116 protein-coding genes, 1 tRNA gene and 1 pseudogene (1 of these 118 only partly in view) are annotated in these 112,833 nt (G+C 58.1%); 30 read left to right on the forward strand and 88 right to left on the reverse strand.

Annotated elements, in window-relative coordinates:
- Positions 1-163 precede the first annotated feature (163 nt).
- The 9 genes from B2828_RS04850 (at position 164) to B2828_RS04890 (ending at position 16,170) form a co-directional block, all read left to right on the forward strand.
- Entirely contained in the window at positions 164-4,486 is a 4,323-nt protein-coding gene (locus B2828_RS04850) for an RCC1 domain-containing protein (RefSeq protein ID WP_479632567.1), read from the forward strand.
- 39 nt (positions 4,487-4,525) lie between these two features.
- Complete coding sequence (locus tag B2828_RS04855; protein WP_479632568.1) at positions 4,526-9,793, forward strand: RHS repeat-associated core domain-containing protein; 5,268 nt, start codon at positions 4,526-4,528, stop codon at positions 9,791-9,793.
- 3 nt (positions 9,794-9,796) lie between these two features.
- Positions 9,797-10,303 (forward strand): hypothetical protein, encoded by a 507-nt coding sequence (locus B2828_RS04860; RefSeq protein WP_479632569.1) that lies wholly within the window; start codon positions 9,797-9,799, stop codon positions 10,301-10,303.
- A gap of 564 nt (positions 10,304-10,867) precedes the next feature.
- The gene (locus B2828_RS04865) at positions 10,868-12,739 is read left to right on the forward strand and encodes a c-type cytochrome (protein ID WP_479632570.1); all 1,872 of its coding nucleotides are present in this window, start codon (positions 10,868-10,870) and stop codon (positions 12,737-12,739) included.
- Positions 12,740-12,823: 84 nt separating this feature from the next.
- Positions 12,824-13,423, forward strand: a complete 600-nt coding sequence (locus B2828_RS04870) for a DUF1573 domain-containing protein (RefSeq protein WP_479632571.1) — start codon at positions 12,824-12,826, stop codon at positions 13,421-13,423.
- Positions 13,420-14,451: a cytochrome c biogenesis ResB family protein gene (locus B2828_RS04875; protein WP_479632572.1), complete on the forward strand. Its 1,032-nt coding sequence runs from the start codon at positions 13,420-13,422 to the stop codon at positions 14,449-14,451. Before B2828_RS04870 ends, B2828_RS04875 begins: the two co-directional genes overlap by 4 nt.
- Positions 14,448-15,338, forward strand: a complete 891-nt coding sequence (locus B2828_RS04880; RefSeq protein ID WP_479632573.1) for a cytochrome c biogenesis protein — start codon at positions 14,448-14,450, stop codon at positions 15,336-15,338. Before B2828_RS04875 ends, B2828_RS04880 begins: the two co-directional genes overlap by 4 nt.
- On the forward strand, positions 15,335-15,754 hold the full coding sequence (locus tag B2828_RS04885) for a rhodanese-like domain-containing protein (RefSeq protein ID WP_479632574.1): 420 nt from the start codon (positions 15,335-15,337) through the stop codon (positions 15,752-15,754). The genes B2828_RS04880 and B2828_RS04885 overlap by 4 nt, the downstream gene beginning before the upstream one ends.
- A complete protein-coding gene (locus B2828_RS04890; RefSeq protein WP_479632575.1) occupies positions 15,751-16,170 on the forward strand; it encodes a MauE/DoxX family redox-associated membrane protein in 420 nt (139 codons plus the stop codon). Before B2828_RS04885 ends, B2828_RS04890 begins: the two co-directional genes overlap by 4 nt.
- A 10-nt stretch (positions 16,171-16,180) precedes the next feature.
- On the opposite strand, the gene B2828_RS04895 is transcribed toward B2828_RS04890, so the two are convergent.
- The 12 genes from B2828_RS04895 to B2828_RS04950 are packed head-to-tail and all read right to left on the reverse strand — an operon-like array spanning position 16,181 to position 28,039.
- Complete coding sequence (locus B2828_RS04895) at positions 16,181-16,465, reverse strand: hypothetical protein (protein ID WP_479632576.1); 285 nt, start codon at positions 16,463-16,465, stop codon at positions 16,181-16,183.
- Positions 16,462-16,917 carry a hypothetical protein gene (locus B2828_RS04900; RefSeq protein ID WP_479632577.1) on the reverse strand — a complete coding sequence of 152 codons (456 nt, stop codon included), beginning with the start codon at positions 16,915-16,917 and terminating at the stop codon, positions 16,462-16,464. The genes B2828_RS04895 and B2828_RS04900 overlap by 4 nt, the downstream gene beginning before the upstream one ends.
- An 11-nt stretch (positions 16,918-16,928) precedes the next feature.
- Entirely contained in the window at positions 16,929-19,190 is a 2,262-nt protein-coding gene (locus tag B2828_RS04905) for a hypothetical protein (RefSeq protein ID WP_479632578.1), read from the reverse strand.
- Between the two features lie 20 nt (positions 19,191-19,210).
- Positions 19,211-19,594 carry a hypothetical protein gene (locus B2828_RS04910; protein ID WP_479632579.1) on the reverse strand — a complete coding sequence of 128 codons (384 nt, stop codon included), beginning with the start codon at positions 19,592-19,594 and terminating at the stop codon, positions 19,211-19,213.
- Between the two features lie 2 nt (positions 19,595-19,596).
- Complete coding sequence (locus B2828_RS04915; RefSeq protein WP_479632580.1) at positions 19,597-20,757, reverse strand: hypothetical protein; 1,161 nt, start codon at positions 20,755-20,757, stop codon at positions 19,597-19,599.
- On the reverse strand, positions 20,754-21,524 hold the full coding sequence (locus B2828_RS04920) for an Ig domain-containing protein (RefSeq protein ID WP_479632581.1): 771 nt from the start codon (positions 21,522-21,524) through the stop codon (positions 20,754-20,756). Before B2828_RS04920 ends, B2828_RS04915 begins: the two co-directional genes overlap by 4 nt.
- 3 nt (positions 21,525-21,527) lie before the next feature.
- Positions 21,528-23,921 (reverse strand): hypothetical protein, encoded by a 2,394-nt coding sequence (locus B2828_RS04925; protein WP_479632582.1) that lies wholly within the window; start codon positions 23,919-23,921, stop codon positions 21,528-21,530.
- Between the two features lie 18 nt (positions 23,922-23,939).
- Positions 23,940-24,107: a hypothetical protein gene (locus tag B2828_RS04930; RefSeq protein ID WP_479632583.1), complete on the reverse strand. Its 168-nt coding sequence runs from the start codon at positions 24,105-24,107 to the stop codon at positions 23,940-23,942.
- A complete protein-coding gene (locus tag B2828_RS04935) occupies positions 24,104-25,087 on the reverse strand; it encodes a hypothetical protein (RefSeq protein ID WP_479632584.1) in 984 nt (327 codons plus the stop codon). Before B2828_RS04935 ends, B2828_RS04930 begins: the two co-directional genes overlap by 4 nt.
- Positions 25,087-25,722 carry a hypothetical protein gene (locus tag B2828_RS04940; protein WP_479632585.1) on the reverse strand — a complete coding sequence of 212 codons (636 nt, stop codon included), beginning with the start codon at positions 25,720-25,722 and terminating at the stop codon, positions 25,087-25,089. Before B2828_RS04940 ends, B2828_RS04935 begins: the two co-directional genes overlap by 1 nt.
- Positions 25,723-25,724: 2 nt before the next feature.
- Positions 25,725-26,462 (reverse strand): hypothetical protein, encoded by a 738-nt coding sequence (locus B2828_RS04945; RefSeq protein WP_479632586.1) that lies wholly within the window; start codon positions 26,460-26,462, stop codon positions 25,725-25,727.
- Between the two features lie 5 nt (positions 26,463-26,467).
- Complete coding sequence (locus tag B2828_RS04950) at positions 26,468-28,039, reverse strand: hypothetical protein (RefSeq protein ID WP_479632587.1); 1,572 nt, start codon at positions 28,037-28,039, stop codon at positions 26,468-26,470.
- 156 nt (positions 28,040-28,195) lie between these two features.
- On the opposite strand from B2828_RS04950, the gene B2828_RS04955 reads away from it, so the two are divergent.
- The gene (locus B2828_RS04955) at positions 28,196-28,621 is read left to right on the forward strand and encodes a hypothetical protein (protein ID WP_479632588.1); all 426 of its coding nucleotides are present in this window, start codon (positions 28,196-28,198) and stop codon (positions 28,619-28,621) included.
- A gap of 259 nt (positions 28,622-28,880) precedes the next feature.
- Here B2828_RS04955 and B2828_RS04960 read toward each other — a convergent pair whose 3' ends face one another.
- From B2828_RS04960 to B2828_RS04980, 5 genes are all read right to left on the reverse strand, one after another.
- Positions 28,881-29,540, reverse strand: a complete 660-nt coding sequence (locus B2828_RS04960) for a hypothetical protein (RefSeq protein ID WP_479632589.1) — start codon at positions 29,538-29,540, stop codon at positions 28,881-28,883.
- A gap of 205 nt (positions 29,541-29,745) precedes the next feature.
- Positions 29,746-30,174 (reverse strand): hypothetical protein, encoded by a 429-nt coding sequence (locus B2828_RS04965; RefSeq protein ID WP_479632590.1) that lies wholly within the window; start codon positions 30,172-30,174, stop codon positions 29,746-29,748.
- Entirely contained in the window at positions 30,171-30,611 is a 441-nt protein-coding gene (locus tag B2828_RS04970) for a hypothetical protein (RefSeq protein WP_479632591.1), read from the reverse strand. The genes B2828_RS04965 and B2828_RS04970 overlap by 4 nt, the downstream gene beginning before the upstream one ends.
- A 2-nt stretch (positions 30,612-30,613) precedes the next feature.
- Entirely contained in the window at positions 30,614-30,940 is a 327-nt protein-coding gene (locus B2828_RS04975; protein WP_479632592.1) for a hypothetical protein, read from the reverse strand.
- Between the two features lie 28 nt (positions 30,941-30,968).
- The gene (locus B2828_RS04980) at positions 30,969-31,376 is read right to left on the reverse strand and encodes a hypothetical protein (RefSeq protein WP_479632593.1); all 408 of its coding nucleotides are present in this window, start codon (positions 31,374-31,376) and stop codon (positions 30,969-30,971) included.
- A 51-nt stretch (positions 31,377-31,427) separates the two neighbouring features.
- Between B2828_RS04980 and B2828_RS04985 the strand changes: the two genes are divergently transcribed.
- Positions 31,428-32,003 (forward strand): ribbon-helix-helix domain-containing protein, encoded by a 576-nt coding sequence (locus tag B2828_RS04985; protein ID WP_479632594.1) that lies wholly within the window; start codon positions 31,428-31,430, stop codon positions 32,001-32,003.
- On the forward strand, positions 31,978-32,394 hold the full coding sequence (locus B2828_RS04990) for a type II toxin-antitoxin system VapC family toxin (RefSeq protein ID WP_479632595.1): 417 nt from the start codon (positions 31,978-31,980) through the stop codon (positions 32,392-32,394). Before B2828_RS04985 ends, B2828_RS04990 begins: the two co-directional genes overlap by 26 nt.
- A gap of 92 nt (positions 32,395-32,486) precedes the next feature.
- Here the strand turns inward: B2828_RS04990 and B2828_RS04995 are convergent, their stop codons facing one another.
- Genes B2828_RS04995 through B2828_RS05035 form a run of 9 tightly spaced genes read right to left on the reverse strand, consistent with a single transcriptional unit; the run spans position 32,487 to position 39,651 of the window.
- Complete coding sequence (locus B2828_RS04995; protein WP_479632596.1) at positions 32,487-33,380, reverse strand: hypothetical protein; 894 nt, start codon at positions 33,378-33,380, stop codon at positions 32,487-32,489.
- 22 nt (positions 33,381-33,402) lie between these two features.
- Complete coding sequence (locus B2828_RS05000) at positions 33,403-33,897, reverse strand: hypothetical protein (RefSeq protein WP_479632597.1); 495 nt, start codon at positions 33,895-33,897, stop codon at positions 33,403-33,405.
- Positions 33,898-33,919: 22 nt separating this feature from the next.
- Positions 33,920-34,750, reverse strand: a complete 831-nt coding sequence (locus tag B2828_RS05005) for a S49 family peptidase (protein WP_479632598.1) — start codon at positions 34,748-34,750, stop codon at positions 33,920-33,922.
- Positions 34,747-35,382 (reverse strand): hypothetical protein, encoded by a 636-nt coding sequence (locus tag B2828_RS05010; RefSeq protein WP_479632599.1) that lies wholly within the window; start codon positions 35,380-35,382, stop codon positions 34,747-34,749. Before B2828_RS05010 ends, B2828_RS05005 begins: the two co-directional genes overlap by 4 nt.
- 55 nt (positions 35,383-35,437) lie before the next feature.
- Entirely contained in the window at positions 35,438-36,883 is a 1,446-nt protein-coding gene (locus tag B2828_RS05015; RefSeq protein ID WP_479632600.1) for a phage portal protein, read from the reverse strand.
- A complete protein-coding gene (locus B2828_RS05020) occupies positions 36,880-37,140 on the reverse strand; it encodes a hypothetical protein (RefSeq protein ID WP_479632601.1) in 261 nt (86 codons plus the stop codon). The genes B2828_RS05015 and B2828_RS05020 overlap by 4 nt, the downstream gene beginning before the upstream one ends.
- Before the next feature lies 1 nt (position 37,141).
- Positions 37,142-37,582 carry a septal ring lytic transglycosylase RlpA family protein gene (locus B2828_RS05025; protein ID WP_479632602.1) on the reverse strand — a complete coding sequence of 147 codons (441 nt, stop codon included), beginning with the start codon at positions 37,580-37,582 and terminating at the stop codon, positions 37,142-37,144.
- 33 nt (positions 37,583-37,615) lie between these two features.
- A complete protein-coding gene (locus tag B2828_RS05030; RefSeq protein ID WP_479632603.1) occupies positions 37,616-38,302 on the reverse strand; it encodes a hypothetical protein in 687 nt (228 codons plus the stop codon).
- Entirely contained in the window at positions 38,299-39,651 is a 1,353-nt protein-coding gene (locus tag B2828_RS05035; protein WP_479632604.1) for a site-specific DNA-methyltransferase, read from the reverse strand. Before B2828_RS05035 ends, B2828_RS05030 begins: the two co-directional genes overlap by 4 nt.
- A gap of 47 nt (positions 39,652-39,698) precedes the next feature.
- Here B2828_RS05035 and B2828_RS05040 point away from each other — a divergent pair, with 47 nt between their 5' ends.
- Entirely contained in the window at positions 39,699-40,064 is a 366-nt protein-coding gene (locus B2828_RS05040) for a PDDEXK family nuclease (protein WP_479632605.1), read from the forward strand.
- Positions 40,065-40,138: 74 nt separating this feature from the next.
- Here the strand turns inward: B2828_RS05040 and B2828_RS05045 are convergent, their stop codons facing one another.
- The 19 genes from B2828_RS05045 to B2828_RS05135 form a co-directional block, all read right to left on the reverse strand.
- Positions 40,139-40,327 carry a DUF6900 domain-containing protein gene (locus tag B2828_RS05045; protein WP_479632606.1) on the reverse strand — a complete coding sequence of 63 codons (189 nt, stop codon included), beginning with the start codon at positions 40,325-40,327 and terminating at the stop codon, positions 40,139-40,141.
- A 112-nt stretch (positions 40,328-40,439) separates the two neighbouring features.
- On the reverse strand, positions 40,440-41,015 hold the full coding sequence (locus tag B2828_RS05050; protein WP_479632607.1) for a hypothetical protein: 576 nt from the start codon (positions 41,013-41,015) through the stop codon (positions 40,440-40,442).
- A 63-nt stretch (positions 41,016-41,078) separates the two neighbouring features.
- Positions 41,079-41,276, reverse strand: a complete 198-nt coding sequence (locus B2828_RS05055; protein WP_479632608.1) for a hypothetical protein — start codon at positions 41,274-41,276, stop codon at positions 41,079-41,081.
- A gap of 51 nt (positions 41,277-41,327) precedes the next feature.
- Positions 41,328-41,558: a hypothetical protein gene (locus tag B2828_RS05060; RefSeq protein ID WP_479632609.1), complete on the reverse strand. Its 231-nt coding sequence runs from the start codon at positions 41,556-41,558 to the stop codon at positions 41,328-41,330.
- Positions 41,559-41,561: 3 nt separating this feature from the next.
- Complete coding sequence (locus B2828_RS05065) at positions 41,562-41,807, reverse strand: hypothetical protein (protein ID WP_479632610.1); 246 nt, start codon at positions 41,805-41,807, stop codon at positions 41,562-41,564.
- A 90-nt stretch (positions 41,808-41,897) separates the two neighbouring features.
- Positions 41,898-43,748, reverse strand: a complete 1,851-nt coding sequence (locus B2828_RS05070; protein WP_479632611.1) for a terminase gpA endonuclease subunit — start codon at positions 43,746-43,748, stop codon at positions 41,898-41,900.
- On the reverse strand, positions 43,745-44,359 hold the full coding sequence (locus B2828_RS05075; RefSeq protein ID WP_479632612.1) for a hypothetical protein: 615 nt from the start codon (positions 44,357-44,359) through the stop codon (positions 43,745-43,747). Before B2828_RS05075 ends, B2828_RS05070 begins: the two co-directional genes overlap by 4 nt.
- Positions 44,360-44,934: 575 nt before the next feature.
- A complete protein-coding gene (locus B2828_RS05080; RefSeq protein WP_479632613.1) occupies positions 44,935-45,546 on the reverse strand; it encodes a hypothetical protein in 612 nt (203 codons plus the stop codon).
- Entirely contained in the window at positions 45,518-46,117 is a 600-nt protein-coding gene (locus tag B2828_RS05085) for a hypothetical protein (protein ID WP_479632614.1), read from the reverse strand. The genes B2828_RS05080 and B2828_RS05085 overlap by 29 nt, the downstream gene beginning before the upstream one ends.
- 4 nt (positions 46,118-46,121) lie before the next feature.
- Complete coding sequence (locus B2828_RS05090) at positions 46,122-46,502, reverse strand: hypothetical protein (RefSeq protein ID WP_479632615.1); 381 nt, start codon at positions 46,500-46,502, stop codon at positions 46,122-46,124.
- Between the two features lie 300 nt (positions 46,503-46,802).
- Positions 46,803-47,993, reverse strand: coding sequence for an AAA family ATPase (locus B2828_RS05095; RefSeq protein WP_479632616.1), 1,191 nt, complete (start codon positions 47,991-47,993; stop codon positions 46,803-46,805).
- Entirely contained in the window at positions 47,993-48,712 is a 720-nt protein-coding gene (locus B2828_RS05100) for a hypothetical protein (RefSeq protein WP_479632617.1), read from the reverse strand. The genes B2828_RS05095 and B2828_RS05100 overlap by 1 nt, the downstream gene beginning before the upstream one ends.
- A 174-nt stretch (positions 48,713-48,886) precedes the next feature.
- A complete protein-coding gene (locus B2828_RS05105; protein WP_479632618.1) occupies positions 48,887-49,285 on the reverse strand; it encodes a hypothetical protein in 399 nt (132 codons plus the stop codon).
- Positions 49,282-51,324: a DNA polymerase gene (locus B2828_RS05110; RefSeq protein ID WP_479632619.1), complete on the reverse strand. Its 2,043-nt coding sequence runs from the start codon at positions 51,322-51,324 to the stop codon at positions 49,282-49,284. The genes B2828_RS05105 and B2828_RS05110 overlap by 4 nt, the downstream gene beginning before the upstream one ends.
- Positions 51,325-51,336: 12 nt before the next feature.
- Positions 51,337-52,155: a hypothetical protein gene (locus B2828_RS05115; protein ID WP_479632620.1), complete on the reverse strand. Its 819-nt coding sequence runs from the start codon at positions 52,153-52,155 to the stop codon at positions 51,337-51,339.
- A gap of 80 nt (positions 52,156-52,235) precedes the next feature.
- The gene (locus B2828_RS05120) at positions 52,236-52,802 is read right to left on the reverse strand and encodes a hypothetical protein (RefSeq protein ID WP_479632621.1); all 567 of its coding nucleotides are present in this window, start codon (positions 52,800-52,802) and stop codon (positions 52,236-52,238) included.
- A gap of 460 nt (positions 52,803-53,262) precedes the next feature.
- Positions 53,263-53,535, reverse strand: a complete 273-nt coding sequence (locus B2828_RS05125; protein WP_479632622.1) for a hypothetical protein — start codon at positions 53,533-53,535, stop codon at positions 53,263-53,265.
- 185 nt (positions 53,536-53,720) lie between these two features.
- On the reverse strand, positions 53,721-54,626 hold the full coding sequence (locus B2828_RS05130; protein WP_479632623.1) for a cation diffusion facilitator family transporter: 906 nt from the start codon (positions 54,624-54,626) through the stop codon (positions 53,721-53,723).
- 73 nt (positions 54,627-54,699) lie between these two features.
- Entirely contained in the window at positions 54,700-55,245 is a 546-nt protein-coding gene (locus tag B2828_RS05135) for a DUF4337 family protein (RefSeq protein WP_479632624.1), read from the reverse strand.
- Between the two features lie 178 nt (positions 55,246-55,423).
- On the opposite strand from B2828_RS05135, the gene B2828_RS05140 reads away from it, so the two are divergent.
- Positions 55,424-55,792, forward strand: coding sequence for a hypothetical protein (locus B2828_RS05140; RefSeq protein WP_479632625.1), 369 nt, complete (start codon positions 55,424-55,426; stop codon positions 55,790-55,792).
- A gap of 16 nt (positions 55,793-55,808) precedes the next feature.
- Here the strand turns inward: B2828_RS05140 and B2828_RS05145 are convergent, their stop codons facing one another.
- The gene (locus B2828_RS05145) at positions 55,809-56,000 is read right to left on the reverse strand and encodes a hypothetical protein (protein ID WP_479632626.1); all 192 of its coding nucleotides are present in this window, start codon (positions 55,998-56,000) and stop codon (positions 55,809-55,811) included.
- A gap of 344 nt (positions 56,001-56,344) precedes the next feature.
- Here B2828_RS05145 and B2828_RS05150 point away from each other — a divergent pair, with 344 nt between their 5' ends.
- Positions 56,345-56,932: a hypothetical protein gene (locus B2828_RS05150; protein ID WP_479632627.1), complete on the forward strand. Its 588-nt coding sequence runs from the start codon at positions 56,345-56,347 to the stop codon at positions 56,930-56,932.
- A gap of 42 nt (positions 56,933-56,974) precedes the next feature.
- Here B2828_RS05150 and B2828_RS05155 read toward each other — a convergent pair whose 3' ends face one another.
- The 13 genes from B2828_RS05155 to B2828_RS05215 all read right to left on the reverse strand — a co-directional run bounded on the left by B2828_RS05155 (position 56,975) and on the right by B2828_RS05215 (position 69,441).
- Positions 56,975-57,412: a hypothetical protein gene (locus B2828_RS05155; protein WP_479632628.1), complete on the reverse strand. Its 438-nt coding sequence runs from the start codon at positions 57,410-57,412 to the stop codon at positions 56,975-56,977.
- Positions 57,409-58,770: a recombinase family protein gene (locus B2828_RS05160; protein ID WP_479632629.1), complete on the reverse strand. Its 1,362-nt coding sequence runs from the start codon at positions 58,768-58,770 to the stop codon at positions 57,409-57,411. The genes B2828_RS05155 and B2828_RS05160 overlap by 4 nt, the downstream gene beginning before the upstream one ends.
- Positions 58,767-59,474: a DUF2924 domain-containing protein gene (locus B2828_RS05165; RefSeq protein WP_479632630.1), complete on the reverse strand. Its 708-nt coding sequence runs from the start codon at positions 59,472-59,474 to the stop codon at positions 58,767-58,769. The genes B2828_RS05160 and B2828_RS05165 overlap by 4 nt, the downstream gene beginning before the upstream one ends.
- Positions 59,475-59,770: 296 nt before the next feature.
- Positions 59,771-59,846: transfer RNA gene (locus B2828_RS05170), tRNA-Glu, on the reverse strand.
- A gap of 98 nt (positions 59,847-59,944) precedes the next feature.
- Entirely contained in the window at positions 59,945-61,129 is a 1,185-nt protein-coding gene (locus B2828_RS05175; protein WP_479632631.1) for an ABC transporter permease, read from the reverse strand.
- Positions 61,126-62,079: an ABC transporter ATP-binding protein gene (locus B2828_RS05180; RefSeq protein ID WP_479632632.1), complete on the reverse strand. Its 954-nt coding sequence runs from the start codon at positions 62,077-62,079 to the stop codon at positions 61,126-61,128. The genes B2828_RS05175 and B2828_RS05180 overlap by 4 nt, the downstream gene beginning before the upstream one ends.
- 126 nt (positions 62,080-62,205) lie before the next feature.
- Positions 62,206-62,613 (reverse strand): hypothetical protein, encoded by a 408-nt coding sequence (locus B2828_RS05185; protein WP_479632633.1) that lies wholly within the window; start codon positions 62,611-62,613, stop codon positions 62,206-62,208.
- 26 nt (positions 62,614-62,639) lie between these two features.
- Positions 62,640-65,594 carry a preprotein translocase subunit SecA gene (secA, locus tag B2828_RS05190; RefSeq protein ID WP_479632634.1) on the reverse strand — a complete coding sequence of 985 codons (2,955 nt, stop codon included), beginning with the start codon at positions 65,592-65,594 and terminating at the stop codon, positions 62,640-62,642.
- Positions 65,595-65,605: 11 nt separating this feature from the next.
- On the reverse strand, positions 65,606-66,175 hold the full coding sequence (pyrE, locus tag B2828_RS05195; RefSeq protein ID WP_479632635.1) for an orotate phosphoribosyltransferase: 570 nt from the start codon (positions 66,173-66,175) through the stop codon (positions 65,606-65,608).
- 38 nt (positions 66,176-66,213) lie between these two features.
- A complete protein-coding gene (locus B2828_RS05200) occupies positions 66,214-66,591 on the reverse strand; it encodes a RidA family protein (protein WP_479632636.1) in 378 nt (125 codons plus the stop codon).
- Positions 66,592-66,741: 150 nt separating this feature from the next.
- Complete coding sequence (locus B2828_RS05205) at positions 66,742-67,389, reverse strand: DUF4142 domain-containing protein (protein ID WP_479632637.1); 648 nt, start codon at positions 67,387-67,389, stop codon at positions 66,742-66,744.
- A 125-nt stretch (positions 67,390-67,514) separates the two neighbouring features.
- Positions 67,515-68,639, reverse strand: coding sequence for an FtsW/RodA/SpoVE family cell cycle protein (locus B2828_RS05210; protein ID WP_479632638.1), 1,125 nt, complete (start codon positions 68,637-68,639; stop codon positions 67,515-67,517).
- Between the two features lie 13 nt (positions 68,640-68,652).
- Positions 68,653-69,441, reverse strand: a complete 789-nt coding sequence (locus B2828_RS05215) for an ABC transporter ATP-binding protein (protein WP_479632639.1) — start codon at positions 69,439-69,441, stop codon at positions 68,653-68,655.
- Positions 69,442-69,560: 119 nt separating this feature from the next.
- Between B2828_RS05215 and B2828_RS05220 the strand changes: the two genes are divergently transcribed.
- Complete coding sequence (locus B2828_RS05220) at positions 69,561-70,124, forward strand: YqgE/AlgH family protein (protein WP_479632640.1); 564 nt, start codon at positions 69,561-69,563, stop codon at positions 70,122-70,124.
- Positions 70,125-70,421: 297 nt separating this feature from the next.
- Here the strand turns inward: B2828_RS05220 and lptE are convergent, their stop codons facing one another.
- Both lptE and bamD read right to left on the reverse strand, forming a co-directional pair.
- Entirely contained in the window at positions 70,422-70,934 is a 513-nt protein-coding gene (lptE, locus tag B2828_RS05225) for an LPS assembly lipoprotein LptE (RefSeq protein ID WP_479632641.1), read from the reverse strand.
- A 9-nt stretch (positions 70,935-70,943) separates the two neighbouring features.
- Positions 70,944-72,131 (reverse strand): outer membrane protein assembly factor BamD, encoded by a 1,188-nt coding sequence (bamD, locus tag B2828_RS05230; protein ID WP_479632642.1) that lies wholly within the window; start codon positions 72,129-72,131, stop codon positions 70,944-70,946.
- 175 nt (positions 72,132-72,306) lie between these two features.
- Here bamD and tgt point away from each other — a divergent pair, with 175 nt between their 5' ends.
- The 5 genes from tgt (at position 72,307) to B2828_RS05255 (ending at position 79,060) form a co-directional block, all read left to right on the forward strand.
- Positions 72,307-73,443: a tRNA guanosine(34) transglycosylase Tgt gene (gene tgt / locus B2828_RS05235; protein ID WP_479632643.1), complete on the forward strand. Its 1,137-nt coding sequence runs from the start codon at positions 72,307-72,309 to the stop codon at positions 73,441-73,443.
- 147 nt (positions 73,444-73,590) lie between these two features.
- Positions 73,591-73,779, forward strand: coding sequence for a hypothetical protein (locus B2828_RS05240; protein ID WP_479632644.1), 189 nt, complete (start codon positions 73,591-73,593; stop codon positions 73,777-73,779).
- A 118-nt stretch (positions 73,780-73,897) separates the two neighbouring features.
- Positions 73,898-74,650 carry a nucleotidyltransferase family protein gene (locus B2828_RS05245; RefSeq protein WP_479632645.1) on the forward strand — a complete coding sequence of 251 codons (753 nt, stop codon included), beginning with the start codon at positions 73,898-73,900 and terminating at the stop codon, positions 74,648-74,650.
- A gap of 265 nt (positions 74,651-74,915) precedes the next feature.
- Complete coding sequence (gene fabD / locus B2828_RS05250) at positions 74,916-75,857, forward strand: ACP S-malonyltransferase (protein ID WP_479632646.1); 942 nt, start codon at positions 74,916-74,918, stop codon at positions 75,855-75,857.
- Positions 75,858-75,934: 77 nt separating this feature from the next.
- Positions 75,935-79,060, forward strand: a complete 3,126-nt coding sequence (locus B2828_RS05255) for a DEAD/DEAH box helicase (RefSeq protein ID WP_479632647.1) — start codon at positions 75,935-75,937, stop codon at positions 79,058-79,060.
- A gap of 21 nt (positions 79,061-79,081) precedes the next feature.
- On the opposite strand, the gene B2828_RS05260 is transcribed toward B2828_RS05255, so the two are convergent.
- The 5 genes from B2828_RS05260 to dnaG all read right to left on the reverse strand — a co-directional run bounded on the left by B2828_RS05260 (position 79,082) and on the right by dnaG (position 85,996).
- Positions 79,082-79,588 (reverse strand): DUF1648 domain-containing protein, encoded by a 507-nt coding sequence (locus B2828_RS05260; protein ID WP_479632648.1) that lies wholly within the window; start codon positions 79,586-79,588, stop codon positions 79,082-79,084.
- Positions 79,589-79,597: 9 nt separating this feature from the next.
- Complete coding sequence (locus B2828_RS05265; RefSeq protein WP_479632649.1) at positions 79,598-80,017, reverse strand: hypothetical protein; 420 nt, start codon at positions 80,015-80,017, stop codon at positions 79,598-79,600.
- Between the two features lie 193 nt (positions 80,018-80,210).
- On the reverse strand, positions 80,211-81,905 hold the full coding sequence (locus B2828_RS05270) for a SulP family inorganic anion transporter (RefSeq protein ID WP_479632650.1): 1,695 nt from the start codon (positions 81,903-81,905) through the stop codon (positions 80,211-80,213).
- 215 nt (positions 81,906-82,120) lie between these two features.
- Positions 82,121-84,019 carry an RNA polymerase sigma factor RpoD gene (rpoD, locus tag B2828_RS05275; protein WP_479632651.1) on the reverse strand — a complete coding sequence of 633 codons (1,899 nt, stop codon included), beginning with the start codon at positions 84,017-84,019 and terminating at the stop codon, positions 82,121-82,123.
- A 174-nt stretch (positions 84,020-84,193) separates the two neighbouring features.
- The gene (gene dnaG, locus B2828_RS05280; RefSeq protein WP_479632652.1) at positions 84,194-85,996 is read right to left on the reverse strand and encodes a DNA primase; all 1,803 of its coding nucleotides are present in this window, start codon (positions 85,994-85,996) and stop codon (positions 84,194-84,196) included.
- Positions 85,997-86,110: 114 nt separating this feature from the next.
- Here dnaG and crcB point away from each other — a divergent pair, with 114 nt between their 5' ends.
- Positions 86,111-86,500, forward strand: coding sequence for a fluoride efflux transporter CrcB (gene crcB, locus B2828_RS05285; RefSeq protein ID WP_479632653.1), 390 nt, complete (start codon positions 86,111-86,113; stop codon positions 86,498-86,500).
- Between the two features lie 5 nt (positions 86,501-86,505).
- Positions 86,506-86,850: a DUF190 domain-containing protein gene (locus B2828_RS05290; protein WP_479632654.1), complete on the forward strand. Its 345-nt coding sequence runs from the start codon at positions 86,506-86,508 to the stop codon at positions 86,848-86,850.
- A gap of 728 nt (positions 86,851-87,578) precedes the next feature.
- Here the strand turns inward: B2828_RS05290 and B2828_RS05295 are convergent.
- Positions 87,579-87,812, reverse strand: a complete 234-nt coding sequence (locus B2828_RS05295; RefSeq protein ID WP_479632655.1) for a hypothetical protein — start codon at positions 87,810-87,812, stop codon at positions 87,579-87,581.
- Between the two features lie 126 nt (positions 87,813-87,938).
- On the opposite strand from B2828_RS05295, the gene B2828_RS05300 reads away from it, so the two are divergent.
- Positions 87,939-88,625, forward strand: a complete 687-nt coding sequence (locus tag B2828_RS05300) for a type 1 glutamine amidotransferase (RefSeq protein ID WP_479632656.1) — start codon at positions 87,939-87,941, stop codon at positions 88,623-88,625.
- Between the two features lie 45 nt (positions 88,626-88,670).
- On the opposite strand, the gene B2828_RS05305 is transcribed toward B2828_RS05300, so the two are convergent.
- From B2828_RS05305 to B2828_RS05315, 3 genes are all read right to left on the reverse strand, one after another.
- Positions 88,671-89,558, reverse strand: coding sequence for a bile acid:sodium symporter family protein (locus B2828_RS05305; RefSeq protein ID WP_479632657.1), 888 nt, complete (start codon positions 89,556-89,558; stop codon positions 88,671-88,673).
- 88 nt (positions 89,559-89,646) lie between these two features.
- Positions 89,647-90,042 (reverse strand): hypothetical protein, encoded by a 396-nt coding sequence (locus B2828_RS05310; RefSeq protein ID WP_479632658.1) that lies wholly within the window; start codon positions 90,040-90,042, stop codon positions 89,647-89,649.
- 76 nt (positions 90,043-90,118) lie between these two features.
- Positions 90,119-90,250 carry a hypothetical protein gene (locus tag B2828_RS05315; protein WP_479632659.1) on the reverse strand — a complete coding sequence of 44 codons (132 nt, stop codon included), beginning with the start codon at positions 90,248-90,250 and terminating at the stop codon, positions 90,119-90,121.
- A 168-nt stretch (positions 90,251-90,418) separates the two neighbouring features.
- Here B2828_RS05315 and B2828_RS05320 point away from each other — a divergent pair, with 168 nt between their 5' ends.
- Entirely contained in the window at positions 90,419-91,213 is a 795-nt protein-coding gene (locus B2828_RS05320) for a UDP-2,3-diacylglucosamine diphosphatase (protein WP_479632660.1), read from the forward strand.
- Here the strand turns inward: B2828_RS05320 and purU are convergent.
- On the reverse strand, positions 91,210-92,064 hold the full coding sequence (purU, locus tag B2828_RS05325) for a formyltetrahydrofolate deformylase (RefSeq protein WP_479632661.1): 855 nt from the start codon (positions 92,062-92,064) through the stop codon (positions 91,210-91,212). The two genes, B2828_RS05320 and purU, sit on opposite strands and share 4 nt — an antisense overlap.
- Positions 92,065-92,160: 96 nt before the next feature.
- Between purU and B2828_RS05330 the strand changes: the two genes are divergently transcribed.
- Positions 92,161-92,706, forward strand: a complete 546-nt coding sequence (locus B2828_RS05330) for a thioredoxin family protein (RefSeq protein ID WP_479632662.1) — start codon at positions 92,161-92,163, stop codon at positions 92,704-92,706.
- Positions 92,707-92,730: 24 nt separating this feature from the next.
- Positions 92,731-93,828 (forward strand): 3-dehydroquinate synthase, encoded by a 1,098-nt coding sequence (gene aroB, locus B2828_RS05335; RefSeq protein WP_479632663.1) that lies wholly within the window; start codon positions 92,731-92,733, stop codon positions 93,826-93,828.
- Positions 93,829-93,856: 28 nt separating this feature from the next.
- On the opposite strand, the gene B2828_RS05340 is transcribed toward aroB, so the two are convergent.
- From B2828_RS05340 to B2828_RS05395, 12 genes and pseudogenes are all read right to left on the reverse strand, one after another.
- Positions 93,857-95,527, reverse strand: coding sequence for a glycosyltransferase family 39 protein (locus B2828_RS05340; RefSeq protein ID WP_479632664.1), 1,671 nt, complete (start codon positions 95,525-95,527; stop codon positions 93,857-93,859).
- Between the two features lie 168 nt (positions 95,528-95,695).
- Positions 95,696-96,868, reverse strand: coding sequence for a DUF4340 domain-containing protein (locus tag B2828_RS05345; protein WP_479632665.1), 1,173 nt, complete (start codon positions 96,866-96,868; stop codon positions 95,696-95,698).
- A complete protein-coding gene (locus B2828_RS05350; protein WP_479632666.1) occupies positions 96,865-98,751 on the reverse strand; it encodes a GldG family protein in 1,887 nt (628 codons plus the stop codon). The genes B2828_RS05345 and B2828_RS05350 overlap by 4 nt, the downstream gene beginning before the upstream one ends.
- Before the next feature lie 18 nt (positions 98,752-98,769).
- On the reverse strand, positions 98,770-99,504 hold the full coding sequence (locus B2828_RS05355) for an ABC transporter permease (RefSeq protein ID WP_479632667.1): 735 nt from the start codon (positions 99,502-99,504) through the stop codon (positions 98,770-98,772).
- A 1-nt stretch (position 99,505) separates the two neighbouring features.
- Positions 99,506-100,456: an ABC transporter ATP-binding protein gene (locus B2828_RS05360; RefSeq protein WP_479632668.1), complete on the reverse strand. Its 951-nt coding sequence runs from the start codon at positions 100,454-100,456 to the stop codon at positions 99,506-99,508.
- A 171-nt stretch (positions 100,457-100,627) separates the two neighbouring features.
- Entirely contained in the window at positions 100,628-101,392 is a 765-nt protein-coding gene (gene panB, locus B2828_RS05365) for a 3-methyl-2-oxobutanoate hydroxymethyltransferase (RefSeq protein ID WP_479632669.1), read from the reverse strand.
- A gap of 7 nt (positions 101,393-101,399) precedes the next feature.
- Positions 101,400-102,296 (reverse strand): DUF3592 domain-containing protein, encoded by an 897-nt coding sequence (locus B2828_RS05370; protein WP_479632670.1) that lies wholly within the window; start codon positions 102,294-102,296, stop codon positions 101,400-101,402.
- Positions 102,293-102,787 carry a 2-amino-4-hydroxy-6-hydroxymethyldihydropteridine diphosphokinase gene (folK, locus tag B2828_RS05375; RefSeq protein WP_479632671.1) on the reverse strand — a complete coding sequence of 165 codons (495 nt, stop codon included), beginning with the start codon at positions 102,785-102,787 and terminating at the stop codon, positions 102,293-102,295. Before folK ends, B2828_RS05370 begins: the two co-directional genes overlap by 4 nt.
- Positions 102,788-102,797: 10 nt before the next feature.
- Positions 102,798-103,532, reverse strand: a complete 735-nt coding sequence (gene dapB / locus B2828_RS05380; protein WP_479632672.1) for a 4-hydroxy-tetrahydrodipicolinate reductase — start codon at positions 103,530-103,532, stop codon at positions 102,798-102,800.
- A 6-nt stretch (positions 103,533-103,538) separates the two neighbouring features.
- On the reverse strand, positions 103,539-104,414 hold the full coding sequence (gene dapA / locus B2828_RS05385; protein ID WP_479632673.1) for a 4-hydroxy-tetrahydrodipicolinate synthase: 876 nt from the start codon (positions 104,412-104,414) through the stop codon (positions 103,539-103,541).
- A 24-nt stretch (positions 104,415-104,438) separates the two neighbouring features.
- The gene (locus B2828_RS05390; protein WP_479632674.1) at positions 104,439-105,758 is read right to left on the reverse strand and encodes a TolC family protein; all 1,320 of its coding nucleotides are present in this window, start codon (positions 105,756-105,758) and stop codon (positions 104,439-104,441) included.
- A 27-nt stretch (positions 105,759-105,785) separates the two neighbouring features.
- Positions 105,786-105,983 (reverse strand): annotated as a pseudogene (locus B2828_RS05395) (heavy metal-binding domain-containing protein); the annotation flags it as partial.
- 141 nt (positions 105,984-106,124) lie between these two features.
- Here B2828_RS05395 and B2828_RS05400 point away from each other — a divergent pair.
- Genes B2828_RS05400 through B2828_RS05410 form a run of 3 tightly spaced genes read left to right on the forward strand, consistent with a single transcriptional unit; the run spans position 106,125 to position 107,498 of the window.
- Positions 106,125-106,436 (forward strand): hypothetical protein, encoded by a 312-nt coding sequence (locus B2828_RS05400; RefSeq protein WP_479632675.1) that lies wholly within the window; start codon positions 106,125-106,127, stop codon positions 106,434-106,436.
- A gap of 10 nt (positions 106,437-106,446) precedes the next feature.
- Complete coding sequence (locus tag B2828_RS05405; protein ID WP_479632676.1) at positions 106,447-106,920, forward strand: Spy/CpxP family protein refolding chaperone; 474 nt, start codon at positions 106,447-106,449, stop codon at positions 106,918-106,920.
- Complete coding sequence (locus B2828_RS05410; protein ID WP_479632677.1) at positions 106,920-107,498, forward strand: RNA polymerase sigma factor; 579 nt, start codon at positions 106,920-106,922, stop codon at positions 107,496-107,498. Before B2828_RS05405 ends, B2828_RS05410 begins: the two co-directional genes overlap by 1 nt.
- A 416-nt stretch (positions 107,499-107,914) precedes the next feature.
- Here the strand turns inward: B2828_RS05410 and B2828_RS05415 are convergent, their stop codons facing one another.
- The 5 genes from B2828_RS05415 to B2828_RS05435 all read right to left on the reverse strand — a co-directional run.
- Positions 107,915-109,576 carry a fumarate hydratase gene (locus tag B2828_RS05415; protein ID WP_479632678.1) on the reverse strand — a complete coding sequence of 554 codons (1,662 nt, stop codon included), beginning with the start codon at positions 109,574-109,576 and terminating at the stop codon, positions 107,915-107,917.
- Between the two features lie 210 nt (positions 109,577-109,786).
- Positions 109,787-110,284 carry a chemotaxis protein CheX gene (locus tag B2828_RS05420; RefSeq protein WP_479632679.1) on the reverse strand — a complete coding sequence of 166 codons (498 nt, stop codon included), beginning with the start codon at positions 110,282-110,284 and terminating at the stop codon, positions 109,787-109,789.
- Positions 110,281-110,652: a response regulator transcription factor gene (locus B2828_RS05425; RefSeq protein WP_479632680.1), complete on the reverse strand. Its 372-nt coding sequence runs from the start codon at positions 110,650-110,652 to the stop codon at positions 110,281-110,283. The genes B2828_RS05420 and B2828_RS05425 overlap by 4 nt, the downstream gene beginning before the upstream one ends.
- Before the next feature lie 38 nt (positions 110,653-110,690).
- Entirely contained in the window at positions 110,691-112,571 is a 1,881-nt protein-coding gene (locus tag B2828_RS05430; protein WP_479632681.1) for an ATP-binding protein, read from the reverse strand.
- Positions 112,572-112,794: 223 nt separating this feature from the next.
- Positions 112,795-112,833, reverse strand: partial view of a type IV pilus twitching motility protein PilT gene (locus tag B2828_RS05435; RefSeq protein ID WP_479632682.1) — the 3' portion only. 1,059 nt of this gene lie beyond the right edge of the window; 39 of the gene's 1,098 nt are visible here — the last part of the coding sequence; the start codon falls outside the window, past its right edge — the gene reads right to left on this strand; it ends in the stop codon at positions 112,795-112,797.

Here is a 112,833-nt window from a genome sequence, read left to right on the forward strand (position 1 = left end):
AACCGCGTTAACTAACGATTATACGGCAGTTAATATAGGGCAGCTTAAGACAATTGCAATGCCCCTATTTAATAGATTATTGCGGGCGGGGTATCAAGGGCATCCTCTAGAATCCGGGACATATCCATGGGTTGGCAAAGAAGTTTCCGCAAACGATTACGCCATGGCAAATATCGGGCAGCTTAAGAACCTATTTAGTTTTGATATCACCGCCAAAACGCATACCGATAATCCACTGCCTGATTGGTGGCTGCAACATTACTTTGGGGGGGTAGATATTAGTCCGACAGCGAATGCTCAAAATATTCCAGGATTAAGCAACTATGAATCGTATCAATTGGGACTCAATCCAAACGATTATTACAACGGCGTAGAGCCAACATTGGAAATTGTCAGTGGAAACGGACAAGTCGGAATACTAGGCCAAATCTTAAGTCCGCTGGTAGTAAGGGTAACTGACGGTCATCAAAAAATCTTGGCGTCAGCACCAGTTGAGTTTTCGGTTTCGGGGAGTAGTGCAACGTTAATGCTCTCGGCCACGGCAGGATCATCGGTGACAAGTCAAGTAACGAGGACAGGAACGGACGGTTTGGTGCAAGTATATGCAACTCTTACTGCCGCAAATGCCGATCCTGTGGTAACAGCAAAGCCCTATGGATCATATTCAAGTAATGCACTGTTCTATTTGCACTCTGTTTTACATTCTGCCCCGATTATAAGTTCTGGCCCAGAGCACAATTTAGCGGTATCAGTTGATGGAAAGTTATGGGCTTGGGGCCGGAACTATTATGGACAACTTGGAGTCGGCAGCGACATTGACTACTGGTTCCCAATTTGTGTAGATGGAATGGATAATATCTGTTCAATAGGGGCGGGATCCTACCACAGTGTTGTTTGTAAAGAAGACGGCACGATATGGACGTGTGGTTACAACTATTATGGGCAGTTAGGTACATCTACCAACCTAGGGCAATATGGCACGCCCAATACCACATTTGTACAGCTCCCCAATATGAGCGGATTTACTGCCGTTGCAGCGGGCGATAAGCATACTCTTGCGCTTAAGAGTGATGGAACTGTTTGGGCGTGGGGATGGAATTCATATGGGCAATTGGGTGACGGCACATCGACGGACCGATCTGCGCCGGTGCAGGTTATTGGGCTTACAAATGTAGTAGCTATCGCGGCAAGCACTATACACAGCATAGCCTTAAAAAATGACGGAACTGTGTGGGCTTGGGGTTATGGAGGTGATGGTGAACTTGGGAATGATAGTTCCAATAGTTCAAACACGCCGGTGCAGACAAGTGCTACAGGAAGCATGGTTTCGATATCCTGTGGTTATTATTATAACTTGGCGGTGAGAAATGACGGTACTGTGTGGACATGGGGCTTAAATGGAAGGGGGCAATTGGGCGACGGAACCACGAATTCACGAAATAAGCCGGTGCAAGTTTCAGGGCTCAATAATGTTGCTAAGGCTGTTGCTGGGCGGCAGCATGGGGTGGCATTGAAAAACGATGGCTCTGTTGTTGCTTGGGGCGACAACTCTTATGGACAGTTAGGAGACGGAACCACGACTCAAAGGCGTACGCCGGTAGCGGTTGTGTCAAGTAGCGGAACTGGAAATCTCAATGGAATCCAGGTGGTTAGTGCGGGCGACAATACCATAGCCTCGGGAACCGACGGCTCTATTTTTGGTTGGGGGAGAAACAATTTTGGGCAGATTGGTAATGAGCAAAATGCGGATACATCATTACCTGTTATACTGACAGATTTCACGTTGGAGCGTCAGGCCGCTGCTCCAACCCTATCCCCAGCCGGGGGCGCCTACCTAACTGCACAATCTGCTATCGTTTCATGCACAACCCCCGAAGCTGTTATCCATTATCGAACGGATGGAACGATGCCCAATAAAAACGATCTAATAATTAATTCTGGTTCAACAATTTCGATTAATGCAACGGGGGAACTTAGAACCAAGGCGTTTAGTCCAGGGCAAGTTTCAAGTCGGACCAAGAATGCTAGTTACATCATAGGCTCTTTGCTTAGTGCGGGAATAAATCATTCCCTGGCGGTAACTCCGGACGGGCAGTTGTGGAGCTGGGGGTATAATTACTACGGTCAACTCGGATCCGGGACGAATGTTAACGGATTGTATCCGGTACAGGTGAATGGCGTATCTGGTCTTAGGTCCGTGGCAGCCGGAGAACTCCATAGTGTAATCTGCAAAAATGACGGGACAGTTTGGGCGTGCGGGCGTAATTATACTGGACAGCTTGGGATCGCAACGAATTATCAATCGTCCACGGCAAATGCACTATTTGTTCAGATTCCGAATTTAACTGGTTTCGTATCGGTTTCGGCAGGGGACTATCACACACTCGCTTTAAAAGGCGACGGAACGGTATGGGCCTGGGGAGATAATAGCTATGGCAAATTGGGTGACGGGACAACCACCAGTCGGTATACACCGATGCAAGTTCAAGGGCTCGACCATATCATTGCTGTTTCGGCGGGTAATTCCCATAGTGTTGCATTGAAAGACGACGGTTCGGTATGGGGTTGGGGGTATAACGGATACGGTCAGCTTGGAGTTGGAACGTACAACAACTATACATCTCCTGTATGCTTGGGAACAATTAGGGATGTCATTGAGATTTCTTGCGGTTCCAATTTTACAGTCGCGCTCAAAGCGGATGGAACAGTTTATGCATGGGGCAACGGCGGTTCTGGACAGTTGGGTGCTGGTGGGGATATTTACAGCTCTTACGTGCCGATTCAAGTGCCTGGGCTTACGAGGATCGTCCAAGTGGCTGCCGGTCAAAATCACACAGTCGCGTTGAAAAGCGACGGGACCGTTTGGGGTTGGGGAGGCAATCAGTACGGCCAACTTGGGCAAGGGAATTCAGGCAGCGATACCAATCAGTTCAGCCCCGTACTTATCAACGGTTTAAATGGGATTACAGCAATAAGCGCAGGAAACAATACGCTGGCATTCCGAAACGACGGAACCGTATGGGCCTTTGGAAACAATCAATATGGACAGTTGGGAAACAATTCGACAACGAAATCCAACGTTCCGGTGGCGGTCGAATATATAGCGACAGCCCCTGCGGCTCCGTCTGGGTTACAAGGTAGCTTTGTCTCAAAGACTTATCATCTAACATGGACCGACAATTCCGATAATGAAGAACATTTTATCGTTCAGCACAGTTCCAACGGAGGCACGACGTGGAGCGATATCGGTAGCGTTGGCTCAAATGTCACTTCGTTTGACTATTTGGCTTGGGAAGAAAATGACAATTTCCGGGTTGTTGCAGAACGTTACGGAGCTCGTTCGAATCCATCGAATGTGAATTTAGTCACTGATAGAGATCAGGACGGCGACGGGATGTCAGATATATGGGAGATTAAAAATGGATTAAATCCCGATGATCCATCTGACAAAAGCGAAGATTTGGATCGTGATGGATACCCAAATGTTTACGAGTACACTCATAGCGCGGACCCACAAGCTGCGTTGTCAGTACCAGTTGCTGATGTATTTGTAAATAAGACTGGCACATCAGGAACCTCTATCGCCTATACGACAATCCAAAACGCCATTGATTCGATCACGAATGACTATAAAATCATACGAGTGGACTCCGGTACGTATAACGAGAATCTCACAATGGGCACTCACAGCGTGCTGCTGATTTCAAGTAGCGGGGCAGCCACGACGATTATCAGCGGAACCAGCGGCGGGAGTGTCATCGGGATTTCGAGTGACGTGGTAATCAATGGCTTCACCATCACCAGCGGTTCGGGAACGCAAAACGGAACGTCAGGAACAGGCGGCGGGGTCTTCGTACAAGGCGGCAGCCCCCGTTTGACAAATTGTGTTGTTAAAGGAAACAGCGCCGCAGTGGGCGCCGCAATTTACAGCAGCGGCAGTTCTCCAGTGCTCCTGAACTGCACCGTTGCTGGAAATTCGAGTAGTTCAGGAGCGGCGATTGCCGTGGCCTCTGGGTCAATGACGGTAACCAACACCATCCTGTGGAATCCTGCCGTTTCGAGCGAAATTTCTGGAACAGGTTTAACAGCGTCTTATAGTGATATTCGCGGCGGACTGACGGGAACGGGGAATATCAACGCTGCCCCGTTGTTGACGGCGGACTTCCATCTCAACCCAACCTCTCCGTGCAGAGGAATTGCGAACTTCAAGGCGTCTCCATTGGTCGACATAGATGGTGATCCTCGTGGGGCGAACAGCTCGGATATCGGGGCAGATGAATTTGGGCTTCCTCAGTGGTGGCAAATTCAATATTTCGGCCACTTAGGAATCGACCCCAACGCGGACAACATGGGTGACGGGCTTACCAATTTCCAAAAATGGCAGCAAGGTCTTGATCCCACGGTATTCCATTACTCGGCCTCCAGCGACACGGCGCCTGATATCGGGATCCTTACGCCATCAGGTGTTACTCTATTGACGCCCTAACCTTCTCATTGTGTCGATCAAGATCAAATTTTGCCGTTTATGAAATTTTATACAGGATTTATGCATCCTCGGAACATTGTAGCCACTTTTTGGGGAATCGCGCTGATCTTTGCTTTTGGCGACAGTACGCTTTACGCGCAGAATTCGGGAGTGAAGGTGAATCGCACGGTGCCCAACGTTCAACCGCCATCCCCAAATCTTTCCTTCTCGGAAAATCCCAGCGATGCGGAAATTTCAAAAGCCCGAGTATTCTCCGAACCGTTAATCCGGGCTTGTTGGGAAAGCAGCGCGGATGAAAATAAAGCGTTGGCCGCGGCCCTGGTGGCTTTTTCCAACCGAACCGTGAGTGACGATTTTTCTGCCATCGAGCAATTCATCGCAAACTATCCGAAATCCCCGTGGCGTATCTCGTTGCTGGTAAACTTAGGGATTGCCCAATACAAGGCAGGCTATTTTTCGAAGGCCATGCGCACTTGGGAAGATGCCTGGGCGGAAGGCAGGACGGAACCGGATCCCAAGATGTATAATTTGGCAAACCGGGCATTGGGCGAACTCGCGCTGATGAGCGCCCGCGTGGGGCTTTCCCGCCGTGTTGAAGAATTGATCGCGGAAAGCAAATGGCGGGAAATCCGCGGCTCCACCACTGAACTTCTCACTGCGGCCGCAGAAGGGTTGTGGCTCATGAATAACAAGCCCGAAGACGCGTTGCGCTGCGGCCCGAACGCGGTTGAAAAGCTTTATGCGGCCAAGGAAAATTCCTACACCTTGGATGAGCGAATTAAAGATGCCAAATCGACCTCAAAAGGAACCAATCTGGTACAGGTTCGGGATCTCGCCAACACCGTTGGGATGAAATACCAAATGGCCAAGAGAAGCCCTGGAGCTGCGATTATCGTCCCTTCGGTAGCCCACTGGAAAGTGGGACATTTCTCCGCGCTAACGAAAAAAATCGACGACAAATTTGTGATTAGCGATCCCGCCTTTGGTCAGGATATTTTTGCTACGCAGAACGCCATTGATTCAGAAGTGACCTCCTATTTTCTTGTGCCTTCGGGGAAGCTGCCGGAGGGCTGGCTGCCTGTGACTGAGGTCGAAGGCCGCAATATCTGGGGCAAATGTTCCACCAGCGCCACCGACAAGAAAAACACCAAGGAATGTGACGAACAAACCGGCGGCGGATGTGGCAGCTCGTGCGCTATGGCGCGTTACAGCATTCATCTGGCCGTTGTGAGTCTTCATATCGAAGACACCCCGCTCTTTTATAAACCCGGGAGAGGCCCCGCGATAAACTTCAAACTTGCTTACAGCCAACGCGACCCCAACCCAAACACCAATCCCAACTATTCGAATTTCGGACAAAAATGGACCTTTGACTGGCTTTCATTCATTACAGACAAGCCCGCGACTTTAAGCGCGAATGTCGATCTCTATTGCCGCGGTGGAGGCATCGAGACTCACACCGGGTTTAATGCCTCCACACAGTCTTATAATCCGGAGCTGTATTCGCAGTCCCGGCTGGTTAGGACTGGCACAAACCCGATCAGCTATGAAAAGCGATACACCGATGGATCAAAAGAGATTTACGATATCCCCGACGGGAGCGCTTCATCCGAGCGAAAAGTGTTCCTTCACAAAATCATCGATGCCGCAGGAAACGTTTTGATCTTATCTTACGATTCCATCTACCGGATCATTGCCATGACGGATGCATTGGGACAAACCACAACCCTTACCTATACTGGATCAGATACAAAAATCAAAAGCATCAGGGATCCCTTCGGACGTTCCGCCTCCTTCGAGTATAACAGCAACGGACAACTTGCGGCTATCACCGACATGATTGGAATTACATCCAGCTTCGAATACGGGACCGACCTAAAGGCAGCCTGCATCAAAAAACTAACCACTCCTTATGGCGAAACACGCTTTGACTACGGCGATGCAACGACAGACTCTCAACTCGGAAGGACTCGGTGGATAGAAATCACCGATCCCAACGGGGGCCGGGAAAGGGTCGAATACAGTGAAACTAAATACCCCAGCGACGGCTTATCCGGTGGAGTTTCCAGCACTCTGGTTCCCACCGGCATGGGCATCTATAATGGCTATCTGTGGGCTCGCAATACTTTTTACTGGGGCAAGAAAGCCATGGCCGAAATAGGAGACGGCCCTTGGAATTATTCGAGCGCGGAAGCCTATCAAAAGGCGCATGTCTACCATTGGCTGCACTCCACCGTGTACGAAGAATCGGGAGGCATACTGGAAAGCGAAAAAGAACCCGGAACAAACAATCGTATCTGGTATAACTATACCGGCCAGGGAACCTATTACCTCCAAGGTTCATCAAATAACAAAACCAAAATTGGCCGGGTCATTGGAGGAGATACAACCCATAGCGGCACAACACAACTTATCCAGAGGGAATACAATTCTTTTGGACAAAAAACCAAGGAAATCGACCCGCTGGGCCGCACGACCGTGTGGCAGTACGATACCAACGGGATCGATCTCTTGAACGTCTACCAAGTCGTAAGCGGCACGCAGCAGTTGCTCCAGAGCTACGGCAATTACAACGCCCAGCATCAGCCAGGCACCGTTACCGACGCGGCGGGGCAGACGACGACCTACACTTACGACGAAAGCGGCGACGTACTAACCATAACCCGCGTTCGCAACGGAGAAAACGAAGTCACAACCTATACCTACATTACGGATCCTAACCAAGCCGGTTACGGTAAAGTAGCCACGATCACAGGGCCGGTAGCCGGAGCCACGACCTCCTATACCTACGACGATTTCGGACGGGTCCGCACAGTTACGAATCCAGACGGCTATACACTGACCTATACCTATGACGCATTGAATCGGCAAATAAAGGTCGAGTATCCGGATGGAACCATTGAGCAAACAGTTTACACCAATTTGGATCCAGAGTGGAAGAGTGATAGGCTGGGCCGCTGGACCCACAGTGTTTACGATGCGCTCCAGCGAGTCACCGATCTCTACGATCCCCTGGGGCGCAGCACCCATTACGACTATTGCCCCTGCGGAGCGCTGGAGGGGATCACCGATCCCAACGGCAACAAGACAACCTTCGTCGTCGATCTCCAGTCGCGCGTGACCTCGAAGGTCTTCAGTGACAACAGCACGATCACTTACACCTACGACCCGACGATCAATCGGTTGCAAACCGTCACCGACGCCAAAGGCCAAGTCGCTCATTACGCGTACTATCTGGACAACAACCTCCAGCAGACCAGCTACACCGACGCCTCTGGCAATGCGCTGAACCCGCCCACGGCCTCGGTCAGCTATGCCTACGATACCTCCTTCAACCGAATTACAAGCATGACGGATGGGATAGGAACAACGACCTACGCTTATAACCCCATCACAAGCCCGGCAGCGCTGGGAGCCGGGAAGCTCTCCAGCATGTCCGGACCGCTGACCAACAGCACGGTGAACTTCAGCTACGACGAATACGGGCGGGTGGTTTCGCAAACCGTCGCGGGGCAGACCTCCGGAGTGGTTTACGATGCCCTGGGAAGAGTCGTTTCGGAAACCAACCCGCTTTGCTCCGGCACGGGGAGCTTTTCGTATGACTATGACGGAGTGACCAGCCGGATGCTACATGCCTATTACCCCAATGGACAAACCGAAGCGCGGACCTATTTTGGCAACACCGGTGACAACCGACTCCAGCAGATCCAGAACCTTTCGGGCACCGGCGTCATTTCACAATTCGGTTACACCTACGACGCCGTGGGCAATATCTTGACGTGGACGCAGGCGAATTCCGGGCAGAGCGCCGCCAATCAGTATGGATTGGGATACGACGCGGCCAATCAGCTCGTTTCGGCGGACCTTACAAACACCGGCAGCGGAGCACAGCTCAGGCAATATGGATACGTCTATGACCCAGCCGGGAACCGATTAAGCGAACGGATCGGTGGAACCGTGACCGGAGGAACCTACAACGGGCTCAACCAGTTGACAGGCCGAACGGGAGGCACCGGCTCGATCACGCTGACGGGAACGGTAAGCCAGCCGTCGCTGGTGACGGTCAACGGCAGCTCGGTTCAGGTAAAAGCCAACAAATTCAGCGCCAACGTGCCCGTAACCGCCGGAACCAACGACATTCCCATCGTGGCCACGAACCCGAACCATACAGACAAGAGCACCTCAAAAATCGCGCGGTTGGTGGTGAGTGGGAGCGGCTCGCAGACGTACACCTACGATCTCAATGGAAACCTGGTATCGGACGGAAGCCGAAGCTTTACCTGGGACGCCCGCAACCGGCTGACGTCAATCACGTACGCGGACAGTTCAACAACCACTTTCGCCTATGATGGGCAGGACCGGCGGGTATCCATTGTGGAAACCAGCGGAACCTTGACCACGACCAAAAAGCTGCTATGGGTGGGCAACAGCATCGCGGAAGAACACGATGCAAACGACACCGTGACGAAACGCTACTACAGTCGGGGAATGCAAGTTATAAGCGGCACCAACGCCGTGAATTACTTTTCTACGGCGGACCATCTTGGGAGCATACGTGAGCTAACTAACAGCAGCGGAGCAGTCCAAACGCGCTATGATTATGACCCGTATGGAAGGCGGACAACGGCCCGTGTCAGCGGTACGGACAACACCGATGCTGACTTCGGGTTTACCGGCCATTACTACCACGCCCCCAGTGGATTAGCCCTAACCCTTTATCGCGCTTATGATCCGGATGCGGCGAGGTGGCTTTCACGCGACCCGATAATGGAAAAAGGAGGGATCAATCTTTACAATTACGCTGTAAGTAACCCGGTGAAGAATATAGACCGGTATGGGAAATGCAGCGAAGGAGAGTCAAAAATAGACAGCGCCACGCTTGAACTATTCGATCCGGCAGGAAACACTGTTTTGCCTAACCTTCCTGAGTCTCTCAAAGACTTAGCGAAAGATGCAGGAAAGAGTGCAGCAGGGAAAGCTAGTTCTGCCGTTAAAGCTATTCTTGAAGCGGGAGAAAAATTCACGAGTGCGGCTTCACTAGCAGGAAGACTCGGGCAGGGTTCTCTTGCAGGTAGTTTCTTTGCTGATATAAAAATTAAATATCGCTGTTGTTCATGTGGAAAATGGGGTAGTCAAAAAGAACACGAAGAACCACTTGAATCTCCTTATTTTCCTGATAATACCACCGGCAAAATGGGAAGCCTGTTCCCGATATATACAAGCGATGGGGCAAAAGGATTTAGCGACAGCTTTGTTGATGCCATGGTCAAAGGAGCACAGTTTGTTGTAGATGACTGCAAAAAATAATTTATGAAAATTGGTATTATATTTAGCTGTTTTTTATTGTTTGCGTTCGATGCCAACGCTTCTGACTACAAAGCGGATAAGGATTTTATTGTAGTGACGTGGATTGTTGAGCACTGTGCTGAAAATCTAAAAGAATATAATAAACCTAATGCTTCGGAATCGACCAAAAAGGCATGTGCAAATTATGCAAACCAACAATTGTTCATACTTTGGTTGATGTATTTCGGGCCATGGAAATTTGATATTTCCGACAATGAATCCGTTAAGAAATACATCATAAACGTCAAGGCTAAGTACAGAGATATTGCAAACAAGGCAAGTCTTCGAGATGATCCTATAAATATTTTGTCAATGTTCGATGAAAAAGGATCGCATGTTGCTGAAAGGCTTCCCGATGGATTTGTTCCAAATCTCGACACGAAAAGCATTCGTACAAAGGAAGACTACAGAAAACTTGTGTTGGACTTTCATGATTGGTTAAATGAGCCGATCCATGCTAAAGGAAAATAGTTTTCAATATTTTGCCTGAAATGAACATGCGAGCCAAACATTAGCATGGCATGTGCCACCTATTTTCAAAAACAAACTCGTAAAGCAGCTTCTCGGCTACAACCCTCCTACTAAACAAGTGTAGTTTGAGAGGAGGTGGGGGCGTATATGGGCAACCGCATACCATAGGCCATGAAAAACACTCCCAAGAAAAAATAAACACCAAAGAAAGCTTCTAGGCAACAGAGGCCACGCAATTGTGACATGCACCTTACCATCCAAACGTATCAACACACGGGCCCACCTCCATCCAGTGCTCGTCCCCGGCAACCTCGCGAAATTCGTTTTTCGGCCCCGATTAAATCTCGCTGCGAACCGGGTAAGAAACGCGACTCTCAATGGCTATGACATGGGGGCTTTTGCAAAATAAAGAGAGCGAGGTCAAGCTCCATGACGCGTCTGCAGTGAACCGATTAAGTGAGCGGGTGGATTGGGGGCGTAACGGGAGACGCAATAGGCTCAAGCGGATTTGCCGAAAAGGCTTTGGAAGTCGTTTGAAGGGTGGCATAAATATGGCATCATATCATGCATTGGCTTCCAGAGAAATTTGCAGTAGGCGCTTTACTTTGTGGGATTGCGTGTTTTCTCGTCGTTCGCCTTGTTCCTGAAGCGCTAGGCCAGGAGGTCGCCTACGAATCCCCCAATGCCATTCTGCCAGGAAGGGACGGGAAATGCCTCTATGTTGCGGAAGAGGGGGCAAAGCGGATCGCGGTCATGGATGCCTCTTCACATAAACCAGCTGCGAGCTGGAAAGTTCCATTTGCCCCAAGGGGCCTTGCCCTTTCGCCAAACGGCAGCTTGCTTTTCACGGTTGGGGGCGATGCCGATGGAGAAGTTCTGTGGATCGATACCAAAAGTGGGGAGCCCCGCGGTTCAATTCGAGTTGGGCACACACCGATGGCTCCCACATTATCCCCGGACGGCAAAACCCTTTACGTCTGCCTGCGGTTTCAGAACGAGGTCGCGGTCATCGATATTTCGTCGAAACGCATCCAGCGCCGGATTCCCGTAACCCGAGAACCGGTTGCAGAAGTTTTGAGCAAAGATGGGAAAACATTATTCGTCGCCAACCATCTGCCTTCAGGCCCGGCCAACGTGAACCGGATCAGTTCGGTTGTGGACGTGATCGATACCGCAAAATGCAAAGTGGTCAAATCCATCCCTCTCTCCAACGGAGCCGTTGCATTGAGGAGAATCTGCCTTTCCCCTGATGGGAAGATCGTTTATGTGACGTCCACATTCGCCAAATTCATGCTGGCTACGACCGCCGTTGAACGGGGCTGGATGAACAGCAGCGGACTTAGTCTGATCGATGCCGAAAAGCGTGAGTTGCTTTATTCGATATGTCTTGATGACGAAAGTCTCGGGGCTGCGAACCCGTGGGGAGTGGTGTGTTCTCCGGACGGCAAGTGGATCTGCGTAGCTCATGCTGGGACCCATGAAGTGAGTATCATTGACCAAGCGGCTCTTCTGGCCAAGTTATCGAAATTTCCAGCCCTCGGCCAAAGCGGTTTAGCCGATGCAGACTACGAAGCCCTTCCCGATAATCCCACCGATGATCTAAATTTTCTCCAAGGCATTCGCCGCCGGATTAAGCTAAAAGGCATTGGCCCGCGTGAACTCACAGCCGCAAATGGAAAGCTCTATGCAGCTAACTATTTTAGCGGAACGGTGGACGTGGTTGATTTGGAATCCGGAAAGGTACTTGAGCCGATTCGTTTGGGCCCCGATCAGCCGATGACTTTGGAGCGAAAGGGCGAAATGCTTTTCAATGACGCATCCCAAATGTGTTTCCAGCAATGGCAAAGCTGTGCGACCTGTCATCCTGACGGGCGCATGGATGGTTTGAACTGGGATCTCTTAAATGATGGCATGGGCAACCCCAAAAGCACGCGAAGCCTTCTCTTTGCAGCGGAGACGGCTCCGCTGATGGCCAAAGGAGTCCGACACGATGCGGAAAGGGCAGTGCGTTCCGGAATCAAATACATCCAGTTCATGCAACCCACGGATGAGAAAACGCAGGCTATTTTGGCCTACATCAAATCCATGAAGCCGGTGCCCAGTCCATTTCTTGTGAACGGGCAACTTTCCTCAAGAGCCCAGAAAGGCAAGCAGGTCTTTGAAAAGGCGGAATGCGCATCGTGTCACAACGGTCTCTATTTCACAGATTCGGCCCGATATAATGTGGGCACTAGCGATAGTCCCGACAAAGGAGCTGAGTTCGTTACGACCAAACTTAACGAACTGTGGCGGACGGCCCCGTATTTGCACGATGGACGCTCGGCAACGCTGGAGGATGTACTGGGGAAAGACAACCCTCGCGATCAGCATGGAGTCACGTCCAAGCTCACGCCAGAAGAACGGGCTAATCTGGTGGAGTATTTAAAGTCTCTTTAACGGATTACAAAACCGATGATACGTTGCCTTTTGGTAGTGGCCATTTGCTTGACCGGGCTTGTTTGTCGGTCCGGAGCACAACGATTGCAGTGGAACGCTGAGGAGCAGAAGTTTACGCCGCCTCCTTCAGATACGGCCGTGGTCGCTCACTTTAAGTTCAAAAATGTTGGTGACGCCGAAGCGAATATTACAGCGGTGAACAGCTCATGCAGTTGCACCAAAATCACGCTCGATAAGCGAAAATATGCGCCGGGGGAATCGGGCGACTTGACGGCAACATTCACGATTGGAGTACGAACCGGGGTGCAGGATAAAATCATCTTGGTGGAGAGCAATGACGTGGCAAAACCAAGGGCTGTATTGCGGATGAAAGTGACGATTCCCGAAATGGCGCAGCTTCGACCTAGCTTCCTTTTCTGGAACGCGGGAGAGCCAGCTTCAACCAAGAGCGTCAGTTTCAAAATAATAGACGGAGTTCCCGTGTCCTCGGTTGCGGTTGAGTCTTCCAATCCCGCGATTTCTGCAAAAGTCGAAACGGTTGTCGCCGGTCGGGATTACCGGATCGTGGCAACGCCAACCTCCACCAACGAGCCGTTAACGGCAACGTTGACTATCAAGACGGATTATCCGCAGGAGAATCCGAAGAAGTTTATGGTTACTGCGCGGGTTCTTCCGGCTAAATGAAAATCCCCGCAAGCAATCTTTTCCGCGCCACAGTGTGCGCCATGGGTTCTGCAAGAGTAGCGGTGATGGAATTGCTAGTCTTGGCGTTGGTGTGTGCGGCCGGGAGTTTTAGGAAGGAAGGCGTAGGGGCGCTTGGAATTAATTCGTCCTGGATGGTTGGTATCGTAATGCTACTGATCGCAACCTTGGTATGCGCAACATCGAAGCGCTGGCCTTGGCGGCTGCGGGATGCCGGTTTTATCGCGACGCATTACGGCATTGTTTTGCTTCTGGCCGGAGGAATGATCCAACGATGGTATGGATCGGAAACTCGGCTAAGGCTACACACTTCGGAAACCATCAATGAGAGCCAGATGGTTTTTGCCAAGGATTACCCCGTTGTGGTTCAACGAGAGAAGGGTGCTCCGAGCGGAGTGAAAATAGGTCTTTATCTGGTTCAAGATGAACCGGTCGTGACTATGGAAAACCTGAGCGGTGTTCACAAAAGCCTGTCGCTTTCCTCAGTTATTGGGAAAGCATTTACTTGGCGGGATGAGCCGCAAATGGAAATTCGATTCCGGAAGTATTGGCCTGATTTTTCGATGAGCCCGACGGGCCCCATTTCGTGTTCTGAGAAGCCTAATAACCCGGCGGTTTTGGTTGAATTGACTTCCAATGCCGTCTCTCAGATGGAGGCCATTCATGGAACAGAAATGCAAGTGCAATTGCTGCGCTTCGAGGTAAACCGCGATGTCGCAAACTCCGTCCCGGTTGATTTTCGCAGCACCATTCGGCTGTCTGGTTCTGAAAGAGAAACGCCCTTGGAAACAACGGTTTCGATGAATCACCCAGTTGCTTATCCCCCCGGTTTTTGGCGTACCGCGCTGGGGCTTAACACGCGGATTTTGCAAGTGGGTTGGAATCCGGCGGATCTGCGGGAAAGCACACTGGAGGTGCGAAGAGAACCCGGTTGGCCTTTTTTGTGGAGCGGTTCGGTTCTATTTTGCTGCGGGCTTATCGGTCATTATTTCTGCTTAAAGTCCTCATGAATCCAGCATCTTGCTTTACCGTTTCATGGATCGTCCTTGCCGTGGCGTGGCTGTTGCTTTGGCTTCCACGGCATACCGGTTATCGTTGTGCCTGGATTGGAGCCGTTACCGGATTTTGTTTGATTACGGGCGGATTCGCGTTGCGAGTGGCCTTGGTCTGGCGCGCTCCAGTGACCAACATGTATGAATCGATAATATTTGCCGCGTGGGGTGTTGTCCTGCTCTCGATGGTTTTTGAATACCGGCGCCGGTCCGGTGCAATCTTCCTTAGCGCCTTGCCCGTGGCCATTGTGGGATTGGCGCTCGCTAGTGAGCGGGCTGGAGTATTCGACTCGGGCATTCATCCGCTTCCCGCTGCGCTCCGGAACAACTTCTGGCTTTTGACGCACGTGACGACCATCACACTGGGATATGCCGCTTTCGCCGTGGCCATGGGAATGGGGCACTGGATTCTGTGGAAAGGCTTCGTGGCTCCAACCCGAGGGTTGGAGCCTGCATTGGAGAGGAGTTTGCAAATCGGAGTAATGTTACTCGGAACCGGGATTGTATTGGGAGGGTTTTGGGCGTGGCAGGTGTGGGGACGTTTCTGGGGCTGGGATCCGAAGGAGACCTGGGCGCTTATCACACTCCTCGGATATGTTGCCTTATTACACGGCCGTCGTGCCGGTTGGTGGGGTGGATTCGGACTGGCGATTGGATCGGTTGTTTCTTTCCAATGTGTGATCATGGCCTGGTATGGCGTTAACTTTTTGCTAAAGCCAGGCCTCCACAGCTATGGCTCGGGGCAGGGATGGCTTGCTGGCGCACTAGGCTTTGCCTTGGGTGAATCCATATTTTTGGTTGTGGTATGGATTCGCCGTTTGGCGAGGGAGCAGCTTAAACAATGAAATCCATCGCACGCCAACTTGTCATTTTAATGGCCATTGCTTCCATTCCGGCAGGAGCCTCGGCTGGGCTTTATTGGAGGCGAGGGGAGTGGAATGCCTTTCGCGACGATTCCGTTCTTCTATCGGAAGTCTCCAGATGGACATATTCTGTCCTGTGGGTAGATGCCCGTTCTGTCGAAGATTATGGGACAGATCATATTCCCGGAGCGGTGCGGTTGACCGAGGACGATTGGAACGAACTTCTGCCGGAATTACTTAAAATATGGGAACCCGCGTCGGTGGTCGTAGTTTATTGCGATAGCCAGAAATGCCACGCCAGCAAGGATGTTGCAAAGCGGCTGAGGGAGGAGGTTGGCCTAAAGAACGTTTATGTTTTAAAAGGAGGATGGAAGGCTTGGAAAGAAGCGCGCCGATGAATAAGAAAGTTCAAATGGTGCTTACAGCAATCCTTGCCGTGGTCTTTGTGGTGGCGGGAAGTATGAAGGTTATAGACCCCGTTGCCTTTTTTGCAGACATTCAAAACTACGATCTGCTGCCGTGGAATTCAGTGACGGTTGTGCTGGCATTTTACCTCCCATGGCTTGAAGTGATTTGTGGAATTGCATTGTTCTTTCGACAATTCCGACACGGGGCTCTGGTTATAATCCTGACTCTGTTACTAGTCTTTATTGGAGCATTGGCTTCAGCTTGGATTCGAGGGCTGGACATCTCGTGTGGATGCTTTGGAAGTCAAACGGAGCATCCCCGTTATTTACTTTGGATAAGCCGGGATGTTCTTTTGTTACTTTGCGCTTCTGGATTGATATTTTATGAGCGGTATCGGAAAGCCTAGTTTAAATGCTCTACAACTTTCCGATAAACTTGAGCACTCCCAAAACGCCCACCACAATGCCCGGCAGAGCAGTTCCCACAGCAATCCAGCGGATGGCCTTTTTTTCAAATGCATCAAACCGTAGGCAAAGGGTGTTGATCTGCGACTTGATCCCATTGCGGCCGTCCTCTCCTCTCACAATGATCTCGAGCGCCAATAGGCGGCGGTCGAACGCGGCGAGTTTGTCGCGGGTTTCATCGCGGCAGGTTTGGCAGTGGTTGGCCAGGTTATCAAATTCCTCGTGTGATACGGTCATAGAGCAGCTTTTTTCTGTTGAAGGGTGCTCCACAGGAAGATGTAGTAGTCTCCGGCACGGACCATCAATTGGCGAAACTGCCCTCGACTGATTTGGTTCAGACTGCCGCCGAGCGCCTTGATTGTGACAAGCTGATCATCGGGGGCTGCCTTTCGGGTAAGGTGCTGCTCCAGATCGTTGAACTGCTGGCGGTCCCCGTCCTCAATGGCGATGGTGATCCCAAGCTCCGTGTCCGCATAGCCCTTGGACAGATCAGTCTCGAAGTCCTTTTGCAGCTTGGCAAGGGCGGTTTGCTTGGCCGCATAGGTGTCCTTCGGCATGAGCTTGAACGCGGTGGCAAACGTAGCTTCATCGGCATACTCTCTGCCGTGTTCTGAGGGGAGGATATTGACGGGGATGCCGGCGGAAGTGACGTAAACTCCATTGGGGGAGGGAATGATAAGATATTTCATAGGAAAGTGAGCTACAGTGGGAACTTGACCATACCGGAATTGTTGGAGGCGGTGCCGTAAATGCCCCATACACTCACTCCATCGAATACCACTTTCTTTGGAGAGGCATAGCTGGTAAAGGTTCCGAGCGACACAAGCCCTTGAGTGAACTTTTCGTAATAACCCGCATCATAGTCGGCCACCCAGATGTTGGTTCCGTCGAAGCAGATGCCCGTCGTGTAACCACCGGTCGGGGCGGTTGCGATAACGTTTCCTTCCTTATCCATTTTGACAACCCGATGGTTCATCGTATCGCCGAACCAGAGGTAGGTTCCATCAAAGCATAGTTGAGTGGGAGCGCCCCAAATAGGCTGCTTCGACATTCCATCGATGGAAAGCAAGATGCTCCCATCACTGGGCCGCACCTTGAAGATACGATTTCCGACATAGGAGGTCACCCAAACACTCGTTCCGTCAAACATCGGGTAGCTCACATAGTAACCGATGTTGTAAGAGGCCGCCACGGCACCGGTAGACGGAGTGATTTTCATCAAGTAGTTATCACCCGTCGTTACCCATAGATAGGTGCCATCGAAGCAGATGCCATTGCTCGATTTTCCAATCGCGTAAGTGTTGGCGATAACCCCTGTAGATCGGGTAACACGGAGTAAATTGGTGCTATTGGTTATCCAGAGGTCCGTCCCGTCAAAACATAACGCGGTCGGAGACACCCCAACGGAGTAGGAGGTATAGGAACCGCTGAAGGTATTGACCTTGAGAAGATACGTGCTGTAGTTGATCCAGACGTTGGCTCCATCATAGCAAATCTGGTTTGGACCGTTTGGCAGGGTGAAGTTGGTAAGGGACGGGGTTGCGTTTTGCCAATAGAGCAGCATTCCGATTTTGGCATAATCGTTGGCGCCGTAGCCGCTTGGCCCGGAAGGCCCGACATTTCCCGGCAATCCTTGGAGACCGGTGTTGCCCTGCGGGCCTTGATCGCCTTGCGGCCCTTTAATATTGAGTACGAAATTCCAGCCATTGGCGTCCCGGTGGTAGAAATCGCCGTTGTTCTGGTCCACGTAGCCGTTACCTTCTTCGCCGATGCCCGCCGTGGGTGCACCATAGCCGTTCAGGAAATCGACCGTATCGCCAATGCCTTGATAACCGGTGGCGTTTCCGAGATTATTCAGATCGGCCACGATGAAATCGCCGGGAGGCAAAGCAGACACGCCCTCGGTTTCGGAATAAGTCGCAATATTGATATCCTGGCCGAAATTCCATCCTGAAGGCAACGGCCCCGTAGTATAGCTTGCAATGGTGAGTTGACTATCTCCGGTCACATTGGCGGAAACATTTATGCCGCTGGAATTGATCGCGTTGGCAAACGCATAGGCGAAATCAGTGGCTGAAATGGATGTGCCCGATCCGCTAAAATCCAAGATGCTGAATCCGGCGCAGTTCCAGTTTTCATCGCAGAAATGGATATAGGGCGCATTATTTACGTCGTCATCCGTGATGGTGTAGTCCCTAAAATTCAAAACGGCCGTGCGGCGGGTTGCTTCGCCCCCGGTCTGATGAACCACGTCACTGATATTGACCTTGATGATCGGATTGCCGTTGGCATCAACGCTGGGAAGTGCGGCGAGGGAAAAGCGGTCCACAATCACAATTCGATTGGAGCCGTTAGGCACAATATCGGATTTCAGCGCCAGCGTACCGGGAACCTGCGTCCCCGTGAGTTTACCGCTCCCGTCCAGTGTGGCCACGCCATTGGGGATGCCTGCATTGAGCCGGGATGCGGAACCGAGCGCGGCGATGTCGCTCTTCCTCGCGACCTCCGAAGGGAGCGGATAGAGTTCGGGGTTGGGTGTTGCAACCGGCAGATCGTCAGTGAGAGGAGATTCTATCGTGACCGAAAATGTGACCGAACGAAACTTCTGCCCGTCAAAACTCCAGGTCACTTCCGCGCTGGCATCGACCTGCGCCACGTCGTTTGCGGGCACCTGATCGGAGAGGCCAAGGGCAGACAAGAGTGCAGAGGACGCGCAGTTGAGTGATCCGGAATAGAGGTTTCCGGCAGCGGGCGTGAAGGTGTTCAGGTAAGCCAAGAGCCCGCCGGTCCACTGGTTCTTCGGTTTGATGGAAAACTCGATCACCGCGCCGTCCGGTAGCGGCACGGATTGGGAGCCGCGCGTGAACCCGATCTCAACCGGGTTGAAACATCCTCCCTTGAATCGCAAGGGCGAGGGCTGGGTGATGACGCTTTGAGTATCGAGGCTGACTGTGATCTTCACGCTGGATGCCCGATGTCAAATCACCACTTTCCTTCCGGGCAGATCGCTGTTCGGAAGTGCGTCTTGATTTCCATCCAGCAGCCGCATTTCTGACAGCGCCGGTCGCTGACTATAAAGAACGTGCATGTTTCGCATGCGGCGATTCGTGCGGCCCGCGTCGCATCGTCAATCGCTGTTTCGCCCGAAAGCACCGCGTCGCACTCAGCAGCCACGGCTGCAACGGCCGACTGCGCCTGCGCGGCGAGCGAAGGCGTGGCAAACTGGGCACGGAGGGCGGCGAAGGCTTCCTCTGTAAGCTGGAGGTTCTCTCCGAAAACGGTGCCCGCCGCAATGCATGCGTCGTAATACCCCTGCGCCTTGACCTTGGCTGCGGATTGCAATTTGGAAAGAGGGATCGTGATCATGATCATGGGGTTTCCAGGGAGTCGATTTGCTCCTGGCTGATGGTGAAGGTGAACGGCCCGCGGTTGCCGCAATCGTCGCCGTTGTTGAGGTTGGCTTCGCCGATGAGGACGCTCGCGCCGCTGTGCCAAAGGGTGACTCGAAATTTGGCGGCATCGCAGCAATGCCCACCGGGGCACGGGCCATCCGTGTTGCTGTATTGAACCGAAACGGAACACCCTGCGGTGATTGTTACACCCGCTCCCATTCCGAGTGATCCTTGATTCGGGCAACCGTCGTAGATGATGGTTGCATTGGCATCACGGACAGTGACCCAGCCCACACCCTCGTGGCATCCGCCGTCCACTTCGCAGTCGAACGCGAGCGAGTATTGGCACCAGTCAAGCAGCTTGGCGGTGGCCGTGGTCTGGATGTCCGAGGAACCGCTGGCCCAAGCCCGTGCGGTAAACGTCAGTGTGCTGCCGGGATAGGCGGAATAAGGATCGCTCCACTGGAATCCGTAGGAACCTCCTGGCCCGAGGGTACAACTCACGACCGTACTGGGGCCGTTCGTAACGGAAACAAACAGGACCGACGCCCCGGGCGTTCCCGAGGGATTGGAAAGCGAGACGGTTCCGATAAAAATCGGTTTTACGAACCCATCCGGATAGTTGGACCGCTCGTAGCAGTTGACCTGGGTATCCTCAATCGTGAGGCTGATGGTGGGCCAGACGACGGTCTGTTTAGTGCGCTGGATGGTCGTGCTGGTTCCGCCACTGCCGCCCCCGCCACCGCCGCTGCTGGAACCAACCTGTCCCGCGCCGGAATCCCCGGAGGGCGTTTGATCGGGGGAGACAGGAGAAGAGGAGTCGGATGTGGATGAATCAGAAGAACCGGGTGTGTCCGGTGAATAAGGCAACGGACAGCCGTTGGTGCCAGTTCCCGCCGTGGTGCCGGTGGTCACGCATTCGGCGGGAAGATTGGTCCAGTCGAGCGCGAGAAACTCGTCCGCGCCGAAGTCCGTGTTCTGCACCACGCGCTTGGTGCCATCGGCGAGAATCAACCAGATCAGCCCGCCAGTCCAGCGTTCAAGCCAGCGGTTGGTCCATCCGTTGCGGCGCACCCGCCAGCCAGCGTTCAACGCCGCCTTTGCCGTGGGCCAATCAAAAAGCTGCGAAGTGCTCATGAATTGATGGCCCGCTCCAGGAGCATCGTGAAGATTTGCGAACTACGCTGGATGGTGGATGGCGAAAGGTTCGGATCGGTTTGCTGGAGATCAATCTGGATTTCGCACGGAGCAGAAAGCAGCGTGATTAATTGCGAGTCATCCGTGGATGTGGTTGTGGTGGCATCCCCCACCACAGCCGAGGCTTCATAATCACTGAGGGCACCTTCGAGTTTGTCCGGGTCGAGATAGACCAGGGTCCGCCAGCGGGTCCGCTCATAGGAACCGAGCTTGGTAAAGGAACCGTTGCTCAAAATGAGCCGAGCATCGGACTCAAATTCCTTCAATCCGAAGGCAATGCCGGTTACCGGCAAGTCAAGTAATTCACCACTCTTCTGGAGCCCGATGAGGAGCGGAAGGTAGTCGCCGTTCTTTCCGTGGAGCTTGCCGTCGGGAGAGGTGGGGAACGTCACCGCGCCCGAAATGAGGTCGATATTGACCTCGATCCCAAGATCGGTCACGTAACCCGCATCGTCGATGCCAAATGTGACCGCCAAGGTCGCCGTGCCGTTGGCGTTCGTGATTTTGATCGTCGTGTTATAAACGCCGGGGGTGGTCGGCATCCCGGTAATGAGTCCGCTTGAAGTATTGATCGAGAGGCCGTCCGGGAGGTTGGCGCAGGACCAAGTGCCGGTTTGGCCATCCGTTGTGGCGCATTGGTAGGCGACGTATTGGCCGGTGGTGAAACCGAGTACGCTAGTATTGGGATTGATGACGGGTGCGGCCATAAGCTATGCGATGGAGGCTTGGAGGTCGCCCGAGGCGGGCTTGATGAGTTGATAAGCAACCCAGCCCCGAGCCGTGGGAATGCTGTTTTCCGTGTCGAATTCGATGAGCCGGGCTCGTAACGCGAAGTTGGCGGAACCGGGTGCAACGGCATTAGCGTTTTCCAGCCCGCCGTAAAGGAGTCGGTCGCAGGTGATCGCGCCGAGCGTGCTTCGGTAGACGTTGATGCCCGCGTAGCAGATCGTGGCGACGGGCGTCAGGATAAGGCGCTGTTTAAGAATTGGGCTAGCCGTGTCCCAGACCACATTGAGCAAGTTCGTTTCCACCGGGCTCGGATCATCCGTTTCCGATGGCGCTTCGCCTTTTTCGATCACCAGCATCCATTGGGCCTGCGAGGTCGCTTTGACCAGTTGCGTCGAAACGCCGAATGCCACGGAAAGCGTCTTCCCCACTCCGAGCATCTTTTCGTTGATGTAGAGGCTCCACAGGGTACGTTCAAATGCTGCGGGAAAATAGCTGATCGTGCTTCCGGCTTGGTTCGCTCGGTAAAGAATGCGTCCGTCGCTGGCAAAAAAACCGTTGGCGGGGACAGTGTTACTTCCTCGCACCATGCCACCTCCCGGCACCTGCAAAGCTCCTCCGGTCTGGTTTTTCCAGACCTGTCCCACGGCAACGGAAGGCAGCGGAAGCGCGGTAAATGCCCCCACGTTGGCCGTGTGGACGGCGGGTAGCACGTAGGGCGCGCGGGAGGACAACTTCGTAGCGTCCAGGCCCGATTCGGCAAAGGGACTCCCCGCCGAGGACGGAAGGAAGAGGACTTCGGAAATCGTCGGGATGGGAATCGTGTAGGTTCCCGACGTTGAGGAGGAGGAAACCGCCCCGAGGTTGGGTACGATGGATTCCAATGCGCTGAGCCGGTTACTAAAGCTGTCGATGATGGACTGGAGTCCGACGATTTGCCCGACCGTGTGAGTGTGGGACTGAAAGGCACTTTTCGGCCCGGCACTGGTGATGGTGACGGCCAGCGAATCCACGGCGGGCGGATCGTTTTGATCCGGAAACTTGATCGTAAGCGAGTTCGCGTCCACGAACGTCACCGTGTATTCCGTGTCTGCGATCCGCCGGCCATTGTTCGCGTTTTGCCGGAGGGTGATGTGGAGCGCATCCGTGCCGAGGTTATGATCAAGCGTGAACTCGCGCAGGACGCCGTCTCCGATTACGGCCTCATAATGCTGCGATCCGGTAATAATCTGATCCCGCGTGAACGGGATGTAATCGACCGGCTGCGGAGGCCGAAGCCAATCGATTCCGGCAGCGGCCGCCATCTCTGCCCATTGCAGTTCGCGGACAATGGTGACGGGTTCGCTGAAAAGCGTAACGATCTTGCCGGGGGTGTCCGCCGTGTCATCATCGTTGGCAATTTCCAGTTCTACCTCAAGCTGTACGGACACCGAGGCGGTATTCCGTAGCGCCGCGAACACTTCTGCCGTGTTGAGATCCAGCGAGAACGTCAAATCGCCTGGTTCCACGCTTCCTACCTCAGCCACAAGCAAATCCTGCGGTAGTCCCGCGAGCGGTCCCTTGAACTCGACGTAGGCGTTATAAGGTTCCGGGTTCGTAACAGCGAACCGGGTTTGCCCATCCGTGTAGAGATTATTGAGCGCGGTTTCAAGCGCCGTGGGATCATCGTCCTTTGAAAAATAGATCGTGGAACGGCCCTCGAATTTGAGGCAGTACGTCCCGCGAAAAGAGGCCGGAACTTTGACGGCCTGGATTTCGTTGACGATGTATTCCGTGAAACCCTCGGTGTAGGTGGTCCCGGCGCGAATCCGGCGCACGCTTGGCGGTTCGGCCAACACGCGCTCGCTCAATCCCGTAAACGCAATGGGCGCTTGCATAAGCCGCACCTCGTGCCACCAGCGCCCGTTCTGCTCGAATGGCCGAACCCGGATGAACGATACCGGCGAAAGCAGATTATCGGCGGGCTGGAGGGGAACCTCAATATTCTGCCCGAAGCGGACCATCCAGCAGCCGGAAGTCGCCTCAATGACTTGTTCCACCCCTCCGTAATCCGCCGCTTCGGGCAAAGCGGAAAGCAGTGGTTTGAGAAGAATGCGGTCGGAACTGAAGTCGATCAGCGGAGTAGCCGTGCCGTTGGTGCCGATCCTCAACGAAAACTGACCGGACGCAGGAGGCGTGCTGATGTTGCCAAGGGATGCGCGGAGCGAGCGGACGTTGCGCTGGACTTCGATGGGCGAGCCGGTTTCAACGGTGTCCAGAAGCCGCAAGGCGAACGTGACATAGTCACCCTGCACCAGCGACGGTAGCGTGGCCGGTGTGCCGGATGAATCCGTCAGCCGCCGCGTAGCGAGGTCGCCATAAATGAGGAAGGTTTGCATTCCGCGTGGGGCGGGATGTCAATGTGCGGATGTTTGATCCGCCACGGTTCCAAACACCGAGGGATCAAATTTGATGACCACGTAGGGAAACGCTGGATCGAGTGACTGGTCCTCGGCGGCGGTGCCCGCCGCATCGCTACGCTCCTGTGCCTGCTTCGCGGCGTTATCGCTAGGGATAAGGCTCATACGGTCCAGAAATGCCCCTGCATACTGGTTTCGTTGAGGGCGTTCACCACGTCGAGATTGGCATCATTGATCGTGGAAAGGATGCTGTTCCCAATGGAATCCAGCAATCCGAAGGCAAGCCCCGTGTGGATTGTGATCGAGTTGAGATTAGTGGTATTCAACTCGTTTACGTTGGCATAGCCCAAGTTCCAGAATACGCAATGCTGCGTATATGGAATCCATGTTGGGCCGGGAGAAGAATCGTCCGGTTCATCGGGAGGCGAGAGGAGCCACAGCGTGGCCAGTTTCAACTCGTCGTAATTGGGCTCATCCGCCGTCCCGAGCAACCGCTCCAGCATGGTCGGATATTGCGGAGCCGTGAACTCGGATACGGTGGAAAGCCGGTAGGGGTAGCGATCCATCGCGGATGTAAATGAGGTGGAATGGATGACGAGATTGCCCGTATCCGGGGCGGCGTAGGTCGTGTCGGTGTAAGTTCCGGTATGATCGACGTGGAGCAGGAAGTCCGCCGCCGCGAGCCGCCGCGTTCCGTATTGCTGCGGAAAAAGCTCCACGTTGGCCTGAAGCGTCCCGTCCAGCGAGTCGGGCGTCTGGGCGGCGGCTTCCGGTTCCCGTGCTCCGAGCTTCTTGAAAAGGGCAGGATACGTGCAGCCGACGCCGGTCGCATCCCGGAAGTTGGTAACTTTAAGCACCGGGGGTGTCGCGGCGGTTAGCGGCACATCATCACTGCCAAGTACGGCGTCCGCACCGTTCACGAAACCCGGAGTGAATGTTACCGACCAATTTCCAGTGCCGCTGCCGTCTTCCACCCACCGGGGATGAATCGTCCAGGGATGATCCCAATTCGTGGGGCGCAACGTGGGTGAGATTAAGACCCCCGCCTGCGTTTCCTTGATGCGCGAGTTCACGCCCGGCAGCGGACGGGAGCGCCGGATCATCGCCATGACATCGTTGTAAGCGCGTGCGGGGAAGTTGAACATCAGGTGGGGAAAAAGAAATGCCGCACCCGTGCTTCATTTGTAGTGCCGGAAGGAAAAAGCGCCACATGGCGCAAGTTGAAGTAGGCGATCTGGAACGCGGTGACATTGTCGTTGTCATCCTTTCGAAGCAGAACGAGCGGATACCGGGTTTTGCGGCCCGAAAGCGCGGGAGGTAGCAGCGGCGTATTGCCGTCACCTGGGGTACCGGGATCGGTGTCACTCAGCCGGGCGACCTGAACGATGGAAGCCGTCTTGGTTTTCCACGCCTCATCGCACACGATCTCAACGCAAATGAGGCTCACTTCGCTGGAGGTGAACCGACTCGAAGCAATGGACAGCCTTGGCGGGTCGGGGTTCTTTTTGTCGCCGGACATGAACCGGTCGCCAATTTTCGGCTCGATCCCATCTACGAGCCCTTTGCTCAAGGTCGCCTGCTTGGATTCCAACGATACTCGCCACGGATGATCCCACACAGCGGCGTTTGCATCGAAATTGACGATGGTGCCAAACGGCATCTCACGAAGCCGCACGCCCACGCCCGGCAACAATCGCCGCGCCCGCACCATCGCCTTGAGATTGTTCCAGAATGACGCAAGGAGCGGGATCGGATCGCCGGGATGTACGTCTTCAAACATAATCAACTCAAGCTGGCACCAAAGCTCCCGCTGCTGGATTCGCCAAGTTGGGCCGAAGCATAGACCTCCGTAAACCACCCCAACGGGCCGGAGAGCATGTATTCAAGCGAGATTTCGATGCTGTTTCCGCGCATCCGAACCTTCGGCGCCAATTTGAGCCAGTTGCGCTTTCCGAGATTGGGTAGGTTGAATTTTCCGATGGAGGGCGGTGTTTGTACCGTGCCGATTCCAAAAAAGATGGACTGCGGCACGGTTTTCGATCCGTAGGTGACGCGATAAATCGCTCCGGCCACGAGCCATGATTCCACGCCATACATCTTGCTCTTTTGCCGAGCTGATCCGTTCTGCGAACCGCTTGCCAGTCCGCCAGAAGATGTGCTTGAAGGAAGATATTCGGAAAAGGTATTGAGCGACTCATCCCATCCGAACGAGCTTTTCAAATTCTCGAACTTCGGATGCGTCTTAATAGCTTCCTCGGACATGGACGCATCAATTTCAAAGGTCTTCTGATCGTCAGTTGGGTTATCCTCGGCCCCTTCGCATGTGAGTGTTACTTCGTACCCACCATCTTCGCTCTGCCGGAAACTGCGGGAGACGATGGGAAGATCAATGTCCAGCTTGGGCGTGTAGGAGATCGCCTCGGAAAGCGTGGCAACATAAAACGGCACGGTAACACTGGTGATGCCGTGCTTATCGACGCCACCGTTGATTCCTAAAAGCTGAAGCGGTGTTTCGTCCATTGCGATTACGTGAAGACCGGGGTGAGCCCTGCGGATTGCCGAGGCTGCTTTTCGATGAGCGTTTTCACTCCTTTGTTCAGTTCCCGAAGTTCCTTGGTCTGCTGGCGGGTTTCGGTAAGGAGCGGGTCGCCCGCGCTTGTGTAACCGCCGCCGCCGATCTTTTGCAGATGAGAGAACGCGGGCTTGTTATCCAGTTGTTCGCCAATGGGGGCGTTGGGCGTCTTTGTGGGAAGCTCCTTCAAGGCTTCGTCCTGGCTTTCCTGAACGTGGTCCAGCACTTCCGTAACGACTTTATCCAGCCGCTTGGAAATGCCGCTCGTATCAATGATGGAATTGCCTTCGTTGAACCCCTTGCCCGCGGCGTCAGCGATATTTTTTAACTCCTCGCCCATGCGGGTCTTGATGATCTCGATAGCCGGAGCGAGTTTTTCCGATCCATAAGCGTCAATGGCATTGGCTCCTCGCCACATTTCGTTCGCCTTGGAACGGACGGCCTGTGCGCCGCCGTGGATTTTATCGCCGATAAGGGGAACGTCTTTGAGCTGGTCGATCAATTCCGCTACTGCACCGAGCAACGCAGCCGTGAACCGGGCGGCAATGCTCAAGAGCGCCGCACCGAGCGCCTTCCAGAAATCCGCCGTGGTGGCGATTTGCAGAATGGCCAGTGCGTTTTTGGGCCCCTCCAGCATCATCTGGGCAAGCACGTTGCCAATGGCGGTGAGTAACCCGAGGAGGAAATTCGCCGCTTCCGCGAAGGAAAGTTCCATCGATGTGAGGAGCACTTCGCCGAGTTTTCCGTCCTGGAACGCCTGGATAAATAAGGCAATCGACTCGCCGACTTCCTGTCCAAGCGAAGAAAGATCGAGCTTTGAAAATTGATCCAAGAGAGGCTTGATCACGGGAGCAACCCGATCCGCGACTCCGACAAAGAATCCCTGGACCTTCAACCCTGCCGTTGCCAGCTTGTCGCTGATGTCATCAAAGAGGGCCGCGTCTTTATTGAGGAGTTCGGCTTGATTGCCAACCTGTTCCCCCGCTTGTCCAAAGCCGCCATCCGCGAACACAGCCAGCAGGGACGCGCCGCTCTTGCCGAAAACTTCCATGGCTGCCGTGGCCCGTTCCGCGGGATCGGGCAATTTATTGATCGCCTCGCCGATAATGCGGAACTGGTCGGACGGCGTCTTTTTCCGAAGCTCGTCCATGTCCAACCCCAAGCGTTTGATGATCCCGGCTGCGGAACCGGACTCGATTCCCTTCATCATCTTCGCCATCACCGGCCCAACATCCTCCGCTGCTTTTCCCGAAAGTTTGAATTGCTGCTGGAGGATGGCGAGGTCACGCACGGCAATGCCAGTATTATTGGAGAGATCCAATAATTCCCCGCCTTTGTCCAAGGCTGCCGTGAAATGTTCCACGCCTGCGGAAACCAACTCTGCTCCCTTTTTGAGCACTTCAAACCCAATCGCCAGCTTTGCGATGGTATGCTGGAATTGCAGCAGCTTGCGGTTGATATTTAAGAGCGCATTACTGAACTGCTTGTCATCGGCTTCAAAAATGGCGGTAGCCTTGGCGGACATCGCTCAAGGCCGCGTGTCAAATGCCAGGTCCGTTTGCAATTCGAAAGATCAGAAGCGCCTATCTGGACATACCCTTCTACATTAGATATCCTTGCCAAGGAGGAACTCAAATCTGAGGGTTCCAGCGCAGAGGCTCATTAAAAACCAACATTTCATATGAAATCCAGAGCATCCATCGCGGCGATCACTCTTTCGCTTACTGCGTTGCAATCACTGTATGGAGGAATGTTTGAATCTGATATGCTGGAATCAGGTATGCTTTACCGAGTTCGAATGGAAGGGAAACTACCATGCGAATATCTTCAAGTTACGATGGAATCGAGTCCGTCAGATTTTCGACCAGACAAGCAACGGTTAGCCAAGGTTCTGCTTCTTGCTGCTGATAAAAAGACCGTTCTTCAGCGCATTACTGACATTACGTTTGACGGATGCACGGCAGAGCAAGACGACTTCAATTTTGATGGGTATCGTGATTTCAGATCATTTCTCTGGCAGGAGAGCGGATCGGGCGGACATTTCTATAGACATTTTGTTTTTGATCCGAAGATACGGCGTTATGTGTCGTGCCGGGGAGTTGGATGAGCTTTGGTCTCCATATCCTGATTATCAGAAAAAAGTGATTCGATCATATTCTCGGGGAGGCGGGATGTATTCTACTGCTCGCGAATATCGTTGGGTAAACGGGAAACTGGTTGTCATCTCGGAAGTCAAGAGAGACCGTGATGAAATCGGCGGCTGGTATACCGAATATTCCACGTTTAAGAACGGAGCTAAGCAACATTCGAAAAGAATTTACCGTAAAGACGAACGATGAGGAGGTTCCACTCTTGTGGCTCGGTTATCAAAATCCCGCCTTCTTGACTGATTTTTTTAAGAGATAGTCCGCCTGACGTTGCATAGCATTGGCTTGATATTGAACGGCTTTCGCGATGCGGCCCTCGTAATTTTTGACGCTTCCGACAAACTTGACCGCGTTGCTTACTTCAAGCCGGAACCGCCGCGCATCGCTGCTCGGTACATACCCGCCAGGAGCGGGATGCCGGGCGATCCACGCAGGGAGCCGGACGCCAAGCTTTTGCGCTGCAACGTTCCAACCGGAAGCGAGCCAGCCTACCCGCGCGAAGAGCATTTTGCGAAGGGCATTGTATTCCGCGCTGGAAACAGGATACGGATTCTTGAGGTTCCGCGGATTGATCCGGCCCGTGTTTTTGTCACGAAACCGCCGATAAATATCAGCGGCGTTTTGAAGCTGGGACGTGCGGGATGGGCGCACAGGCATCATCACACGCGCCAGATCTTTGGTGATCGTGGCTTCGCCTTGTTTCTTTGCGGCGCTTCCCGTCACACCTTTGGAAGCGGGCGGCGTGACCTGTGCAACGGTTCGCACAAATCCTCGCGCCGCCTGCTCGACCAGTTCCTTGCGGGACTTCTTGACGTAGGGGGCGAGGTTCTTGATCGCCGCCTGGACCTTCGATGTGTCGACTTTGCAGCGGACGTTCATGACAACGGCTTCCAGTTGCCGAAGAGTTGTGCAAACTGGTCTTGCGGAGGTGGAGCAGGGGAGACCGTCCACTTACCTGCCGCACGCAAGGCGCAGTGACGGTATTGAAGCATCTCGGAGAGGTGCAGATGCCAGAGGATAAAATCCCGAGGCCAGCGGGTTTCTCGCGCCAGGGTGAATACAGTTGCTGCCAGCCACCCTGGCTCTAGGAGTTTGGGGGCTCGGCTTCCGTCCGTTCACCGGGCTTCGATTCCAAGTCGAACTGCGCGGCGGCAACTGCGTCGGAGTCGCCTTCAATCTGCGCCGAGAGATCGGAGAGCGCGTTGAGCGGGATTTCCAATTCAAAGGCAAGCAGCCTCTCATCCAACGCATCCGTATCCTCATCCTTGGCGAACCGGACCAGTTCCTGAACGTCCACAATCGGCTGGCTCTGGATAAACAGAAGAGCAGCCATCTGGCGCTCCATCCGCCATTCCTTGCAGGGGCCGTCGCATTCGCCGACCACGCGGGCGAGGCCGAGGAGGCGCGCCGCCGTCAGCGTGCCAAGGGAGAACGGGCGACATTCCAACCCGGCGATCTTGGCCGAGCCGGTGACGAATATTTCAGCGAGGGTGTTTTGACGGGAATCTTTCATTTGTTCAAGGCATCGAGAAGTTGCTGACGGCGGTCGGACGGCGCGTCAAAGGGAATGAGGGCGAATTTCTTGCCCTTGCGAACCAGAGCGACGGGCACGGAGGTTGAAATGCCCGCCGTGAGCCGCTGGAAATTGGTCACGGCAGCCTTGGCGTAAGAAAGTGGATGATCGGGATTTGAATGGCACCACGCATCATCTTTCCACCACTGGATCAGTTCACAGGTTTTAAACCGACCATCCTCCGTCTTGGTCCCGAGGCACCACGTCATTGTGCGCTTTTCCTCGCCGTTAGTTATTTCACGGGTTTCAAGAAACGGCTGGGTTTCGTAAAAGGGAACCCCAAGCGTCACGAGCGCGGCCACCATGGAGGTATTCTCGGAAGTGACCGGATCAACATCCATCTCCCGCACAATGCAAATTTTATCGCCTTCCTTCATGGCTAGACCTCCTCGGCGTTCGGGTAGTTATCAAACCCATATTCCCAGCCGCCGAAGTCCTCGTTGCTTTCCGATTCCTTCACGCTGGGGATCACGGTAACGCCGCCCGTTACGCCGGACACGCAGGGATCGCCGACCCCGGGGACGATGGTCAATTCCCCGTGTCCCTTGACGGTGCCGGAGGTGGTTGGGTTGTAGACGTGGACGCGGGCCACGTTGCCGTTCGATCCTTTGAGCGCCTTCTGTTCGATCTTCTTTTCGACCTCGACAGAATCGATCAACGCGCCCTGGTGCTTGGTAATTCCAAATTTTACGTCGGTGGCAGGCATGGTATTACCGGTGCCACGATGTCAAAAATCACGGAACGCCGTAGCCGACCTTGAGCGTCAGCGTCGTGCGGAACCGGGCGCTGTCGGTTTCCAATGCGGACCCCGCAAATGCGTAACCGTAGATGTGGACCGAGTTACCGGTATTAATCTTGGCAGCCACGTCCATCCGGCCCGCAAGGCATACGCGAACTTTCTCCACAAGGGCGACGTGTTCGTTAGGGGAATTATCGTGGGCTTCGCTTTCGACGATCACCGAAAGCTCGGATCGGAACACCTCGCTCGAACCGGCGAGCGGTTCTGATTTGCTGGAAAGCGTCACGGCGGGGAGGCCGTGCTCGTCGCTATCATGGCCGGTGAAGAACGAGACCGTTCCAGAGAGTAAGACGTTGCCTTGCAGCACGGCAAGGAATGCCGATTCAAGGGCGTGGTCGAGCATGGCGCGTTAGTCCAGCGGCCCAACTACGATGACCAGAAGGGGATATTGAGGATGGTTCGTAATCCGCTCAATGCGGAAGCGGTCCCCCTCAAATTCAACGATTTCCCCAAGCTTGGGAAACCGGGTTCCAAATGCAGTCCGGGGAATCTTGATGGTAAAATCGCCGGTGCCAGTGAACCCGCCAAGGTCCAGATGTTCCCCGATGGTGGGATCGGAAACGAGCGCCTTATGAGTCTGCCCATTCCAAGTAACCGGTTCCCCAACTTCATCCAATATTTTTGCCAGATCGGCGGCTTTTTCGTGCTTCATGCTCGAAGCAGGATGTCAACGGCGCGGAAAATATTTGTGTTGCGAGTCTGCCACAAACGTATTACATTCTCTCCTGTGAAAACGCTCACCGTCAAGTTGCCGGAATTGCTGTTTGCGGAGATTACCCACGCTGCCAAGGAGCGAAAAATCGCCAAATCTGTTATTGTCCGCGAACGTCTTGAACGGGTCTCCAAAGAACAACCCTCCCTTTGGAGTCGCATGGCCGATCTGGTGATCGAAGAAGACGCCCTGCCGACCGACCTTTCCTCTAATAAGAAGCACCTTCAAAAGTATGGCAAAAACCGTTCTCATCGATAGCGGGGCGATTGTTGCCGCCTTGCGCAAACGGGATCAGCATCACGTCTGGGCGAGATCAAACTTTGAAGCGTTTACGACTCCGTGCGCGACCTGCGAAGCCGTCGTATCGGAAAGCTTTTTTCTCCTTGAACGCGCCAAACAAGGGAAAGAGACGCTCTGCACACTTCTGGAACGCGGGATCATCAAGGTGGAGTTTTCGCTGACTCCCCACCTGGAGGAAACGCTGCACCTGATTCGTCGCTACCGGGATACGCCCATGAGTTTCGCCGATGCGTGTCTGGTGCGCATGAGTGAAATCCATAACGACTCCGTTGTTTTTACGACAGACAGCGATTTTACGACCTATCGTCGAAACGCCAGGCAAATCATACCGGTTATAGCGCCTTGGTAAGAGGTAAACTGGTTGCGTGGAAACTATTTAATGCGAAGCCCCCGCGCCGTTTCCAACGCGGGGGCCTTATGCACGCAACTCAACCAAGGCGCTTAGGGTTTGACGATTCGCTGGATGCCGTCGCCGATGGCGGCTTCAAAGCCGTAGAGGCATTCCACAGTCACGAAGATCCGGTTGCTTTGGATTTCCGTGTAGCGGAGGTAGCCGAAGGTCAGACCCGTCTCGGGATCGGTTACCGCGCCCGCCTCATCGTAATTGGCGACGGGAGCGAGGTAGCGCATGGCTACTGCAAGACCGCTCGGGTGGGCGGCGAACCCTGCCAGTTTTTCGCCGTTCTCGGGGAGAATGACCGTTTCATAGATGTCGAACCCGGCCAGGCGGCGAATTTGCGCCTCGACCACACCCGGCTGGGCAATGGGTGCCATAAAACTCTTCGCCACGATCTCGTCACCGAGCAGGTTCGTGTAATAGGCACCATCCAATACCAAAGATCGGTCGGTTACGGGCATCTTGACATTGCTGCACGCCTCACGAACCGCGAGGATTTTCTTATAATCGAATGCGGACGCCGCCACGGCAGGAATGGCCGGAACACCATAATTGGCAGCCGTGATTTCGCTGAAAATATCCTGTAACACATCTTGCGCGAGCTGCTTGACCGCGCTGGCCACCAGCGTCTCCAGGACGTTGAGAGCGGTTTCGGCGGCTTCCCGCGCAGTGACGTGAACGGTCTTGAACTTATGCCGATTCAACTGCACCGGAATCACGGTCACCGTGGAATCCGCGGCGGAGGTATAATTTCCCGCGAAGTCGCTCGATTGCGAGGGAGCGCCGACGACCGGCACGCGCACGGTATCGAGCTTATCCGCAGGCTCGGGCGAGAAATTGGTGGAAAAGGCGCGCAGCGGGGTAAGCGCCGCCATGAACGGCTGGAGCGCGTTCTGCGCGACCTTGATGTCGTTGACGTTGGTAAGGGTATTGGCCATGGGATTTTTGGGAGGGCTGCGGTTACTTGGCGATGGCGCTGGAGAGAATGAGCGCCTGTTGTTCGGCGGTGAGGGAGCGCCAGAAGGTGGTCTGGGCCTTGGGATCGGAAATGGCTTTGAACCGGGCGACCAGATCCTCGGTCTGCTTGTCGCCTTTCGCGGTAACCGGGACGGGAGCGGTGGTTCCAGTGGAGGCGACGATTTCGGCAGCGCGTTTGGAGGCGCGTTGCTCAAGATCCTGTTCGGCGGCTTCGAGGGTCTGGTTGCGGGCGGTGAGTTCCGTGATCCGCGTATTCGCCTCGGTTTGCGATTGCGTCAGGGAATCGATGGACGCGCGGGCCGTGGCAAGATCGGCGACGAGCCGTTCGCGGTCGGCGGTCAGTTCGGTGACTTGGGTGATGAGCCGTTCGTTATTGGCCGTGGCTTCCGTGAGGAGGGAGGCGCTGGCTTGGGCGTCGGTTTCGAGTTGCCGGACCCGCGCCAGCGCCTGATCGAGTTGTTCGTCAGTGGTGAGCATGTTACCACTGGATTGATGTCAACTAGGAGACATGTCGGCTGCGCAGCATGGCCAGCGCCGCGTCGCGGCTTTTCACGGTTCCAGCCAGGTTGAAACGCATCGCTTGCCGGGCGGAAAACGACTGGCCTTCCATGGCTTCCGCAGGAATGCTCCGGCCACGGGCAAGCACGGCGGTGCGAAAATCCGACGCGATTTCCTCAACGTCGGACTGGAGCCATTGACGCTGATCATCCGTGAGGGCTACGCCGGGCATCCCCGTGCTCTTGTATTTTCCAGCGGCAAAGACTTCCACATGCAGCCCGGCCTGTTGGTATGCCTCGGTGCTATCCACTACGGGCAAGATCACGCCGATGGAACCAACCCGGGCCGAGGGCGTGATGTAAATGGCATCGCATTGCGAGGCGACCCAATATGCCGCGCTGCACATCTGCCCGCCCGAAAACGCATAGGTGTATTTGGTTTTGCAGAGGTCGGAGACGGCCTGCGCCAACTCCGGGGTGCCGTTGACACTGCCGCCGGGCGAGTCGATATCCAGAAACACGGCCTGTACGTCCGGGCGTTGCGCAGCGACGTTGACGGCGTTTATGATTTCTTCAATGTCGGTGGCTCCGAAGAGAAACCGGCTGATCATATCGGGATTGCGCACCATCGGTCCCTGGATTGGGATGTTCCCGATGCCGCCTTCCACGGTAAGAAGGTCGCAATCTTCGTCACGGTTATCGGAGGTCAACGACGATTGGAAAAGGGCCGAGAACCCTTCGGGCGGAGATTGCGCTGCCACCAGCATGGCTGCATGTGCGTCCGGAGTAATGAGCCAGGGTTGGCGGCGGAAAAGAATATCAGTGAGCGTCACGCTAATGATGACGTGTCAACGGGGGATGGATTGGGATAACGATAGTGAAGGGGAAGCTCTCCGGGAACTGTCGCCCCTTTTCGAATGTTATCACTCGCCCAGAGAGGTCTTAGATTCGTATAATGAAAGCACTTATACTGATTCTTCTTGATGCGAAGATCAAAGGCATAGCACGGAACGATGTGGTCGATGTGCCAGCCATGAGTCCCGAAATTTTCCCAACTCATGCCTTTTTGGAACTGAGACTCGATGTGTTTTCGCGCTTTTCTAATGGAACAGCCGAGTAACTTAATTGACTTGGCAGCCTTTCTTCCAACCTGCGTTTTTATTGCACGGGCAACGCTTGCACTTAATGCGACGGCTAACGCAAAATTGGGATCGCTAGCTTTCCGTTTACGGAACCGAGAGCGATTTCGAGCCAAAACGTCGGGGCGCTTTCGATACCGAGCATTCCATGCGCTATAATGTTCCAGGTTCTTCTGCCGCCATTCTTTGGTTTGTTGACGAACGCGTTCCTTGGTGCGGCAGTACTTGGCGTGTCTTTTTTCCCGAATGCTCTCTCTATGTTTTTTAACGTAAGCTTGAGTATATGCTTTAACCTTTTGGGGATTGCGCGCTTTCCAAGCTCTCATATAGGCACACCGTTGTTCGGGATCTTTGTGGGGCACACAAATGATCTCATGTCAATCATGCTGACTTCACATCAACGGTTTCCTCAGTTGCGGTGATCTCGGAAGCAGTCACCGAGCCTGAACTGGGACGGTATAGCATCTCCAAAGGGATTTGATATTTCGCCGCGAGGTCGAGCAGGAGCCGGGCGTCCTGGGCCCGGGTCTCCGCCTGTTCCTCGAAATCAAGTCCCAGTTCGGCGTAGGATTCCGAAAGCGTCTTTAAGCCCGTTTCGACATCGGCCCGGTTCTGCTCTGCCTCGCGTCCGGCATCGACGGTTACACGCTTCGGCCTTTGGAACCGCACCTTGTGCCAATCGACTTGGGCGGGAAGTGCACCGGTCGCGATGGCGTCCCCGATCACATACGACCAAACGGGACGAATAAACCGTTGGATCAGAATTAACTGCCGGAACGAAAAGCGGCGGTCGGCTTTGGCCACGACCAGCCGCACACCCGCCCCTCCGATCTTGGATGAATCCGCGGCGAACTCATAGGGAAGCACACCAAGCGCACTGTCACGGCGGACAAAATCCAAAAAGCCGGTGAAGGTTGGGCTGGGTCGATTCGACTGGAAGCTGTCGAGCGATTCGTTCGGTTTGAGCGCAACCAACTTTCCGCCGATAATCCGCTGCAAGCTAACGGGATCGCTCCCATCCATCGGGGCCGGGGCGTGTCCCACCGAGAAATCACCCGATTCATCGTCGATTTCCCCTCGGTCGGTCTTCAGAATCCGGGCAACGTCCGCATTGTCTTTGACCGCGTGTTTTTCTAGGGCGAGCAGTTCCATCTCGTCCAGGATGTGATTGATGGAATGCTGGATTGTTGCGGCATGCCGCACGGCGCTGGAGGATTCCGGTTCAAAAACGTGCAAGATACTTTCCGCCGGCAAATCCCTGAACGAACCGTCATCCAGAATCGTCCGGTAAAAGGCGGGAGCGCCGACCGCGTCCAGGCCGATCCCGTCCACCGTATCCGTGCTGCCGGAAGCATCACCCACCCGGTGCGCCTCGATCAATTGCAGCACCAACCGGTTGTCTCGGTCCCGGGTCTTGTGAACGAAATACTCGCCGTCCACGTCGATCCCTCGGCAGACGAGCGACTGGCATTCCTCGAACGAGAACCGCCGAGTGACCTCGCAACGCGCGGCCCAGTTAGCAAAATATGCTTCGGCCTGCCGGTTCCATTCCTGGCTACTCGACTGGGCCTGCGGCTTGATGCCATCGCCCGTCGAGTAGATGGCCATGTTCCCCACCAACTCGCGGACAAACCCGGAATTCTTATGTAGATAACGAGACCGGCGGACCAGTTCGTTGCGGATGCCGGGTGTCAGATCCCGTTTGGCGTCGCCGGGGGAGGCTCCCGGAACGTTGCCGCGCCGGGGCGACCAGTTGGCCGATTCATAGGGGCTGAACCACCCGAATGAATACGCCAACGCTTTACCGAAGATCTGGCGCAGGCTCATTTGTAGAGAAAGAAGGAAACGATGGATTGCGCGATGCTCCGCCTGCGGACATACGTGGTCGGTTCGAGCACGCGCAACGCGTAGGCGCATTCCTCCAGCACTTCCTTGACCGGCATGGCGAATTGCTTGGAAACCGAGGAACCGCTGTCCCCCCACGACATGACCGTTTTGCCTTCCACGAGCAGTTCCTTGGCCCGGGCCTGGATTTGCAGCACTTCGGCCACGGAAAATCCGGTAACAAATAGTCCCTGTGCCATATCAAGTCGTAAGATACTTGGCCCCGTTGGGAATCCGGTAATCGACAGCGATTTTTCCCGCGTCGAGCGAAGCAAACTGCTTGAACGCGGCAGGGGTCAAATCGAGTGCGTTGCCAGTGCCACGGGCGGGACCGAGATCGATTACGGGGACCGTGATCATTTTGCCGGATGTCACATGCTTGACCTCAACTTTCGTCCCCCACGGAACGCGCGGGAGTGGCGATCCCTTACAGGGGCCAAAGTTCATTGGGAGCGCACACCCCATGACATCTGGCCTTTTCTTGGTACTGATGCCACTGGCGGTTTCGCCATTGTCCTGCGGATCGTCCGCGCCTCCGAACCATGTCGCTTTTGCGCCGCGCACCACGAGATCGTTGCCGTCCACGAGTACGACGAACCCCCACGTTCCGTTGCCCTTGAGCACTTTCAAATCGTCACTCATGCCGAATAGTCTCTTAATCCAAGTGAACATGGGTTATTGAGCGGCAGTGGCCGTGCGGGCTTGGGCGGCGGCGGTGTTGAGCCCCGTGGCGATGTTCTCGACGATGGTGGACGCCTCAGTTTTTCCGGCGGTGGCGAGAGCGTTACCCGCCACGGTTCCAAGCGAAGCGGCCAACTGCTGCCATTGCGCCCCATCGTTGGGGCTCCAGATTTTCACGATCTGGGCGACATCATCGGCGGTGACGATGGTCGCCTCGTTCTGTCGCAGACCAGAGGCGACGGAGTCCAGGAAGTCAGCCTTGAAATTCTTGTCTGCTTCGTCGGCCGCCACGGAAATCAAGACCTGCTCGGCCACGGTCAAAGCCCGGTTGCCCACGACCGCGAGCGTGCTGTCGATCTGCGTTTTATGCGCCTGAACCCACGCACAGCCAGAAACGGCGAACACCGGAAGGAGCGCCAACAGGATCAGCGGCGTGATGTTATTATTGGATTGTCCCGCGTCGTTGGGAACGCTCCCTCCGGTGACATGTTTGTCCTTGGCCTGCGCGGCGAACGTGCCGCCGGAGACCATGGCAAGGATGCCCGCGAACCCGGTCACGTAACTGCGGATCGCCTCCGGCAGGAAAGCAACGAGGTCGGGGTTGATAGCGATGGCGGAAGCGAGAACCGCGATCCAGCCGGTCAGAGTAGTGCGCCAGTTAGCGCCGAGGATGGTGTTCATGCCTCTTCCGCGGTGTCAATTTTCACGAAGCGCTCGGTCACGTCCTGGCCATTGCAGATCACGCGGCGGTCACCTCCAAGAGCCAGCCATCGCCGAACGATGACATCGCAATACGCTGGCGAAATCTCCAAACCGAAGACACGCCGCCCAAGCTGCTCACCGGCGATCAACTGACTACCGGAACCGGAGAACGGCTCGTAGCAGAGTCCATCCCGTTTCGTATGCTGGCGCATCGGCACGGCGAAACATTCCAGCGGCTTGGGTGTGGGATGATCGGGGCGTTCATCATTGTTGAGCCCTTCGATTTCCCATACGCTCCGCTCATAATCCGAGGTTTCACGGGGCGGCTTATTCCCTTTGATCCAGCCCATGAAGCAGGGCTCATGCGCCCACAGATACCACGACCGGGTCAGGATCGGGCGGTTGGGCTTGGCCCAGATGATCTGCTGGTGAACGAATGCGCCGTTTTTTTCCCATGCATCCTCGACCATCCGCTGTCGGCGGCTTGCATGCCAACAATACCACGCGGCATGAGGATCAATCGCTTCCGCAATGGCGGTCTTGATGTAGCGATCATAAAGCTCGTTGTTTTGCGCGGCATCCGCTTCATCCCATGTGGGGCCATAGGTTTCCGACCAATCGGTGTTCTTGGTGCGAGTCTGGCCGGGATGATTGGTGCCATCGTAGCCCACGAGATACGGCGGGTCCGTGGCGAAAAGGATCGCTCGCTCGCCGTTCATCACGCGGCGCACATCCTCCGGGTTGGTGGAGTCGCCGCAGAGGAGACGGTGGTTGCCCAGTTCGTAAAGGTCGCCCGGTTTTGTGATCGGATTTGCAGGCGGTGGGGTAACGGTGTTACTCGGCTCCTCCTTGGTTTCGAGCCGGTCCAGCAGATCATCGAGTGAATCGCTGTCGAACCCGGTCAGATCGAGATCGATCTTCCCATCCAAATCCTTCAATAGCAGCTTGAGTTCCTCCTCATCCGTTTCCGCGATCTCCGCGATGCGATTGTCCGCGAGCAAAACCGCAAGCTCCTCATCGTCGCTGGCGAAATCCTGAAAATCGACCGGAACCAGTGCAACCCCCAGCTTCTGCGCCGCCAGGAGCCGCCCGTGTCCCGCGACAATGCAGCCGGAGCGCTTCGACACAGTGATGCAATGTCGCCAGCCGAAGTATTTGATATTCTTGGCGAGGAGTTCCAGTTGCGCGGCAGGGTGCGTGTTGGGATTGCGCGGGTTGGGTTTCAATTCCGCGACCGGAACAAGCCGTTCATGGGCACACCACACTTCAACCCCGCTGGCGAGCGCCTTGGCTTTTGGGGATTCGGGAAAGGAGATCATATCGCTCATGCCCACCGACCATGTGTCAACGGAAACATTGACACTCCGGCCCCTGCATGGCCCCAAAGAAAAGCCCCCGCACTCCCTCCCGGCTCGAACGCCGGTTCGCACTTCTATGGCGCACGGTGGATGGCCCGGCGCTGCAAGCCGAGTATCGTTTTCACCCCACGCGGAAATGGCGTGCCGACTACGCCCACCTCGAGAGCCGCACTTTAATCGAACTGGAGGGCGGCGTGTGGGTAGGCGGCCGTCACAACCGCGCCGCCGGTTTCGTGGCGGATGTGGAAAAATACCTCGAAGCCGTGCTCGCGGGCTGGCGCGTGGTGAGGCTGGTGGACTCCCAACTCACCCTGGAAACCGTGGGCCGCGTGGCCGCAATGATCCGATCCGGCAAGAGAAGCGATCCGGTGCCGGATCGATAGACCGGACATCCGCGCCCCCCATGCTCGGGGCATGGAGAGCGCGGAGTCCTAGGGCCTCTGGGCGTGCCAGGGAATCATTTCACAGCGCCTGATTTGCGACCCGCTTCGAAGGCTGCTTTGAGGGCGTCCCGAATCTCCCAAACGGAAACCTCATGGAAATCGAGCCGGTCGGATTTGCGGGTCTCCAGCGTTTCGATATTCAGAATCTCCTTTGCGATCTTCGCGGCGTAGTGCGGAATCTTGGCGGGCCGGTTCGTTTGCATGGCCTGTTATTCGCTCCTCCTTGAAATTATATCCATAGAAGTATCTGACTTTATTTGCGGGTCAGCCGCGGAGGCTGGCACACGACTTGATTAGCTGCAAATTACGATCTGCTCAGGCGTGTGTCGATGGTTCCACGCCCTCTGCGCGTAATTCCGCCAACTGCGCTTCCGACAAGTTGGCAGGCTCGCCATGCCGCTTCCAACTGGCCGGGTTGCGCCCGAATCCCAATTGAACCGAAAGACTAGCCTTCGGCATTTCGATCCCGTGAGCGCGGAAAATGCGGTCGCCCTCGGCGTATTTCACACCGGCCTTGCCGAGCGCCTTGGCGACCGAGCAGGCGGAAAACCCAAAGATGCGATTGAGCTTTCCTTTGCCAGTGCCCACTTCCTTGGAGACCGCAGTCTGTTGTTTTGCAGCGGGCTTGGGCTGTTTTGCCTGCACGGCGATAACCGGCGCGGCTGTGGCATCGAACCCCGTGATCTTGGCGTGGCGACCGCGCCCCTTGAAGATGGCTTTGCCGTATTCAAGTTTGCCGCTGCACCCGGCAAGGGTGTCGAGGTTTTTGATGGCATCGATCACCGGTTTGCGCTTGGGCGTGGTGAACCGGAAGTGTGTGGCCCCACGGGGGACCGGGTGGGCAGCTTTGATGGAGGCGGTTGTGGCGTTGGATTGGATGGTGATGTTCATAGGTTGTTTTGAGGTTGATGGTTGTGAAGCGCCTCCGGGGATCGAACCCGGAGGAGACTGGGTTTATCTGGATCGGACGATGGTGATTTGAAACTCGCTGCCGTCCTTCATGCGGAATACCACGCCCCGGTTGGTGGTCATGACGCCCCGATCTTCAAAAGAGGCGGCGCTTTGGAGTTGCTCAATGATGGGCTCGCCATCCTCGCCGGTTTGATATTCCAGTTCGAGAAGGGCTGCTTCGATATCGTGCTCTGTTTTCATTGATGCGACATTCGCTCTTCTGTTATTGATCATCGAGTTATCTAGTATTATTTATTCGTCCCGGTTTTCGGAATCAGGCACGGCGTTTGATTGAATTGCATCGAAGTTGATGGCCTCGACTTTCCGCCAGTCGACCGGAGGCGTGGATTTCACAATCCGCGCCACATCCGCATTCGCCGTCTCCTTCGGCAGTGCGATAAATTCGCTGCCGCTCTCGCCCTCTCGCAAAACAAACACGGCATATCCGCTCCGCAGGATTTTGTAGTTTTCTTTCGGGTTCATGGCTTATTCCTCCGCGATCAGGTTGCACCCGCGGGCGGCTTGCTTGAGCAGTTCGACCAAGTGGGCAGCATCTCCGGCGTTCGCCCAGTTCATTTCGTCGGGGGCGACGCCCAGGTGGTCATCCAAGTGGCGGGCGAGCATCGCGACTAATTCGCGGGCGCTGCCGATGTGGTGGATGAAGGCGTCCCGCGCTTCGTCTTTCGTGGAGCGGCGGGGGGCTTTGGTGGTGGTGGTCAGTTGCGTTTTCATGGTTGTGTGATCGCTCTTTCCAAGAATTACATCCACTTAACTATCTACATTTAGTTGTGGCCGACTGGTCCAAGCAGGCACAGTATCTGATTACTTGGTATCTTCGGTTTCTAGCTCGACGGACTCCCGCCCGATCAGCTTTAGCATCGTGGCGGCAGCGGTCTGCATCGCCTCGCAATCAAAGTAGTGGTTCGGGCGGTTCCCGATCTGAATCCATGCCCATTTGCCTTTGTCTTTGACCCGGTGCTCGGATTCCATTTGTTTTAGGTAATCCTCCGGCACATCGTCGGGAACCTCCCATGTCACCCCGTTGGCCGGGTCTTGGTTCCGGCGCAGCCGGGCCAGGCTGTCCTTAATGTTGAGGTTGCTCCAATAATGGACATGGCACCAACGGCTTACGCCGAGCACGACTTTGCGCCGAGGTGAATAGAACCGCTGGATCGATTTCCCGTCCTTGGTTTTGTGGGGGAATGTCGTGCGTTTGTCACCCATCAGCGCCACCCAGCCGCGTTCGGCACATTGTTTGTAGACCTCATAGGTCGCGTCGCCCGCGTCCACGAACACTAGATTTGCATGAATCGAAAAACGTTTCTGCAATGCTTCTACATCCTCGAAAGTGAGGATACGCTCGCACCAGACGAGACGGGACGATCCCTCGGCGCTCCATGAACGGACCACGGCGTAAAGATGATCCATCTGGCAATCGACCGTGAGCACCCGGAGCGGGATGGTGCGCACGCCCTCTTGGAACGGCGGCGGCACGATTTTGCCAAACCGGTCGATGCCTGCCTCGTCACACCAGGTATCCCCCATGCTGTAACCAGACGCCGTGATCTCCAGCTTAAAATCTTCCAAATATTCGCGCCACGGTAGCCCAAGCCGTTTTTGATAGAACTGTTGGATCAAGGAGGTATCGCCCTTCCGTGCCGCCTGTTTGGCTCGGAGATATAGCTCGGCCAATTTGCCCCACGACATCGTGGCGAGCGCGTTCCAATGGAACCCAACATTCTCCTTCGCCGCTCGCGGGTTCTGCGGGACGAACTGTCCGGTGGCATTGAGCCGACGCCGGACTTCATCGGTGTCCTCAAAATAGTGATTGCACGCGGCGCATCGCAGCGCCGTGGTGGTATGTACCCGCACGAAGTCGTATTGCTCGTTATCGTCTTTACAGTCCTTGCTCCATTCGATGTTTTCCCAAAGGTATGGCTGGCGGTGCCCGCATTCGGGACAAGTGAACATCCACTCCCGCATGTCGGTCGTCTCATGCTTGCGATGGGTGTCATCGTCTTCCTCGCCGCCCTGGGACATGAAGATGCACTTTCCGAGCCACCCGAATGCCGTCACACGGGCCTCGGCTTCCGCCATGTGCCCCGGAGGCCAGCGCCATGTTTCGTCCCCGATCATCCAGCGGATGGAGCGGCGCTGCAAATTGGTTTTGTTGTGTGCCCCGAGAATCCAAAGCGTCATGCCGTTGGCGAAATGGATCGTCTGGTTGCGGCGCTTGTGACGGTCGGCTGGGAAGAGGCGGCGGACCGGCTCACACTCGTCGAAGATCTTCTGGAGCCGGGATTCGCTTTGGTCCTTGGCGTCCTCGTCCGTCTGGTCGAGCCAGAGCGCGGGGCCGGGCAAGTTGGCGATGATGTAGCAGAGCGCCACCTCGGGCGCGGTGGTCTTACTCGCCTGCACCGCCGCAATGATCGAGACGAGCCGCACCTTGGGATCAATGATCGCATCAAGCACCTCTTTAATCTGCGGCGAGTTCTCGATACGGAAGCGTCCAGGCATGGGCGAATACGGGATGGAACGGATATGTTCCTCGGCCCACGCCCATGCCGGTTGGCGATCCGGGGGACGCCACGCTTCGCGCCAGATGGCGGTGAGCCGTTCACACTCCATCCGTTTTAATGCTGCCGGGCACTCTCCATTGGAAGAATTGCTCACGGCGTGTTGCCACCCCCGGTATGGAGCACCTTGCAAACCTCATCGATGGCCCGGGCGCATTCCTCCCGGATGCCCTGCGCGTCCTGGCCGCTCAAAATGGGCGGCAGTTCGTTTTCAAACTTCGCCCGCAGGAGTGCTATGGCCTTGCCAACCTGCGTGAGCCAGTCCCTGCGCACATCAGCCAGGAGAACGAACTCTCCTTTTTTGATCCCGACCTTGAGTTCCCGTTCCTCGATCTCGGCGAGAAGTTTGCGAGCTTTGAGCGCCGATTGATCTACCTCGGCCACGGCCTTCCCCGATTTGAGCCCGCGTCCGCGAACGAATTCACGCCATGCGACGACGTCGTGAGTTCCATTCGCGTTGGCCTGCGGCGCGCCCGACAGCTTTTGCCACCGCGTGATTTGGCGGCGGCTCGTGCCGAGGAGCGTCGCCAGTTCGACAACATTTTTAGCGGTCGTAACGGTGTCATCGCATCCGGCGGCTCTGGCGACAACCCGAGCGTGTTCCGAGGGAGAAAGCGGCTTGCCTGACGCCGCCTTTTTGAGGATGTTGCGCAGGTCCGCGTCGAGAATCTTGGCGTAGGCGTTTAGCGGGGAAGGAGTTGTTTCCATGTGAGATAGGGATGTGTCAAATGCGCCATTTGTCCCACTCCAAGCTGGCGGCGATTACAGAGGGAAACGAGGCACGATGGACGCGCTAAAAGTGGGACATCAAAAAAATGACTTCTCACACAAATTGAGCGAGGGACTTTTTCACCCCAAGCTTTCCGCCGGGCGCAGGGACCCCGAAATTTTTTGGCTGTGGCCGCTGATGGCCGCGTCGCTCACGCTTGGCCCACAATCGCGCGACGTTGGCCCGTGTGGCGCGAACTCATCGCCTAAACTTTAGTTCGCCCAACTTTTCCACAGGGGTTTCTCGTATTTTTTCGTTCCGATAAAACGTAGACCAATATGTATGCGAGTGAAAAACGCCTGCGGTTTCATTAAGCCAGTCCCGGATTTGATCGAAGGAGAAGTGCTTTTCTTCTCTCAGGATTTTAATCACAGGCCATAGTTTCTTTTCCTGGCATAGGGGTAGAATTATGGGGGCAGTTTTCTTCGCGCTCTCCAAAAGATCATCGACGAGTTGATTTGTGATCTCTGGAATTGGTGACCGTCTGCGTGGGGAATCGGTGGCATGCATAAATTTAATCCGGCAGGGTGTTGTAGATATCCACCACGGGCTGGAGATCGCGCTTGAACGCACGCAGCTTCTCCTCGCCAGCCCTTTTGACCCAGCCCATTTCCTTTAGCATTCCCCAAAACCCGCAGATGCGATTGACGTAGGGATGGACGTTCTCAATCCCTTTGTCTTTGCCTGCGTCCATGTCTTCATCGGTGGCGGGGCGGCCAAGCAACAACGACTTCGCCAAACGGCGTTTGCTGAATCCCTCGCGCTCGGCCAGATCGAGCCAGCGGGTCTGTTCATCGGGTTCCAGGCGGGCGACGAGCTTGTGATGCTCGAAGGTTAAAGTGTCTCTCCGGCGAGACAATTCGATCTTGCGGGCAATCCATCCAGCGTTGCGCAGGGTCTGATATTCGAGGCCGGTCACTGCGATCCAGTGTTCGTATTTATCGCCCCATTTATTTTCTGCATAATTGATGGCATCGCCAAGGATGAACATGCACCCGCGAGTGACTGTGCCGAATTTTTGCAGCAACTCGTCGATGGCTTGTTCGGGAACATCTCCGTTGAATTGGAGGCCAAGGCTGCTGATTTGGATATTGCCGTCACCGATTTTTACGATTTCGTTCTTCATAGTTGTGCCGGAGGATGTGTTGGGTTTGTGCATACGAGACACGCGCTGTCAACGAGCGCATCGCACGCGATGGATTAAGTTTGAGCTTTTGAGTCAGTTCCACGCATCGTTTGCTCACCGCGGCGCGGGTGACACCGTTGCGCTCGGCGATTTCGGTCATGGAATCGCCGAGGAAACCGATGCCGCTGACAACCGCAAGGCACTCGATGGTGAGCTTGGCATTCTTCTGGTTCAGCAACTCTCCGAGCAGCCTGCGCAGAATATCCCAGAGGCGTTCGTCCGTGCCGGGCTCGGCCACAGGGACGTCATCCGTTTTTTGAACGGCAGCGGCGAGATCGACCTGCGTCAGCACATCTTCTTCTTCCGAGGCCATGTTCGATAGACACGCATCCTCATCCCGGAGAGTCGTTCCGCTGCGATCAATCAATGGTTGCAAGAGGCCGTCCGCTCCCAGTCTGCAACGGTCCTCGGGGGACAGCCCCTCCACCCAGCGGAGGTATTCCGGGCTTTGGTAATACTCAAGGTACTCACGGTCACGAGCCTCCTGCCGGTTGGCATAGTCGTTGATCATGGCTTTACTTGCTGAGGCCATCAGACCGTGCCAACAGACCGTGGTCTGTGAAAACACTGGCGAGAATGTCTACGGGGTAGGTGAAGACCGTTCCAAACCGATGATCGTCCTTGATCCCACGCTGAACATTTCGTGTGATACACACGACTTGTGCGCGTCCTTCGATGGCTTCCAATTGCTGGCGGGTAAGCCACAAGCCGTGAGCATAGGCATAGGCACTGACGCTCATTTGCGCAATACCGCGACGATAGCGGGGCTTGTGCCATTCCTCTCCAAAGCAGCGCCGCGTGAGCGTGCTGTAGGGAATATCGTAACGCTCGGCCAGTTCCTTCAATTCGCCTTCGCCACGTTCGTAAGCCGTCCGGATTTCGTCAAGGTTTCTCATTGGCGATCTCCTTTCACGCTTACCCGCGTCATTGACGTCATGGTGGACACTGGATGCCCAAGACCGATGGCCAAGCCAAAAAAACCCATGGCTTCGGCGAGCTTTGAGCAAGCAGCAGCTATATATAAGCTGCTGCAGTTGCTCAAGAAGCAGTGGGTTCGAGCAGCACTTGTGCAATGCTCAAAGACTTTCGTAACATAATGATACCTAGTGAGTTGAATGGCAAACAAGCCCCTCGATACAAGGGGGGCTTGTTTTGATCGAATCAAGCACCCCTTGCCTGAGCAGAGGCTTGAATGGCTAAAATGGCGTTTCATTTTCGTCTACGGTTGTTGATTTTCTGGCCTTGGATTTGGCGGTGAGATGAATGGTTTTTCCGTCCGTTGGAGCGCGGAAATATTGATGCTGGAATCCTTCCTTGAGCCGCCGTTCCACCGTGAAACGGCTGCACTCAAATTGATCGACAAGGGCATCCTTGAGTTCCCGTTTGTCATATTTGCCGCCAGCGGCGGCGATGAAATCGATGATGTCCTGAACCGTGAGCTTCTTTTCCTTACCGGAACGCTCGCCGGAAACGTCTGCCTCCCACGCTTCCAAATCGAAGTCGAGATCGACTTCATAAAAGTGGGTGCTCTCGTTAAGGCAGAGCCCGACCGTGGAGAACGACTTGGCGTTGTTGCTTTTGCCGCAGGACATCACGATCTTTGAGGAATCCTCCTTATCGCCCGGTGCCATGTTGATCACCGTCCGCGCGGCGGAATAGAGCGCCTTGCTGCCGATCAGAAAATTGCCTTTGTCCCAGCCGACCGCTTGCAGGATGTTCTGGCGACCCGTGCGTGCGTGGTGAAGGATCACGATGGCCATCATGGGATCGGCATCCCGTGCGATCTTGGTCAACGCAGCAATCGTGTTGCGGACGTCATTATCCTTGAGCATATCGCCGTCCAGGATGTTTCCGAACGGATCGGCCACGAGTACCGTGGGACGGAATTCCAAGAGCGTCTGGACCCATCGCGCCTTGATTTCCTCGTCGCCAAGGCTAATGAAATAGTCCTCCGTGTCGACCAGCGCCTGCATGAAAAGGTGTTTTTCAAGAACGGCGATCTGCTCGTCGGTGTACTGCGAAAGCATCGCATCCAGATCCGATTTCATGCGGACGATGGAATTTTCGTTGCCGATGAAGAGCCACCGCTGCGGTTTGCCGTGCGTGTCCAGGCCGACGAATGGAATGCCTAGCGATTGGCAGATGGCGAGTTGCAGGGCGAAGCGTGATTTGCCGACGCCGCCCTGGCCCCCGACTACCGCGAGCCCGCCTTTTTGAAGGAGACCATCACCCAAGATGTTCATGTCGGCGGGCTCCACCCACGACCGGAACTTGCTGATGGTCCAGATGGTGAACGGCTTTGCCTCCGATGGCGCGGCAGCGTTAAATTCAGGGTCCACGTACCCCTCAAACGCTGAACGGGCGTCCGTCTTTTCTGCGGTTTCCATTATTGCTTACCTCCCAGGGGACGGAAGTAGAGGATGTGCTGACGAGCGCCGCCCGTGCGCGTTCCGCCGGGCATTCGCACCCACTGGCACGGCGTCCAGAGATGGGCGTCCGCGCCGAGCCAAACGGCATATTGCATGAAGCGGGCAATCTGGTGCCGCCGCGCTTTCTGACAATCTATCCACCCATGCAAGCTCTTGCCCCCTGAATCAACGACGAGCACCAACGGGGCGAACTTGCCGAGATAGGAAAGGACTCTTGCTTGTTCGACTTTATCGCTGCCGATGTCGCTCTCGATGACCAGATATTCGCGGGAACCGGTATTTTCCAAACAGCGGTAGCTTTCCTGACCACTGCCGTTGCAACCGCTCGATGCGATCATCCGGCTGGGGACGATGAACTGGCAATCAGCCTCATGCCCACGCCAGTGCTCCCGCTCCCACGTCGCACCGTTGACCTTGTCCCACCCAAGGCAGAAGAGCCCACCGCCAGGGAAGAGGACGTCGATCACCGCGCCGGGATCAATGTTGATGGGAGCAGCAACATCAAAGATCGGCTCCGTGGTCTCGGCATAGAACCGGCGCTTGGACAGATTCGGTTCGGGCCACTTGGGCGTGGTGAGACGGTGAAGACGCTGGACTGCCGAAAGTGGAACCTTCGTGCCCTTGAACCCGCGGGAGATAGCCCGCTCGATTTCAGCGTCCGTGAGTCGTCTTCCCACGTCCCATCGGTCACGAAGATCATAAAGGAAACGGCGGAATGCAGCCTCCGAGCATCTGCCTCGGCAGCACGCGGCAACGCGGAACAGCCACACGTTGCGCTGGCCGGGTTCGGGATGGTGATCGAGGAGATCACGAAGAGCGGGTGTTAATTTATCAAGTATAGCCATGAAGTGTTAGTCTTGGTCGAGTTTGAGAACGCGCCGGATTTCAGTTGAGAGGTAGGTGTCGAGCCGGTCGCAGTTATCGAGAACCCACTGGAGGTAGCCGGGATCAATCTCGGCGACGGGGACGCCCTTGTGTTTGCCGAACGGCATCACGATCTCGGGAGGCGGCGGGGCGCTGCCAGGGCGGTCCCGATAGACGATTTTCTCGACGGGACGATCCCGGTAGACGATGCGCTCCTGCACCACCACCCGAGTCCCGCCGCGAAGAAGATCATCCGGCTTGGCCCCGGCTTTCCGCAGATGGCCGATCAGCATCCGCCCGGCGTTGTCGATCTCGCCGGGGGCGGCGGCGTGGTTCAGCGCAAGGGAGAGCAGCTTGGTGACGAGTGTCTGGTTGATCTCGCTCATTTGAGATAGTGACTGGCAACGATGGCTTCGGCGGCGAGCGGGCAGCCTTCCAGCCATGCAGGGCAGGCACTCATGAGGCGCTCGATTTCAATTTTGGCGGCTTCGGCCTGAGCGATGGGGACTTCCGTGATCACCTCGTCGTGGACATGGAAGAGGACCGGATATCCGGCGTCCTCGATGCGGAGGATGTTTTCCGCGAAGACGTCGCGGGCGGACGCCTGGATATAGTTTTCCACCAGCTTGCCGCCGTAAAATGGGTAGCGAGTTCCGCCGCGTTCGTTCCCGGCGGTCATCGAATTGGCATCCACGTCGAAGTAGCGCAGGTAACGACCGGAGGGGAGCTTCAGGAAATAGGTTTTGCCGTGCTTCGAGACAAACTCGCGCTCCAGCTTCGCCCAGAGGCCGGTGATCAGCGGATTGGAGCGACGAAAGTCGGCCACGGTCTTTTCCGCTTCCGCAAGGGTGATCTCGATGCCGCCCATGATGCGGGCAACCGCGACGAACCGCTCGGCGGCGCATTGATAACCGAGGCCAAGCACGCGCGCTTTTGCCAAACCATAAAGCCGTGGGTTCTCCCTTTTGAGTGGGCCACCGTTCCAGCCCATCGTGGCGCGAGCATGCGCTTCATAGATACTTTCACCCGCCGCGATCCGTTCCAAGAGAGGCCAGTTGCCGGAGAGGTAGGCAAGGCACCGCGGCTCAATCTGTGAAAGATCGCAAATGACAAAAACATGGCCCGGACGGGGAATCAGCATCCGCCGCATGTCCACATCAAAGTCCTTGTCCTTGTTAAGATTCTGAAGATTGAGACCGGTGTCGCCCGACCAGCGTCCCGTGAATCCGCCAAAATATTTCAGCGAGAAAGTCATCTCGCCGCCCGGCTTGCAGCGGGTGAGGGCAGCCTGGAGAATCTTCAATTTCCGGTTTGCGCGGCGACAGGTCTGCATTGCCGCGACCCAGGGAATGCGAGCGCCATGCTGTTCCTGCCACGTCTCGAATTCCTCGGAATCTTCCGCCGTGCTGGACGGCGGCTCGATTCCGGCGATCCGGCACGCCTTCGTCAGTTCCTTGGTGCTGGTCGGCGCGGCATATTTGGCCCACGGGATACGATCCATTGCCTGGACGATCACTTTCTCCAAAACGGCGGCCGACGTCTGGATATAGCTGAGATCGACCTGAACGCCGCGTTCGCCGGACGCAATGGTCTGCGCGGAAAGGCGGCGCTCATGGGCAGGCCATTTATCGCTATGCTCCATCCAAATCCGGCAACACGCCCCGGCGTCTTTGAGCGCGTAAGCGTGCATCTCTTCCGAGTCCTCTTTGAAGAGGCTGCCGCCGCTCCAACCACACGCCCTGTTGCGGACGGACTTGTCGAGATGCATGCCGACCAGTTGCTTGGTGGCTCCCGCGAGATTGCGCGGGGCTGCGAGGTAGACCGAAAGTGCGGAAGTGCAATACCACTCATCCGGCTTGATGCACGGCGGAACGATGCCCAACTCCTGAAGCCGAAAGAACACAGCGCGGTCAAACTGCGCGTTATGTGAAAGCCACATCGCGCCGGATATCTCATCCCAAGGGGCGTCCTTTGGATGACCTACCCAATGCCATCCGTCGTCCGCCCAAAACGAGACCAGATAGGCGTTGAAACGGGAATCGTGAACGTAGGCATAATAGCCGAGTTTCTTGACGCTGTATTCCGTGTCGTAAAAACACTCGAAATCAACGGCGACAACCCGATGCACGGTTTGCGTTCGCGGCGAAGGCGCAGCCGGAGTTTGCCGCAAGGCTTCCTCGTCCAGAATCTTGCGGATTTTCCGCGCTGCCTTCGCCGAGACGATCCCGCAGCAAAATTCAGCCCGCGTCATGTCCTTGTGGGGGAGAGCCGGGTCGAAGCACGGTAAGTCCACCTCGCCAAAAATGACGGACGGAGCGAACGTCCTGCTTTCGCCGGTCGGGCCGATAAGCTGCCGCGCCTCACGGATAAGTGGTGCCACCGCAGCCGTCTGGTCCGGGCTGAGTTCAAGCCGCAAAAGAGCCATCGAATGTGTGCCTTAGTTTGCGTTCGTTTGGCTCTGCCAATGGCGGGGATCGTATCCCTTCAGAAGCCGCCACACCTCGCACGCATGCAGGAAGCAGTCGTAGAGGGGAACCAGGTTCTCGTGCTTGACGATTTCCATCCGGCCCGGCTCTGTCGTTGAGATCACGACATTGGCGGCGAGGACATCCGGCAGCGCGTCCACGCCATAATGCGTGGCGGCATACGCGGCGAGTTGCATCCCATGCTCGGGATAGGCATCCGGCATTTTTCCCGACTCGGTTTTCTTCGTCTTGAAATCCAGAATCCCCATGCCGCCTTTGCCAAAGGTGAAGAACACGTCACATCGTCCCGCGAAGCCGACCCCGGCATTAACGATAACCAGTTCGCGTTCGGTGAACTCGATCCGTTTCTCGGCTTTCCAGCGGAACACCGGGTCGACGTAAACCGCAAGCTCGTCGGCAAACGGCTCGCCTGCCAGGCCGTATTCAAGAGCGGCATGAATGCGGGTTCCGAGATCAGCGGCGTCTTCCACCTGCTGGAATGCCTCGTCAATAACACGCTCAGCGTAATATTCGGGCGGTTCCTCTGTGGACTTCGACGGGACGCGCAGAGTGGCCAGCGCCACTTGCCGCATCTTCCAGCGCTCCAGTTGCGGCTTGCTTAAAATACCGAGCACGTTGGTGACCGACGGGAGAAGGCCCAGCCTCCGGGCATCGGTAATATTGGTGGCGCGGTCGCCCGAGCCGTCTTTCTTTGGCACCCGGTGAGCCGGAGCGCCATTGCGCGAATACCAGTGCGAGGAAATTTCGCGGGGTTTCAGTAATACTGCCATGTGAGAAAAATGAATGAGGTAAAAAAGCCGGAAGGCGTGGCTGGTAACGCCTCCCGGCGGTTGTTGGAAGGGGGGGATGGCTAGAAAGGAACGTCCCCGTCATCGCCATCCGCTGCTGCGGCGGTACCGGGCAGGGCGTATGCCGTCACCGGCACAATCTTGCTTTTGAGGTCATCCATCACTGGCGCGATGCTGCCGATATTGCTGTAGAACTGGCCTGGATTTTTGGGAGACGGAGTAAGCTCAACGGTGATGAGCGCTCCGCTTCCAATCAGCGTGCAATAGTCCCATCCAACCTTCGGCGGCTCTCCCAACCAGCTTTTAAGAAAGGCGAACAGAGCGGATTTCGGATCGGAGGAAATCTTCATCTCCTTCGTCTCGACAAAGTATTGCTTCCCGGTTTTGTGGACGAAGCCAAAGAGGAATCGGGTGACGTCGGTCTTCGCGAGTTCCTCGCTCTGGTATTTCTTGCGCATGACGCCGAACTCATCCCGGACGAGCAGGCAAGTGCAGATATAGGTTCCCTTGGGGGCGGATTCTTTGATGCCGAAACCGCTGTTGGATTTAGGTGGTGGCAATGAGGCCATGATGCTTTGTGTTATTGCTTTTGCGTTGTGTTGAAGCGCCCGGGAACCGGAATGGCCCACAGGCGAAAATGACTAGCGAAAAATTTTTGCGGATACGTCCCACGGGCGGATGTCAACTTGCGCAGCAGGCGGAATGGAAGAAATAGCGGGCCGAATGCGGCGTCGGCCAAATGCTGATTGAGCGGTTTTCATGCGTGCTTCCATTGCGTCTTGGGTTGACGGCGTGCATTGGGCGCACCGCGCTATTTTTCCACACCTCGGCGACTCGGGAATTCCCCGGAGAGCCTTTCGTGGTGCGGTTTTGAGAGAAGAAAGACCCGCTTCAAAAAAACGCAAAAAGGGGCGATTTTCGTGATTTGCTAAGACGCGCAAAAAGTGTCTTTAAAAATGCAAAAACGCGCAAAAAAGTGCGAAAACCCGTCTTAAAAAAATTGTGAAAAATCTCCAAAAACGAAAAAGCGACGGTATTTTCCGTCGCTTTCGTAGGGGATTTATGAATGGATTCTAGGGGCTGCCGATATCAGCCCTCTTTGACGCTGTCCAGATCGCGTGGCCGATAATACATGCATTCGCGGCAGCAACACTTCCGCCTCGCCTCATCATTTGCGTTTTTCTTGGCCCATTCCAGAATCCATTCGGGGCGCGTTTTACCTTCGCAAAAGGGCGCACCGCTCTTTTTCATTCGCGATATCAACCGTGTGGGTACTTTCAATTTGACCGCCACCTCGCGTATGTTGAGGAAGCCTTCTGGTTCTTCCCCGTCACCATTTTCTGTTGATTTTATTTTTTTCATAAACTCACCCGAGGTGCCCCGAATGAGATACAACAAACCCCTACACGTATCGCTTCCCGCCCCTTGGGTGAATGTGGGGTAAAGCCTGAATTTTAGAAATAATTGCAAAGGAGTCGCAATCTAGAGCGTATCCCCCTGCGGCACCGAGAAGAGCTTCCGGCACCTCCCTTTGTAGCTTTGAATATTTATGCGCCCAAGTGGTGCCTTGGCTCTGCATGAACAGTCACATCGGCTCCAGGGAAGGTTTCTTGTACGGCAGATTCCACTTTGTCCGCAATTTCATGAGCCGACTCTAGAGTTTGACCGCCTTCCATCGAGACATGCATGTCCACAAAATAGTGGGGGCCTGCGCGGCGCACCCGAACGGCATGGCAGTCGCAGACCCCCTCAATGGCCTCCACCGCAGCTTTGATTTTCTCTGTCGCTCCCTCTGGATTCCCGTCCATCAGCGCGTGAACAGAAGCCATTCCCAATTTGAAACTGATGCCGATTACAATCGCGGCTACAATCAATGCCGCCACTGCATCCGCCTTTTGTAAGAAGGCAAGTTCCGGGTACCTGCTTGCAACTTTGACTCCAACCAATCCCACGACAACCACCGCCGAACTCCAGATATCTGTACTAAAATGCAATGCATCTGCTTCGAGAGCTTGGCTCTGGTGCTTGGCGGCCACCCGGTAAAGCATGCGGGAACGGGTCACATCTACAGCGATGGAGATTATAAGGATGGCAAATCCCCAGATGGATGCGTCTACGTTGACCGACTTGGCGGCCAAACGATGGATAGCTTCCCAAACGATCCATGCGCAGGTTATGAAAAGCAGCGCAGTTTCAACTAATGCCGAAAAATTCTCGATTTTTCCGTGACCGTAAAGGTGATCCTTGTCTGCCGGTTTTCCCGACGCCCTCACGGCAATGTAAGTGACGATGGCTGCTACAAAATCGAGGCCAGAGTGGGCAGCTTCCGCCAGGATGCCCAAGCTGCCGGTTGTAATGCCTACAACTACTTTCAGGGTAGTCAAAAAGCAGGCGGCCAGCACGGAATTTAGCGCTGCCGATTTTTTCTCCTTTTCTCCGGCTTCTTTATTCATGCGATCATCTCCTCTCGTTGTGGTTTGGGCAAATACGGTCTGGCCGTAACGCAGCAAAAGGCTCTAGTCTCCACTAGCCGTGATACGGCAAGAGGCCTTGCAGCAGGAAAACACAGCCAAGCCCGCCAAAGGTGAGGCCAACAATCCAGAAATGGCGTTTTCTAGTCAGGGCTGATATGGCTGCGACAGCAATGGCGATTTGGAACATGGTGACGCCACGGGCCAAAATGACATGTTGATGAAGGTGTGCCTCTGCCTTGGCTCGCCGGTGTTCCGCTTCTACCCGAATACTTTGTTGCTCCTTGGCATATTCCTCCAACTTGGCTTCATCTCCCGCATGGGTCGGTTTGTCGAGAGCCTTTAGGATTTCAACACGGGTGCCGAGAACTGCTGACTTGATTCCTTTGGACTGGTAAAATGCCCACTGATTGGCCGATTCAATTTCATTCACCATTGCTTCGTTGGCATGAAAACCGGCCAATAGGCCAGATACCGCCGCAAATGCCGCCAGAATCGCGGTGCTCAAAGCCACCCACGAAACCCAGCGTTCCCCAGAGGCATGGGCATGTTTCTCGACATGTTCTTGCAGGTGTTCAAGCGGGATTTCGGGTTGTTCCATAATGGATCAGCGGTTCAGTCTGAACCCTTATCATAGAACATCCGATGATTTCGCAGGAAGCGGTTTCTGCTTGAGGCTCGCTGTTTTTTAGCATCAACAAGCAACCCTATATGTATTGTAAACTTGCCCTCGGATTTTCTCTTTCGGTGTACGATTCTCTATGCTGTAATTTACGAGCATGAGCGCCCAAGAAGAAATTGAGGAACTTGAACGTCAAATCGCAAACCTGCGTGATCGCGCCGTAATGGAATTGAAGGTGAAGCTCGTTGAGGCCCGAAACAACGTTGTGGACCTGGAAAGTAAGATCGCCGAACTGAGCGGCAGCGCTGATCCCGTAAAACCCATGGCTCAAAGAAAGCCTCGCGTTAGCATCACGGTCAAGCAGATCGTCGAAGCCATTCAGGGCGGCGCTACCAACTACCGAACGGTTGCCGATAAGCTGGGCTGCTCCTCTTCCAGCGTGGCGCAAAAGATCAAGGCGGGAGGCAAAAAAGCGGGAATCAGAAGCAAAGGCGAAAAGGCCAATTTTGTTCTATCGGTCAAGTAAGCGGCCCTAAAAGCGGCTATAACTCGAAGCGCACATCCACGGGGCGACGGAGCGGGTCGTTGCGGATTTTCTGAATCTGCCCGGTTCTGACCAGCTCGCGGCGATTTTCCTCCAGCCATTCGAGCCATGCTTGCGTGCTGCTTTGGCCAGAACGCGGAGGCGGCACCTTCCAGTCGGGCAACTCGAAATCAAGATCGACGGGATTCATGGGGTGATATGCAAGGCTTGAAGTTTTCCGTCCCAAACTGGGCGATTGTCTCGGCCTGCCGGGAGATAGGCGTGGAATCGCATTTTTAGGCTGCATTTCCCCTTCAATACAGGAGATACGCCGTTCAGGAAACAACAACTCTTTGTCCATATAGCCGTAATGTTGATTCCAAAGAACGCCTTGCAGGCTTATTTCGCCCCCCTTGCTCTCTTTTCTATCCTGCCTATACAACCCACAATCATTGCAAAATGCCCCAGGAATAGAAGGAGGAGGGAAAGAGCGGGAGCCGACAGAAACGGGAAAAGGCTTTAATTCCGCTACCTTCAGAATAAAATGCCTCTGGCATGGATACGAACCTCAATAATACTGGTCGGCAATACCAAATAAAAATAGCACTCCTTGTTCTTCTCTTTCCTGTCACCTGCGCATTCGCTAAAACAGTCTTGATTCCAAATTCGCCATTTGAGATTGACTGCCCTCCAGATTGGTCTGTTGCCGATGGTAATTTTACCAATAATAAAGAATACGACCCGGCCAAAGGTATTAATTCTCCCTTCGGGCACATTCATATTTATAAGCGATTCGCAAAGAACGAAGACTGTGCGATTAAGATGACCGAATCATTTTATAGAAAGCTAGAATCTCAAAAAAAGAGTCCCATGCCGTTTCTGTGGTCGACCTCACCTTTTACAACCGATTCAGGCATTAAGGGCACCATGGCGTATTTCGGTAACGGTAAAATCCCTTCTGATAAGATCAAAGAAAAGAAATTCTACTTTTTGTATAATGACTCCATCTATTGTGCCTGTTTAGAAGCAAAGGATTCAGATCATTGGCCTCTGCTGGAAAAGATTTTGAAGCAGACCCTGAAGCCCATAAAGAATGCCCAACAAGGCGGAGTTCTGAAAGCAATACATCCTTTGAACCACTGAGCTGCGCATTCTGGTGCAAAATTGATCGAAGCCGTCAACGACTCATCGAGGTTGCTTTCGCTTAATCTCATCGAGTTTCAACTGCACTTTTGCCTGCCGCTGCTTGCTCCAGTCCACCTCCGCAACAAGGCCACGCAGATCCCACTCGCTGATTGGATCGTGCCCGTCGGGCGTTTTCTTCAAGAAAAGCAGCGTTTCCTGAATTTCCGGGGCAAGGTTGAGCATGTTCATGATCTGGCTGACCCGGGCGAAACTGACCCCTCCCAAGCGGGCGAGATCAGCGTAACTTTTGACGATTCCTTCAGTCACCAGCTTTTCGAACCGGAGCGCCAAAGCCATCAGCTTCGATACGCGGGGGATTAATGCCGATTCCGATAACGTTTCCTCGGGTCCCGTCTTGAGCCGCTTCCGGCCAGATTCTTCCCGGCGAAAGGAAACCGGACACACTACCAGCAGGTCATTTTCAGTGGAGGTATTCATGCGGCGGCTGGGGTAGGAGTGGTTTCAGTTCCGAGGGACTTGATCCCGGAGGGGCGGAAGGCGATGGCCATGGTACCAGCCGTGGCGTCGTAAGCGATCCGTTCGACGAGCAGATGCAGCAGCCGCTCCTGTTCACTGGATACGAGATTATCCCAGGCCGGATCAAACTGTTCCAGTGCTGCTCGAAGTTCCTCCGGGGCGATCCGGGGTTCCTTGGTGCGGCTTTGTCTCAAGACCTCCTTAATTAGAGCCGGATCGCGCCCGATGGCTCGGATTCGCTCGATCACGAACTTTTCGACCTCGGCTGCTGGAAGAGAACCGGTGGGGCAGGAGCCGTAACCGCGCTTGATCGCTTGCACGCAAACGTAATACCGATAGCAACGGCCATCCGTTTTTTTGGTCCAGGAATGCGTCATTGCGTGGTTGCAATGAGGGCAATGCAGCAACCTGCGGAGCAACGCCCCATGGCTTTCACGCACCCGCTTGCCTCCTTCCTTGGCATTCCGGTGGAGCAATTCCTGCGTTTTTTCCCAGACTGCCGTTTCGATAATGGCGGGCTGTTCACCGGGATACACAACGTCCTGATATTTGACTTGGCCCGTGTAGATGATGTTGGTGAGCAGCCGGTGGAGATTGCCCTTGTCCCACGCGCCGCCTCCGCTCTCGATTCCTTTCCGGGTGGTCCAGCGTTTGCGCCGCCAGCCCCGGGCGGTCAGTTCATTGACGGTGGCGAGCATCGCGGGCCGTTCCAAATAGAGGCCGAAAATCTCGCGCACCATCGCGGCTTCCTCTTCGTTGACGAGAAGCCGCCCGCCTTTTGGATCAAGGTCATAGCCAAGAACGGGAACTCCGCCGACGTGTTTCCCTTTTTTCCGTGCGGCACTCATCTTGTCCCGAGTCCGCTCCGCGATGATCTCGCGCTCGAACTGGGCGAAGGAAAGGAGGATGTTGAGGGTCAGCCGCCCCATCGAGTGGGTGGTGTTGAATTGCTGGGTGACCGACACAAACGAGCATTCGTTGCGGTCGAGCACCTCCATGAGCTTCGTGAAGTCCAGCAGCGACCGGCTCAACCGGTCAACTTTATAGACCACGACCGCATCGATCTTCTTTTCTTCGATATCAGCCAAGAGGCGTTTAAGCGCCGGGCGCTCAATGTTGCCGCCGGAAAAACCGCCATCATCGTAATGCTGGGGGAGGGCGGTCCAGCCTTCCGACGCTTGGCTCTTAATATAAGCCTCGGCGGATTCGCGCTGGGCATCGAGGGAGTTGAAATCCTGATCCAACCCTTCCTCCGTGCTCTTCCGGGTATAGATGGCGCAGCGGATAGTCTTTTTCTTTTCGGTTTTCTTGGATTTCACTTGGCACCTCCTTTCGCGGCAATCCCGAAGAAGCGGTTGCCGTTCCATTGGGTGCCGGTGATGTGCCGGGCGATGGCGGAAAGCGATCCGAAGCGTTGGTTCTCGAATTCAAAACCGCTTTCCCGAACCATCACCCGAAGCTGGCGGCCACGGTAATTTTTCGTGATCACCGTTCCGGCCATCGGTTGACTGCGTTGCGGAGCCGCTGCGGCTTTTGGCTCGGGAGCCAAGGGCATCACAGGGATGCCGATCATCGGGGCCATCGGCTTTGCGGCAGGGACGCGGATGCGGAGATCGCCGTCATTGGCGATTTCCTCGGCCCTGCGCCGTGCCCGCTCCGAAAGGTCGCCCTCGGCCAGCGCCTGAATCTTCCAAGCAATCCGGCGAATCAGCCGTTCCCGGTGACGAGAAGGGGAAGGCTGGCCGAACACCTTAAGGTATTTGGCGAGAAGCTCTCCCGTTTTCATGACGCGCATCAACGCCACTTCGGCCTGCAAATCAGTGGAGGTCATCGGCATCCTCCTTTCTGGCTGATTCGGCGGGTGCTGGAGTGCCACCGTTTTCTTTGTGGCGTTGAAGCCCGCGAAGGAGCAGCGAGGCAACGGCACGCAGTCGTTCTTCGGGGGAGAGGAGTTCGGGATCGTCGAAAAGAGGGACCATGCCGAAGGCACAGTGTCAAAATCAGCCCCTTTAACGACTGCCACATTAACGAGGAGCCCTTTAACGGGAAAGGGAGCGCCTGGGCACCCTTGCGATTTAACATGAGTAACGCCTTAAAAAGGCGATGTGAGACACCAGAGACTTTTGGCCGTGTCTCTGTTCCCAAAGGGGGAAAACGGAGACAAAAATCTCGCTTTCCAGTCTCTCTCGGAGACTTGTCAAAAACGCGGCTTCGCCCGGAGAGTGGCTTGGTTGCTTGGCGTAGCGGCCATGTCCGAATGGACAGAGAAACCGCGTGGTGCTTTAACTTGTGGCACAACTTTCTTGTGCCGGAAAAGAGTGGCGACCCTAACGAGATTCGAACTCGTGTCACCGCCGTGAAAGGGCGGTGTCCTAGGCCACTGGACGATAGGGTCACTTGTTGTGGGGCGGTGAATATGTAGAAATGTTGCCGCCCATTCAAGCGAATTTTAAAAAAAATTACGCTCTTTCTTTGAGGGACGTCTTTTCCTTCTTATTCCTCGGCCCTGCTCAGCAGGTAGGCTGCTCCGGCGCACGTTAACAAGGCTCCGGCCAGCAGGAATAGCAAATCGCCCTCAATGTACGAAAATTGGGCGTTGCGCAGGTTGATGAGGCGAAATGCCCGGCAATAATGGGTGAGGGGAAAGGCTTCGGAGATCATCCGGATGCCCGGGGGCAGTTGGTCCAGCGAGGCGAAGGCCCCCGAGAGCGGGAATACTGGCAGGAGGAAGAAGACCGAGAACTGGATGGCCTGCGCCTGGGTGGTGCAGAAGGCCGAAATCAGGAGCCCCAGCCCTAGCGAGCAGGCCAGGAAGAGAAAGTTGAGCACACCGAGCATTAGCGGCTGGATAAACGGGACGTCGAAGTAAAACCGCGCGACCATCCCAGCGCTGCTGATGAGGAATAGCGAAATGCAAAGGTAGGGGAGCACTTTCCCTGCGACGATTTCCCCCCGGTGCAGCGAGGTGATGAGAAGCTGCGAGAGGGTGCCGCTTTCCCGTTCCCTCGTGATGGTGCAGGCCATTAGCGTGACGGTCATGAGCTGCATGATGAGCCCCAGGATGCCGGGGGTGACGAATTCGATGAAGCGCAGCTTGGGGTTGTAGCGAACCTCGAAATTGGCATTCCACGGGGTCATGACGGAGGCGAACTGCCGCTGTACGTTGAGCGGGAATGCCGCTTCCAGGGCTCCTTGTGGCAGTTGTTTGAAGAGTTCGTGTTGCGCTCCCCGCTGAAACGCGCCCAGGATTTCCCTCAGAATGCCCTCGATCTGATAGGCCGTGGAAACATCCGTGCCGTCAACGATCATTTTCAGCGGAATGGGGCTGCCGTTGACGAGCCCCTCGCCCCAGCCGTGGGGAATTACCAGGGCCGCCTGCACATCTTCTTTCAGCAAATTAGGGTTGGTCTGGTCAGCCTTGGGCGGCGTTTTCCAATGGAATACGGGCGAGGCAGAGAGCGCTTTTTTCAGTTCCCGGCTGCCGTCGCTTTGATCCTGGTCGACGATCAGCGCAGGGATGTCTTTCAAGTCCGTGACGCCGAAGGCATGGCCGAAAATCAGCGTGAGCAGCGGCGGCAGCACGAGGATGAGGACCAGAATCCGCCGGTCTCGCCAGACGTGCAGAAACTCCTTCATGGTGACGCTTCCGATCGCCCTCATCGTATCTAGTAATATCATCTTTGCGCCTCCTCCGCCAGAATGCCGTGGTACCCTTGCGAATACGCCTTGAAGACGTCCTCCATGTCGGGCGTGTCCCATGTGTGGCCCTGGTACTCGATGCTCGGAAAGGGCCAGCGCTCCAGCCAGCGCTGGAAGAGTGCCTCGGGATGCGCCGCGTAGAGCCGCACCATACCGCTGCGCACGGAGACGCCCAGCACGTCGGGCTCGGCTCGAATGAGGGCCAGCGCAGGCATTAGCGGGGCGACGCGAAGTTGGAGCAATTTGCCTCGGATGCGCTCTTTGAGCTGCTGGGGCGAATCTTTCGCAAGGAGGCGCCCTTTGTCGATGAAGGCGACCTCCGTGCAGCGCTCCGCCTCGTCCATGTAGTGCGTGGTGACAAAGATCGTCGTGCCCCCGGCGCTCAGGTCGTAGAGGAGATCCCAGATCCGCTGGCGATGCACGGGATCGAGCCCGGAGGTCGGTTCGTCGAGGAAAAGCGCCAGTGGCTCGTGGATGAGCGCGCAGCCGATGGCGAGGAGCTGCCGCATGCCGCCGGAGAGCCCTCCGGCCAGCGTGTGGCTTTTACCGGCAAGGTCCAGCGTGGTGAGCAGCTCGGCGATGCGCGCGTCCATCTGGCGCGGATTGACCCGGTAGGCTCCGCCGAAAAAGCGCAGGTTTTCCTTCACCGTCAGGTCGGTATAAAGGCTAAATCGCTGCGCCACGTAGCCGAACATGGAACGAACTCGGAAGCGGTCACGCCAAACGTCGGCGCCCCCGAGCGTCGCGCGGCCGCCGCTGGGGCGCGTTAATCCGCAGAGCATCCGGATGGTGGTGGTTTTTCCCGCGCCGTTGGCCCCCAGGAAACCGAAAATTTCGCCTGCGGGAATCGACATCGAGATGTCATCGACGGCGACCGTGCCGTCAAAAGTCTTCCGCAGATTCTCCAGGGCAATAAGAAGGCTGGCCATTGTGAATCTCCACCTCCAGCATGCGGAGTTTCGGGGGCCGATTGCAATCCAAAGCGCGGCCCGGCGGCCAGGTGCGGCGTTTCCCCGGGGCGTTGCTGATGGGTTTCACCGAGGGCCAGGAGCGCCCTAAATGGACTCTTTCCGTGCGCGGGCCAGGGCGCGTTTCCGGGAAATGAAATGGGCAGTAGCGCGCACGAGAACGCCGATGGCGAGCAGCAGCATGGCGATCCCGAAAAGGCTCATGGGAAAGCCGCTTAAAATCATGCCCACGGCACTCCCGGCCAGCGGTAGCATGGCCAGCCAGGTCCCCGCCAGGATAAGCGCGCGCGGCGGGCTGCTCACCGCAGAGCGGAAGGCGAACCCCTCCGCGTGGATCTGCTGGATCGGGTCAATATTCGCCACCGGCCCAAGCGGGGCCCCGCAGACGGCGCAAAACGACGCTTCGGGGGCGTTATTGCGCAGGCAGAAGGGGCAGACGACCTCGGAAGGCTCGGCGAACGGGGCTTCGTCGCGAGACTCTTCCGGGGGTTGCATGGCGGTTTACGCTGCGGTTGGTTTTGCTATGCCTTGCGGCCGCAGCAGGCTTTGTATTTCCGGCCGCTGCCACAGGGGCAGGGGTCGTTCCGGTTGACCTTGACGTTCTCGTTGCGCACGGGCAGCGTGCGCGGTTTGGAGGCCGGTTGCGGCAGTTCGCCCGCTCCGGCGGAGATCGTCTCCTCGCTGCCGCCCTGCTGCTGGAGCAGGTGCGCGGGCAGGCTGGAGAGGAATTGCTCGAAGGCCTGGAGGTTCGACGTGCTGCGGAAGAGGTTGTGCAGGATCTCGTTTTTGATCGAGGCCATGAGGTCCACGAACATCGTGTAAGCCTCGTTTTTGTACTCGATGAGCGGGTCCTTCTGGCCGTAGGCGCGCAGATGCACCCCCTCGCGCAGGGAATCCATGGCGTAGAGGTGATCCTGCCAGAGGCGGTCGATAGCGTTCAGAACGATGTAGCGCTCGATGCCTTTGACGGCGTCTGGGTCCTCGTGCTTGCTCTTGAGCTCGTAGGAAGTCTTGACCTTCTCAATGAGCACCTCGGAAATTTCTTCCGCCGTCTTGCCCGTGAACCCGGCTTTCTCCTCGGTAAGGCCGAGAGGGAAGGTGGTGTTAACCCACGCGAGCAGGCCCGCGTAGTCGGGTTCGTCGCCCTCGCTGGCCACGTATTCGCTGACTTTGACGGGGATCGTCTCGCCGACGATCTCGTAGATGAGCTTGCGCGGATCGGCAGTTTCGATGGTCTCATTGCGCAGGCCGTAGACGACCTCGCGCTGTTTGTTCATGACATCATCGAACTCCAGCGTGCGGCGACGGATGCCGTAGTTGCGCTGTTCCACGCGACGCTGGGCGGTTTCCACGGATTTGTTGAGCCACGGATGCTCGAGCTCCTCGCCTTCCTTCATGCCGAAGCGCTCCATGATCTTCGTCATGCGGTCGGCAGCGCCGAAGTTGCGCATGAGGTCGTCCTCGAAGGAAACGTAGAAGCGAGAGAGACCCGGATCGCCCTGGCGCGAGCAGCGGCCGCGCAGCTGGCGGTCGATGCGGCGGGATTCGTGCCGCTCCGTGCCGATGACATACAAGCCGCCGCGTTCGACGACGCCCGGGCCCAGCTTGATGTCGGTGCCTCGACCGGCCATGTTGGTGGAGATCGTCACGGAGCCAGGCTGGCCCGCGCGCGTCACGATCTCGGCTTCCTGAGCGTGGAACTTGGCGTTCAAGACCGTGTGCGGGATCTTCTCGCGCTTGAGCATGCGGCTCAGGAGTTCGGAGGTTTCCACGCTCACCGTGCCAACGAGCACCGGCTGCTGGCGCGCGTGGGCGGTCTTAAGCTCGGCCACCACGGCGTTGAATTTCTCGCGGCGGGTCTTGAAGATGAGATCGTTCAAGTCCTTGCGGATGCAGGGGCGGTTGGTTGGGACCACGATGACATCCAGCTTATAGATGTCGTGGAATTCGTTAGCTTCCGTCTCGGCGGTGCCGGTCATGCCCGCCAGCTTGAAGTAGAGGCGGAAATAGTTCTGGATGGTGATCGTGGCGAGGGTCTGCGTTTCGCGGTCGACCTGCACGCCTTCCTTCGCTTCGACGGCCTGGTGCAGACCGTCGCTCCAGCGGCGGCCCGGCATCTTGCGGCCGGTGTACTCGTCGACGATGACGATTTTGTTCTCCTCGATGACGTATTGCACGTCCTTCTCAAACAAGCAGAAAGCCCGCAGTAACTGAGTAATACTGTGGATGCGCTCGGCCTGGGAATCGCAGTAGGTCTGGCGCTTGGTCTTCTCTTCGATCTTCTGCGGCTCGGTGAGGTTCGGGTTAAGGTCGATCTCGGCGAATTCCGAAATAAGATCCGGTAACACGAAGGCGTTCGGGTTGCCGGGGCTTAGGAATTCACGGCCCATCTCGCTCAGGTCGGATTCGTGGGCGCGCTCATCGATGGTGAAGAAAAGCTCTTCCTTCAGCTTAAAGAATTCCTCTTTCAGCGTGTCGGAGTAGTAGGAGAGCTCCGTCTTTTCAATGGCGCGGCGCTGTTCGGTGGTTTCCATCGCGTGCAGGAAAGCCCTGTGGCGCGGCTGGCCAAGCTTCAGTTTGAAGAAGACTTTCGCGGCTTCTTCCTTTTCGCCCTTGGCCCAGAGTTCCTCGGCGTCGCTGGCGAGGCGGTTGCACAGGAGGGCCTGCTTTTTCACCAGTTGCTCGACGATCGGCTTGTACTGCTCGTACTGCTGGCTGGTGACGGCTGTGGGGCCGGAAATGATGAGCGGGGTGCGGGCCTCGTCGATCAGGATCGAGTCGACTTCGTCCACGATGGCGTAGGAATAGCCGCGCTGCACCTGCGTCTCCTTGCTGGTGGCCATGCCGTTGTCGCGCAGGTAGTCGAAGCCGAATTCGGAGTTCGTGCCGTAGGTGATGTCGCAGCGGTAATGCTCGCGGCGAACTTCCGGCGGCTGGTCATTCTGAATGCAGCCGATCGTCAGGCCCAGGAATTTGTAGAGGAAGCCCATCCAGTCCGAGTCGCGCTTGGCCAGGTAGTCGTTGACGGTCACGAGGTGCGCGCCGCGGCCGGTGAGGGCGTTCAGGTAAAGGGGCAGGGTGGCGACGAGCGTTTTGCCTTCGCCGGTGGCCATTTCGGCGATCTTGCCCTGGTGGAGCACGATGCCGCCGATCAGCTGCACGTCGAAGTGGACCATGTTCCATTCGAGTGTCTGGCCGTTGACTTCGACCTGTTTGCCACAAAGGCGCCGCGCGGCGTTCTTCACCACTGCGAAGGCCTCGGGCAGGATCTGGTTGAGGTAAGCCTGCTGTTCGTTCGGGTCGGCGATCTTGGCGAGTTCAGCCTTCCAGGTCGCGGTTTTTTCGCGAAGCGCATCGTCGGAGAGGGAATTGAGGCCCTGCTCGATTTCGTTGATCTGCTCAACGATCTTGCGCAGGCGGCGAATTTCCCGCTGATTTTTCGAACCGACAATCTTCTTTAAAATCCAGTTAACCATAAAAAGTGTGCTTATTTGCTGCCGGGCTTGATGGCGGGAGTCCCGGCGAGATCGGGCGGGAGGTTTCCGGGCTCGAATGTCTCTGGGTTTAATTGCACGAGACTAATGAAGGGGCAACCGAAATCGGGGGCGTTGCCTCCGCTGCGGTCAACCAGCGTGCCGACAGCCGCCACAACGCCGCCGTGGGCGCGCACGATGTCGATGGTCTCCTGGACGCGACCGCCACGGGTCACGACGTCTTCCAGCACCAGGAAGCGTTCGCCAGGGGCGATGGTGAAGCCGCGGCGCAGGACGAGCTTGCCCTCTTCTTTTTCAGCGAAAATATGGCGTTTGCCCAGCGCCCGGGCCACTTCGTGCCCCACGATCATGCCGCCAAGGGCAGGGGAGATGGCGCTATCGGTCTCGATCCCCTTGAGCTTCTCCGCGAGTTCCGCACAGACCCGGGCCGCGATGGGCGTGTGTTGTAGCAGGATGGCGCATTGGAAAAATTGCCGACTGTGAAGGCCCGAGCGAAGGAGAAAATGGCCATCGAGCAGCGCGTGGGTTTGTTTAAAAAGGGCGATGATTTCGTCTTGCGTCATGGTGCGTGGGAGAAAAATTAGGGGGAAAAGAAGGAATATTACTTGGCGGCGATCAGCTCGATCTCCACCTGGGCGCCTTTTGGCAGCGCGGCCACCTGGATGGTGGAACGGGCCGGGAAGGGCTCGGAGAAATAGCGAGAGTAGACGGCGTTCATTGTCGCGAAATCGGCCAGATTGGTCAGAAAAACGGTGGTCTTGACCACATTGGCGAAGGTCAACCCGCCTGCGCTCAGCACGGCTTGGAGGTTCTGGATGACGCGCTCGGTCTGAACGCTGACATCCCCCGCGACCAATTCACCCGTGGCCGGGTCGAGCGGAATCTGCCCCGCTGCAAAGAGGAACCCTCCCGAGGTGATGGCTTGGGAATAGGGGCCGACCGCCTTGGGGGCATCTGGAGAGGCAATCACGTTATTCATAGGAAAAAAGAGACTATGGCAGCCGCGCTACCCATGTCAACGCAAGGAAAACCAGAGATTTGCGACAAATTCATGACATAAAAAAGCGCAGCCTGCGTCCCTGGCAGGCTGCGCCCCTTTCGCGCCGGACCATTGCCGGCGTGAGAAGATCTAGTAGCTTTTCTTTTGCTGCGGCACCGGCTGCTGCTGGATCGGTTGCTGCGGCTGGATTTTTTGCTGTTTTTCGCCAACGGCCTCAAGCGTGTTGTTGCGGGCGAGGGCGAGGTGCTCCTTCAGGCGGGGAAGGACCTTTTCGGCATAAGCTTTGATATCCGGGTCCTGGGCGTGCGTGGCAGCTTTTTCGTAGAGATCGAGCGCTTTTTCATGCCCCTTGATGTTGAAAGAGAGAAACGAGCGGTTGAATTGCTCCCCTTGCTCCTTTTCGAGCTGGTTGAGGGAGTGGCGGTCCCAGGAGGAAATCTTGTCGGGCAGCGCGTAGCCTTTGCTGGCGGCCAGGCGGGCCAGCTTCTGGTTGGCTTCAGAGTGATCCCGGACGATGGAGGCCGCGAATTTCTTCACCTTTGGATCGGTGGAGGATTTCTCAGCTGCTTTGCCCAGTTCGATTTCCACGAGATTGATTCCCGCGGCTTTCCGGAGGAATTCCTGATCGTGGTGATCCAGTTTCCCCACTTCGGCTGCTTTTCCTCTCTCGGGGGCGGCAGGGGTGGCGGGGGTGGCCGAGGGGGCTTGGGCCCCGGCCAGGCCGGTCAATGCGAGCGTGGCGACCATCAATGCGGAATAAAAATGAATACGTTTCATGGATAGATGCTTTTTGCCCGCGGCGGGAGACCTCCCGGCGGTAAACATGCAATCGGACGAACGCTTTCCGGTGGCTGTCGGCGGCCCCTAAAGGTCGCGTTTGGCCACGATTCCCCGTGGGGGCGCTAAGGCAATTCCGGCAGCTCTTTGCGGTGAACCCACACGCTGTTGACCAGCCCCAAGCTGAACATGATCACGGCGACAAACGACCCAGAGTAGCTGATCAGCGGCAACGGCACCCCCGTCACCGGCATCATCGAGATGCACATCCCGATGTTCTGGTAGGTGTGGGCAAAGAGCAGCGTGGCGACCCCGGCGGCGATGAGCGTGCCCATCTGGTCGGCGGCCGTCACCGACACGACAAGGCAACTGGCGATCAAGACCCCGAGGGTGCAAACGACGGCCGCGCCTCCGAGGAAACCCCACTGTTCGCCAATCGCGGCGAAAATGTAGTCATTGGGCACCGTGGTCTGTGGCACGTAGCCGAGCTCCACCTGGGTATTGGGAGCTTTGAATCCCTTGCCGTTCCAGCCGCCCGAGCCGATGGCGATCATGGTCTGGTTAACCGCCCAGGCCGCGCCGTTCGCATCGATCTCCGGGTCCAGGAAGGCGATGATCCGTTCCCTCTGGTACTGCTTGAGTTTGAAATAGTAGGCGATCGGCATGCACGTCACCATGATGAGGATCACCACGATGAGGTAGCGCTTGGGGATCTGGCCGACAAAAAGCATGGCGAAGACCACGGGAATCCAGATCAGGCACTCGCCCAGGTCCGGCTGGATGAGGATCAAGAGCGCCGGAGCGCCGGTGATCACCCCGCAGGCCAGCAGCTTGATCATCGGATGCAGGCGGATGAACTGGGTCAGAAACAGGGCGACGATCAGAATCCCCCCCAGAACGGCCATCTGCGCGGGCTGAAACACCAGCGGCCCCAGCCGCAGCCAGCAGCGGGCACCGTCCTTGAGCACCCCCAGCGGCGTGAAGGTCAGGATCAGGAAGACCATCGAAACACCGTAGATAGGCAGCGCCCCCCAGCGCACCCAGCGGTAGTCCGTCAGGCTCAAGATGAGAAAAATGACCGTCCCAAAGGCGATCCAGCCCGCCTGCTTGTGCCACATGGTGTTGTAGTTGGCCGATTCGCGCATGTAGGTGCAGCTGTAGATCGCGAAGACGCCAAAGGTGGCCAGCGCCAGCATGAGAATGAGGATCACCCAATTCATCCGGAGCAGTTTTCGAAGGAGCGGAGTCATTTTAGAAAGAGAATCAGCCGACGCTGGGCACGGCGGAAAGCAGCTTGCGGGTGTACTCGTGCTGCGGATGGGCGTAGATGGCCTCGGCGGAGGCCGATTCGACGATCTCCCCACGGTACATGACCAGCACGTGGTCGCTGATGTGCTCCACCACGGCCAGGTCGTGGGCGATGAAAAGGTACGTCAAGCCCAGCTCCTCCTGCAAGTCCTGGAGGAGATTGACGATCTGCGCCTGCACGCTGACGTCCAGTGCGCTGACCGGCTCGTCGCACACGATGAAGCGCGGCTTGACCGCGAGCGCCCGGGCAATGCCGATCCGCTGCCGCTGGCCGCCGCTGAACTCGTGCGGGTAACGCCCCATCATCTCCGGCTTCAGGCCCACCTGCCGCAGCAGCTCGGCCACGCGGTCCCGGCGGTCCGTCCGGCTCATTTCCCGGAAGTGGATCTCCAGCGGTTCAGCGATAATGGCCTCGATGGAAAGCCGCGGATTGAGCGACCCGAAGGGGTCCTGGAAAATCATCTGCATTTCGCGCCGCAGCGGGCGGAATTCCCCCTCCGAAAGCGGTAGAATGTCCTTCCCGTCAAAGAGCACGCGGCCGCCAGTGGCTGGGGTGAGCTTCAGGATGGTGCGGCCCAGCGTCGTTTTGCCCGAACCGCTTTCGCCCACCACGCCGAGCGTCGTTCCCGGCTCCAGCGTAAAGCTGACATCGTCAACGGCCTTGATGTCGTCCACGTGACGCCGCAGCAGCCCGGCGGTGACGGGGAACCAGGTTCGCAGATGTTGGACTTCGAGTATCGGCATGGGTCGAGCCATTACTTTGACTTGTGCGGGGGCGGTGTCAATGCCGTCATTTGTGTAAAAATAGGTTTACTGGGCGCTTTCTGCCTTGCGCCATTGCCGGGCGCTCTTACCTTGTAGACGTGCGTGAGTATCAACAATCCTCGTTGGGGCTCGAAGGAGCGCTTTTAATCGCGCACCCGAATTTGGTCGATCCAAACTTCCGGCGAACGGTCATCTACCTGCTTTCGCACGACAAGGCCGAGGGGGCCTTCGGGCTCGTCATCAACCGGGCCCTCAATAAAACCGTGGGCGATCTGCTCACCGGCGCTTCCGAGCTGGGGCCGCTGCGTTCCGTGCCGGTGTTTTGGGGCGGGCCGGTCGGCCTGGACCGCCTGACGTTCGCTGTTTTTAAATGGCAGAAGACCCGGCAGGCCATCGAGGCCCGGATGAATGTGGAGATTGATGAGGCCCGCTTGCTGGCGCTCGATGGCGACACCGCCGTGCGAGCCTTTGTCGGCTACTCGGGGTGGGGGAAGGATCAACTCGAAGGCGAGCTGGAACAAAAGGCCTGGGTGGTGCAAAAGCCCGACCGCGACCTGCTTGACGCCGAGAACTGCCAGAACCTCTGGCAAACCGTGATGAGCACCTACGGCCCGTGGTTTAAACTGCTGGCCGAGGCCCCGGACGACCCGTCGCTGAACTGACTTCGCCCGCATTTGGGCACAAAAAAAGGCCAGACCTTCCGGTCTGGCCTTATTAAAAGTGTTCCTCTTACTTGACGTGAGTGGTGGACACTTTGGTCGTCGTGGACGCGTGGTCCTTGGCACAAGCGCCGAGGCTCAGAACAGCCGCGGCCATGGCGATCAACGTGATAGCTTTAAACATTTTAGTAATTTCATCTCCTTTCGGTGCTGGTTGCGTTCCTCTTTTTTATGAACCGCTCGGCAATCAATGCAATGTTTTTTGCCCGGTTTTTGCCTATTACAGAGAAGGAAAAATTCCTACCAGCCCGTAGTCACGCGGTTAACGAGACGCTCGGAGGCCTTTTCAATCGCAAGCGGAATCGCCTGCCGCTCATCCTGGTTCACATCGTTGCCCGAAACGAAAAACGAGGTTTCTCCCATCAGGATTCCGGCGTCGAGCTTCTCACCCGTGCTGCGGCGCGTCAGGGTGTAGCTAAAGGTAAGGTCGAGGTAAAACTCCTGCTGCTTTTCGATGTCGCTGCGCACGGAGCGGGCCCCGCGGCGGCGGATCTTGGTAATGCTACCCTCAAGGACGGCGTCGGCTCTGTCGGCGCTACACACCTTGAAGGTGCCGTCTTCCTGGAACTGCTTGACGACGGTGCTGGCGGCCAACGATTCGAGATTGGGTACCATCGTATCGTTGTGGAAGGTGGGTACGGCGATGGTCTTGACTCCCGCCATCCGTTTGGGAACCGATGCGCCGATGTGATAGCCTGCGCAACCGGTTAAAAGAACCAGAAACGCTGAGGCAAGGAGAGCGAGGGACTTCATGAAAGACGGCTACTGAGCAGGGAGAGCGGGCTCCGTCGCGGCAGGCTGGGGGGCTGTGGAGGGGGTGGAGGCCGAGGTGCGCAGCTGCGCCTTGGCGGGAGCGGTTTCCTCGGTGGGAGCGGGAGGGCCCGCGTAGTCAGGACGCGCGGAGGTGTCCACCTGGGATTGCATCTTGCGGCGTTCCTGGGCCGTGGCGCCCGTCTCGGCCTGTTCCGGAGCTGAGCGAAGGGCATCGTCCCCGGCGTACTGCCGCAGATGGTCAAGCGCCTTGGTGGCCGTTTCCGCTTCCGGGGTGCCTTTGCCGCCGTCGATCACCTGTTTGTAGTAGATGACCGCGGATTTGTATTTCTTGGTTTTCTCGTAGAACTTGGCCACGTCGAGCGTCTTCTTGAGGTCCGTGCCCGAAAGCTGCTTGATGTTCTCGCGCGCTTGGGAAACTTTTTCGCTCTGCGGGTAGCGCACCATGAAGTCCTCGAAAGCGTCGTGCGCCTTTTCGCGGGAAGCGCGGTCGTTGGAGCCTTTCTGCACCAGGTGCAACTGCACGTAGCCGATCTGGTACTGGGCATCGGCCGCGATGTCGTCGTTGGGGTACATATCGACGGTCTTCTGGTAAGCCTCGACGGCTTCCGGGTATTCGCCGCGTTTCTCATGCACCATGCCGATGTTAAACTGCGAAAGCGGGGCGAACTTGCTGTACGGGGCGTTCTTGATAATCTCCTCGTACATCTTCTGGGTGCGCTCCAGGGAAGGGAACGTCTTGACGCCGAAAACCTTCCGGCGTGCGCCGTTCATGAATTGCCCGGCGATGTTGAACTGGTGCTCGACCACGGAGTCGAACTCCTGCCCCCGGGGGTAATTGGTGATGTATTTGCCGAATTCCTTGAACGCGCGCTCCAAGTCGCCGTTTTTCTCCATCAGCTCGGCCATTTTAAACTGCGCCTGCGGGGCTGCGCCCGAACCAGGGAAGCCGTTGATCAGCCCACGGTAAGCGCCAATAGCCCGCTTGGTTGCGCCCTGTGCTTCAAACTCCTGGGCTTTGTGGAGCTGCTCGCTTGCGGATTTTTCCAACCCTCCGGCATCCTCCTCCTCGCTATGAAAACCTTCGCCGGGGCGGTAAACCACCGCGGCACCCCCGGGAGAGGTAAGGGCCATTGAAAATGCCAGGACGAGCGAGGACAGTACGATGAGCTTCCGCATATCGGCTTGACGCTAGAGGAACCGTGCGGGTGCGTCAAGGTTGGCGAAGCAGTTTTTCCCGCGGGGTTTACCTGATTTTCGGACTCGTGTAAACCCCCCACGATTTTTCGGCCGCCCGCGCCGCCCCCCGCGATTCGGCATTCCCAAGCGCGGCAACATCTTCTACGGTGGGGGGGTGTTTGAACTCCTAGCCACCGATACTGCTACCAAGGCCCGCCGGGGCCGGTTTACCACCCGTCACGGGGTCATTGAAACTCCCATGTTCATGCCCGTTGGCACCCAGGGGACCGTCAAGGCCGTGAGCCCTCGGGAACTCCATGAACTGGGCGCCCAGGTGATTCTGGGCAATACCTACCACCTCTTTGTCCGGCCCGGCATGGAGGTCATTCGCCATTTCGGCGGCCTTCACAAATTCATGAACTGGGACGGCCCGATCCTGACCGACAGCGGCGGCTTCCAAGTCTTCTCGCTCTCCAAGCTGCGCAAAATCACCGAGGAAGGCGTCCGTTTCCAGAACCACCTCGACGGCGCGCCCTGCTTCATCGGCCCGGAAACCTCCATGGAGATCCAGACCACCCTCGGCAGCGACATCATGATGGCCTTTGACGAGTGCCCGCCCTACCCGTGCGAGTACGACTATGCCGCCAAGAGCCTGGCGCTGACCCTGCGTTGGGAAAAACGCTGCCGCGACTGGGTCCGGGCCCGGGACGAAGCCGGGGAGGCGAGGGGAGCCCTCTTTGCCATCGTCCAGGGGGCCACCTTCGCCCCGCTCCGCCGCGAAAGCGCCGAGGCGCTCACCGCCATGGATTTCGACGGCTACGCCATCGGCGGCGTCAGCGTCGGCGAACCGGAGGAGGAAATGATGGCGGCCATCGAGAACGCCGCGCCTTACCTACCAGCCACGAGAGCCCGCTACGCCATGGGCCTCGGTACCCCGCCTCAGATGCTGGAGATGATCGCCCGCGGCGTCGATCTCTTCGACTGCGTGCTGCCGACCCGCATCGCCCGCAACGGTTCCGCCTTCAGCTCCCTGGGCACCATCAACCTCAAAAACAGCCCCTACATCATGGATAAAGGGCCCATCGAAGAGGGGTGTACCTGCCCTGCGTGCCGGGAGTTCACGCGCGGCTACCTGCGCCACCTGGTTAAGGCGGAGGAAATTCTCGGACTGCGGCTCATTACCCTCCACAATCTGCATTTTTATTTGAATTTAATGGCCCGCGCCCGGGCGGAAATTGAGGCCGGAACCTTCGATCAATTTCGGCGCGAATTCGTGGCCAACTACACGCCCTGGAACCCGCAGAAATCCTAGCTTCAAAGCTATTCACAGCCCAAGATATTATCGGGGTTTCCCCTAGGTTTTGCGTGGGGGACCCCCGATGTTTCTTCTGAGCGCGTAGGACGGATGTTAACAAAATGCTTTACGTTCGGTGTATCGGGAATTAATAATAATTTCAACATGACCAGCAAATACACCGCTTTCCGTTGTCCCGAGGATTTGCTCGAAAAAGCGAAGGCCAGAGCCAAGCGCGACCGCCGTTCGCTGAGCAACTATCTCATCACGCTCATCGACCGCGACGTTTCCAGCTCGGCTGAGAGCGAACCGGAGACCGTTGGCGCCTCCCGGGTGATCCTCGGCGAAGACTAGGCCGCTCCCATTGGCCGGAGTGGGGGGAGGCAGGGGTAGGCGATTTTTACCTGATCGTCAAAAAAACCCGCCTTTTTGGCTTGTGTAACCGCCACCGGCTCGGCAAAGAGAGGGGGGTATGAACATTCTTATCCTGGCCGCCGGATACGCCACACGCCTTTACCCTCTTACCCTGAACAAGGCTAAGCCGCTGCTCGACGTCGCGGGAAAACCGATGATCGAATGGGTCCTGGACAACCTCGCCCCGATTCCCGACATCGAGAGTGTCTACGTTGTCACCAACAACAAATTCGCGGCGGATTTCCAGGCCTGGGCCGATGACTACGTCAAGCGCCAGCCGAAGCTGCACTTCAAGATCATCAACGACGGCTCCACGAACGATCAGGACAAGCTCGGAGCCATTGGCGACATCAATCTCGTCGTTTCCCGCGAGAACCTCGCCGCCTCCGATCTCGTCGTCGTCGCCGGAGACAACCTCTTCAGCCAATCGCTCGAAGACTTCGCCACCTACTGCAAGGGCAAAGCGGCCGTACTGGCCACCTACGACGTCAAGGACCTCGAAGCCATTAAGAAATACAACGCCATCGAGAGCACCCCGGAGGGCGTCATCACCCACTTTGAGGAGAAACCGGCCCAGCCCAAGAGCACCCGCACCGGCATCGCCCTTTACTATTACTCCAAAGAGACCGTCGCCAAGTTCGCGCCCTACATCGCCGAGGGGAACAACCCCGACCAGCCCGGCCGCTTCGTTCAGTGGCTCTACACCCGCACCCCCGTCCACACCTGGGACGTTCCCGGCACCTGGTTCGATATCGGTAGCAAAGAGACGCTCGAAGAGGCCAACGAGATCTTTGCCAAGCTCGTTAAGTAGATAACCCACTAGCAAAGCGCCATTTACGTCCGTTTTTATATAAAAAACGGAACAAAGTTTTTTGCCCCCGAAGTCCCGGGGGTAATTTCCTGGAACCAGGCAACTTATTCCTCTCTTTTACGCCGAACGCGTAAATAGGAGCGATTTCCCCCCGGATCGGGCGGGGGCGGCCCTTTGAATTTGCATCCGCCCTCATTCCTGATATGCCTATCCGCTTCCCTTGGGGGCAACCCCGAGGGGAGCCAAACCAAACAGACCAAACACTATGAGCAAAAGAATCGCATTCCTCTTCTCAGGCCAGGGAGCCCAAACTGTCGGCATGGGCAAGGACCTCGTGGAGCAATATCCGGTAGCCGCCGACCTTTTTCGCCGGGCGGACGCCACGCTGAACCGGCCGCTGAGCCAGATCCTGTTCGACGGGCCCAATGAGGAATTGACGAAGACCGTGAACTGTCAGCCCGCGCTCTACGTACATGGTTCAGCCGCGCTCGCCGCATTCCTCCAGGAAATGGGCGGAACCGTCGAGGGCGTCGTCGCCACGGCGGGCCTCTCGCTGGGCGAATTCACGGCCCACGCCGCCGCGAGCACCTTCGATTTTGAAACCGGCCTCCAGCTGGTCGACAAGCGCGCCCACTTCATGCAGGACGCCTGCGACGCCACCAACGGCACCATGGCCGCCATGATCGGCGCCGAGGAAAACACCGTGCGCGACCTCGCCTCCGAAGTGGACGTCGACATCGCCAACCTCAACGCCCCCGGCCAGATCGTCATTTCCGGTGAGCGCGCCAAGGTTGAGCTCGGCGTATCCCGCGCCAAGGACCACGGCATCCGCCGCGCCACCCTCCTCAATGTCGCCGGAGCCTACCACTCGCGCCTTATGGATTCCGCCTACGTCCGCCTGGGCAAGGTTCTCGAAACCACCCACTTTGAGACGCCGAAATACAAAGTCATCTGCAACGTCGACGCCAAGCCAGTCTCGACCGAGCAAGCCATCCGCGACAGCCTGCGCGAGCAGGTCACCAGCAGCGTCCGCTGGGCGGAATCGATGGTCTACCTCCTGGACCACGAGAAAATCGACCTCTTCATCGAATTCGGCCCCGGCGGCGTGCTGGCCGGTCTCTTTGGCCGCATCCGCAAGGGCACCGAAGTCCTCTCCATCTCCGACGTACCGAGCCTGCAAACGGCCGTTGCGAAGTTGAAGGAGTAACGTACTTTCAAGAGGCTACTGAGGGCTGCCCGTGCCGGGTCAACAACCTCCCCGGCAAGGGCAGCCTCATTTTTTTGATGGTTCCGCTCACTGAAAAACTCCTCATGGACGCCGGAGGCTGGCAAGCCGCCAAGCTGGCTCGCGCCCTCGTGGAAGCGGGCCGCGTGGTAAGCTGCGCCTACCAAGCGCCGATTTTGAAAGGCCTCGTGCGCAACGGCGACCAGGAGTTCCGAGCCGGGCTCAAGATCAGCTCCGCCAGCGACGTCGAGAACCTCTGCACCTGCCGCGAATCGCGCCAATGGGGAGCCATTTGCGCCCATTCCCTGGCCGTCGGCTACGCGCTCCTCGGGCACAAGACCGCCCCCGGCTCCGACATGGCCGCCCGGGCTGCCGCCGCTTCCCGACCCGCGCCCCAGCCCGCCGCTGCGCCGAAAGAAACCGGCCCGCGCTTCACCGCCACGGTGGAAAAAAGCCCCAGTTTCCTGAGCCTGAGCATCGTGCTGGCTCCGCAATTCCTCTCCGCCTGGGAGCGGGGGCATTGCACGGTCGGCATCGAAGTCGAGCGCCAGGGCCGCCGCATGCTCCTCAACGCGCTGGACGCCAACGGCTCCTACACCTGTTCCGAGGGGGATTTGCGCGTCATCCAGGCCGTCCGGGGCCTCAATGGCGGCGCCCTTACGGGGATGCTCGCCCTTCAGCGCGAATCCATGCTGATCCTACTGGAGGCGCTTAAAAATCACCCGCGCATCACCTTCGGCAAAGCCACGCCCGTTCATGTTTCCCCGAAGGCACTCCTTCCGAAGCTCAAAATTCAGCCCGATTCCCAAAACCGCGTCGCGCTCCACGCCGCCATCCCGCCGGAAACCCGCCTGCTAGTCGCAGGGCAGGGGAGCGCCTGGTCGCTCAAGGGTGACACCTTCGCCGCCGTCTCCCCGGGGCTCCCCGCCGCGTATGCCGAGCTGCTGCGCCGGGATATCATGCTGGCTCCCGAGCACGCCGCCTCGTTTCTCACCACCGAGCTTCCCGCCTTGCGCGCCTTTTTCGAGATCGACGCTCCCGCGGGCGAGGGCGGCGGCGCGCCAAAGCTGGTTCCCGAGCCCGGTCAATTCTCGCTGACCCTGGAGGGTTCCCTCAATCACCTCGCCGCCCAGTTGCAGCGCATCTACTCCAAGCGCATCGTCACCCTCGGCGTCACCAGCCCATCAGAGAACTGGGCGCTTCCCGATCCCTCCAATTCCGCGCGCCTCCTCTGCCGCGACCTAGAGGCCGAACGCCTCGCGCTGGGTGACCTAACCCGCCACGGCTTTACCGGCCCAGACGCCACCGGCCATTACGTCCTCCGGGGCGAGCGGGCCATTCTGAGCTTCTTTGGCGAGGGCTACCCGGATCTCGCCGCCCGCTGGAGCGTCTCGCTCGGGCCTCGCTTTACCAACATCACCGCCGACATCGAGCGCGTCACCCCGCGCGTGGAGATCGTCCGTTCCGGCGAGGAATGGTTTGACCTGCAATTCGACCTCTCGACCGGCAGCGGCGAGCGGTTTTCCGCCACCGAAATCCAGCGGATGCTGCAACTCGGCCAGAACCACGCCCGGCTCAAAAACGGGAAAGTGGCCGTCTTCAACACCGCGCTGCTGGACGATTTCCAGACCGTCCTGCGCGATTGCAATCCTCAGCAGCACTCGCCGGGCAGCTATCGCATCGGCAAAGCCCATGCGGGCTATCTCGAATCCGCCGCCTCCGAGGCCGGGTTCGCCCTCCATGCCGACGCCGGGTGGCGGGCCTGGGCGAACCGCCAGGAAGGCAAGACAGCCATGGAACCGGTGCCCCTGGGCGACCTGGAGGATGTTCTACGAAGCTACCAAAAACACGGAGTTTCTTGGCTAAGCTTCCTGAGCTCCAACGGTTTAGGCGGAATTCTGGCCGATGACATGGGGCTGGGCAAAACGCTGCAAGCCCTCGCCTTTTTACGTACCCAGCCGGGGCCCGCGCTGGTGGTCTGCCCCTCGTCCCTGATCTTCAACTGGCAGCGGGAAGTTGAAAAATTCACGCCCGAGCGGAAGGTCCTCATCCTGGAAGGTCCGCACCGGAAAGCCCTTTTCCCCGAAATCCCCAAGGCCGACCTGGTCATCACCAGCTACCCGCTGCTGCGGCGCGACGCCACGCGCTACCGGGGCTACGAATTCGCCACCGTCCTCCTGGACGAAGCCCAGCACATCAAGAACCCGGACACGCAAAACGCCCAGGCCGCCGGAATGCTCCGGGCCCAGCGGAAATTCATCCTCACCGGCACCCCGGTAGAAAACTCCGTGCGCGACGTCTGGTCGCTCATGAATTTCGTCATGCCCGGCTACCTGGGCGACCGCGACGACTTCCGCGAGCGCTACGAGGTGCCCATTTCGCGCCACAACGCCCCCGACGCCCTTTCGCGCCTCTCCAAGCGCCTGCGCCCCTTCCTCCTGCGCCGCCGCAAGCAAGAGGTCGCGCGCGATCTCCCGGCCAAGCTGGAGAACGTGGCCTATTGCGAGCTGACCCAGGCGCAGAAACAGGTCTACTCAGCCCTGCTCGAAGGGGCGCGCGCGCAGATTGACGAGGCGGGCAAGAATAAGGGCAAGGCGCAAATGCTCATGCTCACCGCGCTGCTGCGGCTGCGCCAGGCCGCGTGCGATCTGCGGCTCCTGGGCGAGGAAGGCAAAGGGGAATCCGGCAAGGTCGAGCTGTTTAAAGAGCTGCTGAGCGAAGCCGTTGACGGCGGCCACCGCGTGCTCGTTTTCAGCCAGTTCGTCTCGATGCTGACCCTTCTGCGCCGCGAACTGGAGACCCAGGAAACGCCCTACTGCTACCTCGACGGCCAGACCAAGGACCGGCAGGGGGAAGTAGACCGCTTCCAGAGCGGTGAGGTCCCTGTTTTCCTGATCAGCCTCAAGGCGGGCGGCACCGGCCTGAACCTGACCGCCGCCGACACGGTGATTCACTTCGACCCGTGGTGGAATCCGGCCGTGGAAGCCCAAGCCACCGACCGCGCCCACCGAATCGGCCAGACCCAGGTGGTCACCGCCTACAAACTCATCGCGCGAGGCACCGTGGAAGAGAAAATCCTCCACTTGCAGAGGAAAAAGCGGGAGATCATCGATGCCGCCATCGAAAACGAGGAGCCGCTCATGGAAGGGCTCACGATGGACGAGATTCGCGGGTTGCTGGAGTAGAGCCAGGCCGCGCAAGGCGCTTTAGCGGGGTTCCGCGCGATTGAAAAACCAGAACAGACGGCCCACCCAGGCGGCAACTCCCAGAAGGAAGCCGATCGTCAACCCCGTCATCAGCCCGCCGTCTAGATGCGGGGGAGCCTGTCGGTTCGCCTCGACGATCAGCGCATGGATGCCAATGCCCCAAAGCACCATCCAGGTTCCTAACCAGAGGGCATGGTGAAAAAGGCCGTCGCACGCTTTGCGGTAATGCTCTGGTGAGCGCCAATATTCAGGGTGGGGGACGTTGAGCAGGCCGGGCGGGAAGAACCGGACGACGTAAAGCAGCCCCACCACGAAGGAGGAGATCCCCAGGCCAAAAAAACCGAACAGAACGAGATGTCTCGAGCGGGGCATCCACCCATTGGCGACGCCAGATGTCCCGAAATGCGTGGCCATGCGCTCGGGCAGAAGAGGGGCCGTCAGGACGAGCGCGCCCAGGAAAATCACCAGCGAAACCAGCCAGAGAATCCCAGCAAAGCGGGGTTTCATAATATTGACCTAAAAACTGTCGGAAAATACGCGGGAGGCAATGCTTCGTGATTTCCCAATGACGACAAAGCCCAAAACGAACTCAACCAGCACCTTAACCGCGGGCCCCCAATTCACTAAAACGGGGTGGGTTCCATTGAAGCTTTGGGCCATATTGAAAAGAACGGAGCTTGACTCGGAAATCGCGTTGATCAAGGCAATCACACCGACAATAACGAGGCCCACGCGCAACAGTTCGGGTGCCGCAACCGAAGACCGCAAAGGTTCATCCGGGATATGGAGCTGGGTGACGATCCACTCGGTTCGGAACAACAGAACGAGGGTAAACAGCAGATTGATGACGAAGACGACGACCACTTGCAGGATCAGCCATAGGGGGTTGATTCCAGAGTTCGGATAGGAACGAATGGCCAGAACGTTGGCAATCATAGAGATGACCCCTATTGTCCCACAAAGGCTGCTCACTCCCATGAGTTTCAATCCGACAATGGCTAAAGCGCGCATAGTATGATGGCGTGGCTTAACAAGAAATCGAGAGAGTGTAAATAGGCATGTCGTTTCGTCGCTGCTCGGAGGAACGGCGGCTTTCCCTTTGCGCTTTTGCGAGAGATTTTTCCCCTCTCTACAAAGCCGCCGCCGGATCCACCGGTTTCGGCTCGCCCACGATCTCCCAAGCGCGCTCCAGCGAGGCGTCGATGTTGGGGCAGAGGTTATCCAAGCCGACTTTGTCCACAAAGCCCGCGTTGAAAAGCACCTTCATCGGCTGCGCCTGCACGCCGCTTAAGATCAGCTTCGTGTTGCGCCGCGAGAACTTGTGCCAGAGGATCTCCAGCGCCCGCAAGCCCGTGCCGTCAATGGCCGGGACCGCCCGCATCCGGAAAATCACGATCCGGGGGGTAAGCTCCGCGCTGTCGAGTGCATCTTCGAGCTTCTCCGCCACGCCGAAGAAGAACGGCCCCTCGATGCGGTAAACCAGCACGCCTTCCGGCACTGGTTTATCGCGAATCGAATCGCCGCCCAGGCCCACGTCGCTCTCTTCGGTAATCAGCCGCACATGCGTAATGGCCTCCATCTGCTTGACGAAGAGGATAAAGGCCAGCGCCAGCCCGAGACCGACGGCGATGCTCAAATCAAACGCCACCGTCATCGCAAACGTCACGAGCAGCACCAGGTAATCGCCTTTGGGTCCGCGGGCCATGTCCTTGAAGTTGAGCCAGTCGCCCATGCGGAAGGCCACCACCAGCAGCACAGCGGAGAGCGAGGCCAGGGGCAAATACTGCGCCAGCGGGGCTGCCACCAGCACTACCACGACCAGCGTGAGGGCATGGACGATCCCCGCCACGGGCGTCCGGCCGCCGCTGCGGATATTCGTGGCCGTCCGGGCAATCGCGCCCGTGGCCGAGATGCCGCCGAAGAAGGGGCAGATGAAATTGGCAATACCCTGGCCCATCAGCTCCTGGTTGGAGTCATGCCGCGTCTCGATCATCCCATCGGCCACCATCGCCGAGAGCAGCGATTCGATGGCCCCGAGCATAGCGATCGTCAGCGCCGGGCCCATGAGCTGCTGGAAACGCTCGAAACTGAGGTTCGGCCAATGCAGGCTGGGCAGGCCGACCATGGCGTCGGCTCCGAATTTCGACCCGATGGTGGCCACCGAGTCCCCCGGGTTCCAGAGGAAAACCAGCACCGCTCCTAGAAGGATCGTGACAATCGAGGGGGGCACGCGGCTCCAACGCTTGGGCCAGCGCACAATGACGGCCAGCGAAAAGAGCCCCACGGCGAGGTTCTGCCATTTGGTCTGCGAAAGATGCGTCAGGATGCCCCAGAATTGCGAAAGCGCCTCGGCGGGGAGCTTTACCTCCAGCCCGAGGAGCTGCTTGAGCTGCCCCACGGCGATCACCACGGCGATGCCGCTGGTAAACCCAGCCACGACGGGGTAGGGGATGAACTTGATCAAGCCCCCGAGCCGGAAGGCCCCGATGGCAAAGAGAAACACGCCCGCCATCATTGTGGCCAGCGCCAGGCCGTCGTAGCCGTAGGTGGCGGAGATGGCAAAGAGGATCGGGACAAACGCCCCGGTGGGGCCGCCGACCTGCACCATGCTGCCGCCGAAAGCGGAAATCAGGAACCCGGCGATGATCGCCGTCCACATGCCCTGGCTGGGCGTCGCTCCGGAGGCGATGCCGAAGCCGATGGCCAGCGGGATGGCGATGATGCCGACAGTCATTCCGGCGATGACGTCGGTAACGAGCGTTTTGCGCCGGTAGCCTTTGATGGCATCCAGCAAGACAGGGCGAAAGAAGCTTAAAGAACTCACGGGCAAGGGCGGATAGTAGAAACGATGAGCCCCGCTCAGGGCAAGGCTGGACGCTGTGTGGATTTTGGCTTTGCCGGGGTGGATTTTGCGCTGGGGCCGCGAGGGAAGGTCGCTGGCGAAAGCCGAAAAAAAACGCCCGGGATAGCCCAGGCGTTTTTTAAAGAATCCGCGAAACGTTTGTTTCCTAACGTTTCCCTGCGCTGCCTAGGTTTCTCCTAGTAAGCGTCGGCTTCCAGGAAGCCCTCCAACTGGCGGATACGCGTCGGGTGACGCATCTTCCGGAGCGCCTTGGCTTCGATCTGCCGGATGCGCTCGCGTGTGACTTTGAACTGGCGGCCCACTTCCTCCAGCGTGCGGCTGTAGCCGTCCACGAGGCCGAAGCGCTGTTCGAGCACCTGGCGTTCGCGTTCGGTCAGCGTGTCGAGCACGTCTTTGATCTTTTCCTTGAGGAGCACGATGGCCGTCATGTCCGACGGGTTCTCGGCACCCTTGTCTTCGATGAAGTCGCCGAAGGAGGTGTCGTCGCTGTCACCCACGGGCGACTGAAGCGAGATCGGCTGCTGGGCCATCTTGAGGACGGCCCGGACGCGCTCCACGGGGAGCTGGATTTCCTCGGCAACTTCCTCGGGGTTCGGCTCGCGGCCGTACTCCTGGACGAGCTGCTTCTGCACCCGCATCAGTTTGTTGATCGTCTCGATCATGTGGACCGGGATGCGGATCGTGCGGGCCTGGTCGGCGATGGAACGGGTGATGGCCTGGCGAATCCACCACGTGGCGTAGGTGGAGAATTTGTAGCCGCGGCGGTATTCGAATTTCTCGACTGCCTTCATGAGGCCCATGTTGCCTTCCTGGATCAAGTCGAGGAAGGAGAGGCCGCGGTTGGTGTACTTCTTGGCAATCGAGATAACCAGGCGCAGGTTGGCCTCAACCATCTCGGTCTTGGCCTTGAGCGCCTTGCGCAGCCACGATTTGAGGGACTGGTACTCGGTGGCGAATTCCTCGGGAGCCAGCCAAGTGCGGGACTGGATTTCCTTCTGCTTGGTCAGGTAGGCGTTGGCGGCTTCGGGCTTGCCGGAGTTGACGCGCTTGGCGATCTCGTCGCGCAGGAAGCAGGCGGTGCGGTACTCCTGGTCGGCGATGTTGACGAACTCCTCGGTGACTTTCTGCTTGAAGTAGAACTTCGGGTAGAGCTTCTGCAGGGCCGCGTGGGCTTTGGTAAAATCCTGGAGAGCCTTGGTCTGGCCCGGCTTGGTGGTCTGGGCCATGTAGGCCTTGTAGGTGGTGGCGGCTTCGGTGGCGGCTTTTTCGACCTGTTCGCAAAGCTTCGGCAGGGCCTTCATGTAGCGCTCGCGGCTCTCGATCTTTTTATCGAGAATGACGCGGTCGAAGCGTTCGCGGCCTTCGTTGAGCTTGCAGGCGAGGTCGAGGTAGGCGCGGGCGATGAATCCGAAGCGGTTGACGAATTTCTGGACGCTCAGCTCGGCTTCCTCGATGCGCTTGGAGATTTCCACTTCCTGCTCACGGGTGAGCAGCGGCACCTGGCCCATCTGCTTCAAGTACATCCGGACGGGGTCGTCGAGGATGTCGAGCTTGGCGTCGCTCTTGTCTTCCTCTTCCTCGTCGTCCGAGTCTTTCTTGCCGTCCTTGTAGCTGTCGACCTGGGAGGCGTCGATGATATCGATCTCCATGCCGCGCAGGCGGGTGAAGATGGCTTCCATTTCGTCCGGCTCGTTGACGCTCTCAGGGAGGGCTTCATTGAGGTCGTCGAAGGTGAGGTAGCCCTGTTCCTTCGCGAGCTTGATCAGTTCGCGGAGTTTCTCGGCCATTTCAGGTGCGTCGACGCTAAAGGCCGGGGCCGGAGTGGCCGGGCTGGCGTGCTTGGCCTCGGCTTTTGGAGCGGCCTTTGAGGGCGCGGCCTTGGCCTTGGAGGTCGCCGCCGCCTTTGGGGCGGGTTTGGCCTTTACGGGAGCCGCCGCTTTCGCCGGTACGGCTTTGGTTGAAGATGCTGCTGCGACCGCGGGTGCGTGAGCCTTACTGGCGGGGGTGGTGGGTTCGTTTTTCGCAGCCGGGGCGTGTTTAGAAGCGGGAGAAGAAGAAGTTTTCTTGGTGGTCATACCCAGGCGATTTCAGACCTTTGTGTTCAAGCCGCCCAAAATACAATTTAGGGGGAGCCGACAAAGGCCCGGTAATATGAGTAAGGGTTTAAAGGAGGTCAAGGGATTGTTTTCGAAACGCAAGATTTTTATCAGTTTGCCAGGAGGAGAATAGATGAAGCGTTTTTCATGCCGTCAGGCTCTTAAGGTGGCGAGCTGGCGCTGAATTTCCAGAACTTCTCTTTGCAAACGCACGGTTTCCTCGGGATCGAGCCCGCTTTGATGCAGGCGGGCGGTGGCAGCTTCGCGTTTTTGCTCCAGGGTGCGGCGTTCCAGGTCGCGCCAGCAGTCCGAGGCGACCCGGAGCGGGTCTTCCGGAAGGGAACGTACTTCCAGCAGCCCCGCGAGGGCGGCTTGCTCGCCGGTGTTGAGCGTGGAAAGCCAGGCGGAGACGGCGGCGGGTTCAGCGGGGTTGAGGTTCGCCTTCAGGAGCAGGACGAGCAGCTCGGCCTCGGGCAGTTCCGCGAGGAGCGCCTCCCAGGGTTGCTCCAGGAGCCACCCCCGGCCCTCCGGGGAGGTCAGGGCAAGGATGCAAAGAAGGCGCGTGGTATTGGAGAGCGCCACGGGCTCGGGAGCGGGCGGCTGTTCGGGTTCGGATGCGTCGCCGGAGGGTTCAGCATACCGGGCGGGCGCTTCTTTGACCAGGGCCAGGAAGGACTCGGGCGACATTTCGAGGCGGCTGGCAACGTTATGGACGATGGCGTCGCGCAGCACCGGGTCGGCCACGAGCGAAACGCTGGCGGCCATCTGCCGGGCAAAATTGGTCCGGCCTCGGGGCGTGGCGAATTCCGGGCTGGCCGCGCCGCGCTCCAGCTTGTAATCGAAGAAATCCCGGGCGCCGTCGATGCGGCTGGCAAAGGCCTCGGGCCCCTCTGCGCGGATGAGCGAATCCGGGTCGTGCCCGCCGGGCATCTCAGCCACGCGAACGGACAGCCCGGCCTCCAGCAGCGGCGGTAGCGATTTTTCCGCCGCTTTCATTCCCGCCGCGTCGGCGTCAAAACAGAGAACAACGTCGTCCACGTAGCGCTTGAGGACCCGGGCGTGCCGGGCGGTGAACGCGGTGCCCTGGGCGGCGGTCACATTGGTTACTCCGGCCTCGAAGGCGGTGATGAGGTCGATCTGCCCCTCCAGCACGATGGCGGTTTTCTTGTCGATGAGCGCCCGTTTCGTTTTGTGAAGGCCGAAGAGCACCTTGCCTTTAATAAAGATGGGCGTTTCGGGCGAATTGACGTACTTGCCGCCAAAGGCCTCGGCGCTCAAGACGCGGCCGCTAAAGGCGATCACCTGGCCGATGTCGTCGCAGATCGGGAACATCAGGCGGTCGCGGAAGCGGTCGTAGAGATCCCCGATCCGGCGCTCCTGGTCGTCTTTCTTAAAGGTGACAAGCCCGCTGGCGATCAGTTCGTCGTCGCGGTAGCCGTTGGCGCGCGCCCAGCGGGTGAAGGCGTCCCAGGCGTCGGGCGAATAACCGAGGTTCCAGTCCTTGGCCACTCCGGAATTGAGCCCGCGCCCTTTGAGGTAATCCCGGGCATGCTGCGCGGACTGGCTGCGCAGGAGCTGCTTGTGAAACCACTCAGCCGTGGCGGCGTGAAGTGACAGAAGTCGCGTTCGCAGAGACTGTTCCGCGAGTTCTTCCGTAGAAAGCGGTTCATCTTCCACACGGATTCCGGCCCGGGCTCCGAGGCGTTTGACGGCTTCAGGAAACGTCAGGTTCTCGTAAAGCTGGACAAATTTGATCACCCCGCCGCCCGCGCCGCACCCGAAGCACTTGAAGGTCTGCCGGGCGGGATTGACGTTGAAAGAGGGCGTTTTCTCCTGGTGAAAGGGGCAGCGGGCCTTGTAGGCCGATCCGGCACGCTTGAGCGGGAAATAGCCTGAAATCACGTCAACGATGTCATTCGCCTGGGCGATTTGTTCGATGAGGTGTTCGGGAATCATAGAGGGAAGCCCTCACCTTAGGGGGCGTCGGGGAAAACATCAACATTCGGAATTGCCCCGGGACGGCCTTTGGGGCCATGATCAGGGTGCGCCTTATATAAAAGAGCGCCCTTTATGCTCCAATACCTTTCCATAGCCCTTGGCGGGGCCCTGGGGACCCTGGGCCGCTTCTGGCTCTCCGGGTTCGTTGCGGAGCGAGCCGGGACGACCTTTCCGCTCGGCACGCTGCTCGTCAATATCAGCGGCTGCCTGGTGATCGGCTTTTTTTCCACCCTGACCGCTCCGGAGGGCCGTTTTATGGTCAGCCCCACGCTCCGGGAGTTCGTCATGCTCGGCATCTGCGGCGGCTACACCACCTTTTCATCCTTCAGCCTGCAAACGCTCACCCTGGCCCGCAACGGGGAATGGCTGGCGGCGGGAGCCAACACGGTGCTCTCGGTCGCCCTCTGTTTCGCGGCAGTTTGGCTGGGGCACGTCCTGGCACTCACCATTAACCGCTCCTAAACCCCATGGATCCACTTCCTCAGGAATCGATGCTCCTGCGCATCTTCATCGGCGAAAGCGACCGGGCTGGCCACCGGCCCCTGTATGAGGAGCTCGTTATGAAGGCGAGGGAACTCCACCTCGCCGGAGCTACGGTATTGCGGGGATCGCTCGGCTTCGGAGCCTCCAGCCGGGTGCACACGGCCAAGATATTGCGGCTCTCCATGGACCTGCCGATCGTGATCGAGATCATCGACAGCAAGGAAAAGATCGAGTCGTTTCTCCCGATCCTGGACCAATACCTCAAGGGCGGAATCGCCACCCTGGAGCCCATCCAGGTGCTGCATTACCGCTCCAGCAGCGAGGCCTAAAAAGGTCGATCCTTCGCTCTGCGAACTACCTGGCGTAAAAAGCTTCGCACCACGAACTACCTGAACCGGCTATCACGTTCAATGTCCGGGGTGTCATACACCGATTTTGGGTGAAAAATGGCATTATGGAATAGGGGACTTACATACACCCACAGAGGAGAATTCTTGATTTCTTGCGTCGGATGCTTCGCAGGGCAAACTACCCATTCACAGGCCTCTGAAAGTTATTCCCGGGCGGATATCCCGGGGGTTGGAGGGTGGGTTTGAGGCTCGGCGGGGACCGTGCGGCAGGGGTGCTGAGGGGAGCTCCAAGCGTAAGCTTAAGGAGAAGATAGCGGGCGTGATCCCAAAACGGCGCATAGCGGCATCTGCGGCGCGACAATCAACCGGCACGGAGAACGGTCGGGTCGCGGTCCGTGTGAACCGGCCATTATCCGCAAGTTACTCACAAGGCCCAAAAGCCACCCATGAACAACTCCGACGAAAACCAGCCTCCAAAGGGGAGCGTCAATTTATTCCACAACTTATTAACACCCAGGCAACCACCCCTCCCACAATCACATATCAACAACATCATACAATATATGTTATGTTAAATTGACAAACGTAGGCTTTTGCGGGTCGGCTGAATGAGGAGATTTCTGCGGTCTTTGGTGGGACTTTGCGGGCCGATAGTTCGCGGAGCGAAGCACTATGGGCAAGATCGTTCGCCCCGCGAACTAACTCGGTTAGATCCGGTCGTGGATCCCCATGACCCCGGCGTGTTCCGCGCAGTGGGCACAACAGTACACTTCGTCCCCGGCCTGCACTCCGTGGCCGATGACTCGGCACCCGCAGTGGCCGCATTCCGGGGCCAAGGCGTGAATGGCGCACTCGAAGCTGTCGAAGTGATGCACTGCACCCCCTTCGATGGCGATATCGAGCGTCCTGTCGTAATCGTTACCGCAGACTTCGCATTTCATACGCCCACAACTTCGCCCGGCTCGCTCTGTACGGGCGCATGCCGGGCCCCTCCGGGAGCGCCCGGGGAAAAAGACTTCCTCTTTGCTGGCAAAAATCTCCCGAAACTGCTCTATTCCTCGAGCGTCATGCACATTCACTCGTTTCATCATGCGCCGAGCGAGGGCCTTGGCGCGATCGCCGCCTGGGCTCAGCGCAAGGGGCACACTCTGAGCGCCACGCATTTTTACCGCGGAGAATTGCCGCCTTCCCTGGACGATGTGGACTGGTTGATCGTCATGGGCGGGCCGATGAACATCTACGAGCACCGCAACCACCCCTGGCTGGTCCCAGAAAAAGAGGCCATCGCGCAGGCCATCGCGCAAAAGAAACGCCTCCTGGGCATTTGCCTCGGCTCGCAGCTGATCGCCGACGTACTCGGCGGCAAGGTGGCTCAGAATCCGGAGGTCGAAATCGGCTGGTTCCCGATCCAGGTCGACCCGAACGCCGCCCCTGCCTTTGCCGGTTTTCCGGCCGAATTAACGCCGCTGCACTGGCATGGCGACACCTTCACCATCCCGCCCGGAGCGGTCCATGTCGCCTCCAGCGCTGCCTGCCGCAACCAGGCTTATGCTTTTGGAACGCGCATCGTCGGGCTGCAATTTCACCCGGAGGTGGAGGCCTCGGATGTGAAGGATTTCGTGCAAGCGGAGGGCGACCTGGGCAAAGGCAAATACATCCAGACCAGCACAGCCATCATCCAATCGGCTTCGCGCTACTTTCCGGCGATCCATGCCGCGCTGGAGTCGCTCCTCGACGCCATCGAGGCCACCTGATTCCCCCTACTCCCCTGCCCCGGCCAGCCCGGTTTTGGGGGGCGGTCAGGCAGCGTCCGCGCCCTCAACCGGGCAGCGGGCAAGCTGCCAGGCGTTGTAGGTATTGTGCCAGATGATGTAGAACGTCGGCCCCAGGGCGACAAGTGGGCTCACATACGTCAGCGCGATCCAGATGGTCAGCACCGTGTTCTTCTGGCCAAGGCTCTGGCTTAGCTCCCGGGAAATACCGCTCACCCCGCCCATCTTCCACCCCAGGGCGAAATTAACGGTGCAAAGCAGAATGGAGAGCGCCGCCAGCTCAGCAAGCTGCATCCAGTTGCCGTTCCACTGGGTGCGGAGGAACTGCCCCGCGTTGGAGGTCAGGACAAAGAGCACGCTCACCCAGAGGTAAAACGAGGCCTTCCGGTAACGCAACAGGCGGCGGGTAAGATCCGGAGCCCCCCAGCGGAACGCCTGGGCCAGCAGCAGCGGCACCAGGATGACGAGCACCGTCTGCTTGAGAAAAGGCGCGGTCTCAATCGAGAAATTTGCCCCCAACAGCCACGGCAGCGCCAGGGGAAAAAGCACCCCGGCCGCAACATTGGTCACCAGCACCGAACCGGCCACGAACTCCACCCGGCCCCCGAGCATCCCGGTGATCACCGGAGAGGCCGTCGCCGTCGGGGTCAGCCCGATGAGCAGCGCCGCAAAAGCCAGCTCGCGGTTGAACGGGAGAAGCAGGCGCCAGGCAGCCAGGCCCACCGCCCAGTTCAGAGCCAGGAGCAGCAGGTGCTCGCGGCGAAACCCCACCGGGCGGATATCAAGGAAAGCTATCCAGAGCATCCCCATGATGAAATAGGGCACCAGGAAATAGAGAAAATGGGCGGAAGGAACGGCCAACCCGAGAAAAATGGCCCCCATTAGGGTGGCCGTGCGCTGCAAACTCTGACTCATTATGCCCCCAGCAACTCACGGATCGCCCCCGATAGAAAGCAAAAAACCGGGCGGCAAGGTTTGGCCGCCCGGTGGACATAGCCCAAGGTTAAGGCTTCGCTGCCGGAGCCGCCGGAGAGGAACCCGGCCCCGTGCCACCCTGCATCGGGTGTTTCTTCATCCACTCCATCATCTTCTGCTGGTGCTCCTCCATGTCAGCCAGCCAGGTCTTGCGCTGTTCCATGGCCTTATTGATCACCGCCTCCATGGCGTCGATCTTTGCCGGTCCCTTGGCTGCATTCATGGCCTTAACCAAGTGGTCAAGCTCGGCATTTTGTGCCTTGAACTTCTCCACCGCCTTCTGATGCCACTCCATCATGTTTCCCCCACGGCCTAGCATGGGACAACACGATGAGCCGGTTGCCTGCGGTTCCTGGGGGGCCTGCGCCCAGAGGGTTCCGGCCGAAGCCACCATCATGATGCCAACGAATTTAATGAGTTTCATGCACTCCCCAATTCGCATCCTCCTCCCGGGACGGCTGGAACTTTGCCTTCCGGTTGCGCCTTAAAAAAAGGGGGGCTTAAGTATGCTTGCGCCGATGCTGGCGCAGCGCCATCACCGTGGCGCGGTCCCGGCAATGTCTGGCATAGGCTTCCCGAAGAATCTGGGCAATGGTCCGCTTGCGGTTCTTCCTCTTCTCAGTCGCGATCATAAATAGAGAAACGGTTCAACAGCTTTCGCTTGATGTCAAATAATGCTAGGCTCGCTTCCATGGCATTCCCATGACGCGCTGGTGACACTCCAGTGAACAACTTGTCACCGAATTGTCACCCCGGCGTCACGAGGCCGTCACACCCCTGCGCGATACCTATGGAGGCCCATGAAACATTATCGCACCGCGTGGATTTCAGACCTTCACCTCGGCACTAAAGATTGTGCCGCCGAGTCCGTCATGGCGTTTCTGAGGGATCACGAGTTTGACACCCTTTACATCGTCGGGGACCTGATCGACGTCTGGTCGCTTCGCCGGGGCATCTACTGGCCCCAACTGCACAACGACGTCATCCAAAAGCTGCTCCGCGCCGGGCGCAAGGGGGCCCGGGTGGTCTACATTCCCGGCAATCACGACGAATTCATTACCAGCTACGTCGGCAACTACGGCGCGGTGGAGATCGTCCCGAGCATCATCCACGAGACCGCCGACGGCCGCCGCCTGCTGGTTTTCCACGGGCACGAACTCGACACCGTGGTGCAGAACGTCAAGTGGCTGGCCTACGTGGGCGACCTCGGCTACCAAGCCCTGCTCCGGCTCAATGCCCCGGTCAACTGGGCCCGGCGGCACCTGGGGCTCGGCTACTGGTCGCTCTCCCTGGCCGTGAAGCGGAACGTGAAAAACGCCGTTTCGTTCATCGGGGAATTTGAAAAAGCCGTCATCCGCTACGCCCAGGCCGACGGCGTCCACGGCGTCGTTTGCGGGCACATCCACTCGCCCATGATCCGGAAAATCGACGAAGTGGAATACTACAACTGCGGCGACTGGGTGGAGAGCTGTTCGGCGCTGGTCGAGGATTTTGACGGCCGCATCGAGCTGCTCACCAATCTCCACGTCGACAACCGCCACGCCCAGGCCCCTGCGCAGCCGCCTGCGAGCTCCACGGCAGTCGAGGCGGCCTAATCCCGGAACACCACCGAGCGGTTGCCGTTGATCAGCACCCGGTCCTCCACGTGGTAGCGCACCCCGCGCGAAAGAGCCATCCGCTCGCAATCACGCCCCAGGCGCAGCAGATCGTCCGGCGTATGGAAGTGCTCCACGCGGATCACCTCCTGGTCGATGATCGGCCCGGCGTCGAGTTCGGCAGTGGCGTAGTGGCACGTCGCCCCGATGAGCTTCACCCCGCGCGCATAGGCCCGCTTATACGGGTTGGCCCCCGCGAAGGAGGGCAGGAACGAGTGGTGAATATTGATCACCTTCCCGTGCCAGGCTTTGCAGAACTCGGCGGGAAGAATCTGCATGTAGCGGGCCAGCACCAGCAGATCGGCCTCGGCCTCGCAGAAAAGCGCCTCCATTTGCGCGAAAGCCGCCTCCTTGGTCTCCGGCGTTACCGGAACGCACACAAATTTCAGCCCCTCGCGCTCCACCACCGGGCGCAGATCCTCATGGTTGGAGACAACGAGCGGGATCTCGATCGGCAGCTCACCCGAGCGCCAGCGCCAGAGCAGATCGACCAAACAGTGGTCGAGCTTGGAAACCAGGATCACCACGCGCACCTTCTGCTTGCTCTCGCGCAGCGTCCAGCGGGCCTCCAGATCGCTCGCCAGCGGGGTGAACGCTTTTTTCAGCGCCGGGAGATCGAGCGCCAGGCTCTGGGAATCAATAGCCAGCCGCGCGAAAAACCACTTCCCGATGGCATCGGTGAACTGATTGACCTCCAGCAGGTTCCCGCCATGGTAAGCGATGAAACTGGTCAGCCGTGAAAGCAACCCCACCCGGTCGGGACACGAAATCTTCAAAAGCGTCTGCGGCATAAAACTCCTTTCTAACCTGCCACGGTCCATCCGGCAAGCTACTACCATTTTCAAGCTTCGCTCCCAGCCTTGTGCGGAGGTATAATATAGGGCGCTATGTCACTGACACCCTCCACCATGCGTCCCCTGGGGAGCCCAGCTCCCGACTTTGCCCTCCCAAACGTCGAAAACGGCGAGATCTTCACCCTGGCGAACTTCGCTGGCTTCCCCGCGCTACTCGTCATCTTCCTCTGCAACCATTGCCCCTACGTGGTCCACGTTCAGGCGGAGCTCGCCCGCATCGCCAAGGATTACCCCGTCATCCCCCTCGTCGGCATCACCTCGAATGATGTTGCAGAATACCCGCAGGATTCCCCCGCAAAAACCTCCGAACTAGCCCGGCGGCTTGGCTTCCCCATCCTCTACGACGAGACCCAGGCCGTCGCCCACGCCTATGACGCCGCCTGCACCCCTGACTTTTTCCTCTTCGACGCCGAGCGCAAGCTTGTCTACCGGGGCCAGCTCGACGCCACCCGCCCCGGCCACGGCACGCCCGATGGCCGCGACTTGCGGGCTGCGCTGGACGCCGTGCTAGGAGGTCACCCCGTCGAGGCGAACCAGATCCCCAGCACCGGCTGCAACATCAAGTGGAAGACAGCGTAAACTTCTGCTAGAACCTTCGGTCCCATGCAATCCACCATCGTCCCCGTCCCGCTCGGCGAGCGCGCCTACAACGTCCTCATTGGCGAAACGATCCTCCCGCAACTGGGCGAAAAAATCGCCGCCGAACCCGGTCTGGAAAAGCTCGGCAAACGCTGCGCCGTCATCACCGACAGCCACGTGGCCCCGCTCTACAGCGGCCCCGCCATGGCCAGCCTGAAGGCGGCGGGCTACGAGCCGACGCTCATTACCGTCCCGGCGGGCGAGACCAGCAAGGCACTCAGCATGGTGGAGCGCGTGTGCGATGCCATGATCGCTGCCGGGCTCGACCGCAGCTCTTGGATCGTGGCGTTGGGCGGCGGCGTCGTGGGCGATCTGGCGGGCTTCGTGGCCTCCATCTACTACCGGGGCATCCCGTTCGTCCAAGTGCCGACCACCGTAATTTCCCAGGTCGACAGCGCCGTGGGCGGCAAGACCGGCGTGAACGCCAAGGGAGGCAAAAACCTGATTGGCGCCTTTCATCAGCCCCGGTTCGTACTGGTTGACGTCGTGACGTTGGCGAGCCTGCCGCCGCGCGAATTCAACGAAGGCGTCGCCGAGATCATCAAACACGCCGCCATCGCCGACCGCGACCTTTTCGCCCCCCTCGCCTCCCCCAACCTGCAAAACGACTCCGCCACCCTGGTGAGCGTGATCCGGCGCAACGTGGAAATTAAAGCCGGTATCGTCTGCCAGGACGAGCACGAGACCAAGGGCCTCCGGGCGCTCTTAAACTTTGGCCACACCGTCGGCCATGCCATCGAAAACGTCGCGGGCTACGGGCGCTTTCTTCACGGCGAGGCCGTCAGCCTGGGGCTCGTCGCCGCGGGGCAGCTCTCCGTCGCCAAGGCCGGGCTCACCCCAGAGGAAAACCAAACAATTCTCTCCGCGCTGGCTCACTACCGCCTGCCGCTCACCCTGCCGCCCGATCTCCCCACTTCCGCCTTGGTCGACGCGCTGCGAAAGGACAAGAAATTTGCCCAGGGGCAGGTCCGCTTTGTCCTCTGCCCGAAGCTTGGCGAGGCGTTTGTCTCCAAAGACGTGACCTTCGAGGAAATCCGCGCCGCCATCGAAGCCTTACGGTAGGGACGCTGCCAGGGCGACCGCAGGACCGCTAGAGAATATTCCCCAAGCGCGAGCGAAGGGCTTCGGCGCGTTCGTCGGGCGAGGGCTGGTAGAACGGGTTAAAGCCCCGCTCCACGGCTTGCGCCCATACCACGGCGACCGGGCCCGATCTGGGGACCGTGCCGAGCGAATGCCGCCCGGGGGCCAGCGCCACGAACTCCGAACACGTCTTGCCGTCCACCTCGACCGGCTCGCCTGATTTAGAAATCACCGCGTACCGGGCAGGAATGGCGATGTCAAAATAGGTCAACGCCTCCGTCGGGTGCAGCACCCGCCCCGCCACCAGCGTCCGGTAGGCAACGGGGGTAAAATGGTGTTTGAGAAACTGGCACGTCCTCTGGGGATAGCGCCCGTAGTTATCCGTGGCCACGCAAACGCCGTGCGCGATCATCCGCTCGGGAATATCGTCGTCGAGCAGGTTGCGGTTGAACTTCCAGCGCGTCATCTCCTCCAGGGCGAAGTAGAAGGGCCGGTTGCGGTAGATCATCTCGCCCTTGGTGTCCATCACTTCTTCGCCCGGGTTGGTCAGCTTGAGCGCCCCGGCCACGAACGCCTCGTGAAACCGCGAGCGGCCCTCCCACGGCGCCAGCGCCTGAACATCGAGCGCCAGCAATCCCACGAGCGAGGCCGCCAGCGCCACGTTGACCGCCAGGTGCCGCCGCTTCCCCAGCCACGTTAGCAGCGCCGGGACGATCACCAGCACAGCCACGGGCACAAACGCCAGGAAATCCTCACGCGTCACCAGCGGCCAGACCACGAAAAGTAGTACGGGATAAGCCCCCCCGACCAGCGCTATGAAGGCCCGCCGCCCCGCTCCCGGGGACCGTTCCGCCAGCATTCGGCGGCTCCAGACGATCACCGCGATGAAAATGGCGAGGCTCGCCGCCCCTCGAAGATCAATAAGCGCCCCCCGCTCGGAGGCGGCAATGAGATTATGCCGGATGAGGCAATACCCCAGGCTCGGCAGCGCCCACTGGCTCGCGAACCACGCCAGCAGGCAGGCGGGGACGACCGCGAGCCCCGCGGCAAAGCTTGCGACCTTTTTCCCAAACTCCGGCACCCGGGGCGCTCCGGCCAAACCCCAGGCCAGACCCGCGGCGAGAAAGAGATCGAGCGCCATCACCGTCGTTTTCATCGAGACCGAAAACGCCGTCCCCAGAAGCAGCCCGCCAAGCCCGAAGCGCCAGCCCGGCTTTCGCAGGCAGACCAGCGCGGCCAGCGCCGCCAGCCAGCAGAGCGCCCAGAGATTATCGGGACGAAATTCCAGGCTCGTGCAGAAAAAGCGCGGGTAAAGCGCCGTCGCCGCCGTCGTCCACGCCCCCACCTGAGGCGAGAACAGCCGCGCGCCGATTAGGTAAACGCACGCCAATACTCCGAAATACAACGGAATCATTCCCAAGCGCATCACCGTCACGATATCGGCCCGTTCGCCCACCAGACTAAAGAGTGGCGCGTTAAGGAGCGCGAAAAGCGGGCTGTGATTATCGAATAAGTCGCGGTATTGCACCATTCCCTGGGTGATTCCCCAGACCACGTGGAGGTGCTGCGGCTCGTCGGAATCGACGCGGTAAACCGACGCGCAATAAATCCGCGCGGCAACCATCACGACCAAGGCAAGAAAAAGCGCCCACTTTCCCCCCAGGCGGCGGAAGTGCTTCATGTATGGGGGTGTCGCAGTGGCGGCAAGAACGTCCGATTGATACATAGCGGGGTATGAAGAATCGCATCAGACTCCGCACCCGGACGTAATAGATCATAACATCACCAAATGTGTTAGCAAAAAAAACCGGCCCGGAAATAACCTCGGGCCGGTTTGGGTATCCATTTCTTATTTACTGACGGGCACCGGCGGCACCGAAGCCGCTTCCGGCGAGGGCGAGGGCGAGGGCGAGGGCTGGGCTTTTTGCAGGAACTCCTCGCGTGGCTTCCATAGCGGCTCATACGTCGCCTTGCTCACAAGGTAGACCCGCGCCTCGGTCTGCTTGGCCTTGGCGAGGTCCTCCCCGAGTTTCTTCGTCTTTGCGGCGAATTCATCATCGAGGCGCTTCTTATCCTCCGGCTTTTCGTCCTTGCCCGGCGTGCGCTCCTTGGGGAACTGAGCACTCACGGCGATGGCCAGAGGCACGTTTTCCCCCTCGGCGGGGCCAAAGTTCAGCACGTAGGTGAAGCCGTCAAAGGTCGTCACCGTGGCCGTCGAGTTGAACCCATTGCGCGAGGCGTTGGCCGCTTTCACATCGGCGAAGGTCGGGGCGTTGAACAGCGAAACGAACGCCGGCAGCTTAGCTGGGTCGAGCTTCTCCTCCGGCTTGAGCCCGTCGAGCTTCCATTCGCCCGCCGTGTCGCTATCGCGCAGGAATTTTAGCACCGCCCCGCCGCTGGCGACCGTCACGGATTGGATGCGGTCGATTCGGAGGAACGTCTTGTCCAGCCACGCCGCCGGTTTCACCTCGGCCTGGTCAAACCGCTCGGAAACCAGCGAAACGCCGCTCTTGCCCACCGGCAGCACGTAGCGGCCCGCCACGATCCCCTCCTCATCCGGGAACCCCGGCGACTTTTTCAGGAACTTCTTGCCCACCAGCAGCGCGGCCAGCGGCTTGGAGTCCTTGCCTTGCAGCTCCACCAGCGTCGCCGAGTGGGCCTCGCCTTTGGCGGGCGTTAAGAGGTCGAGCCGGGGCAACTGCGAGGGCCCAGCCTCCACTTCCTGCACCGGCTTGAGCTGCCAGAGCCCCTGGATGAAGCCCCCAACGCGGGCGAAATCCGCCGGGTAATCATCCCGTTCGCGCACCACCCACGCGTCGTTCTTTTTGGCGAGCGTCAGCGATGAAGCGGCGTCGCGGATCACCACGCTGGTCACTTCGTTAAGGTCGAACTTGCCTAAAACCCGCCCGTCGCCTTTCCCCTTCCCCGTCCAGGACGAGGAACGCTGGAAGAGCACGGCGAGGCTGGCCCCGCCGATAACGAGCAATACTGCGAGAAGATAGAAGAATTGTTTACGGTTCATTTTGCGGATTTCCGTTTGATAAGAGCGAGACTCAGCCCGGCGAACGTCACGGCCGCTGGCATGAGCGCGATGTTCATCCACTTGATGCGGTTCTCAAGCGAGTCGGTCTTGGCCCGCAGGTTGCGGCGCAGCGCCTTGAGCTCCTTTTTCACGCTGGCTTCCTTTTTGCGGAAATTCTCCAGCTCGGCCTGCTGCTCGGGCGAGAGAATGAAGCGCTGGGCTCCCTTGTCGCCGGAGCGGCGCGATTGCAGCTCGGAGAGCTTGCTCTGTGTTTCCATCAGGCTCGATTCCAGCTCCCGGATCTTGTCCTGGTAGCTGGCTTCCGCCGCCGCCTGCATCTGCTGCACCACCGTGAAGGGCCGCTCCCGGCTGGCCCGGCTGCGGAGCGTGATGAGGTTCTGGTCGCCGGAAAGCTGCTCGATGGCGTTTTCCGCGAAAGCCAGGTTGCCGTTGGCCGGTACCACGACCTTCCCGCCGCTGAACGGGTTCGCTTGCTCGACGACCGCGAGGGCGTCTTGCAGCATGTCCGTATCGCCCACGAGGATGACCGTGTTATCCTTGGCCGATTCCTTCAACCCTGCGGGCTTCTCAGCCTTGGCCTCCTTCTTGTCGTCCGCTTTCTGGTCCTTGTCGGCCTCGGCCTTCGGCGCGCCTTCGGGGAAGGCCGTCTTAAACTTGCCGGAAAGCCGGATCGCCAGCGCATACTCAGTATTTGTCGGAGCGAAGTTGCGGATCACCTCCTGCGGCGACATCTGCGCAGTCATCGGTTCGGTCAGCTCCGCGTCTTTGGAGGACTTGACGAGCACCGTTTCCTTAAGCCCTTCGACCGGCGTTCCGGTAAACACCCCGGCAAACGCCATGAAGAGATCCGACGTGCTGGCCGTCACCAAATCGTCCTTGGCAAAAGCTTCGTCGCTCAGGGAGAGCACGCCCGGCGCGCGGCCCCGGGAAGTCCGGCCCAGGTATTTTACATCCACGACGGTCTGCTGATCGTTGAACTTGATGCCCCAAGCCTTGAGGAGTTTCTCCAGGTTGGAGCCTCCGGGGCCCCCGCCCATCATGCCGCGCCCTTCGAGCACGGCGCTCGGATCGAGGAAGGCGATCAATTTTCCCCCGCGCAGCACGAACTGATCGATAGCGTAGGAGGTGGCGTCGCTAACCGTGCGCGGATGGATAACTAAGAGCACCTTGACATCGTCCGGAATGCTCGTCGCCGCGGGCTCGATCTGCTTCACCGTGTAGTCGCGTTTCAGCTCCGTGTAGAGCGTCCACGGTTCCTGCCCGCGCTGGCCCATCTGCATGAGCATCGGCGGCACCTGGCGGCCCTCCATCGGCAGCGAGCTCAGGATGCCGATCACCGGCTTCTCGGGATTCGCCACGCGGGAAATGGCGCGGGAGAGATCATACTCCATCATCCGTTCGCGGTCGGGCGAAAGGAAGGAGAGCGTTTCCTTCTGGTCGAGTAGGCTCACCGAGAGGCCCAGGTAGAGGCTCTCTCCGTTGGAGAGCGGCTGCGGGTCGATGCCGTCGAGCTTGGCGGAATCCTCGGCGTCCGAATCGGGTTCGGGGTCGAGTTTCTCGATCCGCACGAGCCCCTTGGAGGCCTGGTGATATTCGTTGAGGAGATCCTCGACCTGCTGCGCGTAGATCTTGAGCTGCGGCGGCATGTTTTCATTGCGCGTGCAGTAGAAGCGCACGCGAACGGGCGTATCGAGCTTGGCGAGAATGGCGCGAGTCCCGGCGGAAAGCGTGTAGGCTTTCTCCGCCGTGAGGTCGAGCCGCTTGGGCACCCGGCCCGCCAGGAAATTGACGGCAAGCAGGATCGCCAGCACCGCCACCACGCCCAGCGTGGAATAAAAGAGCGTACAAAGAGATTTCTTCATGTTCGGGAAATAAGCGTATTAACCGGCGCGATGCGCGCGGAGGATCACACTGGTGGAAAAGAGGCTGAAGCCGATGATCGAAGCGAAATAGAGCAGATCGCGCGAATCAACAACGCCTTTTTGAAGACCCACAAAGTGGGTCATGACGCTAAAGGAGGCCACCGTCTCGACCACGCCTGGGCTGGCCCAGCGCACGAGCAAGTCCGTGATCGGCGGGAACCCGGCCAGGATCAGGAACAGGCAGACGACCACTGAAATGATGAAGCTGACGACCTGATTGCGCGTGAGCGCCGAGGTCATCGACGTCACCGCCAGGTAAGCGCCCGCCAGCAGGAAACTGCCCAGGTACCCGGCGACAATAATGCCGTTATCCGGATGCCCTAGCGCGTTGACCGTGACGATCATCGGGAACGTCAACAGCAGCGCGATGCCCAGCACGGCCCACGCGGCCAGGAACTTGCCCGCGATCGCCTGCCACGGCGTCACCGGCAGGGTGAGCAGCAGCTCGATCGTCCCCAGGCGGCGCTCCTCGCTCCACATCCGCATCCCGACGGCCGGGACCAGGAAGAGATAGAGCCACGGGTGCCATACCAGGAAGCCCGCAAGATTGGCCTGCCCCATGCCGAACCAGTTGCTGATCATAAACGTCATGAAGCCCGAGAGGAGCAGGAAAATGACGAGGAAAACATACGCGACCGGCGAATTAAAAAACCCGCCCAGCTCGCGTTTGGCGATGGTGAAAATGGCGCTCATACTACGCGGCCACCTCCTTCGTGGATTTGTCGCCGAGGGTGATGCTTCGGAACACTTCGTCCAAGCGTCCCTCCTCGGTGTGAAGCTCCTCCAGCGTCCACGTTTCGCGCGCGGCCAACTCGTAAATCGCGGCGGCAATTCCCGTTCCGCTCTTGTCGCACGGAATCACATGGAATAGCCCGCCCTCTTGAGCCGATGCCTTGCCGACGCCCGGGAGCGCGGCCAGCTTCTCCGCCGCGCCGGGCGCGCTTTTTGCCAGCCGCACCGTCACCGTTCCTGCATGGTCGCAGCGGCGCTTCAACTCCGCTGGCGTGCCGTTGGCCACGATGCGGCCCCGGTCGATAATAATGGCCCGAGAACAGACCGCCTCCACTTCTTCGAGAATGTGCGTGGAGAAAATGATCGCCTTCTTCTCGCCCATCGTGCGGATGAGCGTGCGCACCTCGTGCTTTTGGTTGGGATCGAGGCCGTCGGTCGGTTCGTCCAGGATGAGGACGTCCGGGTCGTGTAGGATGGACTGCGCGAAGCAGGTGCGGTGCTTGTAACCCTTGGAGAGCGTCTCGATGGTCTGGTTCGCCACCGGCTCCAGGAAGCACATCTCAATCGCGCGGTGCACTGCCTTGCGCTTGGCGTCGCCGGAGAGCCCGCGCAATTCCGCCGCGAAGGCCAGAAACCCGGCCACGGTCATGTCGGAATAAGCGGGCGCGTTTTCCGGCAGGTAGCCGATAAGGCGCTTGGCGGCGAGCGGCGCTTCGAGAATATCGAAGCCGCCCACGCTCACCCGGCCGCTGCTAGGGGGAATGAACCCCGTGATCATGCGCATGGTGGTCGACTTCCCCGCGCCATTAGGCCCGAGGAACCCGAGCACCTCGCCTTTTTCCACCGAAAAAGAGACGTCATCGACGGCAATCTTCGGTCCGAAACGTTTTTGGAGGTGTTCTACTTTGATCATGTGTACAAAGGCTCCCCCCGGGCATTGGGAACGGTCCACCTGGGAAATACTCAAGCGAGGCCGATGCGCTGGGGGTGCATCCGATTTTTTTCGACAAAAAAGGGTCCGAATTCGTTCAACGATTTTTTACAAAAAATCAACGAACTAATGCGGGCCGCTTTTTGAAACGCTTTAGTTTGCGCCGTGCACGTGGGCCACGAACTGCGCCGCCGCTTCGCGAATCTCCACGCCCGTCTGGGCCAGCGGCTGGACGAACTTGGGCGTAAACCACGGAAAAGCCCCGACCAAATCGTGCACGACCAACACCTGGCCGTCGCAATCCTCCCCGGCTGCGATGCCGATCGTGGGGATGCTCAGCGCCTCGGTGATCGGGCGCATCGCCTCATGTTTTACGCACTCCACCACCACGCCGATGGCGCCCGCTTCTTGCACCGCCAAGCCGTCGTTAATGAGCGCCTGAACCGCCTCGGGCGTCTTGCCCTTGACCTTGTAGCCGCCCTCCTCGCGCACGCTCTGCGGCAGGAGCCCGATGTGACCCACAACGGGGATTCCGGCCTCGGTGAGCGCGCGGATTTGCGGCGCGTGGTCGGCCCCGCCTTCGAGCTTCACCGCGTGCGCCCCGGCGTCGATGAATTGTCGGCCATTAAAGACCGCCTGTTCCGGAGTATCGTAACTGTGGATGGGGAGATCACCAACGACAGGAGCACGCCCCGCACCCCGGGCCACGGCACGGATGTGATGCACCATGTCGGCCATCGTCACCCAGGTAGTATCCGGGTAGCCGAGCACGACCATCCCGAGCGAATCTCCAACAAGCACGATGTCCACGCCCGCCTCGTCGAGAAGCCTTGCAGTGGGGTAATCATACGCCGTGAGCATGGCAATCTTGCGATGCTGCCCCTTGGCGGCACAGAACGATTCGAGTCGATGGTTCATAGGAAAATCAATGATGGTTCATGTAGAACAGTCCGAATATCGTGAATCCGGCACCAATTAATAGCGGAATAGCGAGCCCCCAATAAGGTCCCGGGTGCAGGAATGCCTCCCATGGCGCCCTCGGGTTGTAATAGACCTTCACCTCAGGCGTGGCAAGCAAGCGATCTACCTTGGCTTGGGCTGTATTTTGGGAACTCATAACCCGGACAGGGATGGCCGATAACTGCTGAGATTGGAAGCGCTGACCGTTCACGGTGTATTCATAATCTACCACAGGCATGTAGCCGCTGCCCTCGCTATCGCCGCAATAGGCCACCGACGCATTGAGCAACCGGCCCATGACAAAGGGATAGTTGCGGGTCAGCAAACACCGGCGGAGGAAAAATAGAGTAGCTCCACCGCATATGGCACCAAACAGAAAGAAAACCCCCAGAATCACCGCATGCTGATGTATCTCCAACCAATCCCTGTTTTGCCAGCCGATCAACGGCACCCCTGTGAGCGTCAGTCCAATGAGTGCCTGCTTTACCACCTCGCCCGCCTGAACGCCCGGCACCAACACGGCATCGGCAGGGTTACGCGGATTGTAGAATACATCGACCTGCGCACCAGGCGCAAACTTGAGCGATCCATCCGGGTTGACGCACAGCGATTTGGGTGCTTTGACACCGCCGTTTTTCCTAAAAAAGAATGCCCCGGGCACAACGGCGCTGCTTGAAAAAGAAGTGCCGTCCACCTTGTACTCATAGAGAACACCAGGTGCGCCTTCCGTCATCCCGAAGGTTTTGATGCACGCCGCGGTACGCCGCCAGGAGGAAGCGCTTTGTACGCCCCTACGCATACCAGCTAGCAGCAAAAAAAGGAGCGCGCCACCAATCAATTCAAAGAAGGCGACGAAAATCATGCGACAAATGGTTCTACCGAGGGATGGTGTGGCAAGCAGGTCAATAATTCCGCTACCGTTTTTTGAGTCCCGGGCAATATCAACCCGGGACGGAGATCCGACAAGGGCCGTAACACAAAACGCCTTTCCGCGATGCGGGGATGTGGGAGCGTGAGGGCAGCGCTTTGAAGAACGTACTCCCCGGCGTAAAGGAGATCCAGATCGAGCGTCCGGGGCGCGTGGTAGCCGTGATCGGTTGGCCGCCCTTGCGCGTTTTCGATCGCCTGGAGTTTGGAGAGCAAAGCGGGCGGCTCTAGCGAACTTTCGATTTCGATCACGGCATTCAGATACGCCGCCGTACCGGGATCGCAATCCACCGGCTCGGTTTCGTAGATCGCCGAAATCAGCGGCGGGTGTGGGCCTTCGTTGAGGGCGCCCACCGCCGCAATCCCCGCCTGGAGTTGCTCCAAACGGTCCCCCAAGTTTGAGCCGAGAGCGACGGCACAACGCATGGCGTTTTTTCTATTTGAGGCCGAGCACGTCCTGCATGTCGTAGAGACCGGCGGGACGGGTCGCGGCCCATTTTGCGGCGCGGATCGAGCCGCGCGCGAAGGTGTCGCGAGAGGAGGCTTTGTGCGTCAGTTCCACGCGTTCGCCTACGTTGGCGTAGATCACCGTGTGGTCGCCCACGACGTCGCCGCCGCGCACGGCGTGCATGCCGATTTCCGTCGGCGTGCGCTCGCCCACGATGCCTTGGCGGCCATGGCGCACGTCTTCGTTGTATTGCAGCCCGCGCACTTCGGCGAGGATCTCGGCCAGGCGTTTGGCGGTACCGCTCGGGGCATCCTTTTTCAGGCGGTGGTGCATTTCGACGATTTCGAGGTCGAACTCCGGCCCGAGAATCTCAGCCGCCTTGCGCGTCAACCAGAAGAGGGTATTGACGCCCACGCTGAAATTCGGCGCGAAAACGATCGGGATCTCCCGGGCCGCTTCACGGATGGCCGCCACTTCCTCGTCGGTGTGGCCGGTCGTGCCGATGACGAGCACTTTCTTCGCCTTGGCGCACGCCTTGGCAATGTCGACGGTCAGCGTGTGGTGGCTGAAATCGATCACCGCGTCGGCGGAGGCCAGCGCGGCGAGGAAATCGTCGCCCTTGTCAATCGCCGCGGCTACCTGCGCCTCGGGATCGTCCTGGAGCGAAGCGAGGATTGCCTGCCCCATGCGCCCCTTGGCGCCGTTGATGAGAAAACGGATCATAAGGAATTAGATCAGCTTGAGGGCTTGCAGCGTCTCGGTGAGCTTCCGGGTATTGGCCTCGGACATCTCGCAAAGCGGCAGGCGCAGCTCGGGCGCGATGCGGCCTTGGAGGGAGAGGGCAATCTTGACGGGCACCGGGTTGGTTTCCACAAAAAGGTCGCGGAAAAGTGGGTACCAGTGTTCGTGCCGGGCGAGGGCGGTTTTGTAATCCCCCTCCAGCGCGGCCTTTACGAACTCCGAGATATCCTTCGGGATCAAATTCGAGGCGACGCTGATGACGCCGACGGCCCCCGCCGAGATGAACGGCAGGGTAAGAGCGTCGTCGCCGGAGAGAATCTCGAAGCTATCCGGCAGCGCCTGGCGCAGCTTGCTCACGCGGTCCACGCTGCCTCCGGCCTCCTTGATGGCGACGATGTTCGGGGCGTCCTTGGCCAGACGGGCCACGGTTTCCACGGCGATCTCGATGCCCGAGCGACCCGGGATGCTATAGAGAACGAGCTTCAAGCTCGTGGCTGCGGCGATGGCCTTGAAATGGCGGTAGAGCCCTTCCTGAGAGGGCTTGTTGTAGTAGGGGGCCACCAGCAGGGCGGCGTCGGCCCCGGCCTTTTCGGCTTCCTGGGTGAGGGCGATCGCTTCCTCGGTGCTGTTGGAGCCGGTTCCGGCGATCACCAGGCAGCGGCCCTTGGCGACTTTGACGGCCAGTTCGATCACCCGATGGTGTTCGGCGTTGTTGAGCGTGGGAGATTCGCCCGTCGTGCCAACCGGCACGATTCCGGCGATCCCACCCGCGATCTGCTCTTCGATGAGCCGCGTGAGAGCGGGCTCGTCGATCTGGTTGTTGCGAAAAGGCGTGATTAACGCCGTATGGGCACCTTCAAACATGGGACGCTCGTTTTAGACGGTTTTTTACGGAAAAGACAGGGAATTTTGAGCCCTGTTTTTCTTCGCCCCGGGAGCGCCGGGTTCCTTCGGGGCATTCCCCGAGGCGGGTCCGAGGTATTTGGAGACGCCGACGACGGCTTCCAGTTCGGCGGTGGCGACCTGGTGCTCGGCGAGCTGGGCCAGGGCTGCGGAATCGACGTCCTGGAGGGTGCGTTGCGCGGTGAGGAGGTCCATGAAGCTGTTTTTGTCGGTCTCATAGCCGCTTCGCGCCGCTTCGACGCTTAGACGGGCCGTGGGGGCGATCTGGTCGTGGAAAAGGCGGTAATTGGAGGCGGCGGTGTCGATTTTCCGGAGCTGATCGCGCACGAGCCCGGAGGCTTCGGCTTGCGCGGCGGCGTATTCGGCTCGCGCGCTCTCAACGTTGGCCTTGGCCTCCGCGACACCCGCCGAGTATTTCCTGTAATTCGTCCACGGAATGCTGAACGTAATCCCCGTGTCGTATTCCTGAACGCCCGAACGGCCTGGGTATTCGCGGGCTTTGATTTGCAGGGCCGGATCAGGGATCCACTGGCGGTGGGCCAGCTGGAGGCGCGCTTTTTCGGCCTCGATCTTGCGCCACGCCGCGAGGACTTCCGGGCGGCACCGGGCCGCGAGGGTTTCCGGATTTTGCGCGGCCAGCGGCGACGGCATGAAAGCCAGCGGCCGGGGGCGGGCCACGGGGGTACGGGCGGGCAGGTTGAGGAGGACGTTGAGCTGCGTTTCCTGATCAGAGAGGTCCTTCTGGATGAGCGCCTGGCGCTCGGAGAGGCGGTCGAGCTCGGTTTGCGCCAGCAGCACGTCGGATTGCGTGGCGGTGCCGACTTCGTACTTCCCTCGGCTGATCTCGGTGATTTGCCGGAGGAGCTCCTGGTTGCTCCGGTTGATCTCCAGTTGCCCATAGGCAGCGGCGAGGCGGTCGTAGGCGCTTTCGGCCCGCGTGATGACCTCCAGGCGCGCCCGGCGCCATTCCTCGAAGGCGGAGAGTGCTTCCGCCTCCGAGGCTCTGGCCCTACTGAGATTTTTGCCGGAAACCGGGAGTGTCTGGGAGACCATCCACTCCGTGTCGGTTACTTTCCCGGGGTTAAGCGTCCCCGCGCGTTCGAGCGTTACCCCCGCCATGAGGTCGTCCCAGGCCCGGGCCTGCGGAACCCGCTCTTTGGCCGCTTCCCAGCGGGCGCGGGCGGCCTTGAGCGCCGGGTTGCGGCTCAGCGCCGAGCGGAGGAGCTCGTCTTTGGAGAGTTCCGTCGCGAATGCCGTCTGGGCTAAGGACCAAAGGAGCAGGGAGAGGAGGAGGCGCTGCTTCATGAGGGAAAGGCAAAGCGAGCGTCAGTTTTTCTTCTGCACCAGCGCCATGCCGCATTTCGGGCATTTGCCGGGCTTATCCGATACCACCTCGGGGTGCATGGGGCAGGTGTACTTGACCGCTGCCGGGTGGGCCGGGGAAGCGGATGGTGCAGGCGTGGGAGACGAACCGGCTTGGGCGGCCAGGGGAAGCGCTGCGGCGATGAGGGCGAGGATGAGTTTAAGCATAGGTAATTTGGATGAATTTTGGGGCATTCAACCCCGTGCAGTGGATAAAACACCGGCATTTTGAAAAACCCTCATTGTATTTTTCTCGAGGGTTTGGAACGTTTCCGGTGTTGTATTCGATGTGCGCCCTAGCACGGACTTATGAACGAAGACCTCAAACAAAAGCTGAACGCCTGGGAAGTCGATCTGGACATTCCCGCCCGCTTTCAGGCCAACGTCTGGGCGGAAATTGCCGCGCGGGAAAGCCGCTGGGACCGCCTGCTGAACTGGCTCGTGGCGGAATTCCACAAGCCGCTTCCCACGGTCGCCTTTGTGACGCTGGCGCTAGCGCTCGGGACGGGAACGGCCTATTTCCGCGCCCAGGATTACAACGCCCGCAACGGGAAACAGATGGAGGCGCTCTACATGCAGACCATCAATCCCCTCGCCCACGCCCAAAACAGCCGTTCCTAAACGTTCCTCAATGAAACGCCTTTTTCTCATTTTGTTCATCACGGCGCTGGTGGCGGCGGGTGGTTATTTCGCCGCCTTTCACCTGATGGCCCATGGGACGCCCGCTCAGTGCCTCGTGAATCAACCCGACTGCGGCATGCGGTGGCTCAAAAGCGAATACCGCTTAACGGACGCCCAATACGCCAAAATCGCCCAGATGCACAGCGACTACCGCCCCACGTGCGACCTGCTTTGCGCCCGGGTGGCTGCGGCGAATGAGAAACTCAACGCGCTGATTGCCGCGAGCCCCACGGTGACGCCGGAGATCGAGGCGGAACTGAAAGAATGGGCGCTTTTGCAGAACGACTGCCGGGTGGCGATGCTCCGGCATGTCTACGCTGTTGCTGCTGAAATGAATCCCGAGGAGGGCCGCCGCTATATTCAGATGGCCACTTCCCGCATTGCGGCTCCTGGCATGGACCACGCGGCTTTGCTTTCCAAGTAATGGCAGGCACCGATCCTAACGCGGACACCGAGCTGATGCTTCGCTTGCAGGCCGGGGACGACACCGCCCTCAACCGCCTCATGACAGGCTGGCAAACGCCACTCGTTCGGTTCATTTACCGCTACATTGGCAACCAGGAGGAGGCGCTTGATCTGGCCCAGGAGACCTTTGTGCGGGTTTACCAGGCCCGGCACACCTACCGGCCCAAGACCAAATTTTCAAGCTGGCTTTTCACCATCGCCAGCAATCTTTGTCGCAACTACAAACGCTGGGAACATCGGCATCCGACCGTCGCCATGGTCAGCGAGGATGGCGAAACGGACATGGCGGATTCCTTGCCTGGTTCGGAAAAAACGCCCCGGGATACCGCCGCCCATAACGACATGGCGGCCAAAGTGCGGGCTGCGATCCAGAGCCTGCCGCATGATCTGAAAACCGTGGTGCTGCTTTTTGAATACGAGGACCTTTCGTACGAAGAAATCGCCGGAGTGCTGGGAGTGAGCGCCAAGGCCGTGGAAACGCGCCTTTACCGTGCCCGCAAGCTGCTCAAAGAGCTACTGGAAGGCATCGAAGGATAAAAAAGGAAACGCAAGTTTCCACGGGATGCAAGGGGCATTGCCCCTTGCCGGGGACTGGGGCGGAGCCCCAGAAGCCAAACCCATCTGGCAAGGCGGGCTCCAGAACCTTGCGAGTATTAAAAAACGCCACCCCCGCCTTGCCTCATGCTGGAGAGCGAAGCGAATCCGCCAAGCGCCTTGGGCGCTTATCTCTGAGCGGTTACCCCAAGAGTCCCCGAAAAATCGCTGCGCTCTTTTCGGGGAGGCAAGGCGGGCATGATGACTCAGGTGACGCGGACTTATTCCATCAGCGCCGCTTTAAAAAGTTGAGGTGAGGCCCGCCTTGCTTGGAAAACGGGGAGATGGGAGGCGCTGCCTCCCAAACCCTCCGGCAGGAGGCATTTGCCTCCTGCACCTCTTTATGGAAACTCCGTTTTCTAATGCTGGTCGGCAGGCGCGCAGGTATTGCACCCCTGTTTGCCGATCTGCTTAAAGAAGTCGTTCCCCTTGTCATCCACCAGGATGAACGCCGGGAAGTTCTCAACTTCGATCTTCCAAATGGCTTCCATCCCCAGCTCGGGATACTCCAGGCACTCCACTTTCTTGATATTCTCCGCAGCCAGCAAAGCCGCCGGACCGCCAATGGACCCGAGGTAGAACCCGCCATGCTTCTTGCACGCGTCGGTGACCTGCTGCGAGCGGTTGCCCTTGGCAATCATGATCTTCGAGCCGCCATTGGCCTGGAAAAGGTCCACATAGCTATCCATACGCCCAGCCGTCGTCGGTCCAAATGAACCGGAAGGCAGCCCCGCCGGGGTCTTCGCCGGGCCCGCGTAATAGATCGGATGCGCCTTGAGGTAATCCGGCAGGCCCTCGCCCGCGTCAACGCGCTCCTTCAGCTTCGCATGCGCAATGTCGCGCCCCACGATGATCGTCCCGTCCAGCGAAAGGCGGGTGGACACCGGGTACTTGGAAAGCTCCGCGAGCACCTCTTCAATCGGCCGATTAAGGTTGATTTTGACCACTTCGCCCTCGGCCGCCGTGCGGTATTTCTCGGGAATAAAGCGGGCCGGGTTGGCTTCGAGCTTCTCGATCCAAACGCCGTCTTTATTGATCTTGGCCTTGATATTGCGGTCAGCCGAGCAGGAAACGCCCAGGCCCACCGGGCAGGAAGCGCCGTGGCGCGGGAGGCGCACCACGCGGATATCGAGAGCGTAGTACTTGCCGCCAAACTGCGCGCCAAAGCCGATGTTTTGCGCTTCCTTGAGCAGCGCGGCTTCAAGGTCGAGGTCGCGGAACGCCTGGCCCTGCGCATTGCCCTTCGTCGGCAGCGCGTCGAGGTACTTGACGCTGGCGAGCTTGACCGTTTTGAGGCATTTCTCGGCGCTCGTGCCGCCGATGACAATCGCGATGTGATAGGGAGGACAAGCCGCCGTGCCGAGGGACTTCATCTTCTCGACGAGGAAGGGAATCAGCGTCTTCGGATTAAGAAGCGCCTTGGTCTCCTGGTAGAGGTAGGTCTTGTTGGCCGAGCCGCCCCCCTTGGCGACGCAGAGGAACTCGTATTCGTCGCCGGGAACCGCGTCGATGTCGATCTGGGCCGGGAGATTGTTGCCGGTGTTCTTCTCCTCGTACATGTCGAGGGCGATGGTCTGGGAATAGCGCAGGTTCTCGCCCGTGTAGGTTTCCCAAACGCCTTTGCTGATCGCCTCGGCGTCGTTGATGCCGGTCCAGACCTGCTGGCCCTTGTGCCCCACGACATTGGCCGTGCCGGTGTCCTGGCAGAAAGGCAGCACGCCGCGGGCCGCCACTTCGGCGTTGCGAAGCATCGTCAGGGCCACGTAGCGGTCGTTCTCGCTGGCCTCGGGATCATCGAGGATCGCGGCCACCTGGGCAAGGTGCTTGGGCCGCAGCATGAAGGCGCAGTCACGGAAAGCGGCGCGGGAAAGCGCGGTGAGGGCCTCGGGGGAAACTTTGAGAATTTCCTTCCCCTCGAATTCGCCAAGGGAGATGCCTTCCTTTGTGAGGAGGTAATATTCGGTGTCGTCTTTCCCAAGGGGGAACGGGTCCTGGTACTGAAAAGGAGTCGGAGTCGCCATAAAATATAAAAACCACTTATAGCGCACTTTTCCCCAAGGGCTCAACACGGTTTGCAAATCTTTTTACCGCGTTCGCCCGGTCCCCGGGGGGAGTCAGGAACTCAGGATGGAAGTTGCGGAAGGCTGTTTTGGGGCTAAACGTACAGTCCCGTGTAGCGACGGGACCGCTTAAACAACCCGCTAAGCGACTGATCCTGAGTCCCTGAAATTTTAGTTGGCGCTGAGCGCCGCCGGGGCGTCTCCGATGCAGACAATCAAGAGGGAGCGCTTGGATTGCCAGACGATCGGGATGACGTAACGGGCGGTATTTTTCGGCCAGAGCAGGTGCTCGGGGCGGCCGGAAAACACCACGGGAACGGAAATCATAAACCCCGGCCCGAGCTGCTTGCGCACGTTACCGGTAAAGGTATTGGCCACCTCGCCGCAGATGTCGCAGCGCAGCTCGTCGGTGGGCTGGTACTCCGCGATGTGCCCGAGGAGCTCGTCGAGCAGCGGGCGCGGAGCGGTGAAAAAGACGCAGCCCTGTAGGTCGCCCGTAACACCGATGACGGAGGTGACGTCCAGCAGTTCGGCTTCCCCTTCCAGCAGGAAGGGCGTTCCGATTTCCGCGGGAATGCACGCCACGCGGTCGAAATACCGCATGATAGCCTGCACGAAGATCGAGAGCGTGGCTTGATGGAGGGAGGTGGAGGCGGTGGTCGAACTCATGAGATGGAGTCGAAAGCGAGCATTTCGTTGACGGCGGCCACCAGCTCTTCGTTGGTAAACGGTTTGCAGATGAACTGATCCGCGCCCATCGTGAGCGCCTCAATGGCCGTGGAGTCGTCCGCCAGCGCGGAGACGATCATGATTTTCGTGTCCGGCTTGATCTGCAGCAGTTCCTCCAGCGTGGCAATGCCGTCCATGTGGGGCATGGTGATGTCGAGCGTCACCACGTCGGGCATGAAGTCCTTAAACTCCTCAATGGCCCGGAGGCCGTCGGCCGCCGTCCGGATCTCATCAAAAAGCGAGGGAACCAGAGTGCGCTCGATCGCACGCCGGATGATCATCGAATCGTCAACAATTAGGAGTTTCATAAGCTAAGAGTTCTGGGGGGAACAGGGGGGAAAGGCATCTAGGCCAGCGGGACCAGTAGCTCGAACTGGCAGTAGCGGCCCGTGCCGAACTCCATCTGGATTTCGCCTTTGAGCTGGCCGGAAATGGATTCGTGCAGCGCGTCCAGGCCCACTCCCCTGCCCGCGTCCTCGGTGACGCTGGCGGCGGTGGAGAAGCCGGGTTCGAAAATGATGGGCAGGATTTCGTTCTGGGTCAGCAGGGCCGCTTTCTCGGCGCTCAGAAGCCCCTCGCGAACTGCCTTGGAGCGGATCGCCTCGACGTCCAGCCCCGCGCCGTCGTCGCGGCAGACCAGGTGCACGGCGTGGGCTTCTCGGGCGATGTTGATGGTGACGTTGATGACGCCGCAGCCATCCTTGCCCTCGGCCTGGCGCTTCTCGGGCGCTTCGATGCCGTGAACCACACAGTTGCGCACGAGCTGGAAGGTGGCGTCGCGCAGGGCGGTCTGGAGGTTGAGCGGGAGGTTATCGTACCCAGAGACGGCCCACTCGATGCGGGCTTGTTTCCCGGCCCGGGTGGCGCAGGTGCGAACGAGTTCCTCGGAGGCGGCCATCAGCTCCGAGGAGGGGGTCGCCCCGGAGTGGGTATCGGGAACGGCAGCGCGGCTCATGCTGGAAATCTTTTCCATCAGCTCCTGGGCCTCTTTGAGGACGCTCTGGAACTTCGAGATGGAGACCAGCACGGTGATCAAGTCTTGGTTGGAAGCGGCCGGGTTGCGGCGCAGGTCGTTGAGGAGATCCTCGATGCGGTGAATCTCCCGCTCCAGCAGCGGCAGGCCCAACGCGGTGGCCTGGCTCTTGAGCTTGTGGACGGCTCGGAAGACCCGGTTGACCCGCTCCTGCGGCGTCTCGGTGGGCACCGGCTCGCTGGAGGCCTCGCGGAAGGAGGTGTTGACGCTGGTCATGACGGCCTCGGCCTCCTTGAGGAAGGCGCGGAGGTGGACCGGGTCGGCGTTGAGGAGATCGCAGAGGAGCGAGAGCTGTTTCTCGCGGCGTTCGCCTTCCTCGCGCAGCTTGCCCTCCAGTTGGATGCGCTCGCTGACGTCGACGGCGGTGACTAGCACGCGGGCGATCTGCTCGTCGGAATAGACGCGCTGGAAGTTGAATTCGACGCTCTTGGGCGCAAAGCCCCCCTCGGGCCGCTGGAAGTTGAGCTCGACGCGCTTGAGCGGATTGAATTTCTGGAGCTGCTTGGAGTTTTTGCGCGGGTTGAAGAGGAGCGCGATGTAGTTGCTGATGGTCTGGTGATGCTTCTCGGGGACCAGCGGGCGCATGAGGCGCATGAAATTGCGTGAGGCGGCATCGGGAATCTGGAAGATCCCTTTTAGCTCCTCGGAGTACTGGCCGCTGATGGTCCCCTCGCTGTTAATCAGGAAGACCCCCTGCTTGACGTTGGCGAGGATGGCCTCGGTTTCGGATTTGAGCGACTTGAGTTCGCTTTCCGCGATTTCGAGGTCGAGGCTGAGACGCTCGAAAAGCACGTTGGTCTGTTCCAGCTCCGTCTTGGATGCCGTGAGGCCTTCCTCCGTAAGTCTCAGCCGGTCCGCCGTTTCCGCTAGTTCTTCCTCCTTTTGCCCCAGTTGCGCCCCCACCTCGGCAAGCTGGCCGGAGAGCTCGCCGTGCATCTTGGCTTCGGCCTGGTGGCTCTTGCGCAGCTCGATGGAGGACTGAATACAGCGGGCCAGGAAGCAGCCGTTCAAGATGAGCAGCGTTAGAAACCAGGCATACGTCTGCCCCGCGTATTGGGTGACGCCCAGGTAGGAAACCGCCAGGACGAGAAAGAAAAGCAGGTAAGGGATTAGATCGGTGAATTCAAATTTCGCTTTCTCAATCTTATCCTTGAATGGCATGTCCTGCAGCGCTCCGTTTGCTTGGTTTTCCATGGGTGTTTCCGGGGGGAGAAGGGTTTGGAGACGATATAACAGCATGTCCGATGCCATGCAGTGTTACATCCTCATCAATTTTGAGCCCTTTCGCGATTTTTACCCCGTTTTCCCGGCAAATACGGCCTTGTTTTTTCGCAATTCTGCTCAAACCGGACGCCTATTGCGTCAGTTTTGAACAAATAACCGCTCTTGGGTGCCCTTTTTGCACCCCCTGGGGGGATTAGGAGACTGCGCCCGCCGAGTTGGCGAGTTCGGCTTC

It is taken from the genome of Spartobacteria bacterium UBA695 (assembly GCA_002298145.1).
In the GTDB taxonomy this organism is placed as follows: Bacteria; Verrucomicrobiota; Verrucomicrobiia; order Chthoniobacterales; family Chthoniobacteraceae; genus UBA695.

Bases quoted from the DNA above. Each gene is read 5' to 3' on its own strand.
- dapA (WP_479632673.1), bottom strand. From the start codon at position 104,414: ATGTTTGAAGGTGCCCATACGGCGTTAATCACGCCTTTTCGCAACAAC.
- B2828_RS05020 (WP_479632601.1), bottom strand. From the start codon at position 37,140: ATGGCACAGGGACTATTTGTTACCGGATTTTCCGTGGCCGAAGTGCTG.
- B2828_RS05245 (WP_479632645.1), top strand. From the start codon at position 73,898: ATGAACATTCTTATCCTGGCCGCCGGATACGCCACACGCCTTTACCCT.
- bamD (WP_479632642.1), bottom strand. From the start codon at position 72,131: ATGCGGAAGCTCATCGTACTGTCCTCGCTCGTCCTGGCATTTTCAATG.
- B2828_RS04990 (WP_479632595.1), top strand. From the start codon at position 31,978: ATGGCAAAAACCGTTCTCATCGATAGCGGGGCGATTGTTGCCGCCTTG.
- B2828_RS05035 (WP_479632604.1), bottom strand. From the start codon at position 39,651: ATGAGCGATATGATCTCCTTTCCCGAATCCCCAAAAGCCAAGGCGCTC.
- B2828_RS04885 (WP_479632574.1), top strand. From the start codon at position 15,335: ATGAAATCCATCGCACGCCAACTTGTCATTTTAATGGCCATTGCTTCC.
- B2828_RS05390 (WP_479632674.1), bottom strand. From the start codon at position 105,758: ATGAAGCAGCGCCTCCTCCTCTCCCTGCTCCTTTGGTCCTTAGCCCAG.
- B2828_RS05360 (WP_479632668.1), bottom strand. From the start codon at position 100,456: ATGATCAAAGTAGAACACCTCCAAAAACGTTTCGGACCGAAGATTGCC.
- dapB (WP_479632672.1), bottom strand. From the start codon at position 103,532: ATGATCCGTTTTCTCATCAACGGCGCCAAGGGGCGCATGGGGCAGGCA.
- rpoD (WP_479632651.1), bottom strand. From the start codon at position 84,019: ATGACCACCAAGAAAACTTCTTCTTCTCCCGCTTCTAAACACGCCCCG.
- B2828_RS04850 (WP_479632567.1), top strand. From the start codon at position 164: ATGGCAAATATCGGGCAGCTTAAGAACCTATTTAGTTTTGATATCACC.
- B2828_RS04955 (WP_479632588.1), top strand. From the start codon at position 28,196: ATGAAATCCAGAGCATCCATCGCGGCGATCACTCTTTCGCTTACTGCG.
- B2828_RS05110 (WP_479632619.1), bottom strand. From the start codon at position 51,324: ATGGCTCTTTTGCGGCTTGAACTCAGCCCGGACCAGACGGCTGCGGTG.
- B2828_RS05135 (WP_479632624.1), bottom strand. From the start codon at position 55,245: ATGGAACAACCCGAAATCCCGCTTGAACACCTGCAAGAACATGTCGAG.
- B2828_RS04985 (WP_479632594.1), top strand. From the start codon at position 31,428: ATGGTTCGTAATCCGCTCAATGCGGAAGCGGTCCCCCTCAAATTCAAC.
- B2828_RS05105 (WP_479632618.1), bottom strand. From the start codon at position 49,285: ATGAGCGAGATCAACCAGACACTCGTCACCAAGCTGCTCTCCCTTGCG.
- B2828_RS05055 (WP_479632608.1), bottom strand. From the start codon at position 41,276: ATGAAAACAGAGCACGATATCGAAGCAGCCCTTCTCGAACTGGAATAT.
- B2828_RS04930 (WP_479632583.1), bottom strand. From the start codon at position 24,107: ATGAGCCTTATCCCTAGCGATAACGCCGCGAAGCAGGCACAGGAGCGT.
- B2828_RS05310 (WP_479632658.1), bottom strand. From the start codon at position 90,042: ATGAAACTCATTAAATTCGTTGGCATCATGATGGTGGCTTCGGCCGGA.
- B2828_RS05260 (WP_479632648.1), bottom strand. From the start codon at position 79,588: ATGAAACCCCGCTTTGCTGGGATTCTCTGGCTGGTTTCGCTGGTGATT.
- B2828_RS04910 (WP_479632579.1), bottom strand. From the start codon at position 19,594: ATGATCACGATCCCTCTTTCCAAATTGCAATCCGCAGCCAAGGTCAAG.
- B2828_RS05340 (WP_479632664.1), bottom strand. From the start codon at position 95,527: ATGAAGCACTTCCGCCGCCTGGGGGGAAAGTGGGCGCTTTTTCTTGCC.
- B2828_RS05145 (WP_479632626.1), bottom strand. From the start codon at position 56,000: ATGAATCCCGTCGATCTTGATTTCGAGTTGCCCGACTGGAAGGTGCCG.
- B2828_RS04860 (WP_479632569.1), top strand. From the start codon at position 9,797: ATGAAAATTGGTATTATATTTAGCTGTTTTTTATTGTTTGCGTTCGAT.
- B2828_RS04875 (WP_479632572.1), top strand. From the start codon at position 13,420: ATGAAAATCCCCGCAAGCAATCTTTTCCGCGCCACAGTGTGCGCCATG.
- B2828_RS04950 (WP_479632587.1), bottom strand. From the start codon at position 28,039: ATGTCCGCCAAGGCTACCGCCATTTTTGAAGCCGATGACAAGCAGTTC.
- B2828_RS05090 (WP_479632615.1), bottom strand. From the start codon at position 46,502: ATGAGAAACCTTGACGAAATCCGGACGGCTTACGAACGTGGCGAAGGC.
- B2828_RS05060 (WP_479632609.1), bottom strand. From the start codon at position 41,558: ATGAACCCGAAAGAAAACTACAAAATCCTGCGGAGCGGATATGCCGTG.
- B2828_RS05085 (WP_479632614.1), bottom strand. From the start codon at position 46,117: ATGATCAACGACTATGCCAACCGGCAGGAGGCTCGTGACCGTGAGTAC.
- B2828_RS05155 (WP_479632628.1), bottom strand. From the start codon at position 57,412: ATGAATACCTCCACTGAAAATGACCTGCTGGTAGTGTGTCCGGTTTCC.
- B2828_RS04900 (WP_479632577.1), bottom strand. From the start codon at position 16,917: ATGAAATATCTTATCATTCCCTCCCCCAATGGAGTTTACGTCACTTCC.
- B2828_RS05040 (WP_479632605.1), top strand. From the start codon at position 39,699: ATGGCCCCAAAGAAAAGCCCCCGCACTCCCTCCCGGCTCGAACGCCGG.
- purU (WP_479632661.1), bottom strand. From the start codon at position 92,064: ATGCCGCAGACGCTTTTGAAGATTTCGTGTCCCGACCGGGTGGGGTTG.
- B2828_RS05175 (WP_479632631.1), bottom strand. From the start codon at position 61,129: ATGATATTACTAGATACGATGAGGGCGATCGGAAGCGTCACCATGAAG.
- B2828_RS05000 (WP_479632597.1), bottom strand. From the start codon at position 33,897: ATGCTCACCACTGACGAACAACTCGATCAGGCGCTGGCGCGGGTCCGG.
- B2828_RS05180 (WP_479632632.1), bottom strand. From the start codon at position 62,079: ATGGCCAGCCTTCTTATTGCCCTGGAGAATCTGCGGAAGACTTTTGAC.
- panB (WP_479632669.1), bottom strand. From the start codon at position 101,392: ATGAACCATCGACTCGAATCGTTCTGTGCCGCCAAGGGGCAGCATCGC.
- B2828_RS05305 (WP_479632657.1), bottom strand. From the start codon at position 89,558: ATGAGTCAGAGTTTGCAGCGCACGGCCACCCTAATGGGGGCCATTTTT.
- B2828_RS04925 (WP_479632582.1), bottom strand. From the start codon at position 23,921: ATGCAAACCTTCCTCATTTATGGCGACCTCGCTACGCGGCGGCTGACG.
- aroB (WP_479632663.1), top strand. From the start codon at position 92,731: ATGCAATCCACCATCGTCCCCGTCCCGCTCGGCGAGCGCGCCTACAAC.
- B2828_RS05205 (WP_479632637.1), bottom strand. From the start codon at position 67,389: ATGAAACGTATTCATTTTTATTCCGCATTGATGGTCGCCACGCTCGCA.
- B2828_RS04895 (WP_479632576.1), bottom strand. From the start codon at position 16,465: ATGACCGTATCACACGAGGAATTTGATAACCTGGCCAACCACTGCCAA.
- B2828_RS05415 (WP_479632678.1), bottom strand. From the start codon at position 109,576: ATGGCGACTCCGACTCCTTTTCAGTACCAGGACCCGTTCCCCCTTGGG.
- B2828_RS05130 (WP_479632623.1), bottom strand. From the start codon at position 54,626: ATGAATAAAGAAGCCGGAGAAAAGGAGAAAAAATCGGCAGCGCTAAAT.
- B2828_RS05185 (WP_479632633.1), bottom strand. From the start codon at position 62,613: ATGCAACCCCCGGAAGAGTCTCGCGACGAAGCCCCGTTCGCCGAGCCT.
- B2828_RS04865 (WP_479632570.1), top strand. From the start codon at position 10,868: ATGCATTGGCTTCCAGAGAAATTTGCAGTAGGCGCTTTACTTTGTGGG.
- B2828_RS04940 (WP_479632585.1), bottom strand. From the start codon at position 25,722: ATGTTTGAAGACGTACATCCCGGCGATCCGATCCCGCTCCTTGCGTCA.
- B2828_RS05150 (WP_479632627.1), top strand. From the start codon at position 56,345: ATGGATACGAACCTCAATAATACTGGTCGGCAATACCAAATAAAAATA.
- B2828_RS04960 (WP_479632589.1), bottom strand. From the start codon at position 29,540: ATGAACGTCCGCTGCAAAGTCGACACATCGAAGGTCCAGGCGGCGATC.
- B2828_RS05295 (WP_479632655.1), bottom strand. From the start codon at position 87,812: ATGAAATGCGAAGTCTGCGGTAACGATTACGACAGGACGCTCGATATC.
- B2828_RS05330 (WP_479632662.1), top strand. From the start codon at position 92,161: ATGTCACTGACACCCTCCACCATGCGTCCCCTGGGGAGCCCAGCTCCC.
- B2828_RS05320 (WP_479632660.1), top strand. From the start codon at position 90,419: ATGAAACATTATCGCACCGCGTGGATTTCAGACCTTCACCTCGGCACT.
- B2828_RS05430 (WP_479632681.1), bottom strand. From the start codon at position 112,571: ATGGAAAACCAAGCAAACGGAGCGCTGCAGGACATGCCATTCAAGGAT.
- B2828_RS05355 (WP_479632667.1), bottom strand. From the start codon at position 99,504: ATGAGCGCCATTTTCACCATCGCCAAACGCGAGCTGGGCGGGTTTTTT.
- secA (WP_479632634.1), bottom strand. From the start codon at position 65,594: ATGGTTAACTGGATTTTAAAGAAGATTGTCGGTTCGAAAAATCAGCGG.
- B2828_RS05095 (WP_479632616.1), bottom strand. From the start codon at position 47,993: ATGGAAACCGCAGAAAAGACGGACGCCCGTTCAGCGTTTGAGGGGTAC.
- dnaG (WP_479632652.1), bottom strand. From the start codon at position 85,996: ATGATTCCCGAACACCTCATCGAACAAATCGCCCAGGCGAATGACATC.
- B2828_RS04970 (WP_479632591.1), bottom strand. From the start codon at position 30,611: ATGAAGGAAGGCGATAAAATTTGCATTGTGCGGGAGATGGATGTTGAT.
- B2828_RS05045 (WP_479632606.1), bottom strand. From the start codon at position 40,327: ATGCAAACGAACCGGCCCGCCAAGATTCCGCACTACGCCGCGAAGATC.
- lptE (WP_479632641.1), bottom strand. From the start codon at position 70,934: ATGAAGTCCCTCGCTCTCCTTGCCTCAGCGTTTCTGGTTCTTTTAACC.
- B2828_RS05200 (WP_479632636.1), bottom strand. From the start codon at position 66,591: ATGAATAACGTGATTGCCTCTCCAGATGCCCCCAAGGCGGTCGGCCCC.
- B2828_RS05425 (WP_479632680.1), bottom strand. From the start codon at position 110,652: ATGAAACTCCTAATTGTTGACGATTCGATGATCATCCGGCGTGCGATC.
- B2828_RS05080 (WP_479632613.1), bottom strand. From the start codon at position 45,546: ATGAAGAACGAAATCGTAAAAATCGGTGACGGCAATATCCAAATCAGC.
- B2828_RS05050 (WP_479632607.1), bottom strand. From the start codon at position 41,015: ATGAACATCACCATCCAATCCAACGCCACAACCGCCTCCATCAAAGCT.
- B2828_RS05370 (WP_479632670.1), bottom strand. From the start codon at position 102,296: ATGATTTTCGTCGCCTTCTTTGAATTGATTGGTGGCGCGCTCCTTTTT.
- B2828_RS05210 (WP_479632638.1), bottom strand. From the start codon at position 68,639: ATGACTCCGCTCCTTCGAAAACTGCTCCGGATGAATTGGGTGATCCTC.
- B2828_RS04915 (WP_479632580.1), bottom strand. From the start codon at position 20,757: ATGAGCACTTCGCAGCTTTTTGATTGGCCCACGGCAAAGGCGGCGTTG.
- B2828_RS05115 (WP_479632620.1), bottom strand. From the start codon at position 52,155: ATGGCAGTATTACTGAAACCCCGCGAAATTTCCTCGCACTGGTATTCG.
- folK (WP_479632671.1), bottom strand. From the start codon at position 102,787: ATGCGTTGTGCCGTCGCTCTCGGCTCAAACTTGGGGGACCGTTTGGAG.
- B2828_RS04995 (WP_479632596.1), bottom strand. From the start codon at position 33,380: ATGGCCAATACCCTTACCAACGTCAACGACATCAAGGTCGCGCAGAAC.
- B2828_RS04920 (WP_479632581.1), bottom strand. From the start codon at position 21,524: ATGGCCGCACCCGTCATCAATCCCAATACTAGCGTACTCGGTTTCACC.
- B2828_RS05215 (WP_479632639.1), bottom strand. From the start codon at position 69,441: ATGCCGATACTCGAAGTCCAACATCTGCGAACCTGGTTCCCCGTCACC.
- B2828_RS05075 (WP_479632612.1), bottom strand. From the start codon at position 44,359: ATGGAAACAACTCCTTCCCCGCTAAACGCCTACGCCAAGATTCTCGAC.
- crcB (WP_479632653.1), top strand. From the start codon at position 86,111: ATGCTCCAATACCTTTCCATAGCCCTTGGCGGGGCCCTGGGGACCCTG.
- B2828_RS04880 (WP_479632573.1), top strand. From the start codon at position 14,448: ATGAATCCAGCATCTTGCTTTACCGTTTCATGGATCGTCCTTGCCGTG.
- B2828_RS05265 (WP_479632649.1), bottom strand. From the start codon at position 80,017: ATGATTGCCAACGTTCTGGCCATTCGTTCCTATCCGAACTCTGGAATC.
- B2828_RS05315 (WP_479632659.1), bottom strand. From the start codon at position 90,250: ATGATCGCGACTGAGAAGAGGAAGAACCGCAAGCGGACCATTGCCCAG.
- B2828_RS05350 (WP_479632666.1), bottom strand. From the start codon at position 98,751: ATGAAGAAATCTCTTTGTACGCTCTTTTATTCCACGCTGGGCGTGGTG.
- B2828_RS05140 (WP_479632625.1), top strand. From the start codon at position 55,424: ATGAGCGCCCAAGAAGAAATTGAGGAACTTGAACGTCAAATCGCAAAC.
- pyrE (WP_479632635.1), bottom strand. From the start codon at position 66,175: ATGACGCAAGACGAAATCATCGCCCTTTTTAAACAAACCCACGCGCTG.
- B2828_RS05405 (WP_479632676.1), top strand. From the start codon at position 106,447: ATGAAACGCCTTTTTCTCATTTTGTTCATCACGGCGCTGGTGGCGGCG.
- B2828_RS05125 (WP_479632622.1), bottom strand. From the start codon at position 53,535: ATGAAAAAAATAAAATCAACAGAAAATGGTGACGGGGAAGAACCAGAA.
- B2828_RS05290 (WP_479632654.1), top strand. From the start codon at position 86,506: ATGGATCCACTTCCTCAGGAATCGATGCTCCTGCGCATCTTCATCGGC.
- B2828_RS04965 (WP_479632590.1), bottom strand. From the start codon at position 30,174: ATGAAAGATTCCCGTCAAAACACCCTCGCTGAAATATTCGTCACCGGC.
- B2828_RS05015 (WP_479632600.1), bottom strand. From the start codon at position 36,883: ATGAGCCTGCGCCAGATCTTCGGTAAAGCGTTGGCGTATTCATTCGGG.
- B2828_RS05010 (WP_479632599.1), bottom strand. From the start codon at position 35,382: ATGAGAGCTTGGAAAGCGCGCAATCCCCAAAAGGTTAAAGCATATACT.
- B2828_RS04975 (WP_479632592.1), bottom strand. From the start codon at position 30,940: ATGCCTGCCACCGACGTAAAATTTGGAATTACCAAGCACCAGGGCGCG.
- B2828_RS05345 (WP_479632665.1), bottom strand. From the start codon at position 96,868: ATGAACCGTAAACAATTCTTCTATCTTCTCGCAGTATTGCTCGTTATC.
- B2828_RS05065 (WP_479632610.1), bottom strand. From the start codon at position 41,807: ATGAAAACGCAACTGACCACCACCACCAAAGCCCCCCGCCGCTCCACG.
- B2828_RS05400 (WP_479632675.1), top strand. From the start codon at position 106,125: ATGAACGAAGACCTCAAACAAAAGCTGAACGCCTGGGAAGTCGATCTG.
- B2828_RS05025 (WP_479632602.1), bottom strand. From the start codon at position 37,582: ATGAGTGACGATTTGAAAGTGCTCAAGGGCAACGGAACGTGGGGGTTC.
- B2828_RS04945 (WP_479632586.1), bottom strand. From the start codon at position 26,462: ATGGACGAAACACCGCTTCAGCTTTTAGGAATCAACGGTGGCGTCGAT.
- B2828_RS05255 (WP_479632647.1), top strand. From the start codon at position 75,935: ATGGTTCCGCTCACTGAAAAACTCCTCATGGACGCCGGAGGCTGGCAA.
- B2828_RS05030 (WP_479632603.1), bottom strand. From the start codon at position 38,302: ATGAACACCATCCTCGGCGCTAACTGGCGCACTACTCTGACCGGCTGG.
- B2828_RS05300 (WP_479632656.1), top strand. From the start codon at position 87,939: ATGCACATTCACTCGTTTCATCATGCGCCGAGCGAGGGCCTTGGCGCG.
- B2828_RS04855 (WP_479632568.1), top strand. From the start codon at position 4,526: ATGAAATTTTATACAGGATTTATGCATCCTCGGAACATTGTAGCCACT.
- B2828_RS05240 (WP_479632644.1), top strand. From the start codon at position 73,591: ATGACCAGCAAATACACCGCTTTCCGTTGTCCCGAGGATTTGCTCGAA.
- B2828_RS05410 (WP_479632677.1), top strand. From the start codon at position 106,920: ATGGCAGGCACCGATCCTAACGCGGACACCGAGCTGATGCTTCGCTTG.
- B2828_RS04935 (WP_479632584.1), bottom strand. From the start codon at position 25,087: ATGTTCAACTTCCCCGCACGCGCTTACAACGATGTCATGGCGATGATC.
- B2828_RS05420 (WP_479632679.1), bottom strand. From the start codon at position 110,284: ATGAGTTCGACCACCGCCTCCACCTCCCTCCATCAAGCCACGCTCTCG.
- B2828_RS04980 (WP_479632593.1), bottom strand. From the start codon at position 31,376: ATGCTCGACCACGCCCTTGAATCGGCATTCCTTGCCGTGCTGCAAGGC.
- B2828_RS04890 (WP_479632575.1), top strand. From the start codon at position 15,751: ATGAATAAGAAAGTTCAAATGGTGCTTACAGCAATCCTTGCCGTGGTC.
- fabD (WP_479632646.1), top strand. From the start codon at position 74,916: ATGAGCAAAAGAATCGCATTCCTCTTCTCAGGCCAGGGAGCCCAAACT.